Origin of the sequence: Arthrobacter echini, from assembly GCF_008107445.1 — a bacterium.
In the GTDB taxonomy this organism is placed as follows: domain Bacteria; phylum Actinomycetota; class Actinomycetes; order Actinomycetales; family Micrococcaceae; genus Arthrobacter_D; species Arthrobacter_D echini_A.
On sequence record NZ_VSLD01000002.1, the window covers coordinates 344,629 to 459,041 of the forward strand.

General features: G+C 68.8%; 101 protein-coding genes and 4 tRNA genes (2 of these 105 only partly in view). 32 read left to right on the forward strand and 73 right to left on the reverse strand.

Annotated features, from left to right (window positions below; genetic code table 11):
• The 4 genes from FQ377_RS06255 to leuC form a co-directional block, all read right to left on the reverse strand.
• Positions 1 to 401, reverse strand: the 5' portion of a protein-coding gene (locus FQ377_RS06255) for a lysophospholipid acyltransferase family protein (RefSeq protein WP_148600371.1). 388 nt of this gene lie to the left of the window's left edge; 401 of the gene's 789 nt are visible here — the first part of the coding sequence; its start codon is at positions 399 to 401; the stop codon falls past the left edge of the window.
• A gap of 12 nt (positions 402 to 413) precedes the next feature.
• The gene (murA, locus tag FQ377_RS06260; protein ID WP_148600372.1) at positions 414 to 1,763 is read right to left on the reverse strand and encodes a UDP-N-acetylglucosamine 1-carboxyvinyltransferase; all 1,350 of its coding nucleotides are present in this window, start codon (positions 1,761 to 1,763) and stop codon (positions 414 to 416) included.
• A 172-nt stretch (positions 1,764 to 1,935) separates the two neighbouring features.
• The gene (gene leuD / locus FQ377_RS06265) at positions 1,936 to 2,535 is read right to left on the reverse strand and encodes a 3-isopropylmalate dehydratase small subunit (protein WP_148600373.1); all 600 of its coding nucleotides are present in this window, start codon (positions 2,533 to 2,535) and stop codon (positions 1,936 to 1,938) included.
• Between the two features lie 9 nt (positions 2,536 to 2,544).
• Entirely contained in the window at positions 2,545 to 4,011 is a 1,467-nt protein-coding gene (gene leuC, locus FQ377_RS06270; protein WP_148600374.1) for a 3-isopropylmalate dehydratase large subunit, read from the reverse strand.
• Positions 4,012 to 4,159: 148 nt separating this feature from the next.
• Between leuC and FQ377_RS06275 the strand changes: the two genes are divergently transcribed.
• Positions 4,160 to 4,879 carry an IclR family transcriptional regulator gene (locus FQ377_RS06275; protein ID WP_148600375.1) on the forward strand — a complete coding sequence of 240 codons (720 nt, stop codon included), beginning with the start codon at positions 4,160 to 4,162 and terminating at the stop codon, positions 4,877 to 4,879.
• A 100-nt stretch (positions 4,880 to 4,979) separates the two neighbouring features.
• A complete protein-coding gene (locus FQ377_RS06280; protein ID WP_148600376.1) occupies positions 4,980 to 5,627 on the forward strand; it encodes an MBL fold metallo-hydrolase in 648 nt (215 codons plus the stop codon).
• A gap of 26 nt (positions 5,628 to 5,653) precedes the next feature.
• Here the strand turns inward: FQ377_RS06280 and FQ377_RS14985 are convergent, their stop codons facing one another.
• From FQ377_RS14985 to FQ377_RS06315, 7 genes are all read right to left on the reverse strand, one after another.
• Positions 5,654 to 7,522: a GTPase gene (locus FQ377_RS14985; RefSeq protein WP_222861845.1), complete on the reverse strand. Its 1,869-nt coding sequence runs from the start codon at positions 7,520 to 7,522 to the stop codon at positions 5,654 to 5,656.
• Entirely contained in the window at positions 7,519 to 9,282 is a 1,764-nt protein-coding gene (locus tag FQ377_RS06290; protein WP_148600377.1) for a dynamin family protein, read from the reverse strand. Before FQ377_RS06290 ends, FQ377_RS14985 begins: the two co-directional genes overlap by 4 nt.
• A 152-nt stretch (positions 9,283 to 9,434) precedes the next feature.
• A tRNA-Glu gene (locus FQ377_RS06295) sits at positions 9,435 to 9,507 on the reverse strand.
• A gap of 67 nt (positions 9,508 to 9,574) precedes the next feature.
• Positions 9,575 to 9,646: transfer RNA gene (locus FQ377_RS06300), tRNA-Gln, on the reverse strand.
• Positions 9,647 to 9,715: 69 nt separating this feature from the next.
• Positions 9,716 to 10,483, reverse strand: a complete 768-nt coding sequence (locus FQ377_RS06305) for an HAD family hydrolase (RefSeq protein WP_262364309.1) — start codon at positions 10,481 to 10,483, stop codon at positions 9,716 to 9,718.
• A gap of 3 nt (positions 10,484 to 10,486) precedes the next feature.
• Complete coding sequence (gltX, locus tag FQ377_RS06310) at positions 10,487 to 11,995, reverse strand: glutamate--tRNA ligase (protein ID WP_148600379.1); 1,509 nt, start codon at positions 11,993 to 11,995, stop codon at positions 10,487 to 10,489.
• A gap of 75 nt (positions 11,996 to 12,070) precedes the next feature.
• Positions 12,071 to 12,844, reverse strand: coding sequence for a fumarylacetoacetate hydrolase family protein (locus tag FQ377_RS06315; protein ID WP_148600380.1), 774 nt, complete (start codon positions 12,842 to 12,844; stop codon positions 12,071 to 12,073).
• A gap of 543 nt (positions 12,845 to 13,387) precedes the next feature.
• Between FQ377_RS06315 and FQ377_RS06320 the strand changes: the two genes are divergently transcribed.
• Together FQ377_RS06320 and FQ377_RS06325 are read left to right on the forward strand one after the other, a co-directional pair.
• Positions 13,388 to 14,425, forward strand: coding sequence for a hypothetical protein (locus FQ377_RS06320; protein ID WP_148600381.1), 1,038 nt, complete (start codon positions 13,388 to 13,390; stop codon positions 14,423 to 14,425).
• Positions 14,426 to 14,638: 213 nt separating this feature from the next.
• Positions 14,639 to 16,210, forward strand: coding sequence for a putative bifunctional diguanylate cyclase/phosphodiesterase (locus FQ377_RS06325; protein ID WP_148600382.1), 1,572 nt, complete (start codon positions 14,639 to 14,641; stop codon positions 16,208 to 16,210).
• A 30-nt stretch (positions 16,211 to 16,240) separates the two neighbouring features.
• Here FQ377_RS06325 and FQ377_RS06330 read toward each other — a convergent pair whose 3' ends face one another.
• The 3 genes from FQ377_RS06330 to FQ377_RS06340 form a co-directional block, all read right to left on the reverse strand.
• The gene (locus tag FQ377_RS06330; RefSeq protein WP_148600383.1) at positions 16,241 to 17,347 is read right to left on the reverse strand and encodes a branched-chain amino acid aminotransferase; all 1,107 of its coding nucleotides are present in this window, start codon (positions 17,345 to 17,347) and stop codon (positions 16,241 to 16,243) included.
• A 93-nt stretch (positions 17,348 to 17,440) separates the two neighbouring features.
• Positions 17,441 to 18,493: a 3-isopropylmalate dehydrogenase gene (locus FQ377_RS06335; RefSeq protein WP_148600384.1), complete on the reverse strand. Its 1,053-nt coding sequence runs from the start codon at positions 18,491 to 18,493 to the stop codon at positions 17,441 to 17,443.
• 60 nt (positions 18,494 to 18,553) lie between these two features.
• Positions 18,554 to 20,728 (reverse strand): putative bifunctional diguanylate cyclase/phosphodiesterase, encoded by a 2,175-nt coding sequence (locus tag FQ377_RS06340; protein ID WP_187393270.1) that lies wholly within the window; start codon positions 20,726 to 20,728, stop codon positions 18,554 to 18,556.
• A 351-nt stretch (positions 20,729 to 21,079) separates the two neighbouring features.
• On the opposite strand from FQ377_RS06340, the gene FQ377_RS06345 reads away from it, so the two are divergent.
• Entirely contained in the window at positions 21,080 to 21,619 is a 540-nt protein-coding gene (locus tag FQ377_RS06345) for a hypothetical protein (protein ID WP_148600386.1), read from the forward strand.
• A 16-nt stretch (positions 21,620 to 21,635) separates the two neighbouring features.
• Here FQ377_RS06345 and metG read toward each other — a convergent pair whose 3' ends face one another.
• The 7 genes from metG to ilvD form a co-directional block, all read right to left on the reverse strand.
• Positions 21,636 to 23,210, reverse strand: a complete 1,575-nt coding sequence (gene metG, locus FQ377_RS06350) for a methionine--tRNA ligase (protein WP_148600387.1) — start codon at positions 23,208 to 23,210, stop codon at positions 21,636 to 21,638.
• 46 nt (positions 23,211 to 23,256) lie between these two features.
• A complete protein-coding gene (locus tag FQ377_RS06355; RefSeq protein WP_148600388.1) occupies positions 23,257 to 24,183 on the reverse strand; it encodes an acetamidase/formamidase family protein in 927 nt (308 codons plus the stop codon).
• A gap of 17 nt (positions 24,184 to 24,200) precedes the next feature.
• A complete protein-coding gene (gene serA, locus FQ377_RS06360) occupies positions 24,201 to 25,793 on the reverse strand; it encodes a phosphoglycerate dehydrogenase (protein WP_148600389.1) in 1,593 nt (530 codons plus the stop codon).
• Positions 25,794 to 25,928: 135 nt separating this feature from the next.
• Complete coding sequence (gene ilvC / locus FQ377_RS06365; protein ID WP_148600390.1) at positions 25,929 to 26,954, reverse strand: ketol-acid reductoisomerase; 1,026 nt, start codon at positions 26,952 to 26,954, stop codon at positions 25,929 to 25,931.
• A 53-nt stretch (positions 26,955 to 27,007) separates the two neighbouring features.
• On the reverse strand, positions 27,008 to 27,520 hold the full coding sequence (gene ilvN / locus FQ377_RS06370) for an acetolactate synthase small subunit (RefSeq protein ID WP_148600391.1): 513 nt from the start codon (positions 27,518 to 27,520) through the stop codon (positions 27,008 to 27,010).
• Between the two features lie 2 nt (positions 27,521 to 27,522).
• Positions 27,523 to 29,421, reverse strand: coding sequence for an acetolactate synthase large subunit (locus tag FQ377_RS06375; RefSeq protein WP_148600392.1), 1,899 nt, complete (start codon positions 29,419 to 29,421; stop codon positions 27,523 to 27,525).
• Between the two features lie 320 nt (positions 29,422 to 29,741).
• Positions 29,742 to 31,445 carry a dihydroxy-acid dehydratase gene (ilvD, locus tag FQ377_RS06380; protein WP_148600393.1) on the reverse strand — a complete coding sequence of 568 codons (1,704 nt, stop codon included), beginning with the start codon at positions 31,443 to 31,445 and terminating at the stop codon, positions 29,742 to 29,744.
• 179 nt (positions 31,446 to 31,624) lie between these two features.
• Here ilvD and FQ377_RS06385 point away from each other — a divergent pair, with 179 nt between their 5' ends.
• The gene (locus FQ377_RS06385; RefSeq protein WP_262364310.1) at positions 31,625 to 32,089 is read left to right on the forward strand and encodes a hypothetical protein; all 465 of its coding nucleotides are present in this window, start codon (positions 31,625 to 31,627) and stop codon (positions 32,087 to 32,089) included.
• Here FQ377_RS06385 and FQ377_RS06390 read toward each other — a convergent pair.
• Positions 32,073 to 33,107, reverse strand: a complete 1,035-nt coding sequence (locus FQ377_RS06390) for a 2-hydroxyacid dehydrogenase (RefSeq protein WP_148600394.1) — start codon at positions 33,105 to 33,107, stop codon at positions 32,073 to 32,075. The two genes, FQ377_RS06385 and FQ377_RS06390, sit on opposite strands and share 17 nt — an antisense overlap.
• 170 nt (positions 33,108 to 33,277) lie before the next feature.
• Here FQ377_RS06390 and FQ377_RS06395 point away from each other — a divergent pair.
• Positions 33,278 to 33,350: transfer RNA gene (locus FQ377_RS06395), tRNA-Lys, on the forward strand.
• A gap of 99 nt (positions 33,351 to 33,449) precedes the next feature.
• Entirely contained in the window at positions 33,450 to 34,184 is a 735-nt protein-coding gene (locus FQ377_RS06400) for a hypothetical protein (RefSeq protein WP_148600395.1), read from the forward strand.
• Between the two features lie 23 nt (positions 34,185 to 34,207).
• Here FQ377_RS06400 and FQ377_RS06405 read toward each other — a convergent pair whose 3' ends face one another.
• Together FQ377_RS06405 and FQ377_RS06410 are read right to left on the reverse strand one after the other, a co-directional pair.
• Positions 34,208 to 35,644, reverse strand: a complete 1,437-nt coding sequence (locus tag FQ377_RS06405; protein ID WP_148600396.1) for an MFS transporter — start codon at positions 35,642 to 35,644, stop codon at positions 34,208 to 34,210.
• Positions 35,645 to 35,946: 302 nt separating this feature from the next.
• The gene (locus FQ377_RS06410; RefSeq protein WP_148600397.1) at positions 35,947 to 37,161 is read right to left on the reverse strand and encodes a helix-turn-helix domain-containing protein; all 1,215 of its coding nucleotides are present in this window, start codon (positions 37,159 to 37,161) and stop codon (positions 35,947 to 35,949) included.
• Between the two features lie 151 nt (positions 37,162 to 37,312).
• Between FQ377_RS06410 and FQ377_RS06415 the strand changes: the two genes are divergently transcribed.
• Genes FQ377_RS06415 through FQ377_RS06430 form a run of 4 tightly spaced genes read left to right on the forward strand, consistent with a single transcriptional unit; the run spans position 37,313 to position 43,290 of the window.
• A complete protein-coding gene (locus tag FQ377_RS06415) occupies positions 37,313 to 38,635 on the forward strand; it encodes an MFS transporter (protein WP_148600398.1) in 1,323 nt (440 codons plus the stop codon).
• A gap of 10 nt (positions 38,636 to 38,645) precedes the next feature.
• On the forward strand, positions 38,646 to 40,316 hold the full coding sequence (locus FQ377_RS06420) for a thiamine pyrophosphate-binding protein (protein ID WP_148600399.1): 1,671 nt from the start codon (positions 38,646 to 38,648) through the stop codon (positions 40,314 to 40,316).
• Positions 40,313 to 42,007 (forward strand): amidohydrolase, encoded by a 1,695-nt coding sequence (locus FQ377_RS06425; RefSeq protein WP_148600400.1) that lies wholly within the window; start codon positions 40,313 to 40,315, stop codon positions 42,005 to 42,007. The genes FQ377_RS06420 and FQ377_RS06425 overlap by 4 nt, the downstream gene beginning before the upstream one ends.
• Positions 42,004 to 43,290, forward strand: coding sequence for a M20 family metallo-hydrolase (locus FQ377_RS06430; RefSeq protein WP_148600401.1), 1,287 nt, complete (start codon positions 42,004 to 42,006; stop codon positions 43,288 to 43,290). Before FQ377_RS06425 ends, FQ377_RS06430 begins: the two co-directional genes overlap by 4 nt.
• An 85-nt stretch (positions 43,291 to 43,375) precedes the next feature.
• On the opposite strand, the gene FQ377_RS06435 is transcribed toward FQ377_RS06430, so the two are convergent.
• From FQ377_RS06435 to FQ377_RS06450, 4 genes are read right to left on the reverse strand one after another with little or no spacing between them, the layout of a single operon-like run.
• Positions 43,376 to 43,564 carry a DUF2795 domain-containing protein gene (locus tag FQ377_RS06435; protein WP_148600402.1) on the reverse strand — a complete coding sequence of 63 codons (189 nt, stop codon included), beginning with the start codon at positions 43,562 to 43,564 and terminating at the stop codon, positions 43,376 to 43,378.
• A gap of 59 nt (positions 43,565 to 43,623) precedes the next feature.
• The gene (locus tag FQ377_RS06440; RefSeq protein WP_148600403.1) at positions 43,624 to 44,487 is read right to left on the reverse strand and encodes a glycosyltransferase family 2 protein; all 864 of its coding nucleotides are present in this window, start codon (positions 44,485 to 44,487) and stop codon (positions 43,624 to 43,626) included.
• Positions 44,484 to 46,055: a PfkB family carbohydrate kinase gene (locus FQ377_RS06445; protein ID WP_148600404.1), complete on the reverse strand. Its 1,572-nt coding sequence runs from the start codon at positions 46,053 to 46,055 to the stop codon at positions 44,484 to 44,486. Before FQ377_RS06445 ends, FQ377_RS06440 begins: the two co-directional genes overlap by 4 nt.
• A complete protein-coding gene (locus FQ377_RS06450) occupies positions 46,055 to 47,464 on the reverse strand; it encodes an aldehyde dehydrogenase family protein (protein WP_148600405.1) in 1,410 nt (469 codons plus the stop codon). Before FQ377_RS06450 ends, FQ377_RS06445 begins: the two co-directional genes overlap by 1 nt.
• 206 nt (positions 47,465 to 47,670) lie before the next feature.
• Here FQ377_RS06450 and FQ377_RS06455 point away from each other — a divergent pair, with 206 nt between their 5' ends.
• On the forward strand, positions 47,671 to 48,825 hold the full coding sequence (locus FQ377_RS06455; protein ID WP_148600406.1) for a glycosyltransferase family 9 protein: 1,155 nt from the start codon (positions 47,671 to 47,673) through the stop codon (positions 48,823 to 48,825).
• Here FQ377_RS06455 and FQ377_RS06460 read toward each other — a convergent pair.
• From FQ377_RS06460 to FQ377_RS06490, 7 genes are read right to left on the reverse strand one after another with little or no spacing between them, the layout of a single operon-like run.
• Positions 48,791 to 49,504 (reverse strand): SDR family oxidoreductase, encoded by a 714-nt coding sequence (locus tag FQ377_RS06460; RefSeq protein ID WP_148600407.1) that lies wholly within the window; start codon positions 49,502 to 49,504, stop codon positions 48,791 to 48,793. The genes FQ377_RS06455 and FQ377_RS06460 overlap by 35 nt on opposite strands.
• 55 nt (positions 49,505 to 49,559) lie before the next feature.
• A complete protein-coding gene (locus FQ377_RS06465; RefSeq protein WP_148600408.1) occupies positions 49,560 to 50,927 on the reverse strand; it encodes a PfkB family carbohydrate kinase in 1,368 nt (455 codons plus the stop codon).
• Positions 50,924 to 51,607, reverse strand: coding sequence for a D-sedoheptulose-7-phosphate isomerase (locus FQ377_RS06470; protein WP_262364311.1), 684 nt, complete (start codon positions 51,605 to 51,607; stop codon positions 50,924 to 50,926). The genes FQ377_RS06465 and FQ377_RS06470 overlap by 4 nt, the downstream gene beginning before the upstream one ends.
• On the reverse strand, positions 51,604 to 52,893 hold the full coding sequence (locus FQ377_RS06475) for a glycosyltransferase (RefSeq protein ID WP_148600409.1): 1,290 nt from the start codon (positions 52,891 to 52,893) through the stop codon (positions 51,604 to 51,606). The genes FQ377_RS06470 and FQ377_RS06475 overlap by 4 nt, the downstream gene beginning before the upstream one ends.
• Positions 52,890 to 53,891 (reverse strand): glycosyltransferase, encoded by a 1,002-nt coding sequence (locus FQ377_RS06480; RefSeq protein WP_148600410.1) that lies wholly within the window; start codon positions 53,889 to 53,891, stop codon positions 52,890 to 52,892. The genes FQ377_RS06475 and FQ377_RS06480 overlap by 4 nt, the downstream gene beginning before the upstream one ends.
• Complete coding sequence (locus tag FQ377_RS06485; protein ID WP_148600411.1) at positions 53,888 to 55,000, reverse strand: glycosyltransferase family 9 protein; 1,113 nt, start codon at positions 54,998 to 55,000, stop codon at positions 53,888 to 53,890. The genes FQ377_RS06480 and FQ377_RS06485 overlap by 4 nt, the downstream gene beginning before the upstream one ends.
• Positions 54,997 to 55,545: a D-glycero-alpha-D-manno-heptose-1,7-bisphosphate 7-phosphatase gene (locus tag FQ377_RS06490; RefSeq protein ID WP_148600412.1), complete on the reverse strand. Its 549-nt coding sequence runs from the start codon at positions 55,543 to 55,545 to the stop codon at positions 54,997 to 54,999. Before FQ377_RS06490 ends, FQ377_RS06485 begins: the two co-directional genes overlap by 4 nt.
• 125 nt (positions 55,546 to 55,670) lie before the next feature.
• Between FQ377_RS06490 and FQ377_RS06495 the strand changes: the two genes are divergently transcribed.
• A complete protein-coding gene (locus tag FQ377_RS06495; RefSeq protein ID WP_148600413.1) occupies positions 55,671 to 56,702 on the forward strand; it encodes a glycosyltransferase family 9 protein in 1,032 nt (343 codons plus the stop codon).
• A gap of 27 nt (positions 56,703 to 56,729) precedes the next feature.
• On the opposite strand, the gene FQ377_RS06500 is transcribed toward FQ377_RS06495, so the two are convergent.
• The gene (locus FQ377_RS06500; RefSeq protein ID WP_148600414.1) at positions 56,730 to 57,605 is read right to left on the reverse strand and encodes a sigma-70 family RNA polymerase sigma factor; all 876 of its coding nucleotides are present in this window, start codon (positions 57,603 to 57,605) and stop codon (positions 56,730 to 56,732) included.
• A gap of 141 nt (positions 57,606 to 57,746) precedes the next feature.
• Positions 57,747 to 58,253 carry a MarR family winged helix-turn-helix transcriptional regulator gene (locus FQ377_RS06505; RefSeq protein WP_148600415.1) on the reverse strand — a complete coding sequence of 169 codons (507 nt, stop codon included), beginning with the start codon at positions 58,251 to 58,253 and terminating at the stop codon, positions 57,747 to 57,749.
• Positions 58,254 to 58,416: 163 nt separating this feature from the next.
• On the opposite strand from FQ377_RS06505, the gene bcp reads away from it, so the two are divergent.
• The 9 genes from bcp to FQ377_RS06550 all read left to right on the forward strand — a co-directional run bounded on the left by bcp (position 58,417) and on the right by FQ377_RS06550 (position 69,195).
• Positions 58,417 to 58,890 (forward strand): thioredoxin-dependent thiol peroxidase, encoded by a 474-nt coding sequence (bcp, locus tag FQ377_RS06510; RefSeq protein WP_148600416.1) that lies wholly within the window; start codon positions 58,417 to 58,419, stop codon positions 58,888 to 58,890.
• Between the two features lie 69 nt (positions 58,891 to 58,959).
• Positions 58,960 to 59,041, forward strand: a tRNA-Leu gene (locus tag FQ377_RS06515).
• Between the two features lie 198 nt (positions 59,042 to 59,239).
• Complete coding sequence (locus FQ377_RS06520; protein WP_148600417.1) at positions 59,240 to 59,944, forward strand: fasciclin domain-containing protein; 705 nt, start codon at positions 59,240 to 59,242, stop codon at positions 59,942 to 59,944.
• Between the two features lie 175 nt (positions 59,945 to 60,119).
• On the forward strand, positions 60,120 to 61,835 hold the full coding sequence (locus FQ377_RS06525; protein WP_148600418.1) for an ABC transporter substrate-binding protein: 1,716 nt from the start codon (positions 60,120 to 60,122) through the stop codon (positions 61,833 to 61,835).
• Positions 61,836 to 61,934: 99 nt separating this feature from the next.
• A complete protein-coding gene (locus FQ377_RS06530; protein ID WP_262364312.1) occupies positions 61,935 to 63,428 on the forward strand; it encodes a malate:quinone oxidoreductase in 1,494 nt (497 codons plus the stop codon).
• Between the two features lie 50 nt (positions 63,429 to 63,478).
• Positions 63,479 to 66,811 (forward strand): efflux RND transporter permease subunit, encoded by a 3,333-nt coding sequence (locus FQ377_RS06535; protein WP_148600419.1) that lies wholly within the window; start codon positions 63,479 to 63,481, stop codon positions 66,809 to 66,811.
• A gap of 4 nt (positions 66,812 to 66,815) precedes the next feature.
• A complete protein-coding gene (locus tag FQ377_RS06540) occupies positions 66,816 to 67,268 on the forward strand; it encodes a MarR family winged helix-turn-helix transcriptional regulator (protein ID WP_148600420.1) in 453 nt (150 codons plus the stop codon).
• A 145-nt stretch (positions 67,269 to 67,413) separates the two neighbouring features.
• On the forward strand, positions 67,414 to 68,334 hold the full coding sequence (locus FQ377_RS06545) for an oxidoreductase (protein WP_148600421.1): 921 nt from the start codon (positions 67,414 to 67,416) through the stop codon (positions 68,332 to 68,334).
• A 63-nt stretch (positions 68,335 to 68,397) separates the two neighbouring features.
• Positions 68,398 to 69,195, forward strand: a complete 798-nt coding sequence (locus FQ377_RS06550) for an alpha/beta fold hydrolase (RefSeq protein ID WP_148600422.1) — start codon at positions 68,398 to 68,400, stop codon at positions 69,193 to 69,195.
• Between the two features lie 61 nt (positions 69,196 to 69,256).
• Here FQ377_RS06550 and FQ377_RS14815 read toward each other — a convergent pair whose 3' ends face one another.
• The 4 genes from FQ377_RS14815 to FQ377_RS06565 all read right to left on the reverse strand — a co-directional run bounded on the left by FQ377_RS14815 (position 69,257) and on the right by FQ377_RS06565 (position 75,143).
• Positions 69,257 to 69,430, reverse strand: a complete 174-nt coding sequence (locus FQ377_RS14815) for a hypothetical protein (protein WP_187393271.1) — start codon at positions 69,428 to 69,430, stop codon at positions 69,257 to 69,259.
• A gap of 82 nt (positions 69,431 to 69,512) precedes the next feature.
• Positions 69,513 to 70,823 (reverse strand): MFS transporter, encoded by a 1,311-nt coding sequence (locus tag FQ377_RS06555; RefSeq protein WP_148600423.1) that lies wholly within the window; start codon positions 70,821 to 70,823, stop codon positions 69,513 to 69,515.
• A 69-nt stretch (positions 70,824 to 70,892) separates the two neighbouring features.
• Positions 70,893 to 73,970, reverse strand: a complete 3,078-nt coding sequence (locus FQ377_RS06560) for an AAA family ATPase (RefSeq protein ID WP_148600424.1) — start codon at positions 73,968 to 73,970, stop codon at positions 70,893 to 70,895.
• A gap of 9 nt (positions 73,971 to 73,979) precedes the next feature.
• On the reverse strand, positions 73,980 to 75,143 hold the full coding sequence (locus FQ377_RS06565; RefSeq protein ID WP_148600425.1) for an exonuclease SbcCD subunit D: 1,164 nt from the start codon (positions 75,141 to 75,143) through the stop codon (positions 73,980 to 73,982).
• A 78-nt stretch (positions 75,144 to 75,221) separates the two neighbouring features.
• On the opposite strand from FQ377_RS06565, the gene FQ377_RS06570 reads away from it, so the two are divergent.
• Positions 75,222 to 76,223, forward strand: a complete 1,002-nt coding sequence (locus FQ377_RS06570) for an ADP-ribosylglycohydrolase family protein (protein WP_148600426.1) — start codon at positions 75,222 to 75,224, stop codon at positions 76,221 to 76,223.
• A 56-nt stretch (positions 76,224 to 76,279) separates the two neighbouring features.
• The gene (locus FQ377_RS06575; RefSeq protein WP_148600427.1) at positions 76,280 to 77,194 is read left to right on the forward strand and encodes an SDR family NAD(P)-dependent oxidoreductase; all 915 of its coding nucleotides are present in this window, start codon (positions 76,280 to 76,282) and stop codon (positions 77,192 to 77,194) included.
• Positions 77,195 to 77,222: 28 nt separating this feature from the next.
• Here the strand turns inward: FQ377_RS06575 and FQ377_RS06580 are convergent, their stop codons facing one another.
• The 8 genes from FQ377_RS06580 to clpS form a co-directional block, all read right to left on the reverse strand.
• The gene (locus FQ377_RS06580) at positions 77,223 to 78,215 is read right to left on the reverse strand and encodes an exonuclease domain-containing protein (protein WP_148600428.1); all 993 of its coding nucleotides are present in this window, start codon (positions 78,213 to 78,215) and stop codon (positions 77,223 to 77,225) included.
• A gap of 19 nt (positions 78,216 to 78,234) precedes the next feature.
• Positions 78,235 to 78,816 (reverse strand): DedA family protein, encoded by a 582-nt coding sequence (locus FQ377_RS06585; protein ID WP_187393284.1) that lies wholly within the window; start codon positions 78,814 to 78,816, stop codon positions 78,235 to 78,237.
• Positions 78,817 to 78,978: 162 nt separating this feature from the next.
• Positions 78,979 to 79,605 carry an RdgB/HAM1 family non-canonical purine NTP pyrophosphatase gene (gene rdgB, locus FQ377_RS06590; protein WP_148600430.1) on the reverse strand — a complete coding sequence of 209 codons (627 nt, stop codon included), beginning with the start codon at positions 79,603 to 79,605 and terminating at the stop codon, positions 78,979 to 78,981.
• On the reverse strand, positions 79,598 to 80,386 hold the full coding sequence (rph, locus tag FQ377_RS06595; protein WP_148600431.1) for a ribonuclease PH: 789 nt from the start codon (positions 80,384 to 80,386) through the stop codon (positions 79,598 to 79,600). Before rph ends, rdgB begins: the two co-directional genes overlap by 8 nt.
• Before the next feature lie 33 nt (positions 80,387 to 80,419).
• Positions 80,420 to 81,208: an MBL fold metallo-hydrolase gene (locus FQ377_RS06600; protein ID WP_148600432.1), complete on the reverse strand. Its 789-nt coding sequence runs from the start codon at positions 81,206 to 81,208 to the stop codon at positions 80,420 to 80,422.
• The gene (gene murI, locus FQ377_RS06605) at positions 81,205 to 82,116 is read right to left on the reverse strand and encodes a glutamate racemase (protein ID WP_148600433.1); all 912 of its coding nucleotides are present in this window, start codon (positions 82,114 to 82,116) and stop codon (positions 81,205 to 81,207) included. The genes FQ377_RS06600 and murI overlap by 4 nt, the downstream gene beginning before the upstream one ends.
• A gap of 105 nt (positions 82,117 to 82,221) precedes the next feature.
• Entirely contained in the window at positions 82,222 to 82,797 is a 576-nt protein-coding gene (locus FQ377_RS06610) for a DUF2017 domain-containing protein (RefSeq protein ID WP_148600434.1), read from the reverse strand.
• A gap of 8 nt (positions 82,798 to 82,805) precedes the next feature.
• Positions 82,806 to 83,114, reverse strand: coding sequence for an ATP-dependent Clp protease adapter ClpS (gene clpS / locus FQ377_RS06615; RefSeq protein ID WP_148600435.1), 309 nt, complete (start codon positions 83,112 to 83,114; stop codon positions 82,806 to 82,808).
• Between the two features lie 131 nt (positions 83,115 to 83,245).
• On the opposite strand from clpS, the gene FQ377_RS06620 reads away from it, so the two are divergent.
• Together FQ377_RS06620 and FQ377_RS06625 are read left to right on the forward strand one after the other, a co-directional pair.
• A complete protein-coding gene (locus FQ377_RS06620) occupies positions 83,246 to 84,565 on the forward strand; it encodes a nicotinate phosphoribosyltransferase (protein ID WP_395858473.1) in 1,320 nt (439 codons plus the stop codon).
• A complete protein-coding gene (locus tag FQ377_RS06625) occupies positions 84,562 to 85,185 on the forward strand; it encodes an isochorismatase family protein (RefSeq protein WP_148600437.1) in 624 nt (207 codons plus the stop codon). Before FQ377_RS06620 ends, FQ377_RS06625 begins: the two co-directional genes overlap by 4 nt.
• A 43-nt stretch (positions 85,186 to 85,228) precedes the next feature.
• Here FQ377_RS06625 and FQ377_RS06630 read toward each other — a convergent pair whose 3' ends face one another.
• The 3 genes from FQ377_RS06630 to FQ377_RS06640 form a co-directional block, all read right to left on the reverse strand.
• Positions 85,229 to 87,004 carry a DEAD/DEAH box helicase gene (locus tag FQ377_RS06630; RefSeq protein WP_148600438.1) on the reverse strand — a complete coding sequence of 592 codons (1,776 nt, stop codon included), beginning with the start codon at positions 87,002 to 87,004 and terminating at the stop codon, positions 85,229 to 85,231.
• A complete protein-coding gene (locus FQ377_RS06635) occupies positions 87,001 to 88,446 on the reverse strand; it encodes an MFS transporter (protein WP_148600439.1) in 1,446 nt (481 codons plus the stop codon). Before FQ377_RS06635 ends, FQ377_RS06630 begins: the two co-directional genes overlap by 4 nt.
• A gap of 78 nt (positions 88,447 to 88,524) precedes the next feature.
• Positions 88,525 to 88,824, reverse strand: a complete 300-nt coding sequence (locus FQ377_RS06640; RefSeq protein WP_148600440.1) for a DUF3039 domain-containing protein — start codon at positions 88,822 to 88,824, stop codon at positions 88,525 to 88,527.
• Positions 88,825 to 88,976: 152 nt separating this feature from the next.
• Between FQ377_RS06640 and FQ377_RS06645 the strand changes: the two genes are divergently transcribed.
• Positions 88,977 to 90,293, forward strand: coding sequence for an HNH endonuclease (locus FQ377_RS06645; protein WP_148600441.1), 1,317 nt, complete (start codon positions 88,977 to 88,979; stop codon positions 90,291 to 90,293).
• Between the two features lie 124 nt (positions 90,294 to 90,417).
• On the opposite strand, the gene FQ377_RS06650 is transcribed toward FQ377_RS06645, so the two are convergent.
• The 6 genes from FQ377_RS06650 to FQ377_RS15115 form a co-directional block, all read right to left on the reverse strand.
• Positions 90,418 to 90,909, reverse strand: coding sequence for a PKD domain-containing protein (locus tag FQ377_RS06650; protein ID WP_148600442.1), 492 nt, complete (start codon positions 90,907 to 90,909; stop codon positions 90,418 to 90,420).
• A 493-nt stretch (positions 90,910 to 91,402) separates the two neighbouring features.
• Entirely contained in the window at positions 91,403 to 91,996 is a 594-nt protein-coding gene (locus tag FQ377_RS14990; RefSeq protein WP_262364324.1) for a DUF6318 family protein, read from the reverse strand.
• Positions 91,997 to 92,225: 229 nt separating this feature from the next.
• Positions 92,226 to 93,791, reverse strand: coding sequence for a transporter (locus FQ377_RS06660; RefSeq protein ID WP_148600444.1), 1,566 nt, complete (start codon positions 93,789 to 93,791; stop codon positions 92,226 to 92,228).
• Positions 93,773 to 94,582: an ABC transporter ATP-binding protein gene (locus tag FQ377_RS06665; RefSeq protein WP_148600445.1), complete on the reverse strand. Its 810-nt coding sequence runs from the start codon at positions 94,580 to 94,582 to the stop codon at positions 93,773 to 93,775. The genes FQ377_RS06660 and FQ377_RS06665 overlap by 19 nt, the downstream gene beginning before the upstream one ends.
• Positions 94,583 to 94,740: 158 nt before the next feature.
• Entirely contained in the window at positions 94,741 to 95,694 is a 954-nt protein-coding gene (locus FQ377_RS06670; protein ID WP_148600446.1) for a tetratricopeptide repeat protein, read from the reverse strand.
• Between the two features lie 59 nt (positions 95,695 to 95,753).
• Positions 95,754 to 97,496: a DUF8094 domain-containing protein gene (locus tag FQ377_RS15115; RefSeq protein ID WP_262364313.1), complete on the reverse strand. Its 1,743-nt coding sequence runs from the start codon at positions 97,494 to 97,496 to the stop codon at positions 95,754 to 95,756.
• Between the two features lie 291 nt (positions 97,497 to 97,787).
• Here FQ377_RS15115 and FQ377_RS15120 point away from each other — a divergent pair, with 291 nt between their 5' ends.
• Positions 97,788 to 99,101: an AI-2E family transporter gene (locus FQ377_RS15120; RefSeq protein WP_395858470.1), complete on the forward strand. Its 1,314-nt coding sequence runs from the start codon at positions 97,788 to 97,790 to the stop codon at positions 99,099 to 99,101.
• A 14-nt stretch (positions 99,102 to 99,115) separates the two neighbouring features.
• On the opposite strand, the gene FQ377_RS06685 is transcribed toward FQ377_RS15120, so the two are convergent.
• Both FQ377_RS06685 and FQ377_RS06690 read right to left on the reverse strand, forming a co-directional pair.
• On the reverse strand, positions 99,116 to 99,925 hold the full coding sequence (locus tag FQ377_RS06685) for an alpha/beta hydrolase (protein WP_148600448.1): 810 nt from the start codon (positions 99,923 to 99,925) through the stop codon (positions 99,116 to 99,118).
• Positions 99,926 to 99,981: 56 nt separating this feature from the next.
• Positions 99,982 to 100,302 (reverse strand): hypothetical protein, encoded by a 321-nt coding sequence (locus tag FQ377_RS06690; RefSeq protein WP_148600449.1) that lies wholly within the window; start codon positions 100,300 to 100,302, stop codon positions 99,982 to 99,984.
• Between the two features lie 69 nt (positions 100,303 to 100,371).
• Between FQ377_RS06690 and nucS the strand changes: the two genes are divergently transcribed.
• Positions 100,372 to 101,067, forward strand: coding sequence for an endonuclease NucS (nucS, locus tag FQ377_RS06695; protein WP_148600450.1), 696 nt, complete (start codon positions 100,372 to 100,374; stop codon positions 101,065 to 101,067).
• Positions 101,068 to 101,115: 48 nt separating this feature from the next.
• Complete coding sequence (locus FQ377_RS06700; RefSeq protein ID WP_148600451.1) at positions 101,116 to 102,339, forward strand: N-acetylglucosamine-6-phosphate deacetylase; 1,224 nt, start codon at positions 101,116 to 101,118, stop codon at positions 102,337 to 102,339.
• A gap of 23 nt (positions 102,340 to 102,362) precedes the next feature.
• Here FQ377_RS06700 and FQ377_RS06705 read toward each other — a convergent pair whose 3' ends face one another.
• The 13 genes from FQ377_RS06705 to FQ377_RS06765 all read right to left on the reverse strand — a co-directional run bounded on the left by FQ377_RS06705 (position 102,363) and on the right by FQ377_RS06765 (position 113,889).
• Positions 102,363 to 102,794, reverse strand: a complete 432-nt coding sequence (locus tag FQ377_RS06705; protein ID WP_148600452.1) for a DUF2550 domain-containing protein — start codon at positions 102,792 to 102,794, stop codon at positions 102,363 to 102,365.
• Between the two features lie 9 nt (positions 102,795 to 102,803).
• A complete protein-coding gene (locus FQ377_RS06710) occupies positions 102,804 to 103,097 on the reverse strand; it encodes a F0F1 ATP synthase subunit epsilon (RefSeq protein WP_148600453.1) in 294 nt (97 codons plus the stop codon).
• 5 nt (positions 103,098 to 103,102) lie between these two features.
• A complete protein-coding gene (atpD, locus tag FQ377_RS06715; RefSeq protein WP_148600454.1) occupies positions 103,103 to 104,566 on the reverse strand; it encodes a F0F1 ATP synthase subunit beta in 1,464 nt (487 codons plus the stop codon).
• An 82-nt stretch (positions 104,567 to 104,648) separates the two neighbouring features.
• Positions 104,649 to 105,542, reverse strand: coding sequence for a F0F1 ATP synthase subunit gamma (locus tag FQ377_RS06720; RefSeq protein ID WP_148600455.1), 894 nt, complete (start codon positions 105,540 to 105,542; stop codon positions 104,649 to 104,651).
• 90 nt (positions 105,543 to 105,632) lie between these two features.
• A complete protein-coding gene (gene atpA / locus FQ377_RS06725; protein ID WP_148600456.1) occupies positions 105,633 to 107,267 on the reverse strand; it encodes a F0F1 ATP synthase subunit alpha in 1,635 nt (544 codons plus the stop codon).
• Positions 107,268 to 107,366: 99 nt separating this feature from the next.
• Positions 107,367 to 108,179, reverse strand: coding sequence for a F0F1 ATP synthase subunit delta (locus tag FQ377_RS06730; RefSeq protein ID WP_148600457.1), 813 nt, complete (start codon positions 108,177 to 108,179; stop codon positions 107,367 to 107,369).
• Entirely contained in the window at positions 108,179 to 108,733 is a 555-nt protein-coding gene (locus FQ377_RS06735; protein WP_148600458.1) for a F0F1 ATP synthase subunit B, read from the reverse strand. Before FQ377_RS06735 ends, FQ377_RS06730 begins: the two co-directional genes overlap by 1 nt.
• Positions 108,734 to 108,782: 49 nt before the next feature.
• A complete protein-coding gene (locus FQ377_RS06740) occupies positions 108,783 to 108,998 on the reverse strand; it encodes an ATP synthase F0 subunit C (protein ID WP_136454312.1) in 216 nt (71 codons plus the stop codon).
• 75 nt (positions 108,999 to 109,073) lie between these two features.
• Entirely contained in the window at positions 109,074 to 109,895 is an 822-nt protein-coding gene (atpB, locus tag FQ377_RS06745) for a F0F1 ATP synthase subunit A (protein WP_148600459.1), read from the reverse strand.
• Positions 109,896 to 109,980: 85 nt separating this feature from the next.
• Entirely contained in the window at positions 109,981 to 110,298 is a 318-nt protein-coding gene (locus FQ377_RS06750; RefSeq protein WP_262364314.1) for an AtpZ/AtpI family protein, read from the reverse strand.
• The gene (locus FQ377_RS06755; RefSeq protein WP_262364315.1) at positions 110,288 to 110,815 is read right to left on the reverse strand and encodes a hypothetical protein; all 528 of its coding nucleotides are present in this window, start codon (positions 110,813 to 110,815) and stop codon (positions 110,288 to 110,290) included. Before FQ377_RS06755 ends, FQ377_RS06750 begins: the two co-directional genes overlap by 11 nt.
• A gap of 165 nt (positions 110,816 to 110,980) precedes the next feature.
• On the reverse strand, positions 110,981 to 112,003 hold the full coding sequence (locus FQ377_RS06760; protein WP_148600460.1) for an MraY family glycosyltransferase: 1,023 nt from the start codon (positions 112,001 to 112,003) through the stop codon (positions 110,981 to 110,983).
• A complete protein-coding gene (locus FQ377_RS06765) occupies positions 112,000 to 113,889 on the reverse strand; it encodes a polysaccharide biosynthesis protein (protein ID WP_148600461.1) in 1,890 nt (629 codons plus the stop codon). The genes FQ377_RS06760 and FQ377_RS06765 overlap by 4 nt, the downstream gene beginning before the upstream one ends.
• Positions 113,890 to 114,086: 197 nt before the next feature.
• Between FQ377_RS06765 and FQ377_RS06770 the strand changes: the two genes are divergently transcribed.
• Positions 114,087 to 114,413, forward strand: the 5' portion of a protein-coding gene (locus FQ377_RS06770; RefSeq protein ID WP_148600462.1) for a glycosyltransferase. 645 nt of this gene lie beyond the right edge of the window; the window shows 327 of its 972 coding nt (coding positions 1-327); the start codon lies at positions 114,087 to 114,089; its stop codon lies off the right edge, out of view.

The following is a 114,413-nucleotide window of genomic DNA, read 5'->3' on the forward strand; positions in this document are numbered from 1 at the left end:
GGCCACATGTCCGGATCGCGCGTCAGGGTGCCCTCGGGATAGATGACGATCCCCCCGTTGTCGGCCAGGGCGTCCCGGGCCGCGTCGAGTGAGCGGTTGGCCCCGGCAGTGCTGCGCTCCACCGGGATCTGCTTGATGGTGCGCAGGATCGATCCTATGACGGGCACGGAGAACAACGAGGCCTTCGCGAGGAAGTGCGGCATGATCCCCTGGTTGTACAGGAAGTGGCCGACGACGATCGGGTCGATCTCGGTGACGTGGTTGGGACACACGATCATGCCCGTCCCACGCGGCAGCCTCTCCTGACCGCGCCACTCCTTGCCCAGCAGCGCGTTCATGGTGGGCCTCACCCAGCAGGCGAGGAACGTGAACATGGCGCGCGAGCTCCGCGACTCCCCCATGTGCCGAACCTCCTAGGGCAGTGTCACGGCGACAGCCGGGGCGTCCTCCGTGATATCGAAGTCGGCGCCGAGGCCCTCGAGCTTGTCCTGGAAGCGCTCGTAGCCGCGATTGATCAGTTCGATCCCCGTCACCCGGGACACGCCGTCGGCGGCGAGCGCCGCGATGAGGTGGCTGAAGCCACCCCGCAGGTCGGGGATGTCGATGTCCGTGCCCCGCAGCTCGGTGGGGCCCGAGATGACGGCCGAGTGCAGGAAGTTCATCTGCCCGAAGCGGCACGGGATGCTGCCGAGGCACTCGCGATGCACCTGGATGCTCGCCCCCATCCGCATCAGGGCGTCGGTGAAGCCGAAGCGGTTCTCGTAGACGGTCTCGTGCACGATCGACACGCCTGCGGCCTGCGTCAGCGCGACGACGAGCGGCTGCTGCCAGTCGGTCATGAAGCCGGGGTGGACGTCGGTCTCGAGGACCAGCGGCGAGAGGGCTCCCCCCGGGTGGTAGAACCGGATGCCGTCGTCGTCGACGTCGAAGGCCCCACCGATCTTCCGGAGGGTGTTCAGGAACGCCGTGAGATCGACCTGGCGGGCGCCCTCGACGTAGATGTCGCCCTTGGTGACCAGGGCGGCGCAGGCCCAGGACGCCGTCTCGTTGCGGTCGGAGATGGCCTTGTGGTTGTACCCGGTGAGCTCCTTGACGCCCTCGATCCGGATGACACGGTCCGTCTGGACCGTGATGATCGCGCCCATCTTCTGCAGGACGGCGATGAGATCCATGATCTCGGGCTCGACGGCGGCATTGGAGAGCTCGGTGATGCCCTCGGCGCGGATCGCGGTCAGGAGTACCTGCTCCGTGGCGCCCACGCTCGGGTACGGAAGGGCGACCTTCGCGCCATGGAGCCCCTTGGGGGCCGAGATGGAGATACCTCCGGTGCGCTTCTCGACAACAGCACCGAAATTCCGCAGCACCTCGAGGTGGTAGTCGATGGGCCGGTCACCGATCTTGCAGCCACCGAGGTCGGGGATGAAGGCCTCGCCGATGCTGTGCATGAGGGGGCCGCAGAAGAGGATGGGGATGCGCGAGTCGCCCGCGTGGGCGTCGATGTCCTTGGACTGCGCCATCTTGGCGTTGAGCGGGTCCATGGTCAGATCGCCGGTGACCGGGTCCTTCGTGACCTCGACGCCGTGCAGCTGCAGCAGGCTCGTGACGACGTCGACGTCCTTGATCTCGGGGACGTTGCGGAGCACGGATGGCGTGTTGCCGAGGAGAGAGGCCACCATCGCCTTGGGGACGAGGTTCTTCGCTCCGCGGACCGATACCTTGCCCGTCAGCGGGATGCCGCCGCGGATGGTCAGAACGCTACCCATGAATACCTGATTTCCTCGGATGTGATGTCCGCGCGCACGCGAGATTGCTCGCTCCAAGCATAGGAGCACCTGCGAGCAGACAGAAATACAAGGGTACTGCGTGACCGTGCCGCCCGGGCGCAGTCCCGAGCACAGTCCCGGGCCCACCCGTCTGAGCGGCCGGGCCGTGACCCTAGGTGCGGACCGGGAGCGTGGTGGGCTTGTGGGCGGGGCGGCGTGCCTCGAACTCGGTGATGTGGGCCTCCTGCCGGAGCGTCAGGCCGATGTCGTCGAGGCCCTCGAGGAGGCGCCAGCGCGTGTAGTCGTCGAGCTGGAACGCGGCGCTCACGGACCCGCACTGCACGCTGCGGGAGACGAGATCGACAGTAACGGCCGTGCCCGGTTCGTTCTCGAGGACCTTCCAGATGAGCTCGATGTCGTCCTGGGCCACCTGTGCTGCCACCAGGCCCTGCTTGCCCGAGTTGCCCCGGAAGATATCGGCGAAGCGGGAGGAGAGCACGGCCCGGAAGCCGTAGTCCTTCAGGGCCCAGACGGCGTGCTCACGGGAGGACCCGGTGCCGAAGTCCGGCCCGGCCACGAGGACGGAGCCGCGCGCGTAGGGCTCGCGGTTGAGGATGAACGACTCGTCCTTCCGCCACTCGGCGAAGAGCGCGTCCTCGAAGCCCGTCCGCGTGATCCGCTTCAGGTACACCGCGGGGATGATCTGGTCGGTGTCGATGTTGCTCTGGCGCAGCGGGACACCGATGCCGGTGTGGGTGGTGATCTTCTCCATGGCGGGCTCCTACGTTGCGGGGACGGTGGTCGCGGCGGCGTGCGCACCCGAACCGGGCCGGGGGGCAAGATCGGACGGTGAGCTGAGGGTGCCGCGCACGGCGGTGGCGGCGGCGACAACCGGCGAGACGAGGTGCGTGCGCCCGCCCTTGCCCTGTCGTCCCTCGAAGTTCCGGTTCGACGTCGAGGCGCACCGCTCCCCCGGCGCCAGCTGGTCGGGATTCATCCCGAGGCACATGGAGCAGCCCGCGAAGCGCCATTCGGCACCGAAGTCCTTGAACACCCGGTCCAGGCCCTCCGCTTCAGCCTCGAGCCGGACCCGCGCCGACCCCGGCACCACCATCATGCGGATCTGCGGATCCTTCTCCCGCCCGCGGATGATGTCCGCAGCGATCCGCAGGTCCTCGATCCGGCTGTTGGTGCAGGAGCCGAGGAAGACCGTGTCCACACGGATGTCCTTCATGGGCGTCCCGGCCTCGAGGGCCATGTAGTCGAGCGCACGCGTGCAGGCAGCCTTGTCGTTCTCGTCCGAGAAGTCGTCGGGTGACGGCACGGCCTGGGAGAGGGACACGCCCTGGCCCGGGTTGGTCCCCCACGTCACGAACGGCTCCAGCTCGTCGGCGTCGAGGAACACCTCGGCGTCGAACACGGCGTCGTCGTCGGTGCGCAGCTCACGCCAGTCGGCGAGGGCGGCATCCCATTCCGCACCCTGGGGCGCGTGCGGGCGCTCCCTGAGATACTCGAAGGTGATCTCGTCCGGGGCCACCATGCCTGCTCGCGCGCCGGCCTCGATGGACATGTTGCAGATGGTCATGCGCGCTTCCATCGACAGCGAGCGGATGGCCGAGCCGCGGTACTCCAGGACATAGCCCTGGCCCCCGCCGGTACCGATCTTCGCGATGATCGCGAGGATGATGTCCTTCGACGTGACCCCCGGCTTGAGGGTGCCCTCCACCGTGATTCCCATGGTCTTGAAGGGCTTGAGCGAGAGGGTCTGGGTGGCCATGACGTGTTCCACCTCGGACGTACCGATGCCCATCGCGAGGGCCCCGAATGCGCCGTGGGTGGACGTGTGGGAGTCACCGCAGACCACCGTCAAGCCTGGTTGCGTCAGGCCGAGCTGCGGGCCGATGATGTGGACGATCCCCTGCTCGGCGTCGCCGAGGGAGTGCAGACGCACCCCGAACTCCCGGCAGTTGGCGCGGAGTGTCTCGATCTGGGTCCGACTGGTCAGATCGGCGATCGGCTTGTCGATGTCCAGCGTGGGCGTGTTGTGGTCCTCGGTGGCGATCGTCAGATCCGGCCTGCGCAGCGGACGACCCGCGAGCCGGAGGCCTTCGAAGGCCTGCGGCGAGGTGACCTCGTGGACCAGGTGCAGATCGATGTAGAGGAGGTCCGGCTGCGCCTCCGCTCCCACGACCTCGCCCTTGCGGACCACGTGTGCGTCCCAGACCTTCTCGGCCAGTGTCTTGCCCATGACGATCGTCCTGTTCTGCTCCGGCGGACCGACCCGGATCAGGAGCGGCCAGCACTGTGGTTTCAGTGGGATCCAGTCAAGCAGCGCGCGATCACCGGAGCCACCCGAACTACTTGCGTCTCAGATGGTGAGACGGCAATATCATCCTATGGACAATACTAGCGGGGTCGGCGTGATCGACAAGGCCTCACTCCTCCTCGACGCGCTCGAGGCCGGACCCACCACGCTCGCGCAGCTCGTCTCCTCGACGGGCCTGGCACGTCCCACGGTCCACCGACTCGCCCTCGCCCTCGCCCATCATCGTCTCGTGGGGCGAGACATCCAGGGCCGCTTCGTCCTCGGAAGTCGTCTCGTGGAGCTCGCATCGGCGGCTGGCGAGGACCGCCTCATCGCCGCCGCAGGCCCCGTACTCCTCGGCCTGCGGGACGCGACGGGCGAGAGCGCACAACTGTTCCGCCGGCAGGGCGAATGGCGTGTCTGCGTGGCGTCCGCCGAACGGCCGGTGGGGCTGCGGGACACCATCCCCGTGGGGACCCAGCTCTCCATGCGAGCGGGTTCCGCCGCCCAGTGCCTCCTCGCCTGGGAGGATCACGACCGCCTGCTGGAGGGGCTGCAGCAGGCGCGCTTCACGCCCACGGTGCTCGCGGGCGTGCGACGGCGCGGCTGGGCCCAGAGTCTCGGCGAGCGGGAGGCCGGCGTCGCCTCCGTGTCCGCGCCGGTCCGCGGTCCGTCCGGGCGGGTCGTCGCCGCAGTCTCCATCTCCGGGCCCATGGAGCGGCTCACCCGCCAGCCCGGACGCATCCACGCCGAGGTCGTCGCCGACGCCGGACGACAGCTGACCCTCGCCGTGGCCAAGACCTCCGTCTGACCCGACGCCCGCACGCGCACACCCACACAAGTCCGCCGTCGGGCCTGCCGCCCGCGGGCCCGACGGTACTACTGTTCGATCACCCGATAGAAAGAAGCCCATGCGCCTCATCGACCAGGACTGCTACCTCCTCGAGCAGCAGAAGGGCTCGCACGGCTTCGTGGTGGCCGGTGCCGGTCGGGCCGCCGTCATCGACCCCGGGATGAGCTCCGGCTTCGACGGCGTCCTGGCCGAGCTGCGCGGCAGCGAGGCGCAGACCGGGCCCATCACCGATATCGTCCTCACGCACTACGACGTCGATCACGCCCAGCTGGCCCGGCAGCTCCGGACGGCCCTGGGAGCCACGGTCTGGATCGGTGCCGCCGACGCGGAGATCCTGCGCGGCGAGCGCGCACCGAAGACCCTCTTCCGGAAGATCCTGCAGCGGATCGCCCGGGTCCCCTTCCCCGAGGGCGCCCGTGAACTCAGTGGCACCGGCGAGATCTTCCCCGGTCTCGCCTACTTCCCCACCCCGGGGCACACGCCCGGGCACTACGCGTACCAGTGGCGCAGTGTCCTCTTCACGGGCGACGCCGCGAAGGTGGCCCCCGACGGCAGCGTGAGCGACTTCTACGCTCTGGTCATCAACGACCGCCCCGTCGCGGAAAACACCGTCCGCCTGCTCGCCGAGCGCATCGGCTCCGGCGCGGTGGAGTGGGTGTGTTCGGGCCACAACGCTATCGGCAGGACCACAGCTCACCCTTCCTGACGCATCACCAGCACGGCCGTTCCGGGTCAGCGATCCGCCACCGACAGGACGGCGTCCCGGAAGTCGTTGCAGCGCCGCACCTCGTCCAGGACAGGGTGTAGCACGACGTCGTCGGCCACCCGGGCACAAGCCTCGAGCAGCCTTCTGCGGACGCGCGCCGCCCGGCGTCGTGCTCCCCAGCGTGCCAGTACCGCAGCGGCGACACCGAGCAGGATCCCCGCACCGAAGCCGCCGAGAATGAGTAGCGTGGGCACGGGGAATCCCTCCACGCGCGGCACCTCGAGCGCAGGCAGCTGCAGGAACGCGAGGACCGCCAGGACTCCGAGCCACCCCACACCACCTACGAGCGCCGCGAGGGCGACCCACTGAAGGGCCCCGAAGAGTCCCCACCACCGCCGCCTGCCCGTCTCCAGTTCGGCCCCGGTGACAGCCGAGTCGAGGGCGTCCGCGAGGTCGCCCGTGGTGCTGCGCGCAGCCTCGCGGATGGAGGTCCGCCAGGGCTCGACGACGTCGCCGCTCGCCGCCGTGCCGAAGATGCGCAGGGCGTGGTCCACGGTGGCACGCTGCGCGGGCTGAGCCCGCGCGATCGACGACCGCCGGACCTCCGGGAGCACCTCCTGCCGCCGTAGATTGAGTCGCCGGAGGGGATCCGGGCGGAATCCGGCCAGCCACCGGGTGACCGGCCATCCCATGGCTGCGTGGGCATCGCGCCGGTAACTGCTCCGTACGGCGTCCACGACCAACGGCACCCCTGCAGCCTGGGCGAGTTCGTCGGCAAGGACCGCCCGCGCATCGCCCGACGGTGCGGCCACCACATCGTGCGCGACGAACGGGACCAGGTCCGCTGCCGCGCGGGCGGCGTCGGCCCTGATCCTCAGCGTCGCTGCCGTCCTGCCCTGCGCGAAGTCCCGGATGATGCCGGCGAGTGCCTCGATTCCCTGTCCGGTCTGCGCCGAGACAGGGACCACTGGGGCCTCCTGCAGTCCCTCGTCCGCGAGGATCCCGGTCAGGGAGGACAGGACGGCGCCGAGATCAGCCTGGTCCAGCCGGTCCGCCTGATTGAGGGCCACCACGGTGACAGCCTGGTGCGTCGCCAGGTCCCGCAGGAAGCCGTGGTGCAGCGCGGCGTCGGCGTACTTCTGCGGATCCACCACCCAGACCAGCACATCGACCTGGCCCGCGAGCCGCAGCACCACGTCCCGGTGGGCCTGCGTGGTCGAGTCGAAGTCCGGGAGATCGAGGAGGATCAGACCGGCGCCGCGGACGTCCGTGCCCTGCGTGTCCTGGGTGTCCTGCGTGTCCCTCGGCGTGGTCGACTCACCCGACGGCGCGCCCGACGCCAGCGCCTGACGCCAGCGCCTGACGCCGAGAATGTCGCGCAGGCCTTTCGCACGCCGCGGCGCCGCCGGCGTGTCCTCCCGCGGGCGGGACCCGGCCGCGGGATGCGACCGGAGCGCATCGGAGGAAGTCCCATCTGTGCTGTCCTGGGCGGCGCCGGCAGCTCCCGCGACGAGCGGGGCGCCGTCGGGCAACTCGACACGCGAGCCGACGCCGAGCCAGTCCAGCAATTCCCCGCTGCCCTCCCGGCCCCAGACGAGGGCGAGAGGTTCGGAGGTCGTGGGACGCCGGGCCGCGACGCGCGCTGCGGCAGTGCCACCGAGGGCGTTGACGAGAGAGGATTTACCGCTCCCGGTTGGTCCGAACAGGCCCACGACCGTGTGCTCGGCGGACAGGGACCGGCGGCCCGCCGCGTGGTCCAGCACAACCCGCAGTCGATCGAGGACGTCCTCCGGCACGCGGTCCTGGCCGAGCTCCTGGGCTCGGTGCAGTCCGCCGAGGACACCGGTGAGCTGCGTCGCCGGGGTCAGCTCGTGGCCGCCTATCTTCTGGCTCATGCCTCCGCCCCGACCGCGCCGCCCTGCGCGGGCAGCATTGTGCGTAGCCGCCGCGCCAGGACCCGGAGGGCCTCTGCGGGGGTCTGGCGGGCAAGGGGCTCCAGGGCGCTGTCGAAGTCCGCGCGCTCGCGCTCGAGGAGTCCCTCCACACGGCGGGAGAGATTGCGCCGGGCCACGACGGCGAGGCGGCGGACGGCGTCGTCACCGAAGATCGCTTCGAGGAGCTTCTGGCCGGCGACGGCGGACACCCCGGCCACACCGATCTCGCCCCCGGTCAGCCCTCCGGTCGACGCGAAGACCACCACCATCAGGGACACCGCGATCCCGTTGACGCCGAAGGAGAGCATGCGGGCGGTGAAGCGCTTGCCCGCACCCTCGGCCTGCACGAGCTCCAGGAGGTCCTGTTGCCACGCCCGGATCTCACGGGCCACCTCGGCGGGGAACGCCTCGGAGCGCCAGGGTGGCACCCCGGCCAGCAGGGCTGCCCCGGCCTGCTCCGCCCGCCACCGGCGACGCGCCGTCTCGTCGGCGCGTGCGGCCTGTTCCACGATGACGCTCTGCAGTTCACTGCCTATCGCCTCGGCAACGGTGGCCGCCGGGGCCGGGCGCCCCGTGAAGAAGCCGCTGATCCGCTCGCGCACACGTCCCACCCTCGTTTCGAGGGCACGCATGAACTCACCTGTTCCGACGAAGTCCTGCCAGCGGGCCAGCACCTCGCCGCGCAGCAGTCTGCCGTCCTCCGTCGCGGCGACGACACCGGCCAGTGCATCCCGGTAGGCGCCGTCGACCGCGGCCCGCAGCGCATCACCCACGGTCTGCTCCTGCTCGGCGGCGTCCGCGATGCCCTCGATCCGTGTGGCCAGCGCGTTCATCGCTCCGCGTACCGTGCGTCGTGCTATCTCCCGGCGCCCGTCGGCATCCGCTGCCAGCGCCCGCAGCCAGCGCGTCATGGGCTCCACGAGCTCGTGCGGCAGCATCCGGTCGGCTCCGAGGGCCACCTCGGGCACCACGAAGATGGGGGCGTGTCCGAGCTTCTCGGCGGAGAGCAGGGTCAACAGGTCGCTCCTGATCTCCTCCTCGACGCCGGGCGGCACCCGGTCGAGGACGACGGCGACCAGCACGTCGCGTCGTCCTGCCTCGGCCAGGAGCTTCCAGGGAACGGCATCGGCGTAGCGGTTCGCGGTCGTGACGAAGATCCACAGATCGGCGGCCGCCAGCAGGTGGGCGGCGAGTCTTCGGTTCTCGTCGGCGATCGAGTCGACGTCCGGAGCGTCGAGGAGCGCCAGGCCCGGCGGGAGGGACGGCTCCGGCCGCAGCAGCAGGGTGTCGCCGGACGACGTCGGCGCCTGGGGCACACGGGTCCCATCGTCGTCGCTGAGCCGCACCCGGCTGAGGGTCGGAAGGATGCGTGCGTCCTCGAACCAGCCGGCGTCGTCGGGATGATGGAGCAGGAGGGGTTGTCGAGTGGTGGGGCGGACCGCTCCGGTGACGGAGACCGCGCGCCCGGCGAGGGCGTTCACCAGCGTGGATTTTCCCGCTCCGGTCGACCCGCCCACCACGGCCACCAGCGGCGCATCCACACTGGCAAGTCGCGGCAGGATGTAGTCGTCGAGTTGCGATCGGGCGGCGGCCGCTGCCTCCCGGCCGGTGGTGGAGCTGGCCAGATCCAGGGGGAAGGCCAGATTCCCGAGCGCGGCACCGACCTCACGCAGCGCGAGGGAGATCCCGCGGGCATCGCCCACGGGCGGAGGTGTGCTCATCGCTCCATCATGCCAGCCCTCCGGCGGGCAGCCGGGACCTCCGGCCGAGCGCATGCGACCCACCCCGGAGGAGCGGTGTTCCTCCCGGAACGAGAGAAGTCCCGGACATCGTGATGTCCGGGACTTTCCCTGTGTGTCCGTTCGGACAGCTGTGACCCCAGCGGGATTCGAACCCGCGTTACCGCCGTGAGAGGGCAGCGTACTAGGCCGCTATACGATGGGGCCAGTACTTTTCCATGCTACTACTGCTGTTGAACTGCTTGTGCCTTCCGATCCTGCGGATCGGAGTGCGCTGGGGTACCAGGACTCGAACCTAGAATGTTGGTACCAGAAACCAGTGTGTTGCCAATTACACCATACCCCACAGGCGTTTGCCGGACCCCCGGGAGAACCGGGCTACCGCTGCGTTTCCGCTCTGCGCCGAGAAACAACGTTACCGGACCGGGGGCAGGAACTGCAAAACGTCGGAGAGCGAGCTGATGCGCGGCATGGTCTTGCCATCCGCCGCTGCAGAGGCAGGTGGCGTCGTCTCACCCACGCCCGCGCGGTCGAGCCAGACGCCCACCAGGCCCGCCGACGTGGCCCCGATGGCGTCGAGGAGCAGATTGTCCCCCACATACAGCGTCCGCTCCGGCTTCGTTCCGATCAGCCGTGCGCCCTCGAGGTAGATGGCGGGGTCGGGCTTGGCAGCGCCGACGGTGTCGATGCCCACGAGCACCTCGATCCGTGACAGTCCCGAGCGATCCAGCTTCGCCCGCTGATAGTCGTGCACGTTGTTGCTCACGGCTCCGAAGGGGATACCCCGGGCGTCGAGGGCGTCGAGCAGGGCGTCCGCGTCGTCGTACGCACGGAAATGCAGCGGGAGCGTCTGCTCGTAGGAGCGCTCCCAGGCCTCGACGGCGACACCGAGGAAGGGCTCCGCCGTCAGGCCGGCCCGCGCATGGCGGACGCGGTGGATCCGCTGCTCGCGGAAGCTGACCTCGCCCGCGAGGAAGCGCTCATAGTGCCGCTGGGGGTCGGCGGTGAACAGCGCCTTGTACTGCGCCCAGCCATCGTCGTCGAGGTGGTCGAGGGCACGGTCGGGGATGGACTGCAACGTGTCCCCCATCGCCTGCTCCAGGTCGACGAGGGTGTCGTCGATGTCGAAGAGCACCCCCTCCACGTCGAGGGCGGACAATGAGGCGGATCCGGCGTGCTGCACCGGTCAGGCCGCCGTCGATCGCAGCGCCCGCACCCGGGCGAGCGAGGACTCCCGGCCGAGGATCACCATCGACTCGAAGAGCGGGGGCGAGACCCTGCGACCGGAGATGGCCGTACGGACGGGGCCGAAGGCGAGCCTCGGCTTCAGCCCCAGCGCGTCCACGAGCGCGCTCCGGAGTGCGGCCTGCAGTGACTCCGCGTCCCAGGTCTCTACACCCGCGAGTGCTGTCAGCGCGGCGTCGAGCACCTCGCCGGAGTTCTCCGGCAGGGCCTTCCGGGCATCGTCCGCGATATCGACGGCGTCATCGGCCTTGAAGAGGAAGCCGAGCATCTCGGGAGCCTCCCCGAGCAGGGTGATGCGCTCCTGAATGAGCGGCGCCGCCTCCGCGATCGTCCTCAACTCGGCCTCGCTGGGCTCGGACCCGATGATGCCGGCCGCCGCGAGATAGGGCAGGAGCCTGCTGCGGAACTCGGCGGGATCCAGCAATCGCACGTGGGTACCGTTGATCGCCTCGGCTTTCTTGAGATCGAAACGCGCAGGATTGGCGAGTACGTCGCGGACGTCGAAGGCCTCGACGAGCTGCTCCACGGTGAAGATGTCCTCGTCGGCCGAGAGACTCCAGCCGAGCAGGGAAAGATAGTTCAGGAGCCCTTCGCGGATGAAGCCGCGCTCTCGGTGCAGGAACAGGTTGGACTCGGGATCGCGCTTGGACAGCTTCTTGTTACCCTGCCCCATCACGTAGGGCAGGTGTCCGAACAACGGCATGTAGGGTGCCACTCCGATGTCGATCAGCGCCCGGTACAGGGCCACCTGCCGCGGGGTGGACGAGAGCAGGTCCTCGCCCCGGAGGATGTGCGTGATACCCATGAGGGCGTCGTCGACCGGGTTGACGAGGGTGTAGAGGGGCGCTCCGTTGGCGCGCACGACGGCGAAGTCGGGCACGCTGCCGGCACGGAACGTGATCTCCCCGCGGACGAGATCGTGGAAGGTGATGTCCTCGTCCGGCATCCGCAGTCGCAGCACCGGTGAGCGACCCTCGTCGCGCAAGTCCTGCTTCCGCTCCTCGGTGAGGGTGCGGTCATGGTTGTCATAGCCGAGCTTCACGTCTCGTCCCGCAGCCCGATGACGGGTCTCGACCTCCTCGGGTGTGGAGAAGGACTCGTAGAGGTGACCGGCCTCGACCAGCCGCTCGATCACGTCCCGGTACAGCTCACCGCGCTCCGACTGGCGGTAGGGGGCATGGGGACCCCCCACCTCGACGCCTTCGTCCCAGTCGATACCGAGCCAGGTCATGGCTTCCAGCAACTGCTGGTAGCTCTCCTCGCTGTCACGGGCGGCATCGGTGTCCTCGATGCGGAAGACCAGCTTCCCCCCGGTGTGGCGCGCATAGGCCCAGTTGAAGAGCGCCGTCCTGATCAGTCCCACGTGCGGGGTGCCCGTGGGAGACGGGCAGAATCGGACCCTGACGGGCGTGACATCGGTGACGGTCGGTACTTCGGCGGCAATAGTCATGATGGCCCCAGTCTAAAGGGGAGCACCATCACCCGCAGCGCCCTCGGGTGCCCGTCGTCGCGAGCGGCCGGGCACTCAGCGCCTGGCGGTGTTGGACAGGCGTCCGATGCCCTCGATGTCGACGTCGTACCGCTGGCCGTCGGTGATCAGACCCACTCCGGCGGGTGTCCCGGTGAGGATGAGGTCACCCGGCAGCAGTGTGAAGGCCTGCGAGACGTAGGCCACGAGCTCGCGGGCTCCCCAGATCATGTCGCTGGTGGATCCCTCCTGCCGTAGCTCGCCGTCGAGGGATCCTGTGATCCTCAGGTTGTCCGGGTCCAGATCCGTCTCGATCCAGGGGCCGATGGGGCAGGACGTGTCGAAGCCCTTGGCCCGCGCCCACTGGTCGTCGGTCCGCTGCACGTCCCGCGCCGTGAAGTCGTTGGCGCAGGTGTAGCCGAACACGACGTCGTCGACGCGCTCCAGCGGAACATCCTTGCAGATCCGTCCTATGACGATGGCGAGCTCGGCCTCGTAGGAGATCTGGTCCGAGAAAGACGGAAGCATGACGGGATCACCGGGGCCGACGACCGAGGTGTTCGGCTTGAGGAACAGGAGGGGCGCGGCAGGGGCCTTTCCCCCCATCTCCTGGATGTGGTCGGCATAGTTCCGCCCCACGCCCACCACCTTGCTCCGTGGGATCACCGGGGCGAGGAGCCTGACATCCTCGAGTGCGTGGCGGGCACCCGTGAGTTCCACTCCGTTGTAGAAGGGGTCGCCCTGGATGACGGCGATCTCCTCACTCCCGGTGGCACCCTCGACCACTCCGAACATCGGGTCATCCTGTACGACAAAGCGCGCGATTCGCATGACGCCAAGCCTAGCGCTCGGCCTGACCGCTCTGGCACTCCATGTTCCGCGGTGGTGAGCATCCTTCCGAGACGCCCGGGGGCTTAAACAGATACCGCGGACACTCCCTCCCCAGTGGAGGGTGCCCGCGGTATACGTCTGCTCAGGCCGTGCGAATGGCCTGATGCCTTACAAGTGGCCTCTTGCGGCCGACAGTGCTTAGAACGGCCAAGCGCCCACACGATCGACCGATGATACGGGGGCAGTAGTACCTGGCTTGGCTGGCGCAGCGCTCGCGGCTGCTGCGCTTCCGGTGACGAGCAGGGCTGCAAGAACGAGTGCGGAGGTGAGTCGCTTCATGAGGAAATCCTTTAGTAGTCGGTTTAACGCCTAGATGGTATCGCGCGTGATAACACGTTGGATCCAAGATTCATCGTAAGCCACACCAGTCACTTTGGTAACACCGACACGGCTTTTCTTTGGATTTCTGTAAATGAGCTTCTTCGAGCTCATCGACGGGATACTTGAGACGGCAGCCCCCACCATCGAAAGCGTCACTTAGAGATGACTGAGCAGAAGCCCCCCGAGCAGAGACTGATGCTTGAACTGCAGACTCGTTCCGCCTGGAATGAGCGGAACTACGAGCAAGCGCAGGCATTCGCAATGGAGATGGCAGACTGCGCGGCCATCGAGGAAGACAGCATCGGCTACTGGAACGCCACCTTCATAGTTGCCGAGTGCCTGCGTAAACAGGGCCGTATGGACGAGTCCAAAGCCTTCGCCGACGATCTTGCTGTCCACCCGCTGACAAGCCAGTCCACCGCGCTCAGTGCTCGGGTCTCGACGCTCGCCGCCTTCGCTCTGCAGGGCAGGGGGGACCTGGATCTGGCTATCGAAGCTGCAAAGTCGGCCGTGCAGGATTCGACGGCCGAACCGAACGAGCCATCTATCCGTATAGAAGCACAGAATGCGCTCATCGCCGCTCTTGCCGAGAGTGGCCGATTGGAAGCTGCTTGGCAGCAGAGTAGGAGTCTTGCTGAGCTGCTTTCGTCAAATCCTGAGAGCCCTTACGCAGGACAGTCCTACTGGGCAATCGGAAACGTTGCTTTCCTCCTGCAGAGGACCGACGATGGCATCGATTACCATCGGTGGGCAGCGAAAACACTGTCGCCAACGAATGACTTAGATCTTTGGGCGCGCTTCAACCATGGCTCCGCTCAAGTACGCCTCGCCGCCGGGGTAGTAGAGCCTGAAACTCTCGAGTGCATCGAGCGGGCAGAGCTCGCCAGCTCCATCGTCGGAGGCACGGAGCGCGATCACGAGGAACTGAAGCTCACCCGCGCCCACTGGCTCGTCCTCACGGGCCAGTTCGAGGCCTCGGCCGACCTCCTCCGCTCCGTGGTCGCCAACAAGGATCTCGTAGCGTCGCATACGGCCGCCCAGGCACACTTCCTCCTGGGACAGGCGCTGAGCGGGCTCGGCAACAAGGCAGGAGCGACCGCGAATCTCGAACTCAGTGAGGAGCTCTTCCTCCAGTCCGGTGCCGAGGACCGGGCAACAGCTGCCCGGGAACTGATCGAGAGCCTCCGGCGTCGGGAGTAACAGGAAACGGGGTCCATCTCCCGTCACGGCCCCGGATGCCTTAGAGTGGTCGTCGGACCCTGACCGGTCTGGGCGATGTCCCCCATTTCTCCCACACCGGTCGGGGTCTTCTCATGCGCTCCCCTTCTTGCCCGCCCAACGCCAACACGCAGTTTTTGCGCGGCGAATGTTCATCCAGCCGCTCGGCGTTTTCCTGGAGGTAGGCTCAATCTGATGAGTGTAGACAAGGATCCTCGACTCGCGATGCTGGTCGACAGCATCGTGCGGCTCTCCAAGGGAGAGCTCAGCAGTCGCCTTGAGCCCTCCAGCGCCCGGGACGAGGTCGACGCCGTCATCGCCGGCGTGAATCTGCTCGCCGAGGAACTCCAGCAGGTGTACGAGCAGTTCGAGAAGCGGGTGGAGAGCCGCACGGCCATGCTCCGCCAAGCCCATCTGGACATGATGAAGATGGCCATGTCCGACGCCCTCACCGGCGTCGCCAACCGGGTCGCCCTGATGGACGGCATCGAGGAGGCTCTCGGGCAGGCGGTGGACGGAGCACCGCCCCCGGCTCTCCTGCTCCTCGATCTCGACAGTTTCAAGAACGTCAACGACCGCTTCGGTCACGATGCTGGTGATCGGGTGCTGCAGGAAGTGGCACGGCGCCTGGCCGGCGTGGTGCGCGAAAGCGACATCGTGGCGCGGCTCGGTGGGGACGAATTCGCCATCCTCCTTCCGGGAGCGACCATGGATCTCGCCCTGCAGGTTGCCCGCCGCGCCGTGGAGGCTCTCGGCCAGCAGATCCGGCTCGACGCCGTCGACATCCACTGCCGGGCCAGTATCGGCGTTCGCCTGGGCACACCGAACCAGAGCGCGGAGGAGCTGCTCCTCGACGCCGACACGGCCATGTACGCGGCGAAGCGCGAGGGCCGCAGCATCATCAAGGTCTTCCAACCGGTCATGCTCTACTCGCGCCAGCTCCGCAGCCAGATGGCCACCGAGCTACGCGATGCCATCAGGTCCGACGAACTGGTGCTGCATTACCAGCCCGTGGTCGAGCTCGCGACCAACCGGATCCTCGGTGTGGAGGTCCTCGTCCGCTGGCAGCACCCGGTGCGCGGGCTGATCCCGCCCGACACGTTCATCCCCCTCGCCGAGGAGATCGGGGTCATCCATGATCTTGATCGGTGGGTGATGTCCACCTCCCTGCGCGAGCTCGCCCGGTGGAGGCGGGAGCTCAAGCTCGACGACGACTTCCAGCTCCGGGTCAATCTCTCCGCCGTCGAACTCAAGCAGCTCGACCTCGTGGACTACGTGCGTGCCCTGCTGCGCGAGCTCGAGGTGCCGGCCTGCAGTCTTGTCGTCGAGATCACCGAGACGGCGATCGTCACACGGGGCGAAGTGGAGATGTACTCCCTCTTGAGCCTGCAGCAGCTCGGGGTGGGGATCGAGATCGACGATTTCGGGACGGGCTACTCGTCGATCAGCTATCTCCGCGAGCTGCCGGTCAGCATGGTCAAGGTGGATCGATCCCTGCTCTCCGAGCTCAACACACGACCCGGTCAGCTCGAGTTCGTCGCGGCGATCCTGCAGCTGATCAGGGCCGCCGGCCTCGAAGCGGTCTTCGAGGGAATCGAGACGCAGGAACAGGCCGATCAGCTGAGAGCACTCGGATGCAACAGCGGTCAGGGGTTCTTCTTCTGCCACCCCATGGCCGCCGACGAGACGGCAGCGCTACTCGCGGGCACCCGATATCTCGGGTTGGGCGAGGCCGTCGACGATCCGGAGATCACGGTCTCCCGCTGATTCAGCGGGAGACCGTGACCGCGTGGTCGGTCACACCAGGCGCGTGAGCCAGCCGTGGGGATCCTCGAGGAGCCCGGCCTGGATGCCGAGGAGCTGGCTGCGGATCGACATGGTCACCTCACCGGCCGGAGCATCGGCGGTACCGATCATCTCGTCGCCGTCGCGCAGTCGTCCGATCGGCGTGATGACCGCCGCCGTTCCGCAGGCGAAGACCTCGGTGATGTCTCCGGAGGCGACGCCGTCGCGCCACTCGTCCAGCGTGATGGTGCGCTCGCTGACGTCGAGACCGCGGTCGCGTCCGAGCTGGATCACGGAGGAGCGCGTAATGCCCTCGAGGATGGTACCGGAGAGCGCCGGCGTCACGAGTGACCCGTCGCGGAACACGAAGAACACGTTCATGCCGCCGAGTTCCTCGACGGCATTGTCATTGAACTGGTCGAGGAACAGGACCTGCTTGCAGCCGTGCGCCTCCGCCTCCAGCTGGGCGATCAGCGACGAGGCGTAGTTCCCGCCGGCCTTGGCCGCCCCCGTACCGCCACGCCCGGCCCGTGCGTAGGTGCGCGAGACCCAGATGTCGACGGGCTTCACCTCTCCGCCGAAGTAGTTGCCCGCCGGGGAGGCGATCACGCGGAAGGACACCTCGCGGGCAGGACGGACGCCGAGGAACGCCTCGGTGGCGATCATGAACGGACGCAGATACAGGCTGTCGCCCTCCCGCGTGGGCACCCAGTCCTGATCGGCCGCGACCAATTGCCGCAGCGACTCCAGGAAGAGCTCTTCCGGCAGCTCCGGAAGGGCGAGCCTCCGGGCGGAGCGGTTCAGCCGTGCGGCGTTGGCATCGGGGCGGAAGGTCCAGATAGAGCCGTCCTCGTGACGGTAGGCCTTCATTCCCTCGAAGATCTCCTGCCCGTAGTGCAGGACGCCGGCCGCAGGATCGAGCGCGATGGGACCGTAGGGCTCCACACGTGCATCGTGCCAGGATCCGGCACCGGAGGTGTCCGCGCTGAAGTCGACGATCGCGGTGTGGTCGGTGAAGTGGTTCCCGAAGCCCGGATCGGCCAGGATCGCCTCCCGCTCCGCCGCCGGGACCCGCTTCGTCGACAGGTGCTGGGCAAAGTGGGTATCGGTGGCTGCCATGATTCCTCCGCTGGAACGGACGATTCGCGGCAGGGCCGCCGTCGCCCGTCGATGATCAGTGCCGTGGCACTGCGTTAATGATGTGTAACCACTTTAGGACACCATAGCGGTGATCGCATCGCCTACGGCCGCTGTGCTGCGGCGGCCGGATCGCGCGGCGATGTCCTCCTCGACGGCGCGCTCGATGCGCGTGGCGGGATCCTGCAGGCCGAGGTGCCGCAGCAGGAGCGCCGCGGAGAGGATGGAGGCCGTCGGGTCGGCCAACTGCTGGCCCGCAATGTCGGGTGCGGAGCCGTGGACGGGCTCGAACATGGACGGAGCCGTACGGTCCATGTTGAGATTCGCCGAGGCTGCGAGCCCGATACCACCTGTGACCGCCGCCGCGAGGTCGGTGACGATGTCGCCGAACAGATTGTCCGTGACGATCACGTCGAAGCGGGAGGGATCCGTGACGAGGAAGATCATGGCCGCGTCCACATGGAGGTAGTCGTGCGTCACGTCCGGGAACTCGACGGCGACCGCCTCGACCGTGCGCCTCCACAGGTGCCCCGCGTACACGAGGACGTTGTGCTTGTGGACCAGTGTCAGCCTGCCGCGCCGGGCCGCCGCCCGCATGAAGGCGTCCCGCACCACACGCTCCACACCGTGTGCGGTGTTCAGCGAGACCTCGGTGGCCACCTCGTGCGGCGTGCCGCCGCGCAGCGTCCCACCGTTGCCGGTGTACGGACCCTCCGTCCCCTCGCGTACCACCACGAAGTCGATGTCTCCTGGAGCTGCGAGCGGGCTCGGGACCCCGCTGTAGAGCCGGGAGGGCCGCAGATTGACGAAGTGGTCGAGCGAGAAGCGGAGTTTGAGGAGGAACTCGCGTTCGATGAGGCCGGAGGGCACCCGTGTGTCACCCGGGGCTGCGCCCACCGCACCGAAGAGGATGGCATCGTGACTTCTCAGCTGTTCGAGCGTCGTATCGGGCAGGGTTTCCCCCGTGGCCAGCCAGTGATCGGCGCCCAACTCGTAGTCGGTCAGGTGGAGCTCGACGTCGGCGCCCGTGACGGCGCGCAGCACCTTCACCGCCTCCCTGGTGACTTCGGGGCCGATCCCGTCTCCCGGGATGACGGCGATGTCGAGGTGGGACGGGGGAGCAGTCATGGACCCAGCGTATGAAAGGCCCGGGGAACGCGATAATCGGTCCGCTGGGTGAGACGCACCTCAGCCGGCGGCCAGGAGGGCCCGCCTGCTGGTCAGCCATGCGGCGAGCTCCGAGGCGGGGACGGGAGGCAGGATGTGGTACCCCTGCACCACGTCACAGCCCTGACCGGCGAGCACGCTGTAGTCCTCGGGCGTTTTCACCCCTTCGGCGACGACCTCCAGGCCCAGCCCGTGCGCCAGGGTGATGATGGAGGACACGAGGCTGGCGGCGCGCTGGTCCTGGTGCACGTGGATCAGGAACGCCCGGTCCAGTTTGAGTTCGTCCACCGGCAGATCCCGCAGATAGGCAAGCGACGAGTATCCCGATCCGAAATCGTCGATCGAGACCCTGACGCCCTTGGCCCGGAGTTGGTGGAGGACTTCGGCCGTCCGCGCCCCATCCTTCATCAGCATCTGCTCGGTGATCTCCAGTACCAGGCTCGAGGGTTCCAGGTCTCGACCGGCGAGCATGCCCTCGATACGTTGCGGCAGCTCGTCATCGATGCAGGTGGTGGAGAAATTCACGGCCACACTCAGAGCAGTGCCCGTGTCTCGCCAACGGACCAGCTGATCCATCGCCTGCGCCAGGACCACCTCGGTGAGTTGCGGCATGAGCCCGGCTTCCTCAGCCAGACCGAGGAACGCATCAGGGAGAAGCAGACCATGTACCGGGTGATTCCAGCGCACTAGGGCCTCGACGCCGGTCACCGCGGAGGTGGTCGGATCGACCTTCGGCTGATAATGCAGCACCAACTCGTTACCCGAAAGCGCGGTACGAAACTGGGCCAGTCTACGCAGCCGCGCCGCGCCGTCGTCATGATCCTCGCTCCCGTAGACGTGGAAGCCCGAATGCTCCGCTTTTGCCCGGAACATGGCGATGTCGGCCCGACGCAGCAGAACCCCCAGCTCGGTACCGTGCAATGGGAACAACGACACCCCGAAACTCGCGCTGATCGCCAAGGACGCATTGCCCATGAGGAACGGTGTGTCGAACGCGGACCTGAGGCGCGCAACGGTGCCCAGGGCTGCGTCCCTGTCGATGCCCGGGAGCACGACGGCGAACTCGTCACCCCCGAGCCGAGCGAACAGGTCTGTCCGGTGCAGTACCGCGCCGATCCTGCCCGAGACCTGTTTCAGCAGCTGATCTCCGGCGTCGTGCCCCAGGCCGTCGTTGACGTGCTTGAACTGGTCCAGGTCGATCAGCAGGAGCGCGCCGGAGACACTCCCCTGTACCAGTCGTGGCCCATCAGTGTGCAGTGCCCGACGGTTGCGCAGTCCGGTCAGTTCATCCGTGCGTGCCAACGACTGCAGCAGACGGTGACGGAAGATGAGTGGCATAGCGGAAAGCGCCAGCGTGCAGGCGGCGAGCATCACCGCCGGGACCGGGACCTCGTTCCTGGTACCGAGAATGAGAACGCCCAGCGCGGCGGCGGTCGCCACGAGCGGTGCGACCAGTGCTGACGCACCGTCCACCGGAGGGGTCCGGGCCGTCGCGGCATCATCGAGCCACACCGTCACGAGGGCCATGCCAAGGGCCCAACCGACATCCATCGGCGTGCCCAGCACGTAATCCGTGAGCTCGAGGGCGTACAGCACATCGGTGAGGGAGAAGAGCAGGAGTCCGGCCACCAGGAAGGGCCATCGCTTCCCCACGTAGGCCCCGCGGCAGCCGAGCATGCCCGCCAACAGGGCGAGGACCGAGACGTCGAAGACCACGTACGCTCCGGCGATCAACGCATCGAAGGAGGATCGATCCGCGATGGGCGCCAGCAGTGGTACCAGCACCACCACCATCACCGCAGCCGCTCCGGAGACGGCGACGACGCCGTCCAGCAGCACGGGCCAGTGTGAACGACGCATCTGCGGTGCCACCAAAACCATGAGGGCCGAGATGACCAGGGGGTAGAACAGCAAATATCCGACATCGGACACCACATTGAAGCCGATCGCGGCCGAGCCGTCGAGCGCCAGAACGAAGTACAGGTCGGCGAGCGCAAAGGCACTGACCGCCGACGCCCCGAGGACCAGGGGCGCACGGTGCACGCGCGCGCGGATCACCACGATCCAGCACAGTCCCGCCAGTGACAGGTTCAACGCGTTGCCGATACTGCTCGTGGTGCGCACGTCGGACCCGTCCTGTGGTCCCGCCACCAGGGCGAGAACGAACAGGACCAGCAGGCCGGCGATGGTGCCCATCAGCCATAGCCGTGTTCGACGGAGGGGCAACCGGTGGCCCGCCCACTTGGCAGCAGGCGTTGGGCCCGACACGTGTGCGGCATCCGCGACCGTATTCATCATTTTTCCCGCACTGTCCTTCAACGGCGGATCTGCAGCGGCGCTGCTCCTGTTCCTTCTCCCTCTCGGCATCTGGCCGGAAACGGTAAGAGAAGATACCGAATCCGCACGTGGAGGACAGCCCAAGGGCCCGGGCCGAGCGGTCCGCTGAGTGAGACGCACCACACATCCTCGGGTCGGGAGGAGGAGGCACGGTTCCGTCCAGGGTTCGGGGTGTCCTAGGGTGAACCGGACACGAACGGAAGGAACCCCATGATGCCGGATACGGCAAGGACACCGATGCGCCGGCTGGACCCCTCGACGCTCTACCCGTACCTGGAACTGCACCTCGTCGGTGCCACGAACGGCGTACGCCTGTTCGACGCAGCGCACACCTCGTGGTCCGGAACCCCGTACGAGGAGGACTTCGCCCGGCTGCGGATGAGCATCCGCGAGGAACGGTCGGGCCTCAAGCGGCTGATCAGGACACTGGGGCACCGGCCGAGCCTGCTCAAGCAGACTCTGGCGCGCGGCCTGTCGGTTCTCTCGGCCCACAATCCGTTGAATCCCCGCCGACGGACGGCGAGCGCGGGAGCGCAGCTCGAGCTCGAGGCTCTGCTGTCCCTGCTCAAGGTCAAGGAGTGCATGTGGGCCACCCTGCTGGCCCTGCCGCCGGGGACCGCGACGCCGGACGGTGGGCCGGCTCTCGACCGGACCGCGCTCGAGCAGCTGTTGACGGACGCCAGGGCGCAGCAGGAGTCTGTGGCACGCGTCATGACCGCCACCGCCGCCGCTCGGTTCCTGCAGCGCTGAGTCCGTAGGAGGGGCCTCAGGACTCCGCGGGCTCCTCGTACTTCGGGAACACCGGGCTCGGCGCGGGAAGAGGCGTCCCCGGTTCGATGCGCTGATCCAGGGCGAGGAAGCTGCGGCGGGGGTCGTCGTCGCGGCTCCCCTGGCCCAGCGCGGTGAGGATCCGGCCGGAGCTGGTGGGCATGACCGGCTGCGTGAGGATCGCCACGACCCTGAGGACCTCCAGTGTCACGTAGAGAACGGTGGCCATGCGCTCGGGGTCGGTTTTGCGCAGCACCCAGGGCTGCTGCTCGGCGAAGTAGGCGTTGGTGTCCCCCAGCACGAGCCACACGGCCTCCAGCGCCCGGGAGAACTCCTGCCGCTCGTAGGCGGCGCGGTTCGAGTCCAGCAGGGCGTGGGCCTGGTCGAGAATTCCCGTGTCGGCCGGGGTCAGCTTCCCGGGGACGGGCACGATGCCGTCGCAGTTCTTTGCCACCATCGACAGCGAGCGCTGTGCGAGATTGCCGAAGTTGTTGGCGAGATCGGCATTCATCCGGCTGATCACCGTCTCGTGACTGTAGGAACCGTCCGCCCCGAAGGGGATCTCGCGGAGCAGGAAGAAGCGCACCTGGTCCAGACCGTACTGCTCCACCCAGTCGGCAGGAGCCACGGTGTTGCCGAGCGATTTGGACATCTTCACGCCGCGATTGTGCAGGTGTCCGTGGATCATCACGCGCCTGGGGAGCTCGAGCCCGGCCGACATGAGAAAGGCGGGCCAGTAGATGGCGTGGAATCGGGAGATGTCCTTGCCGATCACGTGCACGTCGGCCGGCCAGAACCGGCGGAACAGCTCCGAGTCCGTGTGAGGGAATCCGACGCCGGTCAGATAGTTGGTGAGCGCGTCCACCCAGACGTACATGACGTGCCGGTCGTTCCCCGGCACGGGAACGCCCCAGTCGAACGTGGTGCGACTGACGGAGAGATCCTCGAGGCCGCGCTGCACGAAGGAGATGACCTCGTTGAACCGGGACTGCGGGGCTCCGAACTCCGGCTGCGCGGCGTAGAGGTCCAGCAGCTTCTGCTGGTAGGCCGAGAGGCGGAAGAAATAGCTCTCCTCCTGAGTCCAGGTGACCTCCGTGTCGGTCTCCGTGGCGTAGCGGACGCCGTCGTCGCGGACCTCGGTCTCGTCCTCGCTCCAGAACGCCTCGTCCCGCACGGAATACCAGCCGGCGTAGATGTCGAGGTAGATGTCGCCGTTGGCCTCCATGCGCTTCCAGATCTCCGTGACAGCCGCGTAGTGGTCCTCGTCGGTGGTGCGGATGAAGCGATCGTAGGAGGTACCGAGCGTGTCGTTCATGCCTTGGAACGCCCGGGCGTTGCGGGTGGCCAGCTCGCGCACGGGAATCCCGTCGCGGTCCGCGGTCTGCTGCATCTTCAGGCCGTGCTCGTCCGTGCCCGTCAGGTACCTCACGTCGTACCCGTCGAGCCGCTTGAAGCGCGCCAGGGCGTCGGCGGCGATCGTTTCGTAGGCGTGCCCGATGTGCGGGGCGCCATTGGGATAGGAAATGGACGTGGTGAGGTAGTACGAGGGCTTCGTCTCAGCTGGGGAGGTCACCCTACGAAATTACCCCGCCCGGTGCGTATTCGCCCAAGTTCGCCGCTCAGCTGAGCCCGACGGCGTCGATCCCCAGGACGGCGTGGACGCCCCACGTCCGGTTGGCGATCTGTGTGACCCTCAGGTCCACCACCGAGCTGGCCAGCGCCAATGCGGTCCTCCGCTCCAGCCCGTACAGCTGCTGCATCCAGGTCAGCATCGCACCGAGGGCCTGCGTCGTGGCCCGATTCAGATCGGCGTCGAACCCGAAAGTGATGCGATCGGTCAGCGTGACCGCGTGGATGCTCTCCAACGGCGCATCCTGGACGACGTCGACCGTCACCGTGGTGGTCATTCCGCACTCGATCGCCGTGCCACCGACCTCGCCGTCACCCTGGGCCGCGTGTCCGTCACCGAGGTGCAGCAGCGCGCCGGGCACCGTGACCGGAAGATACAGGGTGGAGCCGGCCGTGAGCTCGCGGCAGTCGATGTTGCCGCCTCCTGCGGCGCGCGGCGGCGTGGTGGAGTGCTCCCCCGCTTCCGCCGGCGGCAGACCCACCACCCCCAGGAACGGAGCCAGGAGGACGGTGTGCCCGAACTGGTTCGTTCCCGTGCCGGTGGTCCTGTCGAGGTCCCAGAGCAGCCAGGCCGGATCAAGCCCGTCGACGCCCAGAGCGCGCAGCACGTCATCATCGCGCCGGCTCGTGGTCCAGCCCCACGCGTCCGGCTCGAGGGTCTCGAACCGGACGGCCAGCACGTCTCCCGGTTTTGTCCCGGTCACGTCGATCGGTCCGGTCAGTGCGTGTCCCCGGCGATCTGGGAAACGGTACGGCGTCGGCGCTCCCGGCGTCGCCTGCCGTTCGAGATGGCCCCACGCATCGAGCGATCCGACCACGATGCGGTCGCCGGGTTCCACCCGGAGCACGGCCGGCGTGTCCCGCGAGAGGACCTGGACCGCCGTCGCCTCGGTGGCCGGCAGGTGGTGCGTGGTCATGGGTGTCCTCACGGTCGTCAGTCCTGCAGATCCACTTCGCGCGCCACGCTCGCCCCGATCTCGGTCCGGATGGTGTCCAGGACCTCCTGCGGCACGGAGCTGTCCACGGTGAGCAGGGAAAGCGCCTGACCGCCCTCCTGGCTCCGCGCCACCTGCATCCCCGCGATGTTGATGCCGTGCTCCCCCAGCAGCCGGCCGAGTGTACCGATCACGCCGGGGCGGTCCGCGTAGAGCAGCACCACGAGGTGCTCGCTGATGGGAATCTCCAGATCGTAGCCGTTCACGCCCACGAGTTTCTCCACCTGCTTGGGGCCCGTGAGGGTGCCGGCCACCGAGATCTGCGACCCGTCCGAGAGCGCACCCCTCAGCACGAGCACGTTGCGGTACTCCTCGGACTCGGCGGTGGTGATGAGCCTGACGGCGACACCGCGCTGCTCCGCCAGCACCGGGGCGTTGACGTAGGAGACCTGTTCGGAGACGACGTCGGTGAAGACACCCTTGAGCGCCGCGAGTTCGAGTGCCTTCACGTCGAGGGATGCGATCTCCCCGGCCACCTCGATCTCGATCTGCGTCAGGGAGTCGTGCGTGAGTGCGGTGAAGATGCGGCCGAGTTTCTCCATGAGCGGGATCCCGGGGCGGACGGCGGGGTCGATCACACCGCCGGCCACGTTTACGGCGTCGGGCACGAGCTCCCCGGCCAGGGCGAGCCGCACGGAGCGGGCGACCGAGACGCCCGCCTTCTCCTGCGCCTCGTCGGTGGAGGCTCCGAGGTGCGGGGTCACCACCACGCGTTCGTGGGCGAAGAACGGCAGATCGGTGCTGGGCTCCTGGACGAAGACGTCGATGCCGGCGCCCGCGATCCTGCCCTGCTCGAGGGCTTCGTGGAGCGCCTCCTCGTCCACGAGACCACCGCGTGCCACGTTGACCACGTACGCGGTGTCCTTCATCGAGGCGAAGGCCTCGGCGCCGAGCATGCCGATGGTCTCCGGGGTCTTCGGCATGTGGATGGTGACGAAATCGGACTCGCGGAGCAGCTCGTCGAGGGGCACCAGCTGCACCCCGAGCTGGGCCGCCCGCGCGGAGGTGACGTAGGGGTCGTAGGCGAGGATCTGCGTGCCGAAACCCTGCAGGCGCTCCGCGACGAGCGCCCCGATGCGCCCCAACCCGATGATGCCGATGGTCTTCTCGTAGAGTTCGCTGCCCGAGTACAGCGAGCGCTTCCACTGGCCCGCCTTGAGCGCTGCGCTGGCCTGCGGGATGTGCCGGGCGAGGCTGAGGATGTGGCCCACGGTGAGTTCGGCCGCGGAGATGATGTTCGACGTCGGGGCGTTGACCACCATGACACCGGCCTGCGTGGCCGCCCTGATGTCCACGTTGTCCAGGCCCACGCCGGCGCGGGCGATGACCTTGAGCTTCGGGGCCGCGGCGATGGCCTCGGCGTCGAGCTGCGTGGCGGAGCGGATGAGGACGGCGTCGACGTCGGCCAGCGCTGCGAGCAGCAATTCGCGATCCGCTCCGTCGGTGCTGCGGATCTCGAAGTCCGGTCCCAACGCGTCGACGGTGGCGGGAGAGAGTTCTTCGGCGAGCAGGACGACGGGTCTGGAGGTCACGGGGGTTCCTTCGGGCTGGATCAGCGGGCTGAGCGGGAGGACGGGCCGGGAGGACAGGGATCAGGGCCCGGACACAGGTGCGGCAGGACACGCGCTCGACGTCGAGCACGTGTCCTGCCGGAGGGGGTGGAGCCGTCAGCGGGCGACGGAGCCCTCGGTGTAGTCGTCGTTCGTCCGGATCCAGGAGAACAGCTTGCGCAGCTCGCGGCCCGTGGCCTCGATCGGGTGGTCCTCGCCCTTCTTGCGCAGCTCGGTGAACTCCGGGGCGCCGGCGTCCTGGTCGTCGATGAACCGCTGGGCGAAGGCACCGCTCTGGATGTCTTTCAGGACGGCGACCATGTTCTCCTTCACGTCCGGGGTGATCACCCGCGGGCCGGACACGTAGTCGCCGTACTCGGCGGTGTCGGACACGCTCCAGCGCTGCTTGGCGATGCCGCCCTCCACCATGAGGTCCACGATCAGCTTGAGCTCGTGGAGCACCTCGAAGTAGGCCACCTCGGGCTTGTAGCCCGCCTCGGTGAGCGTCTCGAAACCGTACTGGACGAGCTGCGAGGCTCCACCGCAGAGTACCGCCTGCTCGCCGAAGAGATCCGTCTCGGTCTCCTCGGTGAACGTGGTCTCGATGACGCCGGCGCGCGTGCCACCGATGGCCTTGGCGTAGGACAGTGCGAGCTCGCGGGCCGTCCCGGAGGGATTCTGCTCGACGGCGATGAGGTCGGGGACCCCGCGTCCGGCCTCGAACTCGCGCCGGACGATGTGCCCGGGCCCCTTCGGTGCCACGAGCGCCACGTCGACGTCGGCCGGGGGCTTGATGTAGCCGAAGCGGATGTTGAAGCCGTGGCCGAAGAACAGGGCGTCACCGGCCTGCAGGTTCGGGGCGATGTCCTCCTTGTACACGTGGCGCTGCACCTGGTCCGGCGTCAGGACCATGATCAGGTCCGCCTCGGCGGTGGCCTCGGCGACGGAGAGTACACGGAGACCCTCGGCCTCGGCCTTGGCCCGCGACGCGGAGCCCTCCTTCAGTCCCACGCGCACGTCGACGCCGGAATCACGCAGGCTCAGCGCGTGGGCGTGGCCCTGGCTGCCGTAGCCGATCACGGCCACGGTGCGGGCCTGGATGATCGAAAGATCTGCATCGTCGTCATAGAACAACTCGGTCACGGGTATTTCTCCTCTATCGGGTGGTACGGGGGTGGTCTGGAAGACGTGGGGTGCTAGGCGCTGCGCAGGGCGCGATCGCTCATCGACTTTGCGCCACGCCCGATCGCGAGGGTGCCCGACTGGACGATCTCGCGGACACCGAACGGTTCGAGCACGGACAGGAGTGCCGAGAGCTTCTCCGCGGTTCCCGTGGCCTCGATGATCAGTGAATCGATGGCCACGTCGACGACGGATGCCCGGAACAGATCGGCCGCCTGCGTCACCTGGAGCCGGGTCGCGGCGTCGGCCTTGACCTTGATGAGCACGTGGTCGCGCTGCACCGACTGCTCGGTGGTCAGTTCGACGATCTTGAGCACGTTGATGAGCTTGTTCAGCTGCTTGGTCACCTGCTCGAGCAGGTCGCCCTCGGCCTCGACCACCACGGTGATGCGGGACATGCCCGCCACCTCGGTCGGTCCGACGGCGAGGGAGTTGATGTTGAACGCGCGGCGTGCAAAGAGGCTCGCCACGCGGGTCAGGACGCCGGGAACGTCCTCGACGAGCACGGAGAGAGTGTGGCGTGCCATGGTCAGTCCTCCTCTTCCCAGGTGGGTGTCATACCGCGGGCAATCTGGATGAGGTCGTTGCTGACGCCCGAGGGGACCATGGGCCACACCATCGAATCGCGGCTCACCACGAAGTCGATCACCACCGGGCGGTCGTTGATGGCCAGCGCCTGCTGGATGGTCGCGTCGATGTCCTCGTCGCGTTCACAGCGCAGACCCACGCACCCGTAGGCGTCCGCGAGCTTCACGAAGTCGGGAACACGCCTCGTGTCGTGCCCGGTGTTCAGATCCGTGTTGGAGTAGCGGCCCTCGTAGAAGAGGGTCTGCCACTGCCGCACCATCCCGAGGGAGGAGTTGTTGATCACTGCCACCTTGATGGGGATGTTGTTGATCACGCAGGTGGCGAGCTCCTGGTTGGTCATCTGGAAGCAGCCGTCGCCGTCGATGGCCCAGACCACGCGATCCGGGTCGCCCACCTTGGCGCCCATCGCCGCGGGGACCGAGTACCCCATGGTGCCCAGGCCCCCGGAGTTGAGCCAGGAGTGCGGGCGCTCGTACTGGATGAACTGCGCGGCCCACATCTGGTGCTGGCCCACTCCGGAGACGAAGACGCCCTCCGGTCCGGTGAGCTCGCCGATGCGCTTGATGACCTGCTGCGGTGCCGACAGGCCGTCGTCGGGCTGCGTGAAGCCGACCGGGTAGGTGGCCTGCAGGCGGGAGATGGTCTTCCACCACGCGGAGATGTCCGGACGTCCCTGGGTCTCGAACGCACTGCGCACCGCCCCCGTCAGTTCGGGGATGATCTCCTTGACGGAACCGACGATCGGCACGTCGGCGAGGCGGTTCTTGGAGATCTCCGCAGGATCGATGTCCGCGTGGATCACCTTCGCATTCGGGGCGAAGCTGGAGAGCACCCCGGTGACGCGGTCGTCGAAGCGCGCACCGAGGGTGATCAGCAGATCCGACTGCTGAAGTGCCGTGACGGCGGAGACCGAACCGTGCATGCCGGGCATCCCCACGTGCTGCTCGTGCGAATCCGGGAACACGCCCCGCGCCATCAGCGTGGTCACTACCGGAGCGCCGACGAGTTCGGCGAGCTCCAGGAGTTCTGCCGAGGCGTGTGCCTTGAGGCAGCCACCACCCACGTAGAGCACGGGGCGCTGGGCCTCGGCGATGAGGCGGGCGGCCTCCCGGACCTGCTTGGCATGACCGCGGAGCACCGGACGGTAGCCCGGGAGCTCGATCTTCGGCGGCCAGGAGAACGTCGTCTGGGCCTGCTGGGCGTCCTTGGCGATATCGACGAGGACGGGTCCGGGACGCCCCGTGGTGGCGATGTGGAAGGCCTCGGCGAGTACCCGGGGGATGTCACGCGCGTCGGTCACCAGATAGGAGTGCTTGGTGATCGGCATGGTGATGCCGACGATGTCCGCCTCCTGGAACGCGTCGGAGCCGATGAAGGCGCTGGAGACCTGGCCGGTGATGGCGACCATGGGCACCGAATCCATGTGGGCGTCCGCCAGGGCCGTGACCAGGTTCGTGGCACCCGGGCCGGACGTCACGATACACACGCCCGGACGGCCTGTGACCATGGCATAACCCTGGGCCGCGTGACCGGCGCCCTGTTCGTGCCGCACGAGGATGTGGCGCAGCTTGGTGGAGGCCAGGAGCGGATCGTAGGTGGGAAGGATGGCTCCCCCCGGAAGGCCGAAGACGTCGTCGACACCGAGTTCCTCGAGGGACCTCACGATCGCCGCCGATCCGAGCATCGGGGTGGGAGCGACGACGGCGTTGGGGCCACGGACGGCGCCGGCCGGCACGACCTTTGCGGTGTCCCGCACCGGAATCGCATCCCGTTCGGGCGCTGCCGGAGGTGCTGGCCGTGCTGCCAGCAGTGCTGGGCTGATGGGCGATCCCTTGGACATCTGGAACTTCCTTCGGAAAAAGGTGCTGCCTTGCTACTGCTCTGACTGCGGACGTACATCCACGCGATGGGGTTTGTCGACAGATCGTGTCAACAAAAAAACCCCTCGGCCCGGTGGGGCTTGGTGAGGGGTTGCGCGTGGCTCGAGTCGTCTACCGGACGGGGCTCAGACCACGCGCTGGGTAAGAATGACGACTACGGATACGGGCTGCATATCTGTAGTGTCCCCGCCCCAGGGAAACAGTGTCAACCGCCTCCCCTGGTCGTCTCACGATGTGGGACGAATTAGTCCGGTTAGTGGACACTAACCGGACCATCCCGCTAGCCCGTATAGGCGCCGGTCGACGCCGAATGCACCAGCTTGGCGTACTTGCCGAGTACTCCCTTGGTATAGCGCGCGGGCAGTGGCTCCCAGCCCTCCCTGCGCCGGGCGAGCTCGGACTCGTCGACCAGGAGGTCGAAGCTCTTCGCTGCGATGTCGACCCGGATGCGGTCACCGTCGCGCACGAAGGCGATGGGCCCGCCGTCCACCGCCTCCGGTGCCACGTGCCCGATGCACAGGCCCGTGGTGCCGCCCGAGAAGCGGCCGTCGGTGAGCAGGAGGACATCCTTGCCGAGGCCGGCGCCCTTGATGGCCCCGGTGATGGCGAGCATCTCGCGCATGCCCGGTCCACCCTTGGGCCCCTCGTAGCGGATCACGACGACGTCGCCGGCGCGGATCCCGCCGGCGTCGAGGGCGTCGAGGGCGCCCTGCTCACGCTCGAAGACGCGGGCCGTCCCCTCGAAGACGTCGGCGTCGAAGCCTGCGCTCTTGACCACGGCGCCCTCCGGGGCGAGCGAGCCGTGCAGGATGGTGATCCCGCCGGTCTTGTGCAGCGGATTGTCGAGGGCCCGCAGGATCTTGCCGTCGAGATCCGGCGGGTCGATCTCCGCGAGGTTCTCCGCGACCGTCTTCCCGGTGACGGTGAGGCAGTCGCCATGGATCAGGCCGGCGTCGAGCAGGGCCTTCATGATCACCGGGACGCCGCCCACCTTGTCGACGTCGAACATCACGTAGCGGCCGAAGGGCTTCAGATCGCCGAGGTGCGGGATGCGATCCCCGATACGGGTGAAGTCGTCGAGGGTGAGCTCCACCTCCGCCTCACGGGCGATCGCGAGCAGGTGCAGGACGGCGTTCGTGGAGCCACCGAAGGCCATGGTGACGGCGATGGCGTTCTCGAAGGCCTTCTTGGTCATGATGTCGCGGGCGGTGATCCCCAGTCGCAGCAGATTGACGACCGCCTCGCCGGACTTGCGGGCGAACAGGTCGCGACGCCGATCGGCCGAGGGCGGAGCCGCCGAACCGGGCAGCGACATGCCGAGGGCCTCGCCGATGCACGCCATGGTGTTCGCGGTGTACATACCGCCGCACGCGCCCTCGCCGGGGCAGATGGCGCGCTCGATGCTGTCGAGGTCCTTCAGACTCATGGTGCCCGCAGCACACGCGCCGACGGCCTCGAAGGCGTCGATCAGCGTGACCTCCTTCTCCGTGCCGTCCTCGAGCTTGGCGAAGCCGGGCATGATGGTCCCGGCATAGAGGAACACGGAGGCCAGATCGAGACGCGCGGCGGCCATGAGCATGCCCGGCAGCGATTTGTCGCATCCCGCGAGGAGCACGGAGCCGTCGATACGCTCGGCCTCCATGACGGTCTCCACAGAATCGGCGATGACCTCCCGGGAGACGAGGGAGAAGTGCATGCCCTCGTGACCCATGGAGATGCCGTCGGAGACCGATATGGTGCCGAACTGCATGGGGAAGCCTCCCCCTGCATGCACACCCTCCTTGGCGCCCTGGGCCAGTCGGTTGAGCGAGAGATTGCAGGGCGTGATCTCGTTCCAGGAACTCGCCACACCGACCTGCGGCTTCGCGAAGTCGTCGTCGCCCATCCCCACCGCTCGGAACATGCCTCGGGCGGGGGCCGCATGGATACCGTCCGTGACGGTACGGCTTCTGGGCTTGATATCCGGGGTCGTCTCCACACTCATGAGGGAGAGTCTAGGCCGTTGCCGCAGGCCCCTTTTGCTCTGTGACCCTCCTGTTACAGCCGGTGCACCCTCCGGTACAGTGTGGATCTCGCGGGCTTTCCCGACCCGCCTGCCGGACGTAGCGCGATCGGTTCCCCTGCCGGAACCGGACCGACAGCCTCCTAGCGAAGCGGCGTGACATGACTCCCGAACAGCACGATGAACCGACACGACCGCTCGAGGGCGGACAGGAACTGAAGGACGCCTTCCGGCTCGTGTTCGACGGACAGATCCCCAATTACGGCGACTACAACCTCGTGGTCGCGTCCTCCCGCGGTGGCGGCGCCGACGGGTCGGGACCCCGGACTGCCTTCGTGGTGGGCTACCGCTGGAAGCCCGCCGAACTCATGATCGCGCCCACACACCTCGCCGGTATCACCGGAGCCGGCGTCCCCGCGGAAGTGAACATGACCAATCTCGCCCACGCGCTCCAGTGGGAGGACGGGAGCTACGAGGTGGGCACGAACGTGGGACGCATCTTCCGGTTCAGCCTTGAGCCCGAACCGGTGCTCGCGGTCGGACCCGGCGCTCCCCTGCGGCTCGCGCAGTCCGACGACGTCGTCGACTTCTCGGCCTTCATGGAGGCCTTCATCGCGAGGGCTTGAGGGTCCGACCGGCCGAGCGCCGGCCCCAGGGGCCCTGCTGCACCAGGTTGAGCGGTTCCCCGCCCTCCCCGAGCACGCTGATCTGGCGGCGGAGCAGCGCGAGGATGCGGGGCGGGAACGCCGCCGTGTTCCCACCGTTGTGTGGGGTGATGATGGCCCCTGGAGCACTCCACAGCGGGTGGCCCGCGGGTAGGGGCTCCGGATCGACGACGTCGAGGGCGGCCCGCAGGCGACCCGAGACCACCTCGCGGGTCAGGGCCTCGGTGTCGACGACTGCCCCGCGGGCCACATTGACCACGAGGGCGCCGTCGGGCAGTGCGGCGAGGACGTCCCGGCCGACGAGTCCGTGCGTCGACTCCGTCAGCGGCGTGATGACGATCACGACGTCGTGGTGCGGAGCGAGGTCGACCAGTTCGGTACCTGCATGGACATGCCCCTGGTGATCGTCGCGGGCAGTGCCGCCCACCCGCGTGAGGACGGTGTCGAAGGTCTCGAGCCGCCTGCCGATCTCGGCACCGATGCCCCCCACTCCCACGAGCAGCACCCGCCGGTCCGCCAGGCCCGGGTAGCGGGCACTGCGCCAGACGCCGTCGGACTGCTGCCGCACGGCGTCGTCGATCCCCCGCAGCGAGGCCAGGGCCAGCCCGACGGCCAGCTCAGCTGTGGCAGCGGCGTGAACTCCCGCGGCGGTCGCGATCGCGACATCCGGGCCCACGAGATCGACCACCCCGTCATAGCCCGTCGACTGCGTGTGGACCAGCTTCAGCCCGGTCGCCCCGGCGAAGGCTCCGGCCAGGTCGGGCTGGTGCGTCGGAGGCAGGACGACGGCGTCCCCCGCATACGGCAGGACGGCGGCGTCGAGTTCGGAGGGATCGACGCCGTCGGGCACATCCTGGAAGTCCCAGAACACCACGTCGACGTTCGGCGAGGCATCGGCCAGTGCATCCATGAGCTCGGTGGTCGGAACGCTGAGGGTGCGTACTGGTCGGTGATCCGCTGCCGGCTCTGGAGGCGTCATGCCGCCAGCCTAGTGCGTCCGTTCCTTGCGGCGTTCAGCTTCGGCGAGCCGGTCCCGGGCGTGCGCGGGGAGCAGCCTCTCACCGAGTTTCATGATTCAGCACAGGTGCTGGTAATGTTCAGTGCTGTTGCGGATTGCCGACCGGGTGAAATCGGGAGGGAAAACGCTACGCACCTCTAGCTCAATTGGCAGAGCAATTGACTCTTAATCAATGGGTTTCGGGTTCAAGTCCCGAGGGGTGCACTTCGATTCCCCGTTCGCCAGGTCTCGCCGCCTGACGGACGGGGTTTCGTTTTGTCCGGCACTCTCCCCGCCCGCGTCACCGGAGCCTACGATGGTGCCGTGAACGCATTCTTCGCCTTCGCCACAGAATTCTGGTGGCTCGTCTTCCCGCTGTCGGGCCTGTGGTTCGCCTTCGGGTCCTCCTGGTCGGAGGCTACCGAACGCCGTCATCGCCGGAAGGTGGAGATCTACCGACTCAAGCATCCGGGCGCTGCCCCTGCACCGATCGAGCAGCGACGCGAGCCGTCGGGGAAGAAATCCGGCAGGAAGACGGCCGACCGGTCAGGGACTGATCGGGCCGTACGGGTTGTCGAAGCGATGCACGACGACGTCGACCGCAGGTGGCTCTCCTATGAGCTCGACGCCGCGAAGCTGATCGACTACCCCACCATGACCGACGTCCGGGAGCCGCTGACCGTCGCGTTCCTGAGGGCCAAACGCGAGGCCGATGCCCTCCGACCACAGGACGCAGCAGACCTGGATGCCGAGGATCTGGTTGCCTACCGCGCCGCGGTCACGTCCTACGGGGTTGCCTTCCAGGTCGCCGAGACCGAGGCCCGTCGCGTCAGGGCCAGCGGTTTCACCGCGGAGGAGCGGGCCCGCCTGGACACTGCTCGCAAGCTCGTCACCGTGGCCGTCGACGACGCCGCCACCGCAGCCGAGCGGCAGTCCGCGTACCGCAGGGCGCGCCGCGAACTGGACGGACTGATCGTCCTTCCCGAGGCGACGATCGACTCCCTCGAGCAAAGCGTTGCCGGGGCCATCGGCCCACGGCGGGGGTCATCGCCGGCCTGACGGCGGTACCTGGAGATACCGCGTCAGTCCGGTGGATCCGCTGCGTCGCGGACGAGGACGAAGGCTGTCGTGGCGCTGAGCAACGCGAGTCCTGCGCCGACCCAGGCCGCGGCCGCGAAACCGGCCAGGAGATCGTCGGCGGAACCGATGAGGACGAGTCCGAGGAAGGCGGTGGCCACGAGGCCCGCTATGCGCGAGATGGCATTGTTCACTCCCGAGGCAACCCCGGTGTAGCGCTGCCCCACACTGTTGAGCACGGCCGTGGTCAAGGGAGCCACGGAGGTGGCCATCCCGAGGGCGAGGACGACGAGCCCCGGGAAGATGTGCCGCCAATAGTCGACGTCCGTCGACGGGACAGCCGAGAACAGCAGGAAACCGCCGGCGACCAGGCAGGATCCGACCGACAGCAGTGTCCTCGTGCCGAATCGTTCCGACAGTGTCCCACCGGCGAAGCGTGAGAGGAGGAACATCAGGAGCGGGAAGGGAAGGATCGCCGCTCCGGCCTGCGTGGCGGAGTAGCCGACCTCCTCGATCAGTACGTAGGGCAGGAGCACCAGGAGCCCGCCGAGGGCGGCATAGAGGAAGAACGTCAGGATCGACAGGCCCGAGAAGGTGGGGTTGGTGAACAGCACCAGCGGGGTCATGGCCGCATCGCCGAGCCGATGTTCGACGACGATGAACCCGGCGAGGAGGAGAAGCCCCGACCCCAGCGCGAACCAGACCAGGCCGGTCATGCCGCGGTCCGGGAGTGCGATCAGCGCCCAGATCAGCGCAAAGAGACCCACGCCGGACATGATGGCACCCGTCCAGTCCAGGGCTGAGGTCTCCCCGGCATCGGCCCGGCTCTCACGCACCGACCGGTACGCGACGCCCAGGGCGATCAGCGAGAGCGGCACCATCAGCACGAACGCCCACCGCCATCCGGCGACGTCGACGATCACTCCGCCGAGGAGTGGTGCCACGGCGCCGGCTGCCGCACCGGCGGCGGCCCAGGTGCCGATCGCGGCACCTCGTGCGCGTCCCGAGAAGGCGTCGGCCAGGATCGCCAGGGACGTCGGAGCCAGCATCGCGGCGCCCACGCCTTCGAGGACCCGTCCGAGCAGCAGCACCGGGAAGCTCCATGCCACCGCGCAGAGAATGCACGCGACGGCGAAGATCACCAGCCCTGCCAGGAAGATCCGCCGTCGCCCGTACTTGTCGCCCAGAGCACCACCGATGAGCACGAGCGCACCCAGCGGCAACAGATAGGCGTTGACGACCCACTGCGCCCCGGTCACTCCTGCGTCGAACTCCTGCTGGATCTGCGGCAGGGCCACATTGATGATCGATCCGACCACGAACGCCAAACTGGAACCCAGGATCGTGGCAATCAGGGTTCCACGTTTGTTCAGGCCGTCCGGCTGCTGGACCTCCACGGCGACGGCGCCCCCTGTGCACGGGACGGGAAGTGTGTTGCTCATGTGTTGCTCCTCCCGGTTCCGCTGAGGGTGCTTGGAGGCGTCGACGACGTCCCGCGATGAATTTCGCGCTGCCCGACAGCCCTGGGTCTCGACCCGGAGCTTGCCGGCCCCGGCAGCATCTCATCCTCGTGCGGTCCGAGGATCGAACCGCCACTTCTCAGTATCATCGCCCTCCGTCTGGACCACAACGTGACCGGGAGGTCGTGCGGCACCACTGTGCGTAAGGTGCCGAGCATTCCAGTCCAACCCCTTCCGTCAATGGCACAACAGTGCGGGTGCCGGCAGTGGGCTCCGGGCCAGGTTCACGCCCAGGCGACGACGAGCCGTGCGGCCTGCACCGGCACCGCCAGGTCGATGCCGGTCAGCGCGGAGAAGCGCCGCATCCGGTTCATCAGCGTATTCCGGTGGCAGAACAACGACTCGGCAGAGGCTGCGATGCTACCGGTGGCCACATAGGCGCGGGCGGTCTCGACCAGCCGCTCCCGTTCCACCTGCCCGCATCCGGCCAGCGCCGCATCGACGTCGGCCGCCAGCCTGATGCCGTCGGCCCCCAGCCGGGACCTGGCGAGCCGGGCCCAGTCGGTCTGCAGGCGCAGGGCTGTGTCATCGGCCTCGGTCGCCAGGCGGGCGAGCTCGAGAGCCAGTTCGCCGGCGTCATGCAGGCCGGTGAGGCCCACGACGTCGTCGACGAGGCCGCAGCGCAGGGCGGCACTCCGTTCTCCGAGATCGTGCAGCGCAGCTCCCGGCTGCGCGTCGGTGGGCCAGAAGGCCAGCAGCGCGTCGGCGAAGGGGTGGGTGAACACCTCGGCGCCGCGGCGTGCGGCGAGGGCGATGCTCACCCGGAGGGCACCGGCGTTCTCCCCGGCGGCGACGGCCACCGACAGGCGTTGGTCCGCCCCGAGGCCGAGTGCGGTGGCGGCCCGCTCGACGACGGTCGCGGATGCAGCGCTCACTCCGAAGAGGGATGCGACCAGTCCCTGTCGCACTGATGAGGCTTCGGTGGTCATCCGCTGACGTTCGGCGATATAGGCGCCCTGCGTCTGGCTGGCGTACGCGTCGACCACCTGCCACACGGTGTCTGCCCGTGCGACGAGCAGCGGGGCGTCGTCGGGTCCGGACAGGGCCATCAGTGCGTCCCAGAGGACAGAGAAATCGAGGCGGATGGCCGTCATCAGCGCATCGACGGGGATGTCGGCGCGCGCACGGGACACCCCGACGTCCGTGGCGATGTCCAGCTTGATGCTGCGCAGTTCCTCCGAATCCGCTGGAGCGCCCGAGGGATGGGTGGAACGGAGGCTACGGATCAAGGCCTCGAAGGATTGCTCGCCCGTACGGCGGATCTCGGCGGCCGGCAGCTGGGCATCCCTGTAGTGGGGCAGGCGGAGGACACGCGAGAGGAATTCGTCCGTCAGCGCTTCCACCCTGAGCCCGTCGAGCAGGGTGTTCCAGCGCGTGGAGTCGGGTTCCGCAGCCACGACATTGCTTCTCACAATCCGCGGCCCCAGTGCAGAGATCATGATGCCAGTTTATGTGCTTTTGCACATGGCGCGCAGCTAAACCCGTACGGAACGCCCCTTGGGGTGACGCCCCTCACACTGGGAGACTGATGGGTATCACGGGCACGGCACCCTTGCCGTCCTGCCCCGAGCACCAGTGTGGAGGCACTACATGACCCAGTCAACGAACCTCGAAGCGGGCGCGACACACCAGGTCACCGACAAGGAGGCCACCAAGGTCGCCATCGGCGCCCTCGTCGGTACCGCTATGGAGTGGTACGACTTCTTCCTCTTCAGTGCCGCCGCGGCGCTCATCTTCAACGTCCACTACTTCACCAACGAGAATGCCACGGCTGCCGCGATGGCCTCTTTCGCGACCTTCGGTGTGGGCCTGGTGGCCCGGCCCCTCGGCGGCATGTTCTTCGGCGCGATGGGCGACAGGATCGGTCGGCGCAAGACCCTCATGATCACGATCGTGGGCATCGGTGTCATCACCGGACTGATCGGGCTGCTACCCGACTACGCGGCAATCGGGGTTGCTGCACCCATCCTGTTGGTTCTGCTGCGCATCTTCCAGGGATTGTTCGTCGGTGGTGAATGGTCCGGGGCCATGACGATCGTGGTGGAGAACGCCCCACTGAAGCGGCGGGCCCGCTACGCCGCCCTGCCGCAGATCGGCTCGCCGATCGGCACCATCCTCTCCTCCGGCGGTTTCTTCCTGGCAACGCTGTACTTCTCGCAGGAGTCCTTCACCTCCTTCGGCTGGCGTATCCCGTTCCTGGCTGCCTTCCCGATGCTCCTGCTGGCCCTGTACATCCGTTCACGGCTGGACGAATCCCCGGTCTTCACGGAGTTGATGGAGGCCGGAGCCACGGAGAAGGCCCCGATCCGCACCGTCCTCACGCAGAGCTGGAAGCACATCATCGTCGGTATGGCCGCCGCCCTGCTGGGCGTGGGGGGCTTCTACCTGGTCACCGCGTTCATGGTCTACTACGGCACGACCGTCCTGGGATACAGCGCGTCGCTGATGTTGCTGTCAACGATCATCGCCGCCGTCGTCGAGATCCCGGTGCTGCTCATCGGCGGACGACTGGGTGAACGCTTCGGCGGCAGCAAGGTCATCATCTACGGAGGGCTGCTCTCCGCGGTCGTTGCCGTGCCGGCATTCCTCCTGGTCGCCAGCGGCAACGAGGTGCTGGTGGTCCTGGGTGTGGTCGTGGCCGTGGCAACGCTGTCCCTTCCGTACGCCGCATCAGGCACCGTGCTGACCGGGCTGTTCCCTGCGTCCACCCGCTACACCGGTGTGGGGTTCTCCCAGAACGTGGCTGGCATGCTCTCCGGGTTCATCCCACTGCTGGCGGTCAGCGTCACCGCGGCTGCCGACGAGCACTGGTGGCCCGCAGCCGTCATCCTCATCGTGCTGTCGCTGTTCACCGCCGTCGCCGGATACCTCGCACCGCGCATGAGCGTCGACCTGCCCGGCTTCAAGCACTAAGGGGGCCCGCATGAGCATCTCCGCAGGTCACCTGCTCGTCCGCCAGCTCGAGGCCCAGGGCGTGGCCCGCGTCTACTCCCTGCCCGGGGAGAGCTTCCTGGACGTCCTCGACGGGTTGCACGATTCACCGATCAGCACCATAGTCGCCCGCCACGAGGGCGGCGCAGGATTCATGGCACTGGCCGAAGCCCGATTGACCGGCGTCCCCGGCATCGTCATGGTCACCCGTGGCCCGGGCGCTGCGAACGCGATGATCGCCGTGCACACTGCCTGGCAGGACGCCACGCCCCTGGTGCTCTTCGTCGGTCTCATCCCGGTGGCCGACCGCGGACGCGACTCCTTCCAGGAGTTCAGCCTGGAGGGCTGGTTCGGCACCACCGCCAAGCGGGTCATCGTGCTCGACGACGAACACCGCGCTGCCGAGGTGGTGGCCGAGGCCCTGCACGCGGCTTCCTCCGGCCGGCCCGGGCCCGTGGTCGTGGGACTGCCCGAGGACGTGCTGGTGCGCAGAACCGGATCCGGGCCCGTGGCCCCGCGTCCGGTACCTGCACCGTCCCCCGACGCAGCGGCCGTCGACGAACTCGCCGCCCGGCTGGCCGCCGCCGAACGGCCCCTCGTCATCGCGGGGGGCGAGGGCTGGATCGACGCGGTCGGGAGCACGGACGCCGGGACAGCCCTGGCCGCATGGGCGGAGGCGGCACACGTCCCGGTGGCCGCCGACTGGCGCGCGCACGACGCCGTCCCGCACACCTCCGGCGCCTGGGCAGGCTACCTGGGCTACTACCGTTCCGACGCGCTTGCCGACAGCGTGGCGCAGGCCGATCTGCTGGTCTTCGCCGGCTGCGGTCGCTCCGACGTCCCCTCCGACGGGTACACGCTCGGCCTCGAGGCGCAGACCGTCGTCGTCCTGCCCGACCCGAACGCGGCCACCCATGCCGGTCGGATCGACCAACAGCTCGTGGCCACGCCGGCCTCGTTCACCGCCGCTCTGCCTCATCCGGGAGCCGCCCGTGGATCCCGCGGCCCCGGCTGGATGGACAAGCTCGCAGCGGCCCAGCGCCGCTTCGCCACACCCGTCCCCGAGGAACCGGCCACCGGCGTCGACCTCTCCGTGGCCTTCGGTCTGCTGGAGCAGAAGCTGCCCGCGGACCGCATCGTCACGTACGGATCCGGCAACACCACGCTCTGGGGCCACCGGTTTCTCACGCACGCCGGGCCGGGCACCCTGGTCGGCCCACGCAACGGCGCCATGGGTGTCTCGGTCCCCGCGGCCGTCGCCGCCTCGTTGATCCACCCGGACCGGGTGATCGTGGCGGTCTGCGGCGACGGAGATTTCCTGATGAACGGCCAGGAGCTCGCCGTCGCGCTCGCCCATCGCTCTGCCCCGCTGATCGTCGTGGTGGACAACGGGGTGTTCGCCACGATCGTTCAGCATCAGGAGAGGCACTACCCCGGTCGTCCGTCGGGCACGGCCATGGCCAATCCCGAGTTCGCCGCACTGGTCCGCAGCTTCGGCGGTCACGGTGAGGACGTGCGCACCACCGCCGACGTCGGCGGCGCCCTCGACCGCGCGCTCGATGCCGTCTCGGTCCGACGGGTGCCGGCCCTCGTGCACCTGCGCGTCGACCCGACGACCATGCCACCCTCGACGGCACCTCGTCCCGAGGAGCCGCCCGCATGAACCTGGACCTGATCCTGCGCGGCGCCCACATCATCACCCTCGAGGACGAGCGCCCCCGCGCCCACGCCATCGGCATCCTGCACGGGCGGATCGCAGGCTTCGACGACGAGCTCGCCGGTTGCACCGCCACCGCCGAGCTCGACCTGGCCGGCGCCACGATCGTGCCCGGGTTCATCGACGCCCACTGCCACACCACCTGGTGGGGACTCGGACTGGAGTCGGTGGACCTGCAGCACGCCCGCGGCCTGGATGAGCTCTACATCCTGCTGGAGGCCGAGACCGCCCGGCTCGAGGATCTCGGGGGCGCGGACGCGTGGCTGCACGGCACCGGGTTCAACCACGAACACCACGGCGGAGCCTTCCCGGACATCGCCCGCCTCGATGCGATCACCGGGAACCGGCCACTCTATCTGCGCCACGTCTCCGGCCATCAGGCGATCACGAACACTGCCACGCTGGCCCTGGCCGGCGCGCTGGAGCCGGGGTTCGAGGACCCGGTGGGCGGTGCCGTCGTCCGCGACGCGCACGGCCGCCCCACCGGCGTCGTCGAGGAGGCAGCCCAGGGACTCGTGCAGTCGCTGCTGCTGCCCTACTCCCGTGAGGTGATCGTCGACGCACTCGACGCGGCGACCGCCCGCTACGCGATGGAGGGCATCACGAGCTTCACCGAGGCCGGCATCGCGGCCGGGTGGATCGGCCACAGCCCGCTGGAGGTCGACGCCTATCAGCACGCCCGCCGCACCGGCCGCCTCCACGCCCGTGCCCAGCTGATGCCCACCCTCGACGCCCTGCACGAGGTCACGGGCCACACCGAGGACCTCCACGGGTCCACCGGCCGCGGCCTGGACCTAGGCCTCGGTGCCGGGTTCGGCGACGACTGGGTCTCGCTCGGCCCGGTGAAGGTGTTCCTGGACGGTTCGCTGCTCGGCGCCACCGCAGCCGTCACCGAGGACTTCTGCGGCCACCCGCACAATCACGGCTATCTGCTCGATGACGCCGCCAGCTACCGCGAGAAGGTCACCGCCGCGTACCGCGCCGGCTGGCCGATCGCCCTGCACGCCATCGGCGACGCGGCGATCGACCTCGCCCTGGAGATCGTCATCGGCTGCCAGGAGGCATACGGGCACAATCCGCTGCCCAATCGGATCGAACACTTCGGTATCGCGCGGCCGGATCAGGTCGTCCTCGCCGCAGATCACAGCATCGCGGTCACCCCGCAAGCCGCCTTCATCGGCCCGCTCGGGGACCAGATGGCCCAGCTCGTGGGCCCCGACCGCGAGGGCTGGCTCTACCGCGGGCGCACCATCGTCGACGCCGGCGGGATACTCGCCGGCTCCTCCGATCTCCCGGTCTCCGACAACAGTGTCCGCCGTGGCCTGCAGGCCTGGGTCGACCGCCGCACCTCCACGGGCCGCGTCCTGGGAGGAGTGCACGACGACGGCACCCCCCTCGAGGGCCTCTCTCCCGAGGAGGCGCTGCGCGCCTACACCTGCTGGGCCGCCGCCGCCACCGGCACCGCGGAGGACAAGGGCACCCTGCGCACCGGCAAGCTCGCCGACCTCGTCGTCCTCTCCGGTTCGCCGCTGGACGTGCCGGACATCGCCGCCCTCGACGTCCTGGCCACGATCGTCGGCGGCCGCTTCACCCATACCACCTTCATCCCCGACCTCCCGAAGGGAACCCCAGCATGAGTCTTGCAACGACCCGGCCCACCGACTCCGAGGACGCCGCCGCGGCTGCGCGCGCCTTCCTCGCCGATTTCCGCTCGATGAGCACGTTCGGAGCCACCATGGGTGGAGGGGTGGACCGCCAGGCCGGCACGGCGGCCGATGGGCAGACGCGGAACTGGTTCCGCGGCCTCGTGGAGGGCCACGGCTTCGAGGTCCGCTACGACGCCGTCGGCAATCAGTTCGCGCTGCTCGAACTCGTTCCCGGGGCGCCCTACGTGGCAATGGGCTCCCACCTCGATTCCCAGCCGCTGGGCGGGCGCTTCGACGGCGCCTACGGCGTGCTCGCGGCGGCACATGCGGCCATCCGCCTCCAGGGCACGCCGGCCACCGCACTGCCACCGGTCTTCAACATCGCTGTCATCAACTGGTTCAACGAGGAGGGCTGCCGGTTCAAGCCCTCGCTGATGGGCAGTGCCGTGTTCACCGGCAAGCTCACCGCCGAGCAGGTCCTCGCCACCACCGACCCGCACGGCACCACGGTGCGTGAGGCGCTGGAGTCGATCGGCACCGTGGGCGACTTCAGCCTGGACGTCGCCGCCTACCTGGAGATCCACATCGAACAGGGGCGTTCGCTGGAGGACCACGGGCTCACCATCGGTCTGGTCGAATCCACCTGGGGTGCGAACAAGTACGAGTTCGTCGTGCACGGCGAGCAGGCGCACACCGGCGCCACCGTCATCGCCGATCGCCACGATGCCCTGCTCGGCGCATCGCTGCTGGTGGCCGCGGCCCGCGACATCGCCGACGATTTCTCCACGGACGAGCACGCGGTCATCACCTCGTGTGGCGAGTTCACGGTGTTCCCGAACTCGCCCGTCGTGGTGGCCAGCCGCGTGGACCTGCTCGTCGATCTACGCAGCACCGACCCCGATGTGCTCTCCGCGGCCGATGCCGAACTCCACCGGCGGGTCGCGGCCATCGAGGAGCGCGCCGACGTCTCGATCGAGCGGGGCGCCGAGCACATCTGGGCATCGAAGGCCTATGACGCCTCCGGCATGGTGCTGGCCGCCGCAGCGGCAGAGGAACTGGGCCTGACCCACGGGACCGTCCGCACCCTGGCGGGCCACGACTCGACGAACATGAAGGACATCGTCCCTACGATCATGCTCTTCGTCCCGAGCGTGGAGGGTATCTCCCACAACGAGAAGGAGCTCACCAGCGACGAGGACATGCTCGCCGGCGTCGACCTGTTCACCGATCTGCTCCGGCGCGTCGTCGCCGGCGACTTCGTCCCAGGTGACTAGCCGGTCCGCGGTCGGGTCCTCCCGACAAAGGCTCGCCGACGGTGGCGGTCCTCGGCCGGACCACCACCGTCAGTGGGAAGAACTCCTAGTTCGAGGCGTCCTTGTTCACGTCCGCCGGTGAGTCGAACTGGCGGTCGGGAAGCCCCTGGAGGGTCTCCATGACCGACGGGTCCGCACCGTTGTCCTTGGCGTGCTTCACGAGATCGTCCCTGGACGCCGGGTACTCCATGCCGCCCAGCGCCTTCTGCAGGTCGATCGGGCTCGGATCTGCCATGTGGTGCTCCTTCGTGTCGGTTCCATCTCCTGCAGGTGCTCCCGGGCGGAGCACCTTCTTCACTGACCCAGGATCACCCGGGCAGCGTCTGTGCCACGGTCCGTCACCGTGGTGGGCGCCTCGAGATGCACGGCACCCGACGGGATGATGCCGGCGCCACCGAAGCGCTCCATGACGCGCCACTGCACCGCGACGTCCTCCCCCGCATGCTCGGCCGGCAATCGGTCCCAGAAGTCGAACCCGCCGACGTCGAGCAGAGCCTGCCGGTCGAACAGGACGCAGCCGCCCACCCAGGCCACGCGGTAGAGCCGCCACTCGCCCGGAGGGATGGCGAGCTCCAAGGCGGCATGGGCAAGATTCGCGGCGTTGTGCAGCGGCCAGCGCTCGAAGCCCTCGGTGCCCTCACGGATCCGCTCCGGGGTCACCACGTCGTCGGGCCACAGACTCAGCGTGGTCCGTTCGTCGGGCCGGCTGTCGTCGAGATAGGACAGTCCCTGGACGGCGGAGCCGATGAAACCGCAGCCCGCCCGGCGCAGTGCCCGGCTCATCCGCTCCAGCGACCCCGGCTCCAGCCAGACGTCGTTGTCGAGGAAGAGGACGGACGGCGCACTCGCCAGGGAGAGGAGGAAACTGCGCTGCTCGGCCAGTCCGCGACGGGGCAGATGCCTCTCGAGCTGCACGGTGCGGCCCTGGGCCCGCAGGACCCGGACCATGGCCCGTACCGCCGACTGGTCGAAGGGCAGGTCATCGCCCTCGCTCTGGTCGCTCACGACGACGCGGAAGGGCACACCCTCCTGGGCCGCGAGCCCGGACAGGGTGACGGCCAGTTCCCCGGGCCGCCCGTAGGACGGGATCAGCACGTCGACGAGCGGTTCGCGCCCCGGCTCCCCGGAGGCCCACTGGCCGGACGAGCGGGGCGTCACTGGGCATCATCGATCGTGGGCAGAGGCACGGGCAGCGACCGGATCCGGCGCACGACCGCCGCGGTGGAGCGCTCGGGCACATAGTCGAGGATGCTGACCCGACCGCCATTGGCCTCCACACTGGGGGTCTCCTCCAGCATCTGCGCCGTGTAGTCGCCGCCCTTGGCGTAGACGTCCGGCTTCAGGAGGTCGATGAGCGGCACGAGGGTGTCGGTGCTGAACACGCTGACGTAGTCCACGCAGCTCAGGGACGCGATGATCCCGGCGCGGTCGGCGATGGGGTTGATGGGCCGGTCCGGACCCTTGAGGCGGCGCACGCCGTCGTCGTCGTTCAGCGCCACCACGAGGACGTCGCCGAGCTGCTTCGCCTGATTGAGATAGCGCGTGTGCCCGCGGTGCAGCACGTCGAAGCAGCCGTTGGTGAGCACGATCCGCTTGCCGTCCGCGCGGTCCTCCTCGACCCTGCGCACCAGTTCCGCGGTGGTGAGCGCCGTGTCCGCGAACGACTGCAGATGCCGCGTGAGATCCGCCGTCGTGCACACGGAGGTGCCGGGCCGGTGCACGACGACGTCGGCGGCGGCCTGCGCCAGATCGAGGCTCGTGGACAGTGGCAGGCCGGCGGCGCGAGCAGCCGTGAGACTCGCGACGAACGTGTCCCCCGCGCCGGACGCCTGCTTCTCGTCGGCCGGTCTGGCCCAGGTCCGGTGGTCCTCGCCGTCCCGGCCGAGCAGCACGGTGCCGTCGCGATCGAGGGTCACGACGACGGCGCCCGCTCCGGTGGCCGCCAACAGCTCGTCGCGCCGCGCCGCCACGCGGCCTGCGCGGTCGGACCGGGGATCGAGGCGCAGGTCGAGGACGGCCGCCGCCTCCTGCGCGTTGGGCGTGACGATGTCCGGCCGGAGCGCGGACCAGGCTGCGGTGTCGTGCGCGTCGACGACCACCAGCAGATCCGGGTCGCGCGTCGTCACGCCGCTGAGCGCCTCGCGGACCGTGGCATCGAGGAGTCCCGTGCCGTAGTCGCAGACGACGACGGCGTCGCAGCCCGCCACGGCTGCGGGGATCCGTTCCGCCAGCAGGTCGACGGCCGCCGTCGGAGGCTCCTCGTGCGTGTCGTCGATCCGGAGCATCACCTGGCCGGCACCGACGATCCGGTACTTGGTGGTCGTGGCGACCCGCTCGTCCTGCAGCAGGTCCGCGGTGCCCACCCCGGCCTCCTCGAGGATCGCCCGGAGCCGGTCCCCGGCATCGTCCGCCCCGATCACCCCGCACATGCGCACCCTCGCCCCGAGGGCAGCGAGATTCATGGCGGTGTTGGCGGCCCCGCCCGCGGCATAGTCGCGCCGCCGGATGTCGACCACGGGCGCCGGTGCCTCCCGGCACAGGCGCTCGATCGTGCCGCTCCACCAGCCGTCGAGGATGGCATCGCCGACCACGGTCACGAGCGGTGCCTCGGCGGCGATCGCCGCCGGGACCCAGGCGGCCGGACCGCGCACCTCCGAAAGATCACCGGACAGGTCCCCGGGCGGCGTGCCCGCCGGTGAGCCCGTGCCGCCCTGCGCGCCTGACATCAGGCGCCCTGCTGCGGGGAACTGATGTGGACCACCTTCACGAGGGCGAACTCGTCGAGCAGCTCAGGTCCGTAGCCGAAGCCTGCGCCGCTGATCCCCCGCGGCTGTGCGGAGCCGCCGGGAGCGCCGCCGAACACGGCGTTCACCTTGACGGTGCCGACCGCGAGCGCGGCGATGGCCTGCTGGGCGTGGGCGATGCTTCCCGTCAGGACGGAGGCCGCAAGACCGTAGGGGCCGGCTGCGGCGAGTCGGAGTCCCTCCTCGAAGCTCTCGACGACGGTCACCGGGGCCACGGGGCCGAAGGTCTCCTGGCTCATCACGGTCATGGCGTCGGTGCACCCCGTGAGGACGGTGGGCGGGTAGTGGGAGCCGGGGCCTGTCGGTGTGGCACCACCGGCGAGGCACTGCGCTCCCTGGTGGATGGCGTCGCTGACGTGCGCCTGGACGGCGTCGCGCATGCGGCCGTCGACGAGCGGCGGGAAGGTACCGCTGGCGCTGCGGGTCTGCGCCTCGCCGGCCAGGGCGGTGAGGAAGGGTTCGGCGATGTCCCTGTGCACGTAGATGCGCTCCACGGAGGTGCAGATCTGGCCGGCGTTGGCGAAGGCGCCGAGTGCCGCCTGCGCCGCGGCCCAGGCGGGGTCGACGTCGGCGTCGACGATGAGCGGATCGTTGCCGCCGTTCTCGCGGATCACGTGTGAACCGGTGACGGAGGCGGCGCGGGCGATACTGGCACCGGCAGCGCTCGAGCCCACGTGCGCGATGACGTCGGCCCCCGTCTGCTCGGTGAGCATGCGGCCCACGGCTGCAGCTCCGGTGAGGGTGGTCAGTACGCCGTCGGGGAAGGAGGACTGCAGGAGCCGCCCGAGGAGCTCACCCACGTGCGGGCAGCGTTCGCTGGGCTTGTGGATCACGGTGTTCCCCGTGACGAGGGCCGCTCCGATGAGCCCGACGGCAACGGCCACCGGGTCGTTCCACGGGGTCAGGAGGACGGCCACCCCGCGCGCCTCGGCGACGGTGTAGTCGGTGGCGGTGACTGCCCCGCGCAGGCTGAGCCCGCGGTGCACCGGGCCCAGCTCGGCGTACTGCTCGAGCGTGGAGATCGCCGCCTCGATCCCGCCGAGCGAGTCGCCGAGCGGCTTACCGGTCTCGCGGGTGTTCAGCTCGGCCAGTTCCCGCGCGCCCCCACGCAGTGCGTCCGCTGCACGGCGCAACGCGGCCCCTCGTTCGGCCGGAGGGGTGGCGGCCCAGGAGGGCTGCGCCGCGCGCGCCGAACCCAGAGCCGCAGTGACCTCGTCCTGCGTCGCGCAGCGAAGACTGCCGACCTCGCTGCCGTCTGCCGGGTTCCGGATGTCGATGGACTGCTCGTCCTGCTCGGCTCGTGGCGTGTGCACCTGGGCGTCGATGGACATTGTGCTCCTCGGGATTCGATCCGTCCTGCAGCGGCCGCGTCGCCCTGCACGTCTACTGGTCTCGTACCCAGCTTCCGCCCGTTCACACAGTCGTGCCCCCGATATCTCGGGGCGTCCCGGTGCCTCCCGCGCACCTAGCATGGGGGCGGGGGCTCTGCGTCCCCACACCGCTACCAGCACCAGCACCAGGAACGGGGACGCACGGCATGCAGCACCCAGAGACCACGGCCGAGTTCGGCGGGCGCCAGGACACCGCGAGGGCCGTGGGCCCGCTGCTCGCCCCGTTCGAGGACGTCCACAGGATCGCGGTGCTGCGCGGCGGGGGGCTGGGGGATCTCATGTTCGCCCTTCCGGCCATCACCGCGCTCCACGCCCGCTACCCGGAGGCATCGATCACCCTGCTCGGGATGCCCGCCCATGCGGCCCTGCTGGACGGCAGGCCCGGCCCCGTCTCGGAGGTGCTGGAGCTGCCGGTCCACGAGGGTGTGCGGCCCGGCGAGGCGGACCCCGCCGCCGTGGACCGGTTCTTCGCCGGGGTCCGTGGATCCTTCGATCTGGCGGTGCAGCTGCACGGGGGCGGGAGGAACTCCAATCCCTTCCTCCTACGCCTCGCCGCGCCCCACACCGTCGGTACGCGTACTCCTGATGCTGCGGCGCTGGAGCGGACCATTCCGTACGCCTACTACCAGCACGAGGTGTTCCGTGCCCTCGAGGTCGTGGGCCTGGCAGGCGCTGCGCCCGTCGATCTCGAGGCACGGCTGCAGCTCACACCGGGCGACGCCGAACGGGCGAGGCGGCTCGTGGGACCGGGGCCGGTGGTGGCGCTGCACCCGGGGGCCACGGATCCCAGGCGCCGCTGGCCGTCGTCGTCGTTCGCCGAGGTGGCCGTGCGTGCCGCGACCGACGGCTGCGAGGTGGTGGTGGTCGGTGATGCCTCGGATGTGCCGGCGGCCGAGGAGATCGTCCGGCGGGCCCTCGGGGCGGCACCGGCAGCATCGGTCCGCTCCCTGGCAGGCCGACTGGAGCTCGGCGAACTGCTGGGGGTGCTGGAGGCCAGCGCCGTCGTGGTCGGCAACGACAGCGGGCCCAGGCACCTGGCGCAGGCCCTGGGCACACCGACGGTGGGCGTCTTCTGGATCGGCAACATGATCAACGCCGGACCAGTGGGCCGCACACTGCACCGCGTGCACTTCTCCTGGGTGACGCACTGTGCCACGTGCGGCGCCGATCTGCGCCAGGTGGGCTGGACGGCGGAGCGCTGCGAGCACGATGACCCGCTCGTCGCCTCCGTCCAGCCCGACGCCGTCTACGCGGACGTGGCGGAACTCAGGGCCACGAGCCTTCTTCTGCGTGGGCGATGACCATCTCGCGGATCTCGCAGCTCTTCGGCTGCGAGAGGGCGAACAGGATGGCCTCGGCGACGCGCTCCGGATCGTTGAGGCGCGAGTCGTCCTGCGGCTTGTACTGCTCGTCCCGATCGTCGAAGAACCTGGTCTTCATGCCGCCGGGGATGATGGTCGTCACGCCCATCTGACCGGCGGTCTCCGCCGCGAGGGCCTGCGAGAAACCCATGACCCCGAACTTGGAGGCGCAGTAGGCCGTCGCGTCGCCCACGGCCTTGATGCCGAGGGTCGAGGCGATCGTGATGACACGGCCGCGGGACTGCTTCAGGTACGGCAGCGCCGCACGCGCCGTCGAGGCGGTGCCCATCAGATTCACCCCGATGACCTTCTCCCACTCATCGGCTGCAACGGTGTCCAGGGCTCCGCAGCGGTCTATCCCCGCCGCGGTGACCACGGCGTCGAGGCCGTCGAGCATCTCGGCCGCTGCGGTGACCGCCGCCTCGACCGCCCCGCGGTCGGCGACGTCCACCTCGAAGGCCTTCACGCCGCTGACCCGGCTGATGTCGCGGTCCAGCACGACGGCGGTCCCGCCGGCCGCGATGACGCCCTGGACGATCGCGGCGCCGAGGCCGGAGCCTCCGCCGGTCACCAGGACGCGCCCGGGGTTGAAGCTGGTGGCAGGGGTGTTCTCTGTCATGGTGTTCCCTTCGTTGAGTGTGTCCGGACGGACCGGACGAGGATCTGCGGCCGGCTCAGCCCACGCGGGCGAGGGCAGCTGCGAGTTTCGTGGTGGAGCGTGCGGGGATATAGGGCACGGTGACGGTCCTGCCACCCCAGCTGCTCATCAGCGCTGCCTCCGGAAGGTCCTGCGCAGCGTAGTCGCCGCCCTTGACCCAGATGTCCGGCTGCAGCCGGGCGATCACGCTCTCGGGCGTCGACTCGGCGAACAGGAGCACGGCGTCGACGCACTCGAGTGCGGTCAGCAGCTCGGCGCGGTCGTCCTGTTTGATGATGGGCCGGTGCTCCCCCTTCAGCCCGCGCACGGAGTCGTCGGAGTTCAGGCAGACGATGAGGCAGTCGCCGAGCTGCCGTGCCGCGGCGAGCGTCCGGGCGTGCCCGGCGTGGAGGAGATCGAAGCACCCGCCGGTCGCGACCACGGTGCCGCCCGTCGCACGCGTCCGTCGTACCACTTCCAGGGCGTCGAGACCCTCCACCGGCAGCTGCAGCGGCGCGGCTCCCTGCCCGCTGCCGAGCGCGGCGAGACCGCCGAGGCCGAGGAAGAAGGCTGCAGCCTCGGTTGCCTGCCGTGCCGCGGCATCGACCGCGGCCCCCTCGGCGAGCCCGACGGCGAGCGCGACGGCGAAACGGTCACCGGCGCCGCACGGATCCGCTGCGTCCACGCGCGGTGCGGGAATGACCTGCGGCAGCAGTCCCGGTGCGGCCACGAGGGCGCCGTGGTCGCCCATCGTGACGATCACGGCTCCGCTCCCCCAGGTCTCCAGCAGGACTTCGGCCGCTGCCGCAGCGGCCGAGGTCCCGGAGCCCTGAACGCCCGCGAACCGCAGGGCCTCCCTGAGATTGGGCGTCACGGCGGCGACGCCCGGCACGGGCCGGGCGCCGAGCGGGTGGGGGTCCCAGATCACAGGGGTGGATCCGGCAAGCGCCGCCAGGCGGGCCCTCAGCTCGGCATTGGCCAGGACACCGCGACCGTAGTCCGCCGCGATGATCGCGTCCGCGCCGGTCAGCGCTGCGAGCATCCCGTCGGTACACTCCGGCGCCGGGGGCGGTGCGCAGCCCTCGTCGAAGCGCACCACCGCCTGGCCCGAGGCACGGATGCGCGTCTTCACGGGTGTCGGGGCTCCCGAGGGGCCCGCGACGACGTCGATGCCATCGAGCTCGGCTCGCAGGAGCCCCGCGGCGTCGTCGTCCCCGAGGACCGTCACGAGGACGGCCTCGTGCCCCTCGCTCTGGATCATGCGCGCCACGAGGCCCGCGCCGCCCGGTCGACGCCGTACCGCGTCGACCTCGACCACGGGCACGGGCGCGTCCGGCGAGAGCCGCCCGGCCCCTCCGGAGAGATCCGTGTCGAGCAGCACGTCCCCCACCACCACGATCCTCATCGCTGCTCCTCCCGGCGGCGGAGCACCGCCGCGTCGAAGGCGCGGCAGAGCGCGTGCAGGGCGATCAGGTGCCCCTCCTGGGCGCTGGCCGAGACGGCATCGATCGCCACCGAGGAGTCCACGCACTCGGTGAGCGGATTGGGACCCGCACCCGTCAGCGCCCACGTGGTGATACCCGCTGCCCGGGCCGTTTCCGCCGCCCGCAGCAGATTGGGGCTCCTGCCACTGGTGCTGAAGAGCATGAGGATGTCCCCCTCGCGGCCGTGTGCGCGCACCTGGCGGGCGAACAGCTGCTCGAAGCCGTAGTCGTTGGCGATCGCGGTGACCGCGGAGCTCTCCGCGTGCAGGGAGATGGCCGAGAACGGCTCCCGCTCGCCGTCGAAGCGGCCCACCAGCTCGGCCGTCAGGTGCTGCGCCTCCGCCGCGGAGCCTCCGTTGCCGGCGGCGAGCAGTCGCTGACCTGCCATGAGGCGGGTGGCCAGCTCGAGTCCCCACCCAGCAAGCGTCCCGGCGTTCCGGGACAGCGAATCCAGGGCCGGAGTCAGCGCCCGCAGATGCTCCAGGACGAGGCGCTCCGAGTCCTCGAGCGAGGCGTCGAAGGTCTCGACGGGGTCCGGCAGGCCGTTTCCCGTGCGTGCCTCGATGTCCGACATTTCCGTGGTCGACAGTTCCGTGGTCACAGTGCCCGGCCTCCCGTGCTCTCGAGTGGGCGCGCGGTACGTTGCTGCGCCGTGCTCGGACGGGGCGCCGTCGTGCCGAGTGCGGCAAGATACGCCGTCTCCGTGTCGGCGGCGATCCTGTCCCAGGAGTAGCGCGCCAGCACCCGCTGGTAGCCGTTCTCGCCGAGCTCGCGGGCCCTGGCCGGATCGGCGAGGAGGGCGGCGATCGCCGCGGCGATGGCGGGAGCATCCTGCGGCGGTGCGTGGAGTCCGGTGGTGCCGTCGACCACGGTGTCCACCAGGCCTCCCACCGCCGCGGCGACAACGGGTACGCCGCACGCCATGGCCTCGAGCGGGACGATCCCGAACGGTTCGTACCAGGGCGCGCACACGACGGCGTCGGCACTCCGGAGCACCGCCGGCAGCTTCACCCGGGACACCTGGCCGCGCAGGACCACGCGGTCGGCGACATCGAGGTCCGCGGCCAGGGTCATCAGCCGCTGTGCCTCGGGATCGTCCTGCAGGCCGGCCGAATTACCCGCGCCGCCCACGATCACGAGCTCGACGTCGTTCCGTCCGAGCTCGGTGAGTGCGCGCAGCGCGCGGATGACCAGATCCATGCCCTTGCGCGGCACGAGCCGGCCCACGCTGACGATCCGGTGCGTCCGGTTCCGCTCCTCCACGGGGCCGAGGGGGGTGAAGAGGTCCAGGTCGACGCCGCAGGGGGCGATGGAGACCCTTCGGCCCGGCACTCCCATCGCCGCGAGCTCGAACACCTCGTCCGAGCAGGTGGCCACCACGTGGTCCGCGCTGCGGCCCACCATCGCCTCGAGGGAGATCCGCTCCGGCGGACTGGTGTCCTCGACGCCCTGATGACGCCGCTTGACCGTCCCGAGCGCGTGGAAGGTCTGAACCACCCGCACCGATCGGCCTGCGTGTCCGGCGCGGCGGGCGGCATCGAGCGCCGCGAGGCCGGACATCCAGAAGTGGCCGTGGACGATATCGGGCACATCCTGGCCCCAGTCGGCGACGATGCCGTCGGCGAGCGCCCCCATGTACGGCAGCAGGAGGTCCTTGGCGACCGCACGGGCCGGGCCGGCATCGATATGGACCACCTCCAGCCCCGGATCCGTGCGGACCCGGGCGGGCAGGTCCGGATCGTCGCGGCGGGTGTAGACGGTGACGTCGTGTCCCCGGCGCGCGAGTGCCAGGGACAGCTCGGCGACATGGACGTTCTGGCCACCGGCGTCGACGCCTCCGAGGGCCGCGAGCGGGCTCGCGTGTTCGGACACCATGGATATCCTCACGGTGCTCTCCTTTCAGTGACGAGCAGTCCTCGCAGCCGGGACGCCTCCTCGTCGAGGACCCCGTCCCAGTCGGACAGGAACCGCGCGAGTCCGTACCGGGAGAGGGCTGCCTCTCGTGCCACGAGGCCGCGCGTGCGTGCCTCGTCCGGATCCTCGATCAGTCGGGCCGCAGCACGCAGGAGGTCCGCGACGCTGGTCGAGACGGCGCCTGCGCCTGGGGGTACGGCCCGGGCGGCCTCGGTGGTGGCGAGCACCAGGACCGGGAGCCCCACGTGCATGGCCTCCAGGAGGGACAGTCCCAGCGAGGTCCAGCGCAGCGGATGGACATAGGCCCGCGAGCGTCCCAGCCTCGCGTGGAGCTGCTTCGTCGGGAGGTCCCCGCCGATGCGCAGCTCGCCCGGTCCGAGATCCAGGGCGTCGGCGAGGGTGTCGGTGCCCATACCGAAGACCTCGAGGGGTGCGACGCCGGCGAAGCGCGGCAACAGGTCGGTCCCTGTGATCCGGCCACGCCGGACCGGCTCGTTGATCACGAGCGCGAGCTGCTGCAGGTCCCCGGAGTAGAGATAGCCGGGATCCACGATGCCGTGCTCGATCACGATGGTCCGGGCACGGCCGCTGTCCCAGAAGAGGTCATTGAAGTGCGTGACGTGGACCACGGGGATGTCCGTCCGGTCCGCCAGCGGGTGCACGGTGCCCACGATGTCGCGGCGCGGCGTGTTGTGCTCCACGAACACCGCCGGCAGGTCCGTCCCGGGCGTACGCCCGAGCAGCCGCTCGCACTCCGCGATCTCCTCCACGCGCTGGAGGACCACGACGTCGATGTCGGCGTCCGCGAGGTCCCCGGGAGCGACCTCGATGACGCTCTCCGGCCAGTCGCGACCGGCCCGTCCGAGTCCCCACGGACCCCCGTCGGGCCCGGTGGGAAGCACATAGGTGTGCCGACCCCTGACGAAGGCGTCGGTCCACCCTCCGTGGACGTGCCAGAGCAGGATCCTCATTGCTTTCCCCTCGTCTGTCTGCGGCCGTCGCTGCGGCCGATACTGCGGCGCGAGCCGAGTGATGAGATGCCGGAACCGAGCCGGAGGACGGCGTCGACCACGTCCTCGGGCGAGACGTTCGACAGGCACGGGTGTCCCTGCACGGGGCAGATCCGGGCCCGCGTGAGCGCGCAGGCGGCGTCCTGGTCCCCGAGCAGTTCCACGGGGACCTTGTACGGCGCCCAGCGGACGGCCGGGACCACGGGCGAGAACAGGCACACCACGGGGGTGCCCACGGCAGCGGCCAGATGCGCCGGCCCGGTGTTGCCCGTGATGACCACCGTGGCGCCCGCCAGGACGGTTCCCAGGGTGTCCAGATCCGTCCTGCCGCCGAGATCCCGGCCCTCCGGACCCGCCACGGTCGAGGTAAGGCCGGTCTCGCCGGGGCCCCCCGTGACCACCACGCGGAAGCCCGCGGCGGTGAGGAGTTCCACGGCGGCGGCGTGGTGCAGGGGCGGCCAGGCGCGGGCGGGAACGGCGGCGCCGGGGTGCACCACCACGTAGGGACCCTCGCCCACGAGGTCCCGCAGCTCCGAGGGGTCCGGCCGCGGGGTGACCTGCAGTCTCCCGTCGTCGCCGTCCGGCAGGGCATACCCCGCGGCCTCGGCAATTCCCAGCGCCCGCTCCGCCTCCGGCTGGTCCTCGGGGAAGTCCTCCCCGGGCCTGATGCGCACGTCCAGGAGGGATCCGGCGTAGTCCACGGAGGCGCCGGAGATACGCCGGACTCCCGAGAGGCGCAGCAGGAGGGCGAGCGGCAGCGGCGACTGGTGGAAGGAGGTCAGGATCACGGCCTCGTCCACTTCGAGCGCCTCCACCGAGTCCTGCAGTTCGGCGATCAACTCCGGCGTCGCGTCGGGCGCGGGGTCCACGATCCAGGGAGCGGACCAGGTCACGACGTCGGCCACACCGGGCAGCAGTCGGCCAGCGGCGGCGCCCTGCGGTCCGCACAGGAGGACGACGTCGTTGGGCGAGTCCCCGTGGTCCCCCGCCGCGATGGCCCGCACCGCCGGTCCGGCGAGCAACACGTCACCGGCGCTGTCCAGGCGTGCGACCAGCACGCGGCGCCTCATGAGGTCCCCTCCCACAGCAGAGCCACGGCCTCGGCGAGGCTCCCCGCGACGGCGGGGGCCGCACGGATCTCCTCCTCGAGGGTCACCACGGTCGGGACGAGCACTGCTCGCGCCCCGGCGGCGGCGGCGGCTCCCATATCGGCCCCGATGTCGCCGATGACGGCGACCTCGGACGGGGCCAGACCCAGTCGCTCGCTCGCGGACAGGATCATGCCCGGCTCGGGTTTGCGGCACCGGCAGCCGTCCTCCGGTCCGTGGGGGCAGACCTCCCAGAGGTCGAACGGGCCGAGCAGCTCCTCGACCTCCGCATTGACGGCGTCGACCTGCTCCCGGGTGAGGAGGCCGCGGGCGATCCCGGACTGGTTGGTGACGACGCCGAGGCGCACGCCGTCCGCGCGCAACCGGTCGAGGACGTTCCGCGCACCGGGCATGGGCTCCACCAGCGAGGGATCCCCGTTGTACGGGACGTCCCGGACGATGGTCCCGTCCCGGTCGAACAGGACGGCACGCGGGGCGGTCCGCGGAAGTCCGGGTGAGAAGTCCATACAGGCTTAGTGCCCGGGAAGGAGCAGTACTAAACACTTCGCGGTGAACTTCTTCTGACCACCACCGTTCCCCCGGCGCGAAGACCCCGCAGCCACCCACCCGGACCTCTGGCAGGATGAACCGCATGACCTCCGAGGGCACCGCCGCGACCACCCGCGACCGTCCGTCGTCCGCACCGGCCAGCGGGTCCGCACGCGACCGTCCGGTTCCGCCCTCGACTCCTGCGCCCGACGGCCGCCCGGAGCTCCTCGCCCTCCGTGCCCTGAAGCTCGGTGATCTCCTCGTGGCCGTCCCGGCCCTCCGTGGCCTGCGCCGCGCCTTCCCGGAACACCGGATCCTGTACGCGGCCCAGGAGTGGCTGCGACCCGTCGTCGGCCTGATCGACGCGATCGACGACCTCCTGCCCACCCACGGGCTGGACGCCCCCCTCCCGGTGGAGCACGGGCGGATCGACATCGCAGTGAATCTGCACGGCAACGGCGCCCAGAGTCGGGGACGGCTCGGCGAGATCGGTGCGCACCGGCGCCTTGGCCACCGCTCGCCCGGCTGGGACGGTCCGGTCTGGCGCCCCGGCGTCCACGAGCGGGAGCGCTGGGCGTCCCTGGTGGCCTGGCACGGTGCGCCGGCGGACCCGCTGGACTGCCGACTCGGGCTGCCCGCCGTGACGAGCCCGGTGCCCGGGGCCGTCGTCGTGCATGTGGGTGCCGCGTACGGCAGCAGGCTGTGGCCCGTCGAACGGTTCGCGGCAGTCGCCCAGCGTCTTGCCGCCTCCGGACACCGCGTTGTGTTCACCGGCAGCGACGGCGAGCGCGCACGGGCCCTCGCCGTCGCCGATGCCGCCGGGCTGCCCGAGGAGACCGTCGCTGCCGGGAAGCTGCCACTCGACCGGTTCGCCGCGCTCATCGCGGGCGCGGAGCTGGTGGTCTCGGCCGATACGGGTGCCGCTCATCTCGCCTCGGCCTACGCCCGGCCGTCGGTCGTGCTGTTCGGGCCGGCGCCCGTGACCGAGTGGGGCCCCCCACCGGGCCCCCATACCGTCCTGACCGATGCCTCGGTACGCCTCGGCGACACCTTCTCCCCGACGCCCGATCCCGCCCTGCTGGCTGTCACGGTGGACCAGGTACTGGCTGCAGCCGCGGCCCACGGCATCGCGTAGCCGAGCCTGCCCCGACCGCCGAGCGGTTCACCCCGTCCGGCCCGGCGCCCGGGACGACCCTGCGGCCGGATGGGGCTGGGCGGGCGAGCTGAGCAGGGTCTTCTGCAGTCTGACGAGGATCCGTGAGAGGGCCCGGGAAACCTGCATCTGCGACATCCCCAGCGCGTCCGCGATCACCTGCTGCGTCTGCTCCATGAAATACCGGCGATAGAGCAGTTCCTTCTCGCTCGGACCGAGGTCGTTCACGGCACCCCGCAGCGAGATCATGTCGTCACTGCGATCCGTACCGCTCGCTTCGACGGCCAGCGTCTCAGCCCAGCCCAGACCCTCGGACTCGGCGTCGAGCGATTCCGGACGGAGGCTGGAGTGGGACGCCTGCGCCTCGAGGATCCTGGCCTCCGCATGACCCAGTTCCAGGCCCAGTTCCCGGGTCGTCGCTTCACGACCGAATCGCTGTGCCAGTGCCGGTGCGGCCCTGGCTATCTCGGTGCGCAGGTCCTGGATCTCCCGCGGCGGACGGATCACCCAGCACGAGTCCCGCAGGTACCGCTTGATCTCGCCGTTGATCGTCGGAACGGCGAAGGACGCGAACGGGACACCGCGCGCAGGATCGAAGCGCTGCACGGCCTTGATGAGCCCCAGGTACGCCACCTGGCGGATGTCGGAGGCCTCCGGGCCCGACGACGCGAAGGACCGCGCCACGGACTCGGCAATGTCCATATGACGCAGGGCGATGTCGTCCTGCAACGCTGCTGTCAGCCGCGCTCCCGGCCGAGCGGCTGTCCCCGGGGTGACCCCGTGAGAGCCGGAGCAGTCAGCGGCGGCGCTGCCGGATATCTCGCCCCGCACCTGGGGTACGGCGGAACTCTGCGTGCGACGCTGCGTCGCCGGAAGAACACTCACGCTCCCCAACAAAACAGCAGACTGATCGATCCGCAACAGTGAACATGGACGGAGCCGCTTTCCTCCACGGGCTTCCCTTCGGGCTGCGAGCACGCTATGGCAACGGACTGCCACCCGTCATCCCGGTCCCCGGACCGGGTCTCAGCCGGGGACGGTGGCAGGGCCCGAGGCCGTGGGCCCGTCGGGTGCCGTGCCTGGGTCGGACGCCGGGCCGGGGACTTCCCGCTTCCATCGGGATGCTCCGAGCTCACCGATGATGGCCTGCAGATGTCCCCGCAGTTCCTCGGACACCAGGGCGCCTCCGCTCACGAGGGTCTGCTCGATGTCGTCGGCGGCGTCGAGCACCTGCCGCCCCGTGGCGGAGAGGGACACCGAGTGCGAGCGCCGGTCGAGGTCGTTCGGCACGCGCAGCACGCATCCCCTGGACTCCAGATGGGAGAGGGTCTTGCCCATGGTCTGGGCCTGCACCCGGACGCTATGCGCAAGCGTGGCCTGGGTCATGGCGCCCTGCTCCGCGAGCACCCCCAGCGCGATCACACCGGCGTGGGTCACCCCGAGGTGGTTCAGCCGTTCCATCCACGCATGTTCCACCAGGCGGGCCGCGGTGGTCAGCAGGCGGCCCGTGGTCCACTGATCCAGATTGCGCATGGCCAACCTTCCTCTCGCTCGCAGAGCTGCAGCTCAGGCACCGGAGCTGAGATCAATGATAGCTAGGCTGTACCCTCTGATTGCCGACCACTTCCTTCTCCGATCCCTTTCCGACCGGAGAAGGAGTCCCGCGGCGGCGAACCATCGATCCTCAGGAGCAGGCATGACGCAGCAACTGGACCAGGGCGCCACGGCGCCCGATTTCACGCTCCCCGATGCGCAGGGCAACCCTGTGACGCTGTCCTCCTTCAGGGGCGGCGATGTGATCGTGTACTTCTACCCCGCGGCTGCCACACCCGGGTGCACCACGCAGGCCTGCGATTTCCGCGACAACCTCGCCTCGCTCGGCGCAGCCGGCTTCACCGTCCTCGGGATCTCGCCCGATCCGGTGGAGAAGCTCGCCGACTTCGTGGAGCAGGAGGCGCTGACCTTCCCCCTGCTCTCGGACGAGGACCACGGGGTAGCGGCGGCCTACGGCGCCTGGGGGGAGAAGAAGAACTACGGGAAGACCTACGAGGGACTCATCCGGTCCACCGTGGTGATCGACGCCGAGGGAACTATCTCGCTGGCCCAGTACAATGTGCGGGCCACCGGTCACGTGGCGAAGCTCCGACGGGACCTCGGGATCGACCGGTAGCCGTCGTGCCGCCGCTGCGGTGGCGCTAGAGTGACACCAGGAAGATGCCCCTGTTCTGCAGGCATCGAGGCGCGAGTGGCGGAATTGGTAGACGCGCTGGATTTAGGTTCCAGTGTCTTCGGACGTAGGGGTTCAAGTCCCCTCTTGCGCACAACAGGATCAGCCGGCCGGAGTCCCCGTGTGGATCCGGCGCCGGGACCGGGCGAACGCTTTCTTCGATTTCCCCACCTGCCTACCCATCCGCCTCCCTGGTTCGACCGAATGACCTCTGAGACATCGACACGATGTGTTCCACCCCACGGCACCGACCGCAGGCACCCGCCCGGTCACATCTACGGAGGATATTCCCATGGCAGTCATCCAGCGCAGGAACCTTTCGATCCTCGGGATCGCAGCAGTATCGATGTTCGGTCTCGCAGCCTGCGGCGGCGGCGACGAGGCGTCGTCCGAGCCCAGCGAGAGCAGCATGGCCAGCGAGAGCAGCATGGCCAGCGAGAGCGCCGAGGCCAGCATGGCCCCGTCGGCCTCCAGTGACGCGATGATGGATCCCGCGGCGAACCTCGTGGGCCCCGGATGCGAGGACTACGCAGCCGAGGTGCCCGACGGCGAAGGCTCGGTTGCCGGAATGGCCCTGGACCCGGTGGCCACCGCTGCCTCGAACAACCCCATCCTGACGCAGCTCACGGCAGCTGTCTCCGGCGGGATCAACCCCGATGTCGATCTGGGCGACACGCTCAACAGCGGCGAGTACACCGTCTTCGCCCCGGTCGACGAGGCGTTCGAGGCACTGCCCGCCGAGACCGTCGAGGGACTCAAGACGGATACCGAGGGACTCACCAGCATCCTCACGTACCACGTGGTCGAGGGCAAGATGCAGCCCGCCGACATCGAGGGCACCACCCAGACCTCGCTCCAGGGCGGCGAGCTCGAGATCAGCGGCTCCGGCGACGAGCTCATGGTCAACGACGCCAATGTCATCTGCGGCGGCGTCCAGACCGCCAATGCCGTCGTGTACCTGATCGACACGGTGCTCTCGGTTCCCGCCGAGTCGTAGCACGGACCGTCCTGGTCCGGCCCTCCATGTGGTCCAGGACGTCCGGACAGGCCCCCTCACCCTCGCGGGGAGGGGGCCTGTTCCATGTCCGGCGAGCGACGCGCCGTCGGGGAACGGACAGGACGATCACCTACACTTGGGGCTTCATCCACCCGGCCCATCGGAGATCCCGCCTGTGAACACTGCCGCCGCGCGCCGCCCCGGTCGCCGGAGCCCCGCCGGAGTCCGCTCCCTCGCCGTCGCGCTGGCAGCCTGCCTCACCCTGGTCTCCTGTACCGCGCCGGAGGAGGCACCGCAGCCGGTCAAGAGCAGCACGGTGGTGGAGGACGACCCGGGGACCTTCCGCTTCGGCACGGCCGCGGACCCGCGGACCCTCGATCCGGCACTCGCCATCGACACCGAGTCCTACCGCGTGACCCGCCAGCTGATGCAGGGACTGGTGGGGATCGATCCCGTCACCTCCGAGCCGGTTCCCCTCCTCGCGGAGTCCTGGACCGAACAGGACAGCGGCCGCGCCTACCACTTCACCCTGAGGGAGGACGTCGTCTTCCACGACGGGCAGCCCTTCAACGCCGCCGCGGTGTGTGCCAACTTCGAGCGCTGGTACACCATGCCGCCCTCCGACCACCTCGACCGGTCGCGGCTGCCGTTCAAGGACGTCTTCAGGGCCTTCTCGGACCAGCCGGAGCTGAGCCTGTACGAGGGGTGCACGGTGACGTCGGAGTACACCCTGACGCTGCAGCTCGCACGGCAGATCACCTCGCTGATCCCCGCGCTGGCGGCACCGGCCTTCGCCCTCGGCTCGCCGGCCGCGCTCACCTCCGATCAGGCCAACGAGCTCAGCCACAGCAGGAGCGGCACGTTCATCTCCAGATTCGGGGCCGCGCCCGTCGGCACCGGCCCGTTCGAACTCGTCCGCTGGGAGGCGGGCGAGGTGGAGCTGAAGTCCTTCGCGAACTACTGGGGCGAAGCCGGGGACGTGGACCGTGTCGTCTTCACCACCATCACGGACGCAGGAGCGCGCGCACGGGCCCTCACCTCGGGGCGCATCGACGGGTACGACTTCGTCTCGGTGGACAGCGCGGTGGACCTCGCCCGCAACGGTGTCCAGTTCCTTCAGCGTGATCCCTACTCGGTGCTCTACCTCGGGCTGAACCAGGATTTCCCCGGCGTGGACGACGTCCTCTTCCGGCGGGCCGTGGCCCACGCGATCGACAAGAGGGCGCTGATCGACGGCCGGTTCCTGGACGGTACGAAGCCGGCCCGCTCCTTCCTGCCCGAGAAGCTCGGGATCAGCACGGAGGACGTCACCACCTACGGATACAACCCTGCACGCGCCAAGGACCTCCTGGAGCAGGCCGGCTACGACGGCGAGGAGCTCCCCTTCTACTACCCGCGCTCCGTCTCCCGTCCGTATTTGCCCGCGCCCGAGAAGGCCTACGCCGAACTGAGCCGCCAACTCGTGGAGGCGGGCTTCAACATCAGGCCCGTGCCGATCGAGTGGAGCGAGGGGTACGTCGACGCCGTCCAGCGTCCCGGCGACCGCGCCTTCCACCTCCTGGGCTGGAGCGGCACCTACCAGGACCCGGACAATTTCCTCGGGGCCCTCTTCGGCAGCACCAGCGCCGAGTTCGCCTACGACGACTCCCAATTGGAGAGCAAGATCACCCGGGCAGGCAGCCTCCCTGCCGGGCAGGAGCGATCCGATGCCTACGCGGACATCAGCGCACAGCTCTCGGAGCGGATTCCGGCCGTGCCGCTGGTGCTGCCCATCTCCGCCCTGGCCATGAGCCCCCGCGTGGTGAGCTATCCCGTGAGCCCGGTGATGAACGAGGTCTTCAACCGGATCGATCTGGCCGACGTGGAGGCGGACGGCAGGCGCTCGGGCTGACCCCGGCGTGGCGGCCCTGACGACCACGGAAGGAATTTATAGATCGTCACCAGCAGACGTTAGGCTGTGGCTGCTAGCACCACGTGACTGGAGACTCCGTTGATCAAGAACACGCAGGGAACACCCGCCAGGACCACCGACGTCGTCCTGATCGGCGGCGGAATCATGAGCGCAACGCTCGGATCCTTGCTCCGGCAGCTCCAGCCCGACTGGGACATCTCGCTGTTCGAACGGCTCGACGTCGTCGGCCTCGAGAGCTCCGACCCCTGGAACAATGCCGGCACGGGCCACTCGGCTCTGTGTGAGCTGAACTACTCGCCCGCCGGGCCCGGCGGTTCCGTGGACCCGGCCAAGGCCGTCGCCATCAACGAGCAGTTCCAGGTCTCGCGCCAGTTCTGGACCCACATGGTGTCCGAGGGACACGTGGGCGATCCGCGGACGTTCATCAATCAGGTACCCCACATGAGCTTCGTCTGGGGCCAGGCGAATGCGGACTACCTGCGCAGGCGCCACGAGGCCCTGAAGCCGCAACCGCTCTTCGACACGATGGAGTTCAGCGAGGACCAGGACACCATCGCCGGCTGGACCCCGCTGCTGATGAAGGGACGCAACCCGTCCCAGCCGGTCGCCGCGTCGCGCGTCGAGGGTGGCACCGACGTCGACTTCGGCTCGCTCACGCGGCAGCTGACCGGGTATCTCGAGGGCACGGGCGTGAACCTCCACTTCGGTTTCGACGTGCTCGACGTGGAGCGCGCCTCCGATGGCCGCTGGGACGTCAAGGTCAAGGACAGGGCCTCCGGCGAGGTCAGCACCGTCACAACGAAGTTCGTCTTCATCGGCGCCGGGGGCGGCGCCCTGCACCTGCTCCAGCGCAGCGGCATCCCGGAGGGCCGGGGATTCGCCGGATTCCCGGTCTCGGGCCAGTTCCTGCGCTGCACCGATCCCGCGATCGTCGACCAGCACGACGCGAAGGTCTACGGACAGGCCTCGGTCGGCGCTCCCCCCATGTCCGTCCCGCACCTGGACACGCGGTTCGTCAAGGGAGAGCGCTCACTTCTCTTCGGGCCCTACGCCGGCTTCTCCACGAAGTTCCTCAAGCAGGGCTCCTACCTCGATCTCCCGGCGTCGATCCGTCCGTCCAATCTTGTCCCGATGCTCGCCGTGGCCAAGGACAACATGTCCCTGACCAAGTACCTCATCACCGAGGTCCTGAAGAACCGGGAGGCGAAGAACGAGGCACTCAACGAATTCCTTCCCTCCGCGGACGGCGATAAATGGGAACTGATCTCTGCCGGCCAGCGTGTACAGGTCATCAAGAAGGCTCCGAAGAAGGGCGGTGTGCTTCAGTTCGGTACCGAGGTGATCACCTCCTCCGACGGCACGGTGGGAGCCCTCCTCGGCGCTTCTCCCGGAGCGTCCACGGCCGCCCCGATCATGGTGGAACTGCTCGAGCGCTGCTTCCCCGCCAACTTCTCCGGGTGGGAGCCAAAGCTCAAGGAGATGCTCCCGGGCTACGGGGTCGAGCTCAACGAGAATCCGGGCCTCGCCTCCGAGGTCCGGTCACTGACCGATTCGGTCCTGAAACTCAAGTAATCCGCAGCGGAGCCGGCCAGGCCACCGTCAGCACCTAAGGCAGGTTCCCCTTGTTCCGTCTGGCCCGGCTCTCCCTAGCCAATCGCGCCCTCATCGCGCTCATCACCATCCTGGCGTCCGTCTTCGGCGTCATCACGCTCGGGTCCCTCAAGCAGGAACTTATTCCGTCCCTGGAGTTCCCGCAGATCACCGTGCTCTCCACGGTGACCGGCGCGTCTCCCGAGTACCTCGACCGGCAGGTCAGCGAGCCCCTGGAGGCGGCCCTGAGCGGCGTGGAGGGTCTCGAATCCTCGTCCTCGACCTCCCGCACCAGTGTCTCCACCATCAGTCTGGTCTTCACCTACGGGACAGATCTGGACCGCGCCCGCGCACAGGTGGACCGGGCCATCTCCGCCGTCCGACCAGCCCTTCCTGACGGCGTCGAACCCCAGTCGCTCGCGGGCAGTGTGAGCGATCTGCCGATCGTCTTCATGGCAGTGTCCTCCGACGAGTCCCTCAGCGAGTTGAACGGCGATCTGCGGCGTCTGACCGTGCCGCGCCTGCAGAAGATCGACGGCGTGCGGACCGCAGACATCTCGGGCGGGACCACGCAGCACGTCGCAATCCTGCCGCGGGACGGGGCGCTCGAGGACGCAGGGCTCACGGTCGCCGACCTCACCAGCACGCTCGAGGACAACGGGGCCCTGTTCCCGGTGGGCACCCTCGAGGACGACCCCCGGTCGCTGACCATCCAGGCGGGCAGCCAGATCGGCTCGCTCGAGGACATCGAGGCGCTGCCCGTTCTCCCTGCCGCCACCGACACGCCCTCCGGCGACGGCGGATCGCAGGCCCCGGACGCACCGTCCCTGCCCGGGAGCCCGGGCACCACGACACCCCCGCCATCCGTCCTCCCGTCCGATCCTCCGGCCCCAGCCGCGGGTCCGGTGGTGACCATCGGGTCCATCGCGGAGGTCTCGCTCACGGATGATGCTCCCACCTCGGTGACACGCACGAACGGTGTGGAGACGCTCGCCCTGACGGTCACGAAGGTACCCGACGGCGACACCGTGGAGATCTCCCAGCAGATCACCGAGCTCGTGCCCGAGCTGGAGACCGAGCTCGGCAACGCGGCCGACATCACGGTGGTCTTCGACCAGGCCCCCTTCATCGAGAAGAGCATCGACGATCTCACCACCGAGGGCATCCTCGGCCTCGGCTTCGCCGTCCTGATCATCCTCGTCTTCCTGCTGTCGGTACGCTCCACGCTCGTCACCGCGATCTCGATCCCGCTGTCTCTGCTCATCACCTTCATCGGCCTCTACGCCGCAGGCTACTCGCTCAACCTCCTGACCCTCGGCGCGCTGACCATTGCCATCGGGCGGGTGGTCGACGACTCGATCGTGGTGATCGAGAACATCAAGCGCCATCTCGGCTACGGGGAGGAGAAGCGGCAGGCGATCCTCACGGCGGTACGGGAAGTGGCCGGCGCCATCACCGCGTCGACCCTGACCACGGTGGCCGTCTTCGCCCCGATCGGTTTCGTGGGCGGCCTGGCAGGCGAGCTGTTCCGGCCCTTCGCTGTCACCACGGGCATCGCGCTGCTGGCCTCACTGGCTGTCTCCCTGACCATCATCCCGGTGCTGGCCTTCTGGATCCTGCCGTGGAAGGCAGCGGCCCGAAAGGACGCTCCGTCCGCTGCGACGGCCGTCGTCCCGGCGTCGCACCACACGGCACGCCATGCAGCAGGCGCGCAGGAGGACGACTCGCGCACGGAGACGTCGTCCGAGCGCCCGTCCCTGCTCCAACGGGGCTATCTGCCGATCCTGACCGTGACGCAGCGCCACCCCGTGGTCACCCTCATCAGCGGGCTGATCGTGCTCGGGGCGACGGCGGCGATGGTCCCGTTCCTGCCGACGAACCTCCTCAGCGGGTCGGGACAGAACAGCTTCTCCATCACCCAGACCTTGCCGGCAGGTTCGAGCCTGACGACGACGACCGACGCAGCGAGCCGGACGGAGCAGATCCTGGCGGATACGCCGGAGATCCAGGACGTCCAGCTGACGGTAGGGAACGCCCAGGGTGGTTTCGCCGCCCAGTTCTCGAGCGGGTCCTCCGTGGCGTCCTTCACCGTCATCACCGACGAGGACGCCGATCAGGAATTGCTGCAGCAGTCGGTCCGCCAGGAGCTCGACGACCTCGAGGGTGCAGGTGAGTTCTCGCTGTCAGGGCAGCAGGGCGGACTGGGGACCTCGAGCACCATCGACGTCGACATCACCGCATCCGAGCGCGACGATCTCGACGCGGCGAACGCCGCGGTCCTCGAGGGCATGCAGGGCCTCGACGGTGCAGGCGATGTGACGAGCAATCTCTCGGCAGCCCAACCGCAGGTGCAGATCGACGTCGACCGCGCGTCCGCCGTGGAGGCCGGACTGACCGAGGGGCAGATCGCCGGACTCCTCGGCGGGAGCATCAGCCCCATCCCGGCCGGCTCGGTCCGCTTCGATGCCAGCGACTTCCCCGTCCTGGTCGGTGAGGGTACCGAGATCACGAGCCTGGAGCAGCTCCGCTCACTCCAGCTCCCCACGGCCCGCGGTCCCATCCCGCTGACGGATGTCGCCTCGGTCGAGGAGCTCCAGGTGCCGCTGTCCATCACCAGCTCGAACGGTGAGCGGACGGCCCGCGTGTCGATCACTCCCGCGAGCGACGACCTCGGCACCCTCACGACCGCGGTGAACGAGCGGCTTGCCGGTATCGACCTGCCGGCCGGGGCGAGCGCCACCGTCGGTGGCGCCTCCAGTCAGCAGGCGGAATCCTTCGACCAGCTGTTCCTGGCACTGTGGGCCGCCGTCGCGATCGTGTACGTGATCATGGTCGCTACCTTCAAGAGCCTCGTACAGCCGCTGATCCTCCTGGTGTCCATCCCGTTCGCCGCCACCGGCGCCATTGCGCTGCTGCTCATCACCGGGATCCCGCTCGGGCTGCCCTCGCTGATCGGCATGCTGATGCTCGTGGGTATCGTCGTGACGAATGCCATCGTGCTGATCGATCTCATCAACCAGTACCGACTGCCACGTGAGGGCGTCCCGGGCCTGCGGGTGGCCGACGCCATTCGCGAGGGCGCCCGGCGGCGCCTGCGCCCCATCCTCATGACGGCGCTCGCCACCATCTTCGCGCTGATCCCGATGGCACTCGGGCTGACCGGCGAGGGCGGCTTCATCTCGCGCCCCCTGGCCGTCGTCGTCATCGGAGGGCTCGTCTCGTCCACGGCCCTCACCCTCATCCTCGTCCCGGTGCTGTACCGCCTCGTGGAGGGGCGGCGGGAGACGCGCGCACTGCGACGGAGGGACGGCGATCAGCACCTCGTCGCGGCAGAATGGGAACCCGACGGCAGAGCAGGGAGGTGAGGGCATGACGGACGATACACCGACCGTGCGCCAGTCGGCGGAGACGTGGGAGTCGCTCTTCCGCGCGCAGGTCTCGCTCATGCGCCGCATCCGGCAAGATCCCGCCTTCTCGGAACTGCCGATCGCCGAGTACGACGTCCTGTTCAACCTGAGCCGCCGGCCCAGCGGCTGGACCCGCCTCAACGAGCTCAACGACCACCTGCTGATCAGCCAGCCCAGCCTCAGCAGGATGGTGGATCGGCTCGAGGCGAAGAAGCTGCTGACCAAGCGGCCGGCGCAGAGTGACCACCGCGGGGTGGAGCTTACCCTGACCGATGCCGGACGGGCCCTGCAGCGGAGGATCGGTTCGGCCCACGTGCACCGCATCCGGGAAGTGCTGGCTCCCCTCCTGGACCCTGCCGAAATGGAGGAGCTGAAAGCGCTCACCGACCGGATCAGTGCACGCCTGGGCCGGTGAGCCCGGCCGCCGGATCTTCCGCAACGGCGCCCGCGAAGGCGCCCGCACACTGCCGTACCGGTCCCTATGCTGGTACGGGTGGCGCTCCTCGACGTCGGTCGGGTGACGTCCCGTCCGGGCAGGGCGGACTGCACGAAAGGGAATCATGAACGACTTCACAGCGGATGCCATCGGCGATCTGACGGGCAGGCGGGTGGTGATCACCGGCGCCAACAGCGGGTTGGGTCTGCAGACCGCCATCGGACTCGGGCGCGCCGGCGCAGAGGTGATCCTCGCCTGCCGCGATGAGCAGCGCGGGCGCGACGCCGAGAAGCGGGTCCGCGCGGAGACCGGGAGCGACCGTATCGAGATGCGTACCCTCGACCTCGCGAACCTCACCTCGGTCCGCGACTTCGCCGCGGGCTTCAGCGGTCCGCTCGACCTCCTCGTGAACAACGCCGGCGTCATGGCGACGCCCAGGGCCACGACCACCGACGGCTTCGAGCTCCAGTTCGGCACCAACCATCTCGGCCACTTCGCCCTGACGGGTCTGCTGCTCGAACACCTGCGGGAGGCCGGAGCAGCCCGCGTGGTGACCCTCTCGAGCCTGGCCCACAAGCGGGGGCGGATCAATTTCGACGACCTGCAGTCGAAACGCAGGTACCGGCGCTGGAAGGCCTACGGTCAGAGCAAGATCGCCAATCTCTACTTCATGGTGGAACTCGACCGGCGCGCACGGGCCGCGGGATGGGACCTGACCAGTGTTGCCGCCCACCCGGGCATGGCCAACACGAATCTCACGGCCGGCATGAACATCCCCGCCGCGCTCGACGTGTTCAATGTCTTCTTCCGGCTCGTGACGCAGTCCGATGCCGCAGGTGCCCTGCCGAGCCTGTACGCGGCCACCTCCGATGACGTCCGCGGCGGAGACTACTACGGACCGTCCGGACCCGGGGAGACCCGCGGTGCGCCGCGCCTGGTGGCTCCGGTGGCGCGCGTCCTCGACCGCGATGTGGCCGTCCGGCTCTGGAATCGCAGCGTCGAGGCGACCGGCGTCGACTACGCGGCCCTGCAGTCCGCCGTGTGACCGGCGGCGTGCCGGGGCTGCGTACGAACGTCGCGGGTGCGCTCCGCGCCCTACGATGAAGTCATGGATCATCATGCCCTGCACTCCGTCGAGGGGGACGACCCCCAGCTGTCCATCACCCGCAGCGACGCGGGTGCACCCAGCATCGCTCCGCCGGTTCTCCTCCTGCACGGCTTCGGCTCGTCGTCGGGGCAGAACTGGGTGGAGACGGGGTGGGTGCGGTTCCTCAATGAGGCCGGTCGGAACGTGATCATGATCGATCTCCCGGCGCACGGCGGAAGTGCGGCACCTGCTGCTGCGAGTGCCTACGCCCCGAGCCGCCTGCGCGCGGACATCCTGCAGGTCCTGGCCGACGAGCACGTGCAGCCCGTGCAGGCCGGCGTCGCGACCTCCGGCGTGGATGTCATCGGCTACTCACTCGGAGCGCGCCTGGCGTGGGAGTTCGGCGCCACCCAGCCGGAGTTCGTCCGGAGGATGGTGCTGGGTGGTCCGGGGACCACGGATCCGCTGGCCGCCTTCGACCTCGAGGCAGCCGAGCGCTTCCTGGCCGGGGGGCCCGCACCCGAGGACGCCGTCACCTCGGATCTGCTGCGGATGGCCCAGCTCCTCCCCGACAACGATCTACCCTCGCTCCTGGCGATGATCTCCGCGATCAAGCTGGAACCCTTCGACCCGCGGGACGCCGTGCCGGGCATGCCAGTGCTCCTGGTGGCCGGTGATCGCGACACCTACGCCGTGGGGATCGAGGATCTCGCGCAGCTCGCACCGGCAGCCGGGACCACGATACTGGCCGGCAGGAACCACACGAACGCGATCACCTCGAGGAGCTTCAAGCAGGCAGCTCTCCGGTTCCTCACCTGAGCCCTCGCGTGCTTCCTACCCGACGGGGACCGCGCCGTCGGCACCATTCGTGCTGCGACGCCTACTTCCGGGAGTCGCCCTCGTCCTCTTCCGGTTCGAAGTGGCTGGGCTCATCGCTCGACCCGGCGGCGACGCCGTCCTCACCTGCGGGGATGGTGCCCTCGGGGCCCGCTCCATCGGCCCGGTCGTCCTCGGGATCATGGCCCTCGCGGGGCTGTGTCTTGTCGGTACTCATGCGTCCTCCTGCGTCGTGGATCGACTCCGATCCTATGCTCCTACCCTGGGGATGGACAGCTGTTCTCCGTCCACCGGTGCGGTCAGTCCCGGGAGACGTTCCGGAGTGCGAGCGCCGATGCGCCGCCCATGACGAGCAGGGCTGCTGCTGCCGCTGCGGGTACGATCGCTGCTCCGGACGCACCGGCGCTCTCGGCCAGCAGCCCGGCGAGGGCGGAGCCGAGCGCAGTTCCGGCGACGATCCCGCTCGCGAGCATCGTCATGACCGTCCCCAGCCTGTTCCCGGGAGCGACCACCGACCCGATCGAGAAGATCGTGACCATCGTGGGGCCCACGAAGATCCCGAGGACGAACAGGACCACCAGCATGCCGGGGATCCCGCCGGGAAGGGCCAGGACCGTCGCCGCTGCCGTCATCCCGACCGCGGAGGCGATCCACCGGCGCGTGTGCTCGAAGCGTTCGGACCAGTACGCCACGGACAGGGCCGCGAAGGCCGAGCTGAGCGCCATGGTGGCGTAGATGAGGCCTGCGGACTCCGCAAGACCGAATTGGCCGGCGAACGCCGTGAGGAAGGTCTGCAGCGAGCCGAAGAACGTGCCCATCGCGACCATGCCGATGACCGGCAGCAGGACGTGGACGGGACGGATACCGCGGGCGGCCGCTCCGCGGTCGTCGTCGGACGGCATCGAGCGGGCATCGCTGTGCAGCACCGTCGGGTGGACGGCGAAGGCGCTGACGAGCGTGATCGTCAGGACCGCCGCGACGGCGAGCGGTAGCCAGGGAGCGATCAGGCTCGCCAGGATGCCCACGAGCGCCGGCCCGAGGACGAAGGTAAGTTCATCGGCCGTGCCCTCGTAGGACAGGGCCGTGTCCATGTCGTTGCGTGGACCGCGCCGGGTCATCGCCATCCAGCGCACCCGGGCGAGCGGGCCGATCTGCGGGCAGGTGAAGCCCATCGCGAAGGATGCTGCCAGGACGACGGCGAGCGAACCAGGGGTGAAGTCGTTCGTCGTCAGGGTCACGGTCACCAGCGTGGCGATGGCGAGGGCGTTGAGGACCGCCGAGATCAACAGCACGATGCGCTGGCCCCTCCTGTCCGCGAGGAGGCCGAGGAGCGGGGCGCCGAGCGCCGAGCCGAGACCCACGGCACCGGCGGCGAACCCTCCGGCGGCGTAGGAGCCGCTGGCGGTCGTCACCAGTGTGAGAGCACCGACGGTGAGCATGGCGAGGGGTAGTCGGGCGAAGAACCCGATGACCAGGAAGGAGGGGCCTGCGAGACGGGGCAGGACACCGAACTTGCCCAGTGGCGACCTCCGGCTGGCCGTGGTCTGAGCGGCGTGTCCGTCGGTGGACGAGGAGGGGGCCGGTGTGGCCGGCGAGGGATTCTTGAACATGGTCTTTCCGGGTGCAGTAAGTGCGCATCGTCCCCCCTCCCGATGCGCCCGACCCGTAACAGACTGAGTTTACACGACGGCGGGTTGCCCCACGATGCGCAGCAGTGATCCCTGCCGCCCCTTCACCACCTGGAGCTGGGCGTACACCCGCTGCTTCAGCTCGGGCACGTGACTCACGAGGCCAACCACGCGGCCGCCGCTGCGGAGACCTTCCAGGGCATCCATGACCTGCTCCAGCGCCTGCTCGTCGAGGGAGCCGAAACCCTCGTCGATGAAGAGCGTCTCGATATCGAGCCCTCCCGCCTCCTGCTGCACCACATCGGCGAGTCCGAGGGCCAGGGCGAGCGAGGCCATGAAGGACTCCCCTCCGGACAGGGTGGAGGTGTCACGTCTGTTGCCGGTCCAGCCGTCCACCACGTCGAGTCCCAGACCTGAACGGCGGTTGCCCGCGCGGGCGTCGCTGTGGACGAGCTGGTAGCGCCCGTCGGACATCTCCAGGAGCCGCTCCGTGGCCGCGGCCGCCACCTGTTCCAGGCGGGAGGCGAGCACATAGGTGGCCAGCGGCATCCTGTAGAGGTTCTCCCCGCCTCCCCGTGCCGTCTCGGCGACAGCTGCAACCAGCGCGGCCTCTTCCCGGAGGGGCTCGACGATCCGCTCGAGCCCCTCGAACTCCCGCGTGTACGCCTGGAGCTGCGCCACGGAGTGGGTCAGCACCTCCGCTCCGATTCCTGCCCGCTGCGCGCGGACCCGGAGATCGTCGGCCTGTTCCGCCGCGACCCGCTCGTCCTCCGCCGTCGGCGCGCGCGAGCCGTCCTGCTCCTCGCCCAGACTGGTGCGGACCGCCTCGTCGTCCCAGGCTGCATCGAGGCGATGGCCGCGGATCTCGTGCTCCCTGATGGACTGTCCCAGGCGTTCGCGGCGGTCCACGGTCAGCAGTGCGGCGCGGGCCTCGGCGACGGAGTCGAAACGCTTCTCGCGCAGCGCCTGCTCCAGGTGCTCGGTGGTGTCCGCCCTGTCGGCCAGCGCCCGGGTCACGGCTTCACCGGCACGACGAAGCGCCTCGAGATCCTCGGCCGCCCCCTGCACGTCCTCGATCCGCCGGGCCAGGGTCGGTGCCTCGCCGAGCAGGCCCACGACGCGAAGCTCCAGCTCAGCAGCGAGGTCCGTCAGGGATGCCCGGCGGGTGTCGGCCGTCGCTCGCTCCTCGCGCAGGCCTTCGCGGTCGAGAGTCCGCTGGTCGGCCTCGCGCGTGAGCTGGTCGATCTGGTCCTCCACCGCAGCACACTCCGTGTGTGCGGTCTCGGCTTCCTGCAGCCGCTGCCGGGCCACTGTGGTTGCCTCCGCTGCGTCCTCCGGCGAGAGCCCGCCGACCAGCGCGCTGAGCTCCGCGATGTCGAGCAGTGCCCGGTCGCGGACCTCCCGGGCCCCGTGCTGCGCTGCTTCCGCCTCGTCCTGGCGGCGGCGCGCCGACTGTTCCTCGGCCAGGGTCACCCGATCACCGCCCGACGACGCGACGGGTGCGGGGTGATCGGGGCTTCCACAGACGGGGCACGGCTCACCGTCCACGAGCCGTTCCGCGAGTTCGTCCGCCGCCTGCTCGAGCCTGAGCTGCAGGGCGGCCAGCCACTGCTCCTTGAGCGCCAGGAAGTGTGTCGACGCTTCCCGGAAGCGGTCGTCGGCCTCGGTCCTGCGCGCCTGGGCAGCCCGGTGGTCCTGGACGCTCTGCTCGGCGGCGGTGGCGGCTGCGAGACCGGTGCGCAGGTGTGTCAGACCGTCGGCGGCACGGCGGAGGGGTTCGAGCCGCTCGATCCCGGCCGCGCGCTGGTGCTGGATCTGCGTCAACGCCGCGGTCGCATCGCGGATGGCGTCGTCGAGCCCGCTGATCGTGGAGGTCAGAGCGCGGGCCTCCGCGCGGATGCCGAGCAGTCGCTGCTCGTCGGGTAGGGCTGCCCGGAGGACGGCCAGCGCAGCGGACGAGGCAGCACAGGCCCGGCCGAGTGCGGCGTCGGCAGGTGCACGAATGCTGTCGGCAGCTCCAGGTGCTCCGCCGGGAACGTCCGGTTCCGCCTCGAGATACTCCGGGACCACCGGATTGTTCCGCGCTCGGTCGAGGGCTGCGGCCTGACCTGCCAGGGCCAGCTGCACGGTCGCTGCCGCATCGTCGTCCAGGCGGAGCCCCTTGGCGAGCGACTGCGCCCGATCGTGCCGAGCGGCGGCGTCCGTCATTGCCGCGACGTCCGCCGCTCGGCCCTCGTGGTCGCTCTGCTGCTCGCGGAGCGCGGCGAGCACGCCGTGGTCCCGGCGTCTGCCGCGGAGCGAGGTGAGGACACCGTCGGCGAGCCTGCCCTGCTCATCGAGTGCGCTGTGCTCCTCGGCCACGCCGTTCCGCCGTTCCGAGAGGTCCGCGGTGAGGGAGCGCATGATGTCCACCCGCTCCTCCGCGGCGTGGTCCGCGGTCGCGGCGGCTGCTCCGGGTCCGTGGCGCTCCGCCTCGTCGACCGCGCGCTGGAAGAGCTGGCCCAGCCTGGCCTCCTGCCCGGCGACGTCGGCACCGAGCCGCTGGCTCTGCTCGGCGAACAATCGCTCCAGGACCTCGAACCGCGTTGTCGAGAAGAGTCGCTGCAGGAGCTCCCGGCGGGTGGTGGCGTCGGCCCGCAGGAACGCCGCGAACTCCCCCTGCGGGAGCATCACCACCTTGGTGAACTGCTCCTTGTCCATACCCAGCACGGAGTGCAGTTCGAGCCCGGCCTCGTCGTTCCGCGTGGAGCGCTGCACCCAGTCCGCGCCGACGAGTTCGCTCAGCAGCGTGCGTGCCTGCTCGGTGGTGGTGCCGGTCCCGCGCCGCGCCGGGCGCTGCCAGGCGGGGGACCTGACCACACGGAAGCGGCGGGTGCCGGCGGAGAACTCTAGGGAGACCTCCGGCGCCACCGACTCGGCGGCGTGGTCGCTCCGGAGCCGCTTGGCGGTCCGCACTCCGGGGACCGAGCCGTACAGGGCGAAGCAGACGGCGTCGAGCACACTCGACTTCCCGGCCCCCGTGGGTCCGTTGAGGAGGAACAAGCCCTGGCTGGAGAGTGCGTCGAAATCGACGCCCTGGCGGTCGGCGAAGGGCCCGAAGGCCTGGAGTTCGAGCCGGTGCAGTCTCACGGGTCCGCCCTAGCGTTCGTTCGCGAGACTCAGCGCGGTGTCGACCGTCGACCTGACCAGGGCCTGTTCCTCGTCCGAGGCCTTCCTGCCGCGCACGTGCTCGAGGAAGCCACAGCAGATTTCGGCGTCGTCCCGGGCATCAGCGATCCGCCGGCTGTAGCTCCGTGCGTCCTCCGGGGCGCCGCCCTCCGGGGCGAACGCGAGCACCAGGGTGTCCGGGAACCTCGCCCTGAGGCGTTCCATGGCTCGCGCCGGCCGTTCGGGATCGGTCAGTGTGATGTGGCAGTAGGCTTCCCGGGCCCACTCCAGGTCCTCGCGGACCAGCAGATCCGCCAGGGATCCGCTGAGCACCGCGAGTGCACGGGGCGCGGGCCAGTGGACGGCGTGGATGGTGGAGACACCGCCGGGCCCGACGTCGAGGAGCCACGCCCCCTTCTGCTGGTGGACCTCGGAGAACGAGTAGGCCAGCGGCGATCCGGAGTAGCGGATGGTCTCGGTCAGTGTCTGCTGCCCGTGCAGGTGGCCCAGGGCGCTGTAGTCGAAGCCCTCGAAGAGAGCCGGCGGAACGGAGCTCAGGCCCCCGATGGCCAGGTCCCGCTCGCTGTCCGATCCGCTGCCGCCGGCCGCGAAGCAGTGCGCCATGACGATCGAGACCACGGCCCCGTCGGCGGACCTCGCCTCCAGATCAGCACGGATCCGACGGAGCGCAGCAGCGGTCACCGCGGTGTGCGTGGCACTGTCCGCCTCCAGGGGCCCGGCCACCACGCGGGGCTCCAGATACGGCACGCCGTAGACGGCCAGCTCGGCGCCGGGACCGAGGGGAAGGATCACGGGGACGGCGATGTCCTCGATCCGGGTGCGCAGATGCACTCCCCCGCGGGCGAGGATCCGTCCACCGAAGCCGAGCCTCGTGGCGGAGTCGTGGTTGCCGCTGCTGACCACCACCTGCGCGCCGGCGATCGTCAGGCGTTCCAGGGCCTCGTCGAACAGTGCCACGACGTCGACGGCGGGCAGGGCGCGGTCGTAGACGTCCCCTGCCACCAGGACAACATCCACCTGCTCCTCGCGCACGGTCTTCTCGAGGCTGTCGACGAAGATCCGCTGGGCCTCGAGGGTGCCGGTGCCGTGGAACGAACGGCCCAGGTGCCAGTCGGACGTGTGGAGGATCCTCATGCAGAGCACGCTACCGCCGCCGGGGGACATTACCGGTACCGGCGCCGCCTGCCCGTGCCCGGTCCCTAGACTGGTCGGGTGACGAATGACAGCCTCTCCACCAGCACCTCCCCCGCACCCGCCGATCCCACGCCCGGGCCGCTCGAATACGAGGACAGGGTGCTGGGCTGCCTCCTCGGGGGTTCGGCCGGCGATGCGTACGGCATGCTCCATGCAGCCGGTCGTGATCCGGTCGAGGCGCTCCGTGATCCCTCCCTTCTCGCGGTTTCCTCGGCGACCTCCCTGACCCTGTACACCGTCGACGGTCTGGTGGAGGCGCTCGAGTGGGCCAACGACGGCGTCGCCGCGGACGAGACGGCATGCCTCTGGCTCGCCTACCTGCGCTGGCTCCGGCGCCAGGGAGAGCATCTTCCGCCGCATGCTCCCGCCCCGCCGGATCGGTGGCTGGACCGGCAGACTGGCCTGCTGACCGAGCAGCAACCCGACCGGGACACGCTGCAGGCCCTCCTCTCGGGCGAGATGGGAACACGGTCGCGTCCCCTCGATTCCCGCTCGGCCGGTCCCGGGGCCCTGATCCGCTCGGCGCCCTTCGGGCTCGTCCCGCGGATCCCGGCGAGCATGGCGGAGAGGCTCACCCTCGACGCCGCGGCGCTGACCCACGGCGCGCAGGAGGCGACGGCGCCCGCCGCCACCTACAGCGCCATCATCCGGGCGCTCGCGATCGACGGGCAGGATCTCACCGGGGCGCTCGGGAGCGCCGCGGAGACCGGTCCTCCCGCCGCCGGCGCAACGGCAGAGCCGACAGCAGCAGGAACCCTGTATGCCGCCGTGCAGGGCGTCCTCGCCGGCACGGCAACGAGCACCTCATCGCGGGAGCAGTTCGTCCGCGCCCTGGCCCACACCGTGAAGGCCGATGCGCCCGGCGCCTCGCCCATCGCCGCATCATCGCTGGCCGGAGGCATCATGGGAGCCCTCCACGGGACGAGCGCCCTGCCCGGCGCCTATCTCTCCTCCTCCGGCACTCCGGAGATCGTCCGGGCGGTGGCGCAGACACTCTTCAGACAGACCTCGGGCGCGTGAGGCCGTACCGCACCGGGACACCGCGGCGGGCCGCCACCGGACCTAGGGTGGAGGACATGTGGAACCCCCGTGCCCTCCCCGCACTGTCCGGCCAGCGCATTCTCGTCACGGGCGGCAACGCCGGGCTGGGCTACTTCGCCTGTGAACAACTGGCCGGCGCCGGCGCGAGCGTGATCATGGCATCGCGCGGCAAGGAGAAGGCGCTGCGCGCCATCCGCGCCATCCATGACCGCCATCCCGACGCCGAGGTCACGTTCCAGCGCCTCGACCTGGCCGATCTGTCCTCCGTGCGCAACGCTACCGAGGCCCTCGCAGCGGGCGACGCCGTGACGGGACTGCTCGCGAACGCCGGGGTGGTGGGGTCAGCGGAACGGCGGACGACGGCGGACGGCTTCGAGCTGCAGCTGGGCACGAATCACCTGGGTCACTACGCGCTGATCGCCGGGCTCCTGCCCGCACTCACCGACGCCGGGGCGAGGATCGTCCAGCTGGGCAGTATCAGCCACCGCTGGGCCAGGCTCACTCCGACGTCCCTGCAGCCGTCGTCGTACCGGAACGCCCGCGCCTACGCGACGTCGAAGCTGGCCGTCACGGCCTTCGGCTTCGAGCTGGCACGTCGCCTGGAGCTGACGGACAGCCGGGCCACGAGCGTCGTCGCCCATCCCGGGTTCTCACTGGGGATGCTCACTTCCGAGCGCCCCGGAGTCGCGGCCCACAAGGAGGCGCCCCGCTGGCGGCAGCGCGTCATGGCCACCGTGGCCCAGGGCAAGGACGACGGCGCCTGGCCCCTCGTGCGCGCCGTGACGGACCGGTCCATCCCCAATGGCGCGTACTGCGGGCCCGCCGGCTGGTTCCAGCTCGCGGGAGAACCCACCCTGGTTCCGGTGAAGCGCCATGCCCGCGACAGTACCGCAGCCTCCCGACTGATCGACCTGTCCGCGGCTCTGACCGGCGTCGAGCTCCGCCTCTGATCCTGCTGCCGGGTGGGTGTCGGAACAGCTAGGGACGGTGCAGCGGGAAGGATCCCCCGGTGAGGCGCAGGAACTGTTCCTCCGACAGGACGTCGATCGCGTGACCACGCTCGTTGAGTTCGAGCACGCGGCGGACCTTCCCGGTCACGCGCCCGTGGCGTAGGTCGGAGGCGACGAAGCCGTCGCCCACCACCAGCACGGTGGTCCGCCGCGTCACCGAACTCGCCGGCTGTGCGCCGAGGCCGGCAACGCGTTCCTTCGCCTGCGGTCGCGGCATGCCGAGGGACCCGGTGAAGACCACCGTCTGGCCGTAGAGGGGGTGCCGCGGATCGGCCTGCATGTTGGGGAGGGGATTGACGCCCTCCTCCGGCCAGCCCGCCCAGCCGGCCGCCAAGGACCCGCGACCCAGGGCCGTCCGTGTGGCCTTCGAGAGCTCGTCGACCCCCGGCGCGTACTGCTCGGCCCGCGAGAGCGGCAGGCTGTGGATCTCGAGGACCTCCTCCACGGAGGCTGCGTCCCACCGGTCCGCGATGTCGATCATGATGCCGGCGCAGGCGCGGGCATCCTCCACCGCGTCGTGGTGCTTGAGCAGGGGCACTCCGGCCGCTTCCGCGACGAAGGGCAGCGAGTAGGACGGGAGGGTGTAGCTCCGGCGGGAGAGGACCACGGTGCAGGCGTATTCCCAGGCCGGACCGGGCAGTGAGGACACCTCCAGCGCGGACCGGATGACGCCGAGATCGAACGCGGCGTTGTGCGCCACGAGGACGTCCGCTCCGATGAATCCGCCGATCTCCGGGAAGAGGTCACCGAAGCGCGGAGCATCCCGGACCATCTGCGAGGTGATGCCGTGGATGGCGATGTTCCGGGAATCGAAGTGGTCGTGGTCCGCGGGTGGCCGCATCAACCAGGAGGCTTCCTCCACGATGCGCCCGTCCCTGACCTTCGTGAGACCGACGGCGCACGGCGAGCCGCGGAAACCGTTCGCTGTCTCGAAGTCGATGGCCGTGAACGCGATTCCCACGCCTCCACTTTACCGCTCATCAGGCGCGCTTCTGCCGGTGCTTACGGATCTTCGAGACCACGAAGTAGATCACGAACAGGGCGACGGCGATAATCACGATCCGCTGGAAGATTCCCGCGTACTCCTCGACGACGCTCCAGTTCTCCCCCAGGTAGAAGCCCGCCAGGACGAAGATCGAGTTCCAGATCAGACTGCCGGCGGTGGTGAGCAGCAGGAACTTGCCCACAGCCATCCTCTCGATTCCGGCCGGGATCGAGATCAGGCTCCTGAAGATGGGGATCATCCTCCCGAAGAAGACGGCGCGGTACCCGTGCCGGTCGAACCACGCCTCCACCCTGTCGACGTCCTCGAGGTCCACGAGGGGCACCTTCGAGACGAGCCGGCGCATGCGGTCCCTCCCCAGCCAGGCGCCGATGGCGTAGAGCACGAGGGCTCCGACGACCGAGCCCAGGGTGGTCCAGATGATCGCCTCCGCGAGCGAGAAGTTCCCCCGGCTCGCGGTGAAGCCGGCCAGGGGAAGGATCACCTCGCTGGGCAGCGGCGGGAAGAGATTCTCCAGCGCGATGGCCAGTCCGGCACCGGGCGCGCCGATGGTCTCCATGAGGTTGACGGCCCAGTCCGCGACACTGCCGAGGGAGGAACTGTCCGACGTCGTCGTCGCGGTGGCGAGCGGGGCTGCGTCGATGATCTGGGCGATGCTCACGATGTGTCTTCCTCTTCGTCGGTCGTGCAGGACCGACGGTTTGCGGTGGTGGGGTGGTACTCAGGCGAGTGCGTCGACCAGGTGCGGCAGCAGGGCCCTGAAGGCGATACCCCGGTGGCTGATCGTGTTCTTCTCCTCGGACGAGAGTTCCGCGCAACTGCGGTCGAGTCCGTGGGGAACGAGGATCGGGTCGTAGCCGAAGCCCCCCGTGCCCCGCGGTGCAGTGAGCAGGTGTCCGCGGAGCCGGCCGGTCTCGATGGTGCCGCCGCCGTCCGGGTGCGCCAGCGCCGCGGCACATTCGAAGGCGGCGCCGCGCTGTTCCTCCGGGATGTCCGCGAGCTGTGCCAGGAGGAGGTCCAGATTCGCTGCGTCGTCGCCGTGCCTACCGGCCCACCGTGCCGAGAAGATCCCGGGGGCACCTCCCAGGACGTCCACCGCTAGCCCGGAATCGTCCGCGACGGCGAGGAGTCCCGTGGCGCGGGCCGTCTGCTCGGCCTTCAGGAGTGCGTTCTCCCGGAAAGTCACTCCGCTCTCGACCACGTCCGGGGCGCCGGCCGCCGCAGCATCGATGACCTGCGTGTCGACGTCGAGCCCCGGCACCTGCCCGCGCAGCAGGTCACGCAGTTCCCGGAGCTTTCCTGCGTTACGTGTGGCCAGGACGAGCCGGGGCTGCGGAATGTCAGGCACCCGGGGAGTCCCGGAGTGCGTCCTGCTGGATCCCGGCGAGCCGCGCCGTCCCCAGGAGCGCGAGGTCGAGCAGCGCGTCGAGCTCCGCGCGGTCGAAGGGTGCACCCTCGGCTGTGCCCTGGACCTCGACGAAGGTCCCCGAGCCGGTGACCACCACGTTCATGTCCGTCTCGGCGCGCACGTCCTCGACGTACGGCAGATCGAGCATGGGGATGCCGTCGATGATGCCCACACTGACGGCAGAAACGGTATCTGTCAGGGGCGACGCCGAGGCGGGGATCAGCTTCTTGTCCTTCGCATAGCTGATGGCGTCCGCAAGGGCCACATAGGCGCCGGTGATCGCTGCCGTCCTGGTGCCGCCGTCGGCCTGCAGCACGTCGCAGTCGAGCACGATGGTGTTCTCCCCGAGCGCTTTCGTGTCGATGATCGAGCGCAGCGAGCGGCCGATCAGCCGCGAGATCTCGTGGGTCCTCCCACCTATCTTCCCCTTGACCGACTCGCGATCGGAGCGCGTGTTCGTGGCCCGGGGAAGCATCGCGTACTCCGCGGTCACCCAGCCCGTGCCCCGGCCCTTGAGCCACCGCGGCACGCCGCTCGTGAAGGACGCCGTGCAGAGCACGCGGGTATTGCCGAACTCGATCAGCGCCGATCCCTCGGCCTGCGTGGACCAGCCGCGCGTGATGGTGATGCTGCGCAGCTCGTCCGGCGTCCTGCCGTCCGCGCGCGCTGGGGACGAGGGTGTGGCGCCGGCGGCGTCGGGTGAGGAATTCGCGGAAGTCATGATTTCCAGTCTAGACGCGCAGGGCCGGGGAGCTCAGACCTGGTAGGACACACCGGCGACGGCGACGGCGAGCTGGCCGTCGTAGCTCTGCCGCGCCTCGCCCACAGAGACGTTCGCATCGTTCCACACCGGCAGATGCGTCAGGAGCAGTCGTTTCACGGCAGCCCGCGTGGCGATCTCGCCCGCACGCCGCCCGGTCAGGTGTACTCCGGTGATCGCGTCGTCGCGGCCCTCGTGGAACGCTGCCTCGCAGAGGAAGATGTCGGCGTCGCGGGCGGCGTCCACCACGCCGTCGCAGGCGTCGGTGTCCCCCGAGTACGTGAGTACCCGGGCCCCGCGGTCGTCCGTCCCCGGGGCCTCCACGCGCAGGGCGTAGGCCTCCTCCTCCGTATGGAGGACATGGAACGGGGTGACGGTGAACGGCCCCACCGAGACCGCCGTGCGGTCGGACCAGGAGCGGAAGTCGAAGTCCTCGTGCATGCCGGGATCCGGATCGAGGCCGTAGGCGCTGGCCATGCGGTCGGCCGTCGCCGCCGGGCCCCACACGGGGATGCGCGGCAGCTCCCAGCCGGCAGGGTCCCAGCGCACGGCCACGTGCAACCCGCACAGATCCATGCAGTGGTCGGGGTGGAGATGCGAGAGGAAGATGGCGTCGATCTCCCGCAGGTCGGTGTACCGCTGGAGGGCTCCCAGCGAGCCGTTGCCGAGATCGAGGAGCACCCGCCAGGTGCGGCCCTCCCACTCCGCGGTCAGCAGATAGCAGGAGGCCGGCGACTGGGGTCCGGGGAAGGACCCGCTGCAGCCGACGATGGTGAGTTTCATGCGCGCCGCGATCCTGCGGCGGTGATCATGTCGGGCGTGATGCGCGCGAGGCTGCCGGTGGGGTACTGCTCGGCCACGCGGTCCACGTGCTGCACGCTGAGGACCTCCGGCCCCAGGAAGCGCCGGGCGAGTACCTCGAAGTTCGCGGCATCCCCGGTGGCGGCGAAGCGGTGCGTCCCCGGTCCGGTCCCGGTGCGCTCGAGTCCGTGGGAGATGAGGGCACGGTAGACGTCCTTCGCCGTCTCCTCGGCGCTCGAGACGAGCGTGACGGCGTCGCCCATGACGTAGGAGATGACACCGGTGAGCAGCGGGTAGTGGGTACAGCCGAGCACGAGGGTGTCCACGTCAGCGGCCTTCAGCGGGGCGAGGTACTCCTCGGCCGTGCGCAGCAGTTCCGGGCCACCGGTGATACCGGCCTCCACGAACTCCACGAAGGCGGGGCAGGCCACGGACGTGACGTCGAGGTGGGTCGCGGCGGCAAAGGTGTCGTCGTACGCGCGGGAGCCCACGGTGGCCGTCGTGCCGATGACGCCCACGCGGCCCGAGCGGGTCGAGGCGACGGCCCGGCGCACCGCCGGCTGGATGACCTCGATCACGGGGATCCCGTAGCTGGCCGTATAGCGTTCGCGCGCGTCGCGCAGGACGGCGGCCGACGCCGAGTTGCAGGCGATCACGAGGAGCTTCACCCCGGAGTCGACCAGTTCGTCCATGATGGCGAGCGCATTGGCGCGGACCCGCGCGATCGGCAGGGGTCCGTACGGGCCGTTCGCGGTGTCACCCACGTACATGATGGACTCGTGGGGTAGCTGGTCGATGACGGAGCGCGCCACCGTCAGGCCACCGACGCCGGAGTCGAAGATCCCGATGGGCGCCTCACTGCGGTCCACGGTTGCTGGCTCGGAACTCATGACCTCTGACACTAGGGCGTGCTGCCGACGAAAACTATTCATCGGTCCGTGGCTTTTGTCACAGCACCTCGTGGGCCTTATGCGGCGACGAGGGCGCGCGCCGGGTCAGCGCTGCAGCTTCGCGGCCTTCAGCATGGCCTGCACGAGCGATTCCTGCAGCCAGGTGATGAAGTTGTAGACGAGGGCCAGATAGGAGTCCACGTTGTCCACGTCCTTGGAGTCCGCGACGTCGTGGAGGCGCTCGGCGTCCTCCTCCGTCTCGATGCTCAGGCGGTCAGCGAGGACGAGCCGGACGTCGTTGAGTGCCTGAGCCAGGAGCCGTCCCTGCTCGCCGTTGAGCGTCATGGGACTCGACTCGATCAGCAGGGCGCTGCCGCGCAGGGCGCCGATCTTCTGCTCGCGCAGGGAACGCTCGGTCAGGCGGCGGAAGGCGAGTGCCTCGTCGTCGTCGCCACGGATGGCGTCGGGCAGGAGCCGTCGCACGGCGGAATCATCCGGGGCCGTGGCGTCGGCGTCGGCGCCCGACATGCCCACGAGGGCGGCGAGGGGATCGTCGCTGGGCCCGGTCTCGGGCTCGAGCATGGAGATGACGTCGTCGAGCAGGGCGCCGAGCAGGCGCGCCTCGCCCGGCTCCAGCGCCCCGGTGATGCCGCGTCGGGTGGACTTGAACGGTTTCGCCATGGGTCGGTCTACTCGCTTCCGGCTTTTTCGAAGGTGGCCCAGAGTCCGTACGAGTGCAGGGCCACCGTGTCCTGCTCCACCTTCTCGCGTGTGCCCGAGCACACCGCCGAGCGGCCCGCCTCGTGGACCTCGAGCATGAGGGTGCGGGCCTTCGCCTCGCTGTATCCGAAGTACGTCTGGAACACGAAGCTCACGTAGCTCATCAGGTTCACGGGGTCGTTCCAGACCACCACCACCCACGGCTGGTCCAGATCGGTCTTCTCGGCCGTCCGTACCTCTTCCTTCGTATCGGTGCCGATCGCAAAGCCTACTGTCATGATCCCAAGTCTAGGTCGCATGGACCCCGCCCCGGGCCGACTACGCACACAGCGAAGGCCCAGCTATCGTGTCAGGAGTGACCGACGCCCCGACCACCGCCCTGCCCGACGCCGCGAGTACGGCGCCGCGCATCGCGAAGGCGCCCAACAGCGCACTGTTCACCGATCAGTACGAACTCACCATGCTGCAGGCGGCCCTGCACTCGGGTGCGGCCCATCGGCGCTCGGTCTTCGAGGCCTTCGCGCGCCGGCTGCCGGCCGGCCGCCGCTACGGCGTCGTCGCGGGGACGGGACGCCTGCTGGAGGAACTGGCGGCCTTCCGGTTCGAGGACGAGCAGCTCGGCTTCCTCAGCGACCAGCGGATCGTCGACGACTCGACGCTCGCGTGGCTCGCTGACTTCCACTTCACCGGGTCCATCTCCGGCTACGCCGAGGGCGAGGCCTACTTTCCGCACTCCCCCATCCTCACGGTGGAGTCCACCTTCGCCGAGGCGTGCATCCTCGAGACCCTCATCCTCTCGATCCTCAACCACGACAGCGCCATCGCCTCGGCCGCCTCACGCATGAGCGGCGCGGCGGCCGGCCGGCCCTGCATCGAGATGGGCTCACGCCGTACGCACGAGGAGGCCGCGGTCGCCGCGGCCCGGGCAGCCATGATCGGCGGCTTCACCAGCTCCTCCAATCTGGAGGCGGGCCGCCGGTACGGCATCCCCACGGTCGGGACCGCCGCCCACTCCTTCACCCTGCTGCACGATTCCGAGCGGGCCGCCTTCGAGGCGCAGGTGGCCTCGTTCGGCCGCGGCACGTCACTGCTCGTGGACACCTACGACGTCGAGCAGGGCGTGCGCACCGCCGTCGAGGTAGCCGGGGCCGAGCTCGGAGCCGTCCGTTTGGACTCGGGCGATCTGGTGGCACAGGCGCGCTGGGTGCGCCACCTCCTGGACGAGCTCGGGAACAGCGGCACCCGGATCGTCGTCACCTCCGATCTCGACGAGTTCGCCATCGGACTGCTGGCCTCAGCCCCGGTGGACTCCTACGGCGTCGGTACCTCGCTGGTCACCGGCTCCGGCGCACCGACGGCCGGTATGGTCTACAAGCTCGTGAGCCGACAGGGCGACGACGGCACCTTCGTCCCCGTGGCCAAGGCCGCGAAGAACAAGGCCTCCGTGGGCGGCCTCAAGCACGCGCTGCGGCGCCTCGACCCCAAGGGCGTGGCACAGGCTGAGGTGGTCGGTATCGGGATCAGCCCCGCCAACGACGGAAACGACCGCCCGCTCGTGGAGCAGTTCGTCAAGGACGGTGTGGTCCTCGACGGATGGACGGGGCCGGACGCCGTCGTGCGTGCCGCGGACCGGCACGCACGCTCCGTCGCCGAACTGCCCGGAGCGTCACGGCGCCTGCAGCGCGGTGAGCCCGTCATTCCCACCGAGTACGAGGAGGCAGCATCATGACACGAGCACTGATCATCGTGGACGTCCAGAACGACTTCTGCGAGGGCGGGTCACTCGCGGTCGACGGCGGTGCCCGGGTGGCGGCCGATATCAGCGACCACATCGACGAGCAGGCCAGAACCTACGACGTCGTCGTCGCGACCCAGGACTGGCACATCGATCCTGGGGCCCACTTCTCCGAGACCCCCGACTACGTGGACTCCTGGCCCGTCCACTGCGTGGCCGGCACCCGGGGTGCCGAGTTCCATCCGGATCTCGATGTGGAGAGCATCGACGCCGTGTTCCGCAAGGGTCAGTTCGAGGCGGCGTACTCCGGCTTCGAGGGGGTCAAGGCGCCCGACGACGAGGTACCGACCGGTGAGCAGAAGCTCGGCGGCGGCTCCGTGGAACCGGCGGAGAGCCCCCTGACGCTCGACGACTGGCTACGCGAGCACGAGGTGGACGACGTCGTCGTCGTCGGTCTGGCCACCGACCACTGCGTCCGAGCGACCGCGCTCGATGCCCTGCAGGCGGGATACTCGGTCTCGGTCCTCACAGCGCTGACGCGTGGCGTCAACGAGAACCGCTCCGAGCAGACCCTGGACGAACTGGAGTCGGCAGGCGCCGACCTCGAGCGATGACCGTGGTGGTACGGCGTCCTCGGGCGCCGTACCACCGCGGCTCCTACTTCTTGCCGATGAACCAGTCCTGCAGCTTCTGCAGCCGGCGCTGGAGCTGGTCCTCGTTCGCCTGCGCCACGGCCGGCCCCCCACACTGACGGCGCAGCTCCGTGTGCACCTGCCCGTGGGGCATGCCGGTGCGTGCGGCCCAGGCGGAGACATTCTTCGCCAGTTGCCCGCGCAGATCGGTGAGCTGCCGGTGGTCCACCACGAGCGGCTCGGTGGCGGGTACCGCCGGAGCGTTCTTCCGGCGGGACTGCTGTTCGTGCTGGCGCTGGCGCAGCAGCTGGCCCACCTGGTCGGCGTCGAGCAGCCCGGGTATACCGAGGAAGTCGAGCTCCTCCTCGCCGCCCATCTCTCCGCCGGTCCCGAACTCGCCGCCGTCGAACAGCACCCGGTCGAAGGACGCCTGCGACTCGAGCGCCTCGAACTTCTGCTTGGCCAGTGAGTCGGAGGCCTTGTCCTCGCGGTTCGCGGCCTCCAGCAGATCGTCCTCGAGCCCGAACCCCTCGTCGTCCTTCTCGGGCCGGTCGAGGGCATGGTCCCGCTCCACCTCGAGCTGGTTCGCGAGTGCCATCAGATTGGGCACCGAGGGAAGGAAGATCGATGCCGTCTCGCCGCGGCGTCGGGCACGGACGTAGCGGCCCACCGCCTGGGCGAAGAACAGCGGCGTCGCCGTCGAGGTGGCGTAGACCCCCACGGCGAGGCGCGGCACGTCGACACCCTCGGAGACCATGCGGACCGCCACCATCCAGCGCTTGTCCCCGGAGGAGAACTCCTCGATCTTCGAGGAGGCCTTGGCGTCGTCGGAGAGGATGACCGTGGGGGACTCGCCGGTGATGCGTTTGAGCTGGCCTGCGTAGGCGCGGGCGTCGTCGTGGTCGGTGGCGATGACCATCCCGCCGGCGTCGTGAACGGTGCGGCGGACCTCCGTCAGCCGTTTGTCCGCCGCGGCGAGGACCGAGGGGATCCACTCGCCCGCGGGATTCAGCGCAGTCCGCCAGGCCTGAGCGGTGATGTCCTTCGTCACGGCGGCATCGCCCAGCGAGGCTGCCATCTCCTCGCCGTTGCTGGTGCGCCAGCGCATCTGGCCCGAGTAGGCCATGAACATGACGGGCCTGACCACGTGGTCCTTGAGGGCCTGGCCGTAGCCGTAGGTGAAGTCGGCCTTCGAACGGCGGATGCCGTCCCGGTCCTCGGCGTATTCCACGAACGGGATGGCGGCGGTGTCGGAGCGGAAGGGCGTGCCGGTCAGGGCGAGGCGGCGAACGGCGGGATCGAACGCCTCGCGGATGCCGTCACCCCAGGAGAGCGCGTCCCCACCGTGGTGGATCTCGTCGAGGATCACGAGCGTGCGGGCGGCCTCGGTCTTGGCACGGTGCAGCATCGGCTTGCTGGCCACCTGCGCGTAGGTCACGGCGACGCCGATGAAGGCTCCGCCGTGGCGACCGTCGGCGTTCTTGAAGTTGGGGTCGATCGCGAGTCCCACGCGCGCGGCGGCGTCGGCCCACTGGCGCTTGAGATGGTCGGTGGGTGCCACGATGGTCACGCGATTGACGACGCCGCGGTCCACGAGCTCGGTCGCGACGCGCAGGGCGAAGGTCGTCTTGCCCGCACCCGGCGTGGCAACAGCGAGGAAATCGCTCGGCGAGGAGCGGAAGTACTTCTCCAGGGCCTCGCTCTGCCACTGGCGGAGCTTGGGTGCCGTACCCCAGGCCGCGCGCTCCGGATAGGCGGGCGGCAGGGCTGCGCCGGCACCGAACAGGGTGTCACTACTCACGCCGGGACAGTACCTTCCATCGACTTGCTGGGGGTGAGACCGGAGCCGTCAGTACCTGACCCGGCCCCTCTCAGACCCGAAACTATACCTGCTGCCGTGAACACCCACAGAGCCAGCCAGATCGCAACGAAGGTGGGCACGTGGCCCGGGTTGTCGGCGTCGCGCAGGAGGGCGAAGAGTGCTCCCGCGCCCGCCGTACCCACCACGCCACCGAGCTGATCGGAGATCTGCAGGGCGGCGGAATTACGGCCCTGCTCGTTCTGCGGCGAGAGTTTCAGCGTGAGGACCGACGTGCTCGACAGCGTCATGCCCATGGCGAAGCCGGAGCAGGCCCACACCACGATGAGGACACCCAGGGATGCCTCGGCCGCCGTGGCGAGGGCGAATCCGCCGAGGGAGAGCGAGAGGATGGAGGACCCTGCGACGAGCAGCCACTTGCGGTCGAAATGAACTCGTGCCTGGACGAACGACCCCGCACTCCAGCCGACGGCACCGGCGCTCAGGGTGAGGCCTGCCGTCCCCGGATCGATGCCGCGGGACGACACGAGCATGAGCGGGATGAACGCCTCGGTGCCGAAGAAGGCCACGTTGACCAGACCGCGCGTGGCGATGATGCTGGGCAGGCCACGCGCCAGGGTCATGGTGCCCCGGGGCAGCAGGCCGGGCAGCACGAGGAGGACGACGGCGATGCCCGCCGCCGCCAGGACGGTGAGCCCCCACACCGTTGCGCCGCTCGGGCTCTCGACGTCCGCCAGTCGGACCACGGCCCACTGCGCGCCGAACACTCCCCCGGCGAGGGCGAATCCGCGATAGGTCCTGGCCCGGGCGGACCCCGTGTCCGCGGTCTCCAACTGACCGATCCCCCGGGTGCGGGGCCAGACGACGAGGACGGCGGCCAGCACGATCGGCGCCACCCCGAGGAAGACCCAGCGCCAGCCGAACTGCTCGGTCACGAAGCCGGCGATGAGTGGTCCGATCAACGCGGGTAGTACCCAGGCGGCGGCGAGCCAGCCGAAGACCACAGGCTGGGCCTGCTGCGGGAAGGAGCGTCCGATCACGACGTACACCGCCACGATCATGAACCCTCCTCCGAGACCGGACACCGCACGGCCCGCGGTCACGAGCCAGAACTCGGGTGCGATACCCGAGGCGAGGAGCCCGAGGATCATCAGTGACATCCCGACACCCAATGCCGGTCCCGGCCCCTTGCGGTCGCACCAGGAGCCCGCGACGACGGTCCCCAGCAGGGAAGCCGTCAGGTACATGGAGAACGCCAGTCCGTAGCTCGACTCGCCCGAGAGCTCGCGGGCAACGGCCGGCATGGCTGTGACCACGGCCATCGCCTCGAAGGCGGCGCAGGTGATGATGGCGAGGATGCCGATGGTGAGTGGTCGCAGTTCGGGCGACATGGCTCTAGCGGCGTCGTTCCTGGCCTTCTTCATGACACCCGGTGTTCTCGTGGTTCTGGTCGTGTGGTCTTCCGGTCGTACCCCGGCGATCACCTGCGGGTAAGGCCTGAGCTACTTCTTCGGGTCGTCCTTGCCCGGCCGGAGTCCACTGTAGATCTCCTTGCACTCGGGGCACACCGGGAACTTCTCCGGGTCGCGACCGGGGGTCCACACCTTGCCGCAGAGGGCGATCACGGGCTCACCGCTGAAGGCGGACTCCATGATCTTCTCCTTACGGACGTAGTGCGCAAAGCGCTCCGCGTCGCCCGGCTCCACCTCCTGCCGGAGTTCCTCGCGTTCGATCGTCGCGGTGGAGCCACCGGTACCGGACTCCAGGGGGTCGTTCTCGAAGGGGTCAGCGGGCATAGTCATGAGAGCAGTCTATCGTCCACATCGGGGTGGCAGAAGTGCGTTCTCCACGTCGTCCCGTCCCCGGTGAAGGAAATTATCGGAGTCTTTCATCCCGACTTCCCGATCGGCCCTGCAGCGGCAGAATTGTCAGTGGTGAATGTCACAATGGGGGCATGAGATCGAACGCGGAGCAATCGGAGGAACTCGAGCGACTTTCCGCTCGGATGATCTCCCTGAGCGCTGGGAAAGCTCGGATCGAGGCGGAGATCGCCGCCACGACCGAACAATTGCGGGAGCTCTTCGAGGACCGCCTGCTGGATCACACCTTTTCCGCCTCCTCGAGGACGAGTGAGGGGACACGACCGTCCGCGCGACGGAAGACGAATATCGCCGATCTCACCACGGCGACAGAAATTGCGTGCCTGTTGCGCATCTCGGAGCGGTCGGCACACCGCCTCGTGCAGCACTCGGCGCTCCTGGTCAATCATCATCCCCGGACACTCGAGGCGTTGCGGAGCGGCGCAATCTCCTGGCAGCACACGTCGACGCTCGTGCACGAGTACTCGGGGCTGCCGCATCATACTGCTGCACTCGTCGAGGAAAAGCTCCTGCCCCTTGCGGTTTCCACCAGCGTCTCGCGCCTGTCGTACCGCGCGAGGAAGCTCCGGACCGAGCTGCATCCCGAGGCACTCGAGGAACGGCGCAGGGACGCATCGCTACGCCGTCGGGTGGACTTCGAGCCGGCCGACGACGCCATGGCATGGCTCCATGTACTCCTGGGTGCCTCCGATGCTGCAGCGATAGACGCTCGATTGACCCGACTCGCCCGCACCCTGGAGGATCCTGTGGAGCGACGCACACTTCCCCAATTGCGCACAGATGTCCTGACCGACCTCCTCCTCGACGAGCTGGTACGCGAGGAGGAATGCACGTCCGAACCGCCGGGGTCTTCAGGCCCCGCCCGGTCCGGGAGTCCCGGTCGCGTGGCCGGAAAGGCGGCGTACCATGCGCCGGTGCGGGCGCACATCAACGTCACCGTCCCGGTGCTGACGCTGCTGGGCGTGGATGATGCTCCGGCGGATCTCGAGGGCTACGGTCCCATCCCGGCCGACATAGCCCGACGCCTCGCTGCTCACGCTCCATCATTCACGCGGCTCCTCACGCACCCGGAGACCGGAGCCGTCCTCAGCGTGGGTCGCACCTCGTACACCGTTCCTGCGGACCTGAAGAAGTGGCTACGGGTCCGGGACAGAACATGTCGACATCCGGGATGTTCGGTTCCCGCGTCGCGATGCGAACTGGACCATACCCGGCCCTGGTCACAGGACGGGCCCACCTCGCACGACAATCTCGCTCACCTGTGCCGCAAACACCACATGCTCAAGAGCGAGGGGATCTGGCACTACGAGCAGCGGGACGGCGGGGTGCTGACCGCGACCTCGCCGGCAGGTGCCGTGTATGAATGCGATGTCGATCCGCTGCTCGTCTGAACCACTCAAGGGGATCCACGCTCATCTGCGCGGCGGGATGCAGGCTGATGTGCTGCGCAGACACCGGGCGAATCCGGGTGTCGTCCGCGGCTACATCTCCACCTGTCCCCACCGCCTCCCCCGGTCAGCGCGTGGGTGGCTCACACCCGATGCCGGTTGGATTCTCGATGCAGTTCTCGCTCACGCTGTGGCCCTTCGTCCGCCAGATGCTCATCAGATGGGGCTCGGACACCACGGCTGCTTCGCCGGCAACGGGCTGGAACGGCCCCCCGTCCACCGAGTAGTCACCAGCGAAGAAGGTCGTCAGCGTCAGATCGAAATCGCCCGTCGAGGCGTACTGATGACTCGTGGGCGTCTGGGTATCGAAGGCGCTGCCGCCCACCGGACCGCCGGGCACAGGGGTCGTCGCGCTCGTCCCGTCGCCGTAGTTCCACTGATAGGAGACGGGCCTGGCCTTCAGCACGATGGCGGCATCATGGAAGTCGAAGGCGAATTCCTGCTCCTGCGCTTCGGCGAAAATGTTCGAGTGGGCGTTCCTCAGCCCGAAATTCGATGGCTGCGAGATGATCGTCGCGGCGAGGACCGGCTGCTTCTGGAACTCCTCGAGTGTGATCACGATCGGCGCCTCCTCCTCGGCGACCGCCGCTCCACCCTCCACAGGTGCAACAGGTGGTTCGCCGGGATACATGCAGGAGGATCGCCCGGTGGGAGTCTGCGTGGGCGGTTGGACGGTCCGATCCACTTCGATCCAGTTGACCAGGATCCCGCTGTCCTGAGCATCGCACTGTGCATTCATCCGTGGGCAGAGGGCAGGGTCCAGATCACTTCCCACACCGGCAGTGCAGGCCCGGACGTAGGTGTAGTCGATGCCGTCGTCCTGAGGTAGAGCGGCTGGCTGAGCAGGTAGATCGGAGGGTTGATTATGCAGAGGCGTCGACCCGCGCCCTGCGACCTCTGCTCTCGTGACGCTAGACGCATTGACAAGACCTGCGTCTGAGAATCCTGCTGCCACTTCCCTAGAATCTGCACTGGCAGCGCCAGCTTGGAAGAGCTGAAACATAGTCAACAATAGAACAGTTGCCAAACATGCGTGTATTCTGTTCGACATTTTAAGTTCCCTCAGGAGACCCAAAGTCGAGCATTATCCATTGATTCTCTTCCCACAGAGCAATGGTCACGTTAACCGTCAAAGGAAGTGCTTCTGATTTATTGATCTCAGTGCCTGTTGAGTCGAAGTAGGTTAAACCAGCTTGTTCGACACCAACAAATGAGTTTATAGATCCTTCAGTGTTCTTTATGAACTCAGTATCAAAGGAGGAAAGGTTAACTGCACCTCCGACAATCCACCCCTTGTCGGCATATAAATCTCGCACTTGTCCTGTCAGGTTCTCGCAGGTCCGACAGCCCGGGTCAGTCACAGCGTCGAACGGCTCCCAGTCGTTGGTCTCGTAGCCGTAGGAAAACAGCTCGAACCAGTACTCCGTGAACGCCTCCAGTCCCTCCGCCGAGTTCTCGTCCGCCAGGGCCGGCTTCACAGGGACGGGGATATTGACCGCCGGCCCGGCCGATGATGCCGGTGAGGGCTGCGGAGTCGCCGGCGCCGACTCGGACGGCGTCGATCCCGGAGCTGAAGGAGACTCGACGGCAGGAGGAGTCCCGTCGATCGATGGTTCCGTGGGCCCCTGGCAGCCGCTGAGCACCATCACGGAGATGAGTGCGCCTGTAAGGATCGGCCCGGCCTGTCGACGACCATTTGCACCCACAGAAAACACGTGACTCCCCGATCGCACTTGCCTGCTCAGCCGGAATGGGCATCAGCATAACCCGTCGGAAGTCCTTCCCGACAGGTTATGCACAGGTTCGCACCACTCGGACTTCGCACCCGGCCGAGGGGTCCGATCAGTACGAATCTGTCCCTCGGAGAGCCTCGGGTCAGCGGTTCCTCGACACTGCGAGCAGGAGTTCCGGAGCCCTGCGGTCGTACCACCGACCACCCGCACGGATCCCGATCAGCAGCACGGCACCGCCGAGCAGCACCCCGACCAGGAGTGTCAGCCAGCCGTAGAGCTGATCCCCGCTCACGAAGTACACGATCGTCAGGACGATCTCCGGCAGTGCCAGCAGCAGCATCACGAGCCACCCACCGAACTGCACTACGAACATCAGGAAGTTCGTCCCGGGTGGCGTCTTGAAGGCGCTCTCCCCCGGAAGCGGCACGTTGTAGGTGTACCGGGCCGAGACGAAACTCGACAGACCCGTACCGGTGAACAGGAACCCCAGGGCGAGGCCGAGCATCACCGGCAGATCCTCCATCCTCCCCGCGATGAGCAGCGGGACCACCGTGAGGACGAGCGTCGCGGGCAGGGCGAAGACGAGCAGGGCGGCCGCCCTCCCCCAGCGGTCGTCGCGCCCGCTGACCCCTGTGGAGAGATGCAGGCTGAAGGCCGTGTTGTCGTAGGAGACATCCGCCGAGATGGCCCAGGCGAGCAGGAACGCCGCGATGGGTCCGACGAAGGCGAACGCCCCTCCGGCTCCACCACCCGAGAGGAACAGGAGGACGGCCAGCAACGGGATGAGGACGAGCGAGGCTGCGTACCGCGGATCCCGTACCCAGTACGTCAGCGCCCGGGCAGCGACTGCTCCCGAGGGGGTTGCCGGGAAACGGGTGAACCAGCCGAGGTTCCCGCCCGCCTTCTTCGTCACGGCGTTGTAGGGCGGGGTGACCAGCGCGTGGCTGAGACTGCGGCTCCACAGGAGAACGAACACCGCGAGGGTGGCGACGCCGATGAGTATGCGCACGACGGCGAGCCCGGGGTTCCCCGCGGCGACGTCGGCCGGAGCGGCCCACAGGGCCCCGAGAGGCGTCCATGCCAGCACGTCCGCGAGCCTCCCGGCGAAGCCCGGCGAACTCTGGAAGCCGGCCGCGAGTCCACCGATGATGGGACCGAGGAAGAAGAGCGGGAGGAAGGCCACGATGCCGTTCACGTCCTTGAACCGCCGCGATCCCGTGAGGGCGGAGACCGCCGTCGTGACGAGCCGCGAGGCGACGACGCACAGGACCACCGCGAGCAGTCCGCAGACCAGTGCCGTCAGTGCGGCCGCGGGGTAGCGGATCCAGGTGATGACCAGCGTCAGGGCGGCTATGAGCGTCACCAGACCCGGTATGCCCACCAGTCCGCCGAGCACCAGGCCCGCCAGCAGCTGGCGCATGGGGATCGTGTAGGTGACGAAGCGTGCGGGATCGAGCGTCATGTCCACACCGGACACCGCGATGGGGATCACGATCCAGCCCAGCACCGTCGCCGAGCCCCCGATCACCAGGATGGTGCGGATGAGTTCGGGATCCGCCGAACCCAGGAACACCAGACCGCTGACGAGGAACGCGAGCATCCCCAGGCCGTACAGACCCCCGAGGATCACCCCGACGAGTTGCGCGGTGCTCCGCTTCAACGAATTGCGGAGGAGCGTCAGTTTGAGCCTCAGGAGGTGCGCAACCACGACAGCCCTTCCGACGTGTTCCTTCCGCCGACGAGTTCGACGAAGCGATCCTCCAGCGTGGCATCGCCGCGCACCTCGTCGATCGTTCCGGCGGCGAGGACCGTGCCCCCCGCGATGACCGCCACGTGGTCGCACATGCGCTGCACCAGGTCCATCACGTGGCTCGAGACGATGACCGAACCACCCGAGTGCACGTAGCTGCTGAGGATGTCGCGGATGTTCGCCGCCGAGACGGGATCCACCGACTCGAAGGGCTCGTCGAGGACGAGCAGCTTCGGGGCATGGATGAGTGCCGACGCCAGGGCGATCTTCTTGGTCATGCCCGCCGAGTAGTCGACCACCAGGGTTCCGGCGTCGTTCGTCAGATCGAGGGCCCGCAGCAGATCGCCCGTCCGCTCGGTGACCGTCTCCCGGTCCATGCCGCGCAGCAGACCCGCGTAGGTGACGAGTTGCTCACCGCTCAGCCGGTCGAACAACCTGACGCCGTCGGGCAGGACCCCCATCAGCCTCTTGGCCTCGAGCGGCTTCTCCCAGACGTCGACCCCGTGGACGAGAGCCTGCCCGTGGTCCGGCCGCAGCAACCCCGTCGCCATGGACAGTGTGGTGGTCTTCCCTGCTCCGTTGGGGCCGACGAGCCCGAAGAAGGAGCCGGCCGGCACCTCCAGGTCCACCCCGTTCACGGCGATCTTGTCCCCGAAGCGCTTCGCCAGACCGCGGATGCTCAGTGCTGCCGTTCCGGAGGGTTGCTGCGGATTGTCCTGGTCAGAAGGTGATGGCACGGGAGAGCTCATGAGCACAGGCTAGCAACGGGCCCGGAACCCGTTCGTCATCCCAAAGGCGGAAAATCGCCGCTCAGAAAGCGCTCGCTGGCGTACCGGCCGGTGGTGCAGCAGTCATGGACGTCCTCCGCCGGGTCGAGAGGGCGGGACGCTGCGCAGCACGCGCCGGATCAGAAGAGGGCCCGCGCCAGCGCACTGCGTGCCTTCGTGACCCGCGGATCAGCGGTCCCGACGACGTCGAACAGTTCCAGCAGTCTCTTGCGTGCGCTCTCCCTGTCTTCGCCGACACTGCGGGCGATGAGGTCGACGATGCGCTTGAACGCGTCCTCGACATGCCCGCCCGTGAGATCGAGATCGGCGACCGTGAGCTGGGCCTCGACGGAGTCTGGTTCGTCGGCTGCACGTCGTCGCGCCACGTCCGCGTCGAGGTCCTGGACGCGGCCCATCAGTTCCACCTGCGCGAGCCCGGCCTTGGCGTCCGTGTCGGCCGGCTGCTCGGCGAGCGCGCGCCGGTAAGCGGCGGCTGCGGCCTGGAAGTCGCCCTGCTCGATGGCGTCGAAGGCCTCCTGATGCAGTGGCGGCAGGGGAGGCTCCTCCGCGACGGCGTCGGGCTGTGCCCCGTCGTTCAGCGTGCCGGTGACCCCGTTGGCCTCGGCGACCTTCATGAGCTCATCGAGATAGGCCTGGATCTGGGGAGCCGGCAGCAAGCCCTCGAACAGGGGTACGGGCTGCCCCTTCACCACGGCCACCACCGTCGGCACACCCTGTGCCTGGAGCGCCTGCGCGATCTGCGGCTGGGACTGCAGGTCCACCTGCGCCAGGAGGATCCGTCCGTCGAACTCGATCGTGGCCGCCTCGAGCACAGCCGTCACCTGGTTGGACTGGTCGCTGTGGGTGGAGCGCAGATTGACCACGATGGGCACCTGGGACGAGAGCTGCACCAGCTGCGGGAACGTCTGCTCCGTCACTTCCACGATGTACGGACTCGACCCGGACGGGCCCTGCCGCCCTGCGTCCGGCCGGGACGCGGCGTCGGCCCGGGCCTTCAGGGCGGACAGGTCCACGGCTCCACGAAGATTCATGCTCGACGGCGGGGTACCGCCCCGCTGTGCTGGTGTAGACAATGCTCTACCTCTCTCTGGGACTGCTGCTGGTATGGATGCATCCGGCCGGGGCGCCGCGGTCAGCGAAGCTCGGCGGACAACAACTGCTGGACCGCCCCGACGACGCGGACCGCGTCGCCGCTGCCTGCGGGTGGTACGTACATCATCACTGCTTCTCCCCGGATCACGTCGATCCCGGTCCTGCTCGTCGCCTCACCGGTCAGGGATTCGTACACCGTTCCGTCGAGGTCGAGCCTGCCTGCTGCGGAGCTCGGGACACTGGAATAGGTCTGGGTGAGATACCCGAACACCATCGCTCCGCCGTCTCCGGTCGGCAGCGCCCGGGTCTGCTGGTCCTGGGCGGAATGCGAGAAGGAGACCGTGGCCCCGCTGCTGCCGGGTGCATTGCTGATCTCGGCCTGCACGCCGGTGATCGTACCGGTGAACGGGTCTTCCTCGAAGACGCCCGCCCTCCTGACGGACGGGTCGGAGAGGACGTCGGCGAGGGCGGTGATCGCCTCCTGGGGCGCCAGCGTCAGTGCGCCGGGCTCGTCCAGCGGGATGGGCCCTGTGGCGCCCGGGGGCGGTGGCGTGGGGAAGGTGACCTCCGGGAGCATCTGGACGGCCGAGATGAGCCGGTAGTTCTCGCGGGCCGACTCCTGCTCGAGCACCAGCGCCTGCGGGACGGGATTCCCGGCACCCTGGGTGAGGACGACGAGCGTCCTCGGCCACTGGACACCGGTGGGGATCATCTCCAGCAGCACGGGCACTGCGGCGACCGGAACCGGGGGTGCAGCAGCGGCGTCCTTCGCGCCCACGGCATAGGCACCCGCCCGGAGGTCACGTGCCGCGGCGTCCACCCTGGGTGCCAGGCGCGCCGGGTCGGCAGCCGCGTCGGCGTCCGCGACGGTCACTGCGACCGCTGCGAGAATGCGCTCGAGCTGGCTGTCGAGGACCACGGGTGGACCGCTCGCAACGCTCCCCGGCGACGGCGCCCCGGTCGCCAGCGGCGGCTCGTCCGTGGCGACGGCAGAGGCGGAGTCAGAGGCGGAGGCAGTCGTCCCCACACCCGGCGCGAGTGCAAGACCAGGTGCTGCCACGAGGAGGGATCCCGCACCGGCCAGGCCGATGACCAGTGTGCTCGACCGGCGAGCGATGGTCGAGGACACGACACCCGACCTGCCCGACCCCCCGCCCTGCCCACCGACGGCCGACGCCGTGCGGCCGGTGGTACCCCTCCCGGGGCGGCCACGCGGCGCGCTGAACAGCACCGCCAGACCGAGGACCACCACGAGCGCGCCACCGACGAGCAGCGGCAGGGCGAGCGGGGTGGACTGGTCGTTGGGCCGGGTCACCGAGATCTCCGTGGGCGCGGGAACGTCACCGCCGGTGGCGAGGAGGATCGACCAGTCACCCTCGACGGGTTCGCTCCAGCGGTACGACACCCGTCCGGCGGCGGAGGTCTCGCTCACCCAGAGATCGCTCCCCCCGGGATCTGGCACGGTCGGCTCACCCTCGGTGTAGTGCGTGGCGAGGGTGTCCCCGACGGTGCCGATGATGCTGACCCGGGCGGCATCGCCTACCCAGGCCTCCACATCGGACGACCGCCCGACGGCGAGGGTGAAGGGACCGTCACCCTCGACCGTCACCTCGAGATCTCCGCCCTGCTCCCCGCGGACCGCCGGCATGATGACCGTCACGGGCGCGGACCGCGTGTCACCGACAGTGCCGATCGTGAGCATCTCGGCCGGCTTCCAGATCGTGCGCACACCGATCCCGAGCAGCATCAGCACGAGCCCCGCGACGATGATCGGTACAGCCACCTTCACACGCACTCGTCGCCTATCGTCGTCCGGACCGCCTGGCCCGGCGGTCCTGGAGGTCGGTCCCGACCCCACCGGGACCACCCGGGATGGTCACTCAATGGTACCGATATCCCGCGGGATCAGCCGGTGCCTACGCTGGTGTGCGTAGAGCAGGGGCCGGGCGGTGGGCCACACCGGCGGCGCCGTCCCCGGGGTGTTGCAGGAGCCGGTTCCGCGCGGGTCCCGGCTGTTAGGGTTTCGCTAGACCCGCGGCAGAGGCCCCCGCCCACCCGAAAGCAGACTCCTTCGTTGACCGATCATCAGGATGTCCCGAGCGACCGGCCGCTCCCACGCCCCGGCCCGGCGGCGCATGAGCACGACCGGCGACCCGGCGCCGGGCAGACGACCGGGTCCGACCCGCAGCCCTCCACCCTGCGCTCCCTCCTGACCGCGGCCCGCCGGACACTGCCCTCCGCCCAACCGCGCCCGCGCTTCATGTTCCCGCCCGAGCGGGAGGTCGTCCCGGTGGATCACGATGTCTCGCTGGACGATGACCGTCTGAAGTTCGGTGACACCGGACAGCCGAGCCTGCGCAACCACCCCATCCATTTCGGCTTCATGGTCAGCGTTGGCGTGGGCCTGGCCCTGCTCGCCTTCTTCATCATCACGAATGTGGGCGAACTCCTCGTCTGGATCGGGGCCGCGCTGTTCATCGCCCTCGGTCTCGATCCGATCGTCCGCTGGCTCGAGACCAAGCACGTTCCCCGCCCGGCCGGCATCGCGCTGGCGGTCTCGCTCCTCGTCGGGATCGTGGCAGGGTTCTTCGCGCTCCTCATCCCCACGATCGTCAACCAGACCTCCCAGATCCTCGCCGGCGCTCCGGGCTATGCCGATGACTTCCTGCGCTCGGAGTTCTTCACCACACTCGACGAGCAGTTCCAGGTGCGTGATCGCGTCACCTCGGAGATCGACCGGTTCTTCGCGAACAGCGACGCCCTGGGCGGGATCTTCGGCGGAGTGCTCGGTGTGGGCACGGTGATCCTGAACAGCCTCTTCGGCACGCTCGTGGTCCTGGTGCTGACGCTCTACTTCCTCGCCAGCCTCCCGGGGATGAAGAACTGGGCGTACCGGCTCGCCCCGCGCTCCCGGCGGCCCCGGGTGGAGGTCCTGGCGGAGGAGATCACCCGCAGCGTGGGCCTCTATGTGATCGGACAGGCGTGCGTGGCCCTGCTGAACGGCACCTTCGCCTTCATCATGATGACGATCGCGGATGTGCCCTTCTCCATCCTGCTCGCCTTCGTCGTCGCGCTGCTGGCGTTCATCCCACTCGTCGGGGGAACCATAGCGGCAGTGGTGGTCAGCCTCGTGGCGCTGACCGTTGGGTGGGAGACGGTCCTGGTCTTCGCCATCCCCTACATCGCCTACCTGCAGTTCGAGGCCTACTTCATTTCGCCACGGATCATGCAGCGGGCCGTCGCGGTACCCGGGGCGATCGCCGTGATCGCCGTGATCGCGGGCGGCAGTCTCCTCGGGGTGCTCGGCGCGCTGATCGCGATCCCCACCGCCGCAGCCGTGATGCTGCTGCTCAAGGAGGTCTTCATCGCCCGGCAGGACAATCTGTAGTCCGTCCCGCGTGGTCAGCCGGCAGCGGGCGGGGCCGGAGCGACGGCCGCCGGACCGTCCCAGTGCGTCGGGAGGGGCAGCGTGAGCTCCGGACGGACGGCACCGACGATCTCGTTCAGCGCCCGGGCGGCGTACTTCTCACCGACCCAGAGGTGCTTGGCGCCGTCCACACCGAGCACCTCGGCCTGCGGTACCCGAGCGAAGCGGTCGGCCGCCTCCTCCGGCACGAGGTAGTCGTCGAACTCGGGGACGAGGACCTTCAGAGGTAGACCGCTCTCGCGCCAGACGTCGAGATCGGCATCGTCCGCCCGGTGCAGCGGCGGCGAGAGCAGGACGGCTCCACTGATGTGCCCGGCCATCGGCTCGAGCGCCCCGTACTTCAGGCAGAGCTCGGTCCCGAAGGACCAGCCCACCAACCAGATGTCGGGCAGGTCCTCGGCCAGGGCGCGGTCGACCGCGGCCTGCAGATCCATCCGCTCCCCCTCGCCGCCGTCGAATGTTCCCTCGCTGCAGCCGTGGGGTGAGCAGGTACCGCGCGTGTTGAACCGCAGGACCGCCAGATCCGCCAGAGCGGGTAGGCGGAAGGCGGCCTTCCGGTAGACGTGGGAGTCCATGAAGCCCCCGTGTGTGGGCAGGGGGTGCAGCATCACCAGGGTCGCCACGGGCGCCCGGTCCGCGGGAGTGGCCAGTTCACCGACGAGCGTCAGACCGTCCTCGGTGAGCAGCTCGATGCTGCGGCGATCTGCGGGCAGGACCGTGGACGCCCGGATCTGGGTGCCGTCGGCGTCGGTGGTGAAGGTGTATTCCGGAGCAACACTGGACATGACTCCAGTCTAGGGGCGCTCGCCGGCTCCTGATCGGGCACCCGGGCCGGGCAGGGTCAGTACCGGAAGCTGCGGGTCTGCCAGCAGCGCACATGCCAGTGCCTGCGGTCCGCGAGGGCTGCCTCGTGCCCGAAGAAGGAGTCCTCGCGCCAGACCACCAGATGAGCCAGCCCGGGCACGATCGACGAGTTGCAGCCGGGGCAGGTGTACGTCTTGGCGGCATTGCGCTCGGTGATCCGCCGCACGGACCACTCTCCGTCGGGCGCCGATTCGTGCAGCGGTATCCCTGCACGGGCCCGCTCCAGGTCGATCTCCGCGGGCGCGGTCCACTTGGGTCGGGGTGAACCGGGGCGATTCGGGCGATTGGAACGGGGCACCGCCCCAGTTTGCCATCCGTCACCCTCCCCCGGCACTCGGTCCGTGCCACGGACGGTAGAGTCGTCGTCGTGCGTCTCGTCATTGCCCGCTGCTCCGTCGATTACATCGGTCGGCTCCGGGCGCATCTGCCCCTGGCCACCCGCCTGCTGCTGGTGAAGGCGGACGGCTCCGTCCTCGTCCACTCGGACGGCGGCTCCTACAAGCCGCTCAACTGGATGAGTCCGCCGGCAACGCTGCGCGTGAGCGCGCCCGACGACGTCGAGCGGGCCGAGGGCGTCACCGAGATCTGGACCGTGCAGCACGCCAAGAGCGATGACCGCCTGGTCATCTCGATCCGTGAGCAGCTCCACGACTCCTCCCACGATCTCGGAGTGGATCCGGGACTCGTCAAGGACGGCGTGGAGGCCGACCTGCAGCGACTCCTCGCCGAACAGATCGAACTTCTGGGGGCCGGCTCCACACTGATCCGCCGCGAGTACATGACGGCGATCGGACCGGTCGACATCCTGGCCCGCGATCCCCAGGGACGCACCGTGGCCATCGAGCTCAAGCGCCGCGGTGACATCGACGGCGTCGAGCAACTCACGCGCTACCTCGAGCTCCTGGGCAGGGATCCCCACCTGGCACCGGTGCGCGGTGTCTTCGCAGCCCAGCAGATCAAGCCGCAGGCCCGCGTCCTGGCCTCGGACCGGGGAATCGACTGCCTCACCCTGGACTACGACGCCATGCGCGGCGTGGACGACAGCTCCTCGCGCCTCTTCTAGCACCGCCGCGTCCGGCCTCCACGCGGGGGGACGGCCTAGACTCGGGGCATGGCCCTGTCGAACGGAACACCCACTGCCCTGCTCGGACGCCTGGTGACCGAGACGGGCATCGTCGACGACGGCGTCCTCACGTGGGACGGCACCCGTATCACCGCGGCGGGGCCCGCAGCGGAGCATCCGGTGGACCCGGCGGCACTCCGCCTCCCGGCGGATCACCTGATTCTTCCCGGGCTGATCGACCTGCACTGCCACGGTGCGGGCGGCGGGGACTTCACCTCCGGATCCGCCTCCGACATCGAGGCCGCCGCGGCCCATCTCCATCGCAGCGGTTCCACGACGGTGCTCGCCAGCACGTGCGCCGCACCCCTCGAGGAGCTCGAGCACGCCTTCGGCAGACTGGCCGACGCGGCGGACCGAGGGTTGGTGGCGGGCATCCATGCCGAGGGTCCCTTCCTGTCGAAGAAGCGCAACGGAGCGCACGACCCGGCCTATCTGCTCCTGCCGACCCAGCCCGACGTCGCCCGCCTCGTCACGGCCGGCCGCGGACACCTCGCGTCCATGACCTATGCCCCGGAGCTTCCCGGCAGCGACGTCCTGGTGTACGAACTGGTGATGCACGGCGTCATTCCCTCGATCGGGCACACGGACGGCACCTCGGAGGAGAGCGGGGCCGCACTCGACCTGATCAACGAGGAGCTCGCCTCCACCGGGTTCGCCGGGTTCAGCGGCAGGCCCACGGCCACCCATCTCTTCAATGCGATGCCCGTGATCCACCACCGCTCACCCGGACCGGTGCCCCTGCTTCTGCAGCGTGCGCGCGCCGGTGAGATCGCAGTGGAACTGATCGCCGACGGCGTCCACCTGCACCCCCAGACGGTACGCATGGCCTTCACCATCGCCGGGTCGGAGAACATCCTGCTGGTCAGCGACTCCACCGCCGCGACCGGCACCACCACCGGCGTGCACCGGCTCGGCGGCAGTGAGGTCACGCTGGTGAACGGCTCTGCGGTCCTCACGGCGTCGGGGGCACTGGCGGGAGGCGCGGGGAGCCTGCTCGACGTCGTCCGGAGCACGGTCGACGCGGGAGTGGAGCTCTGCGACGCCGTGCGGTCGGCCACCGTGGTCCCGGCCGCGGTCCTGGGCCTGTCCGACGAACTCGGCTGCCTACGCCATGGACTCCGCGCGGATGCGCTGGTGGTCTCGCCCGACCTCGAGGTCAAGGGTGTTCTGCGCAACGGGGACTGGGTACGCCCGCTCGACCTGGCTGCGTGAGGGGCCCGTCGTAGGTCGGGGCGTCAGCGCCAGGTACCGATGCCGATGACCGGACCGGCCTCGATCCACGAGGACAGCCCCGCGTAGACGTCGTACTTCATGGCAAGCTCGAAGGGCTCCCCCGCGTGGACCAGCTGCACCACGATCGCCCCAGGCTGGATCTGCACGCGTTCGTCCTCCGTGGGAGGGCGCCAGCCCGACACCGAGAGTGAGCTACGCAGGAACCGGTGCTTCGGAAGGGGGCTGAGCGACAGCAGGGAGAGCCATTCCAGGTGCAGGTCCGTATAGCGACACACCCCCACCCGCCAGCCGCGGGGCGGGAGGCGAATGGAGGCGTCGAAGGTGCCGAGGGCACGATTCAGCTGGTAGCGGCGGAGGAGGAAGGCGCCGATCACCGCGACGAGCAGGCCGAAGAGCCCTGCCAGCACACCGAAGGTCAGACCCAGGGGCTCCACGCAGGAACCCTAGACGGCTTCCGAGGTTACCGAACCACCGACCTTGGCGTTGTCCGCCACGATCACCACGCGATTGGCGTCGACCGAGAAGAACCCGCCGTCCACGCCGACCACCAGGCGCTCGCCGCTGACCGGGTCGACCACGAGTTCCCCGGCTTCGAGGATCGCCAGGATCGGCGTGTGACCGGGCAGGATCCCGATATCGCCATTGGCCGTGCGCGCACTGACCGAACGCGCCGCACCCGACCACACGAAGTGGTCGGCCGCGACGATCTCGACCTCCAGTTCACCGTTGGATGCCATCGGTGTCAGTTCCCGGTCTGCTGCTGGATCTTGGCCCACTGGCGCTCGACGTCGTCGAGTCCGCCGATGTTGAAGAAGGCCTGTTCCGCGATGTGGTCCAGATCACCGTTGCAGATCGCCGCGAAGCCCTCGATCGTGTCCTTGATGGAGACGGTCGAACCTTCCACGCCGGTGAACTGCTTCGCCGTGTAGGTGTTCTGGGAGAGGAACTGCTGGATGCGGCGCGCCCGCGCCACGACCACCTTGTCCTCCTCGCTGAGCTCGTCGATGCCGAGGATGGCGATGATGTCCTGCAGTTCCTTGTTCTTCTGCAGGATCTGCTTGACCCGGACGGCCGTGTTGTAGTGGTCCTGTCCGATGTACTGCGGATCCAGGATGCGCGAGGTCGACGAGAGCGGATCGACGGCCGGGTACAGCCCACGCGAGGCGATCTCGCGGGAGAGTTCGGTCGTGGCGTCCAGGTGTGCGAACGTCGTCGCGGGAGCCGGGTCGGTGTAGTCGTCGGCCGGGACGTAGATCGCCTGCATCGAGGTGATCGAGTGACCCTTGGTCGAGGTGATGCGCTCCTGCAGCAGACCCATCTCGTCGGCCAGGTTGGGCTGGTAGCCCACGGCGGACGGCATGCGGCCCAGGAGTGTGGAGACCTCGGAGCCCGCCTGCGTGAAGCGGTAGATGTTGTCGATGAACAGCAGGACGTCCTGGTTCTGCACATCGCGGAAGTACTCCGCCATGGTCAGTGCCGACAGCGCCACGCGGAGGCGCGTTCCGGGTGGCTCGTCCATCTGGCCGAAGACGAGCGCGGTGTCCTTCAGGACGCCCGCCTCCTCCATCTCCACCCAGAGGTCGTTGCCCTCACGGGTACGCTCCCCCACCCCGGCGAACACCGAGGTACCGCCGAAGTTCCGCGCCACACGGGTGATCATCTCCTGGATGAGGACTGTCTTGCCCACACCCGCACCACCGAAGAGCCCGATCTTGCCGCCCTTGATATAGGGGGTGAGCAGATCGATGACCTTGATGCCGGTCTCGAGCATTTCCGTGGAGCCCTCGAGGGAGGCGAAGTTCGGGGCCTTGCGGTGGATGGGCCAGCGCTCGGTGATCTCGAGTGCCGACTCCTCGACGTCGAGGGGCTGACCCAGAACGTTGAAGATGTGGCCCTTCACGCCGTCGCCCACGGGCACGGAGATGGCGGATCCGGTGTCCTGGACCTCGGAGCCGCGGACCAGACCGTCGGTCGCCTGCAGGGAGATCGCGCGGACGAGGTTGTCACCCAGGTGCTGTGAGGTCTCGAAGGTGATCTTGCGGGTCTCACCGTTGAGGGTCACCTCGGTGGTGAGGGCGTTGTACATCTCGGGGATCGCATCGGCCGGGAACTCGACATCGACGACCGGGCCGATGACACGTGCAATACGGCCGGTGGCGCCGGGGGTCACGGAGTCCGAACCGCGTTCAACAGTCTGGGCAGTCATCTCACTCACTTCATTCGTATAGCTGGCTTGGGACATAAGTCTAGTGCTGCGCCCGGCGTCCGCGAGGGCCCCGGGAGGGCGGTCAGGACGCGTTCAGCGCGTCTGCACCGGCGACGATCTCGGAAAGCTCCTGCGTGATCTCCGCCTGGCGGGCGGTGTTGCGAAGACGCGTGTACTTCTTGATCAGCTCGGTCGCATTGTCGCCCGCGGACTTCATCGCCCGCTGGCGTGCCGCGAGCTCGCTCGCCGCGGACTGCAGCATGGCCGCGAAGATCCTCGACTCGATGTAGCGCGGGAGGAGTGCGTCCAGAACCTGTTCCGGTTCCGGCTCGTACTCGTAGAGCGGCAGCAGCTCGCCCGACTGCTGGATCTCCTCCTCCACCACCTCGAGGGGCAGCAGGCGCAGAACGGAAGGCTCCTGGACCACCATGGAACGGAACTTCGTGTAGACGATGTGGATCTCGTCCACACCGCCCTCCTCGAAGTCCGCGAGGAACGTGGCCAGCAATGCCTCGCCCACCTCGCGGGCGGTCTCGAACTCGGGAGCGTCCGTGCCGCCGGTCCAGACCCGCTCGTAATCACGGCGCCGGAAGTCGAAGTACTGCTGCGCCTTGCGTCCGATCAGGTAGGAGTGGACTTCCTTGCCCTCCGAGCGGAGCACCTCGAACAGTCCCTCGGCCTCCTTCAGCGCACTTGCCGAATATGATCCCGCGAGACCGCGGTCGGAGGACAGGACGAGGACGGCCGCACGCCTGACCTCGCCGTGCTCCGTGGTCAGGGGATGATCGATTTCCGACTGCGACGAGACGGCCGAGACGGCGCGGGTGATCGCATTGGCGTACGGCAGGGCCGCGGAAACCCGCGAGCGTGCCTTGCCGATGCGGGACGTCGCGATCAGCTCCATCGCCTTGAAGATCTTCCGCGTCGACGTGGTCGAAGCGATCTTCTGGCGGTAGACCCGGATCTGGGCTCCCATGAATGTCCTTTCCTCCGCTCCCGGTGTGGAAGCGATTCTGCCTGGATCCTGCTGGCCGGGAGAATCTGTTCTCCCGGCCGGACAGTCCCGCTAGCGCTTCTGCCTGACGATCTTTTCCTGCTCCACCGAATCGGCGTCGATCGCCTCGTGCTCCTCGTGTCCGGGACCGAACCCGTTCACACCCTCACCGAAGAAGCCCTGCTTGAAGTCAGTGATGAGCGTCTTCAGTTCCTCGACGGTGGAGTCCTCCATCTTGCCCGTCTGCTCAAGCGTGTTGAGAACCTGCGAGGTGTGCCCGAGATGCTCCAGGAACTCCGTCTCGAAGCGATTGATGTCCTCGACCGGGACGTCGTCCAGGTAACCGCTGGTTCCGGCCCAGATGGAGACGACCTGCTGCTCCACCGGCATCGGCGAGTACTGACCCTGCTTGAGCAGCTCCATCAGACGCGCACCGCGCGTCAGCTGCTGGCGGGAGGCCGCGTCGAGGTCCGAGGCGAACATCGCGAAGGCCTGCATGTCGCGGTACTGGGCGAGATCCAGCTTCAACGTGCCCGAGACCTTCTTCATCGACTTCACCTGTGCGGCGCCACCCACGCGGGAGACGGACACGCCGACGTCCACGGCCGGACGCTGGTTCGCGTTGAAGAGATCCGACTGGAGGAAGATCTGGCCGTCGGTGATCGAGATGACGTTGGTCGGGATGTAGGCGGAGACGTCGTTCGCCTTCGTCTCGATGATCGGCAGACCCGTCATGGACCCTGCGCCGAGATCGTCCGAGAGCTTGGCACAGCGCTCGAGCAGGCGGGAGTGCAGGTAGAAGACGTCGCCAGGGTAGGCCTCGCGTCCCGGCGGGCGCCGGAGGAGCAGCGAGACCGCGCGATAGGCTTCCGCCTGCTTCGAAAGGTCGTCGAAGACGACCAGCACGTGCTTGCCCGCGTACATCCAGTGCTGCCCGATGGCCGAACCGGCGTAGGGGGCGAGGTACTTGAAGCCGGCCGGGTCGGAGGCCGGGGAAGCGACGATGGTGGTGTACTCCAGCGCCCCCTTGTCCTCGAGCGTCTGGCGCACGGCCGCGATGGTCGAGGCCTTCTGACCGATGGCGACGTAGATGCAGCGAACCTGCTTGTTCACGTCACCCGAGGCCCAGTTGGCCTTCTGGTTGATGATCGTGTCCACGGCGAGAGCGGTCTTGCCGGTCTGGCGGTCACCGATGATCAGCTGGCGCTGACCGCGGCCGATCGGGATCATCGCGTCAATGGCCTTGAGTCCGGTCTGCATGGGCTCGTGCACCGACTTGCGCTGCGTCACGCCCGGGGCCTGGGTCTCGAGAGCACGGCGGCCCTCGGCGACGATCTCGCCGAGATCGTCGATCGGCTGTCCCAGCGGGTCGACCACGCGGCCGAGGAAGGCATCGCCGACGGGGACCGAGAGGATCTCGCCCGTACGGTGCACTTCCTGGCCCTGCTCGATCCCGTTGTAGTCACCGAGGACCACGACACCGATCTCGCGGGTATCGAGATTCTGCGCGAGGCCGAGCGTGCCGTCCTCGAACTTCAGCAGCTCGTTGGCCATGACCGAGGGCAATCCCTCGACACGGGCGATTCCATCACTGGCGGTGGTCACACGTCCTACTTCGACGCGCTCCGCGTTACCGGGCTCGTAAGACGCCGCGAAGTCGTTCAACGCACTACGGACATCTTCGGCGTTGATGGTCAATTCGGCCATCTCAGTCCCTGCTCTCCTGTGTTGTAGGTCCCCGTGATATTCCTGGCGACCAGTGTGTGATTCTGTGGTTGTGACTCGGCGGCAACGGCGCGCATGCGGCTATCCCGCCAGCTTCCGACGGAGCTCCGACAGCCGGGTGACGACCGTGGAATCGACCATCTCGTCCCCGACACTGACCCGGACGCCACCGATCAGTGACGGATCGACGGTGACATTGACCTTCAGGTCGCGACCGTAGAGCGCATTCAGGCCCGCTTCCAGCCGCTCGAGCTGGTTCGGGAGCAAGGGCCGCGTGACACTCACCCGGGCGATCCAGCGCTGCTGGCGCGCAGCCACCAGGTCCAGGAACCGCTCGACCAAGGCCGACGGCCTCAGCCCACGGGGGGCCCGTACCGCCTGCGTGATCAGGAGCGACCCTGCGGGCCCTGCCTGTGGGACGAGCTTCAGGGCGAGATCGATCTTCGCCTCGTCCGTGGCCTGGGAATCGGACAATGCCCGCTGCAGGGCGTGACTCGTCTCGACGACCTGGATGAACGAGAACAGTTCGTCCTCGAGCCGATCCAGCCCCTCCACACCGTCACCCTGCTCGGCGACCGCGATGACCACGGTCGCCGCGACCTGCTCCAGAGCATCTCCGAGGTCCCGGACTCCGGCCCAGCGCTCCATGACGAGGCTCCGCACCAGGCGGGTGGCCTCGGGCGACACGCGCCCGGCGACGAGCTGATCGACCAGTGCTGCCTTGTCCTCACCGGAGCGGGACGGATCGGTCAGTGCCCTGCGGAGTCCGGCATTGGCGTCGAGGATCGCCAGGACCCCGAAGAGGTCCTCGGCGAGGGACAACTGCGCCCCTGACAGCTGCGGTTCCAGGCCGTCGAGGACCGTGGCCAGGGAGAGGCTCGATATTCCTGCCATTACCGGATTGCACCTGCGCTCTGCGAGGAGGTCTCCAGGTCGGAGAGGAACCGGTCGACCACGCGCGAGGAGCGGTCGTCGTCGGCCAGTGACTCGCCGACGATCCGGCTGGCCAGATCGGTGGCGAGCGTCCCTACCTCGGCCCGGAGCGAGACCAGTGCGGTCTGCCGCTCGGCGTCGATCTGGACCTGCGCCTGCTCGGTGATGCGTGCGGACTCCGCAGCAGCCTTCGCCTTAAGGTCGGCCAGGATCTGCGCTCCCTCGGCACGAGCTTCCTCGCGGATGCGGTTCGCCTCGGTGCGGGCCTCTGTGAGCTGTTGCTTGTACTCGTCGAGGGCCGCATTGGCCTCGGCCTGTGCGGCCTCCGCCTTAGCGATACCGCCCTCGATCGCCTCCGTGCGCTCTGCGAAAGTCTTCTCGAACGCCGGCATGACGTACTTGATGACGATGAACAGCAGGACGGCGAAGCCGACAACGGTCACCAGCAGTTCCCAGAGATTCGGGATCAGAGGATTGGAGCCCTCTTCCGCCGCCATAATCGCTGCATTAAGCATGTGTCACCCGTCTTTCTTCAACGTGTCGTCGATCTGTCGGGACGGTTGTCTAGGCGCCGATGACGAAGGCGAAGACGAGTCCGAGGATCGCGAGGGCTTCCGTCAGCGCCAGGCCGAGGAAGGCGATGGGCTGCAGGACGCGCTGTGCCTCGGGCTGGCGGGACACACCGTTGATGTAGGCCGCGAACACGAGACCCACGCCGATGCCACCGCCGATTGCGGAGAGACCGTATCCAACGAGGTTGAGGCTACCCTGTACTTCCATTGTGTTCCTTTCAAGATGCCGCTGAGGTGCGACAGGTTGCTTGGGATCATCCCCGACGGGGAAGACGTGTGTGAATCAGTGGGCGTCGGCGTGCAGCGCACCTTCGATGTAGATCGCGGCGAGCAGCGTGAAGACGTAGGCCTGGAGGACCATGATCAGGGCTTCCAGCATGTACATCGCGACGAAGCCGATCAGGACCAGCACGCTGGTGCCCTGGAGGAGGATGCTTCCCGTGCCCACCATGTAGGCGATGGCGGAGCCGGCGAGGGTCACGATGAGGTGACCGGCGAGCATCGTCGCGAAGAGTCGGAGGGAGTGGGTCACCGGGCGGACGATGAAGTTCGAGATGATCTCGATCGGCACCACGATGATCAGGATGGGCCAGGGCACCCCGGCGGGGACGACGGCCAGCTTCAGGTACCGGAGCCCGTGCTTCTTCAGACCGATACCCACCCAGAGGACGAAGAAGATCGCGGCGATGGCGTACGCGCTGCCCGGGTGCGAGAAGGTCGGCACCTGCAGGAGCGGGATCGCACCGAAGATGTTGTTCACCAGGACGAAGAAGAACACCGTGAAGAGCCACGGCACGTACTTGAGGAAGTCACGCCCGCCGATGATGTCCTTGCCGATGGAGTTGCGGACGAAACCGTAGGCGGACTCCCCGAGGAACTGCAGCTTCCCGGGAACCAGCTGGTTCCGTCGTGAGGCGATGAGGAAGAACGTCGCGATGAGGACCACCGAGAGGATCATCAGCAGCATCTGCTTGCCGAAACCCGGCTCCAGCAGCACACCGTACTCGCCACCCCAGGGGAAGATGTTCGGGTAGTGGGTGTCCTCGATCGTCGGGGCGATGAAGCCCTCTTCGGTAGTTGTGGCCGGGAGCGCAAGCGCGATCAACGCGTTTCCTCTCTGCAGTGTCCATCGTTGGGCAGGATGTGTTCGGCCACGGTGTTACAGGTCCGACGCATGAAGCAAGTGGAGATCATGGCGTTCCCGCACCGTCGTCGGGCGCCGCCCGTGATCCGCCGGGCGGGTCCTGGGGGTGATGCCGGGTGAGGTTGTGCATATGGGAGAGATAGAACCCTCCTACTGCACCGAGGAACGCTCCCGCCAGCACCAGAAAGCGCGTGTCGAGGACATAATCCAGGCCCCAGCCTATCAAACTCCACACCAGGATCCCGCCAACGATGTAGCTGAAGACAGTGATGCCGGCGTTGTACCCGCCGTTGGAGAAGCGCCCGTCGTCGCGCTCCGCGGGCGGCTCCACGGGGTCGTTCGCCCCGCGTGCCCTATCCGTCATGATGGCCCCGCTCCCGCTGCCGATCCGCGTCCGGGAGAACCGGCGTCAGCGCCGGGGCGGTCTCGTCGTACAGCAGGGTGCGGATGCGCGAGAAGGCGACGACCTCCGCGATCTGCCAGGTGATGACGGTCAAGAGGGCACTGATGAAGAACCAGGTGCTCTCCAGCCAGGCAGGGGTGCCGAAGAGGAACAGGACGGCCCCGAAGCCCACCACCTTGACCGCGTAGGCGAGGACGAACATGCCCAGGGCTCCCGAGGGGTTGGCGGTCCCGACGAAGTGCCCGATCAGCAGGGAGATGGCGAAGAACACCATGACGAGGCCGGAGCCGAGCAGCGCGCTCAGTGCTGCGCCGGGCGTTGCTGCGAGGAGCGCCGCGCCGGCGAGGACCAGGCCGGTCGCTCCCCCGGCGAGAGCGCTCCGGGCGAGGATGCCCAGCCAGGGGGACGGCGTGGGGGCCGATACCCCGATCAGGGTGGGGTGTTCGGCTCCGGTGGCCGGGGGGTCCGGTCGTGGCACGCGCTGTCCGCTCTGTCGATGTCGCCTGGCAGCGCCCTCCTGGTCATCCAGGAACGGCTGGTCCGTGGACTGCGGCGGGAGGGCCTGTAGCGGACGGCGGCTCCGGTGAGCCCGCGCGTCTGCGCCTAGTAGCCTACCGCACCATGGCATGGCAGCGGCCGTGGCTCAGGCCTGCGTACTTGCACGGGACACCCGAACGGCGCGGAGCAGGCGGGGAGAGTAGAGGTACACGGCGACGACGACGGCTGTGAACAGCGAGGCGCTCACGGCCAGGGGCGGTGCCGCCGTCGCCGCCACGAAGCCCGCTGCACCGGTGAGTGCCGACATGATGCTCACGAAGACCGCCACCTGCACATGGCTCAGGCCGGTCTCGGTGAGGCGCTGGTAGACGTGCTGACGGTGCGCGGCGTAGAGGCGTTCACCGCGCCGGGCCCGTCGCAGGAAGGTGGTGAAGGTGTCCGCGAGATAGATCAGCACCGGCGAGAGGAGGTACTCGAGGTACACCCCTGCCAGCAGGCCGGTCACGGCGATAGCTGCGATGGCCGCCCCCAGCAGGTAGCTGCCCACGTCCCCGAGGAAGACGAACCCGCGACCGAGGTTCCAGGGAAGGAACCCTGCGAAGGCAGCCGCGACCACCAGGCCCGAGACAGTGAGCCAGAGCTGATCGCTCAGCATGCCGGCCCAGCCGTAGAAGAGCCCGACGACGATGCCGTGCATGCCGGAGATGCCGTTGATCCCGTCCATGAAATTGGCCGTGTTGATGTAAGTCGCCACGGCGATCGCGCCGACCGGGACCCACCAGTAGCTGCTGTCCTCGATGGTCGTCGCCAGCGCCACGGTGCCGATCACACCGATGAGCAGCTGGACGGAGGCCCGGGTCCTGATGGACAGTCCGCGGAAGTCCTCCATCCATCCCAGGGCGGCAGCAGCACCCGTCATCGCGATGACGGCGAGGACGAGCGAACGGTCGACGGCGACCAGCCCGGTGGCGAGCGAGAGCACCAGGGCCACGAGGACGGCCGCGGCGACTGCCAGGCCCATGCCGCGGATCACGGGTGTGGAGTGCGAGGAGCGGTCGTTCGGGATGTCGATGACGCCCAGTCGCCGGAGCAGGGGTGCCACCACGAACGGCAGGAGGACGGAGAGACCGAGCGCCACGAGTCCCACGAGGATCAGGAGCGGATTCACGGCACGCGCCCCTCGATGGTGGGAAGGGCAGGATCGTCCGCCGGCGGATCTAGCTGGCGCCGGCCGAAGCCGCCCTGCGACTTCCACTGCCTCAGGCTCAGCTGATCGGGGTCCAGCGCCGCGACCGAGGTGTGCGAGATCTTCGGGTGCAGCGGCCGCGAGTCGTTCTCGCCGACGCCCATGAGGTCCTCGTGCATCTTCTCTCCCGGGCGCAGGCCGGTGAAGACGATGCCGATGTCCTTCCCGGACATGGCGATCATGCGCTGGGCCACGTCGAGGATCTTCACGGCCTCCCCCATGTCGAGGATGAGCACCTCGCCTCCCCTGCCGATCGCCCCGGCCTGGATGACGAGCTGGCAGGCCTCCGGGATGGTCATGAAGAAGCGCGTCACGGCGGGATCGGTCACGGTGATGGGACCACCGGACCGGATCTGCTCAGTGAAGAGGGGGAGCATGGAACCCCGGCTGCCGATGACGTTGCCGAAACGCACGGAAACATAACGCTGCCCGGTCCGCTGCGCGTGCCACGACGTGAGCTTCTCCGCCACGCGTTTGGAGTGGCCGAGCGCACTGGTGGGATCGGCGGCCTTGTCGGTGGAGATGTTGACGAAGTTCGTGACCCCGACGGCGGTCGAGGCCCGCAGCACGTTGAGCGTGCCCTGCACGTTCGTCTTCCAGGCCTCCTCCGGGTACTGCTCCAGGATGGAGACGTGCTTGAGGGCGGCGGCGTGGAAGACGACCTGCGGCCGACGGTCCTCGAAGATGTCGAGCAGGGCGTCGGCGTCCCGGATGTCGGCCAGCACGGTGTCGCGCCCCGTGAGCAGTCCGCGGCCCGTGAGGGTGATCTGGGTGGACTGCAGACCGGTCTCGTCACGATCCAGCATGATGAGTTCGGACGGGGAGAACGCCGCGAGCTGGCGGCAGAGCTCGGACCCGATCGACCCGCCGGCGCCCGTCACCAGTACGCGCTTGCCCGTCACGTACCCGGCGACCTCGTCGGGGTGGATGTCCACCGGACGCCGTCCGATGAGATCCTCGACGGCCACCTCCCGGAAGTCGGTCATGGCGGCACCTGCGGTGCCCGCGCCGCCGAGGATATCGCGCAGGGGCGGCAGAACGAGGACCTTGATCCCCAGACCGGTCACCAGGTCCGAGACCCGCCGCACCTGCGCCGCCTCCACCTCGGCGAACGCGATCACGAGGACCGAGGCCTGGGTCCTCGCGGCGATCGCCCGCAGGTCGTCGATGGTGCCCAGGACGGGGACGGAGGACAACCGGAGGTGCTTCTTCGAGGCGTCGTCGTCGATGAGGCCCACCGGGAAGTACGGGGATCCCGGATCCTTCATCATGCGGTCCACGAGCGAGTTCCCGAGGAAGCCCGCGCCGTAGATGAGAGCCCGCTGGGCGTCCTCCCCCGGCTTGGCCTTGCTCTCGACGTACATGCGCTTGAGGTACCGGGTGGCCGCCAGGAACATGCAGGCGAAGGGGAACGCGATGATGCCGATGCTTCGCGGCACGGCGAGCACCGGGAAGAACGCGACGCTCACCAGGACCAGGATGACGCCCACGAGGACCGCCACGATCACCAGGAGTTTCGCCTCGTGGAAGCTGCCGAAGCTGTATCTCCCCCGGTACAGCGCGAAGCTCAGCCCCACCACCAGCTGGGCGATCACGGCGACGGCGCAGAACACGACGATGCCGGGATCGTTGATGTCGTTGACCAGCAGCTCGTAGCGCAGGATCAGGGCGAGCAGGATCGCGACGATCCACGCGGCGGCGTCGAGCAGGTACTGCGACCACAGCCAGATCGCGGGTTTGTCGCCGGAGGACGCCCCTCCGGCGGTGCCTGAGGCTCCGGAGGCGCCCCGGTGTTCGTTGAGTCCCATATGTCCTAACGGTGCCATGCAGGCGACCACCGCGTTCCCGGTGCCGGTGATCGGGGCCTACCCGCGGCGGAGGCGCCAGGAAGGGCCGGGCAGGGTCGGAACACGGTGCAATAGACTGCTTCTACGAAGAGAATACCAACTGCACCACCTGTGCCTGATCCGTTGCGCACCGCCCGGCGCGGCCCGGAAGGAACCCGTTGCACGATCCGGACGCCGACGCCCAGCACGTGGTCATCGTCATCACCACCTTCAATCGGGCCGGCCACCTGGACGAGCTGCTCCAGTCGATCGCCCGGCTGGATCCCCTCCCGGGCGGCGTCGTCGTCGTGGACAATGCGAGCACCGATGGGACGGCGGACGTCCTTGCCGGGGCGCAGCTCCCCTGTCCCCTGCTGATCGAGCACCTGCCGCACAATGTCGGTGGGGCCGGCGGATTCGCGGCCGGCATGACCCGCGCACTGGACGAGGGGGCCCGGTGGCTCTGGCTCATGGATGATGACGTCGTGGTGCTTCCCGCCGCGCTG

Excerpts from the sequence above, each read along its gene's own strand:
- murA (WP_148600372.1), bottom strand. The coding sequence starts at position 1,763 with ATGGGTAGCGTTCTGACCATCCGCGGCGGCATCCCGCTGACGGGCAAG.
- leuD (WP_148600373.1), bottom strand. The coding sequence starts at position 2,535 with ATGGAGAAGATCACCACCCACACCGGCATCGGTGTCCCGCTGCGCCAG.
- leuC (WP_148600374.1), bottom strand. The coding sequence starts at position 4,011 with ATGGGCAAGACACTGGCCGAGAAGGTCTGGGACGCACACGTGGTCCGC.
- FQ377_RS06275 (WP_148600375.1), top strand. The coding sequence starts at position 4,160 with ATGGACAATACTAGCGGGGTCGGCGTGATCGACAAGGCCTCACTCCTC.
- FQ377_RS06280 (WP_148600376.1), top strand. The coding sequence starts at position 4,980 with ATGCGCCTCATCGACCAGGACTGCTACCTCCTCGAGCAGCAGAAGGGC.
- FQ377_RS14985 (WP_222861845.1), bottom strand. The coding sequence starts at position 7,522 with ATGAGCCAGAAGATAGGCGGCCACGAGCTGACCCCGGCGACGCAGCTC.
- FQ377_RS06290 (WP_148600377.1), bottom strand. The coding sequence starts at position 9,282 with ATGAGCACACCTCCGCCCGTGGGCGATGCCCGCGGGATCTCCCTCGCG.
- gltX (WP_148600379.1), bottom strand. The coding sequence starts at position 11,995 with ATGACTATTGCCGCCGAAGTACCGACCGTCACCGATGTCACGCCCGTC.
- FQ377_RS06315 (WP_148600380.1), bottom strand. The coding sequence starts at position 12,844 with ATGCGAATCGCGCGCTTTGTCGTACAGGATGACCCGATGTTCGGAGTG.
- FQ377_RS06320 (WP_148600381.1), top strand. The coding sequence starts at position 13,388 with ATGACTGAGCAGAAGCCCCCCGAGCAGAGACTGATGCTTGAACTGCAG.
- FQ377_RS06325 (WP_148600382.1), top strand. The coding sequence starts at position 14,639 with ATGAGTGTAGACAAGGATCCTCGACTCGCGATGCTGGTCGACAGCATC.
- FQ377_RS06330 (WP_148600383.1), bottom strand. The coding sequence starts at position 17,347 with ATGGCAGCCACCGATACCCACTTTGCCCAGCACCTGTCGACGAAGCGG.
- FQ377_RS06335 (WP_148600384.1), bottom strand. The coding sequence starts at position 18,493 with ATGACTGCTCCCCCGTCCCACCTCGACATCGCCGTCATCCCGGGAGAC.
- FQ377_RS06340 (WP_187393270.1), bottom strand. The coding sequence starts at position 20,728 with ATGGGCACCATCGCCGGCCTGCTGGTCCTGTTCGTTCTCGCCCTGGTG.
- FQ377_RS06345 (WP_148600386.1), top strand. The coding sequence starts at position 21,080 with ATGATGCCGGATACGGCAAGGACACCGATGCGCCGGCTGGACCCCTCG.
- FQ377_RS06355 (WP_148600388.1), bottom strand. The coding sequence starts at position 24,183 with ATGACCACGCACCACCTGCCGGCCACCGAGGCGACGGCGGTCCAGGTC.
- ilvN (WP_148600391.1), bottom strand. The coding sequence starts at position 27,520 with ATGGCACGCCACACTCTCTCCGTGCTCGTCGAGGACGTTCCCGGCGTC.
- FQ377_RS06375 (WP_148600392.1), bottom strand. The coding sequence starts at position 29,421 with ATGTCCAAGGGATCGCCCATCAGCCCAGCACTGCTGGCAGCACGGCCA.
- ilvD (WP_148600393.1), bottom strand. The coding sequence starts at position 31,445 with ATGAGTGTGGAGACGACCCCGGATATCAAGCCCAGAAGCCGTACCGTC.
- FQ377_RS06385 (WP_262364310.1), top strand. The coding sequence starts at position 31,625 with ATGACTCCCGAACAGCACGATGAACCGACACGACCGCTCGAGGGCGGA.
- FQ377_RS06390 (WP_148600394.1), bottom strand. The coding sequence starts at position 33,107 with ATGACGCCTCCAGAGCCGGCAGCGGATCACCGACCAGTACGCACCCTC.
- FQ377_RS06405 (WP_148600396.1), bottom strand. The coding sequence starts at position 35,644 with ATGAGCAACACACTTCCCGTCCCGTGCACAGGGGGCGCCGTCGCCGTG.
- FQ377_RS06410 (WP_148600397.1), bottom strand. The coding sequence starts at position 37,161 with ATGATCTCTGCACTGGGGCCGCGGATTGTGAGAAGCAATGTCGTGGCT.
- FQ377_RS06415 (WP_148600398.1), top strand. The coding sequence starts at position 37,313 with ATGACCCAGTCAACGAACCTCGAAGCGGGCGCGACACACCAGGTCACC.
- FQ377_RS06420 (WP_148600399.1), top strand. The coding sequence starts at position 38,646 with ATGAGCATCTCCGCAGGTCACCTGCTCGTCCGCCAGCTCGAGGCCCAG.
- FQ377_RS06425 (WP_148600400.1), top strand. The coding sequence starts at position 40,313 with ATGAACCTGGACCTGATCCTGCGCGGCGCCCACATCATCACCCTCGAG.
- FQ377_RS06430 (WP_148600401.1), top strand. The coding sequence starts at position 42,004 with ATGAGTCTTGCAACGACCCGGCCCACCGACTCCGAGGACGCCGCCGCG.
- FQ377_RS06435 (WP_148600402.1), bottom strand. The coding sequence starts at position 43,564 with ATGGCAGATCCGAGCCCGATCGACCTGCAGAAGGCGCTGGGCGGCATG.
- FQ377_RS06445 (WP_148600404.1), bottom strand. The coding sequence starts at position 46,055 with ATGTCAGGCGCGCAGGGCGGCACGGGCTCACCGGCGGGCACGCCGCCC.
- FQ377_RS06450 (WP_148600405.1), bottom strand. The coding sequence starts at position 47,464 with ATGTCCATCGACGCCCAGGTGCACACGCCACGAGCCGAGCAGGACGAG.
- FQ377_RS06455 (WP_148600406.1), top strand. The coding sequence starts at position 47,671 with ATGCAGCACCCAGAGACCACGGCCGAGTTCGGCGGGCGCCAGGACACC.
- FQ377_RS06460 (WP_148600407.1), bottom strand. The coding sequence starts at position 49,504 with ATGACAGAGAACACCCCTGCCACCAGCTTCAACCCCGGGCGCGTCCTG.
- FQ377_RS06465 (WP_148600408.1), bottom strand. The coding sequence starts at position 50,927 with ATGAGGATCGTGGTGGTGGGGGACGTGCTGCTCGACACGGATCTCTCC.
- FQ377_RS06480 (WP_148600410.1), bottom strand. The coding sequence starts at position 53,891 with ATGAGGATCCTGCTCTGGCACGTCCACGGAGGGTGGACCGACGCCTTC.
- FQ377_RS06485 (WP_148600411.1), bottom strand. The coding sequence starts at position 55,000 with ATGAGGCGCCGCGTGCTGGTCGCACGCCTGGACAGCGCCGGTGACGTG.
- FQ377_RS06490 (WP_148600412.1), bottom strand. The coding sequence starts at position 55,545 with ATGGACTTCTCACCCGGACTTCCGCGGACCGCCCCGCGTGCCGTCCTG.
- FQ377_RS06495 (WP_148600413.1), top strand. The coding sequence starts at position 55,671 with ATGACCTCCGAGGGCACCGCCGCGACCACCCGCGACCGTCCGTCGTCC.
- FQ377_RS06505 (WP_148600415.1), bottom strand. The coding sequence starts at position 58,253 with ATGCGCAATCTGGATCAGTGGACCACGGGCCGCCTGCTGACCACCGCG.
- bcp (WP_148600416.1), top strand. The coding sequence starts at position 58,417 with ATGACGCAGCAACTGGACCAGGGCGCCACGGCGCCCGATTTCACGCTC.
- FQ377_RS06520 (WP_148600417.1), top strand. The coding sequence starts at position 59,240 with ATGGCAGTCATCCAGCGCAGGAACCTTTCGATCCTCGGGATCGCAGCA.
- FQ377_RS06540 (WP_148600420.1), top strand. The coding sequence starts at position 66,816 with ATGACGGACGATACACCGACCGTGCGCCAGTCGGCGGAGACGTGGGAG.
- FQ377_RS06545 (WP_148600421.1), top strand. The coding sequence starts at position 67,414 with ATGAACGACTTCACAGCGGATGCCATCGGCGATCTGACGGGCAGGCGG.
- FQ377_RS06550 (WP_148600422.1), top strand. The coding sequence starts at position 68,398 with ATGGATCATCATGCCCTGCACTCCGTCGAGGGGGACGACCCCCAGCTG.
- FQ377_RS14815 (WP_187393271.1), bottom strand. The coding sequence starts at position 69,430 with ATGAGTACCGACAAGACACAGCCCCGCGAGGGCCATGATCCCGAGGAC.
- FQ377_RS06555 (WP_148600423.1), bottom strand. The coding sequence starts at position 70,823 with ATGTTCAAGAATCCCTCGCCGGCCACACCGGCCCCCTCCTCGTCCACC.
- FQ377_RS06565 (WP_148600425.1), bottom strand. The coding sequence starts at position 75,143 with ATGAGGATCCTCCACACGTCCGACTGGCACCTGGGCCGTTCGTTCCAC.
- FQ377_RS06575 (WP_148600427.1), top strand. The coding sequence starts at position 76,280 with ATGTGGAACCCCCGTGCCCTCCCCGCACTGTCCGGCCAGCGCATTCTC.
- FQ377_RS06585 (WP_187393284.1), bottom strand. The coding sequence starts at position 78,816 with ATGGAGACCATCGGCGCGCCCGGTGCCGGACTGGCCATCGCGCTGGAG.
- rph (WP_148600431.1), bottom strand. The coding sequence starts at position 80,386 with ATGACTTCCGCGAATTCCTCACCCGACGCCGCCGGCGCCACACCCTCG.
- FQ377_RS06600 (WP_148600432.1), bottom strand. The coding sequence starts at position 81,208 with ATGAAACTCACCATCGTCGGCTGCAGCGGGTCCTTCCCCGGACCCCAG.
- murI (WP_148600433.1), bottom strand. The coding sequence starts at position 82,116 with ATGAGTTCCGAGCCAGCAACCGTGGACCGCAGTGAGGCGCCCATCGGG.
- FQ377_RS06610 (WP_148600434.1), bottom strand. The coding sequence starts at position 82,797 with ATGGCGAAACCGTTCAAGTCCACCCGACGCGGCATCACCGGGGCGCTG.
- clpS (WP_148600435.1), bottom strand. The coding sequence starts at position 83,114 with ATGACAGTAGGCTTTGCGATCGGCACCGATACGAAGGAAGAGGTACGG.
- FQ377_RS06625 (WP_148600437.1), top strand. The coding sequence starts at position 84,562 with ATGACACGAGCACTGATCATCGTGGACGTCCAGAACGACTTCTGCGAG.
- FQ377_RS06635 (WP_148600439.1), bottom strand. The coding sequence starts at position 88,446 with ATGAAGAAGGCCAGGAACGACGCCGCTAGAGCCATGTCGCCCGAACTG.
- FQ377_RS06640 (WP_148600440.1), bottom strand. The coding sequence starts at position 88,824 with ATGACTATGCCCGCTGACCCCTTCGAGAACGACCCCCTGGAGTCCGGT.
- FQ377_RS06645 (WP_148600441.1), top strand. The coding sequence starts at position 88,977 with ATGAGATCGAACGCGGAGCAATCGGAGGAACTCGAGCGACTTTCCGCT.
- FQ377_RS14990 (WP_262364324.1), bottom strand. The coding sequence starts at position 91,996 with ATGGTGCTCAGCGGCTGCCAGGGGCCCACGGAACCATCGATCGACGGG.
- FQ377_RS06665 (WP_148600445.1), bottom strand. The coding sequence starts at position 94,582 with ATGAGCTCTCCCGTGCCATCACCTTCTGACCAGGACAATCCGCAGCAA.
- FQ377_RS06685 (WP_148600448.1), bottom strand. The coding sequence starts at position 99,925 with ATGTCCAGTGTTGCTCCGGAATACACCTTCACCACCGACGCCGACGGC.
- FQ377_RS06700 (WP_148600451.1), top strand. The coding sequence starts at position 101,116 with ATGGCCCTGTCGAACGGAACACCCACTGCCCTGCTCGGACGCCTGGTG.
- FQ377_RS06710 (WP_148600453.1), bottom strand. The coding sequence starts at position 103,097 with ATGGCATCCAACGGTGAACTGGAGGTCGAGATCGTCGCGGCCGACCAC.
- atpD (WP_148600454.1), bottom strand. The coding sequence starts at position 104,566 with ATGACTGCCCAGACTGTTGAACGCGGTTCGGACTCCGTGACCCCCGGC.
- FQ377_RS06720 (WP_148600455.1), bottom strand. The coding sequence starts at position 105,542 with ATGGGAGCCCAGATCCGGGTCTACCGCCAGAAGATCGCTTCGACCACG.
- atpA (WP_148600456.1), bottom strand. The coding sequence starts at position 107,267 with ATGGCCGAATTGACCATCAACGCCGAAGATGTCCGTAGTGCGTTGAAC.
- FQ377_RS06730 (WP_148600457.1), bottom strand. The coding sequence starts at position 108,179 with ATGGCAGGAATATCGAGCCTCTCCCTGGCCACGGTCCTCGACGGCCTG.
- FQ377_RS06735 (WP_148600458.1), bottom strand. The coding sequence starts at position 108,733 with ATGCTTAATGCAGCGATTATGGCGGCGGAAGAGGGCTCCAATCCTCTG.
- FQ377_RS06740 (WP_136454312.1), bottom strand. The coding sequence starts at position 108,998 with ATGGAAGTACAGGGTAGCCTCAACCTCGTTGGATACGGTCTCTCCGCA.
- FQ377_RS06750 (WP_262364314.1), bottom strand. The coding sequence starts at position 110,298 with ATGACGGATAGGGCACGCGGGGCGAACGACCCCGTGGAGCCGCCCGCG.
- FQ377_RS06765 (WP_148600461.1), bottom strand. The coding sequence starts at position 113,889 with ATGGGACTCAACGAACACCGGGGCGCCTCCGGAGCCTCAGGCACCGCC.